This window comes from Pseudomonas oligotrophica (genome assembly GCF_021726475.1).
GTDB classification, from domain to species: domain Bacteria; phylum Pseudomonadota; class Gammaproteobacteria; order Pseudomonadales; family Pseudomonadaceae; genus Stutzerimonas; species Stutzerimonas oligotrophica.
This window is the reverse complement of the sequence record NZ_JAKJRU010000005.1, coordinates 222930-336408: the sequence shown is the minus strand read 5'-3', so window position 1 is coordinate 336408 and position 113479 is coordinate 222930. Positions and strand designations below refer to the sequence as shown.

At 67.7% G+C, this 113479-nt stretch carries 98 protein-coding genes, 4 tRNA genes and 1 pseudogene (2 of these 103 only partly in view); 45 read left to right on the top strand and 58 right to left on the bottom strand.

The features are described from left to right. Positions 1-2526, top strand: partial view of a nitrate reductase gene (locus L3N39_RS12890; RefSeq protein WP_237257744.1) — the 3' portion only. 174 nt of this gene lie to the left of the window's left edge; the window shows 2526 of its 2700 coding nt (coding positions 175-2700); its start codon lies off the left edge, out of view; its stop codon occupies positions 2524-2526. Positions 2527-2564: 38 nt separating this feature from the next. After that, complete coding sequence (cobA, locus tag L3N39_RS12885) at positions 2565-3314, top strand: uroporphyrinogen-III C-methyltransferase (RefSeq protein WP_237257742.1); 750 nt, start codon at positions 2565-2567, stop codon at positions 3312-3314. A 6-nt stretch (positions 3315-3320) separates the two neighbouring features. Here cobA and L3N39_RS12880 read toward each other — a convergent pair whose 3' ends face one another. Then, a complete protein-coding gene (locus L3N39_RS12880) occupies positions 3321-4247 on the bottom strand; it encodes a 1-phosphofructokinase family hexose kinase (RefSeq protein WP_237257740.1) in 927 nt (308 codons plus the stop codon). A 76-nt stretch (positions 4248-4323) separates the two neighbouring features. Continuing rightward, entirely contained in the window at positions 4324-4632 is a 309-nt protein-coding gene (locus L3N39_RS12875; RefSeq protein ID WP_237257729.1) for a class I SAM-dependent methyltransferase, read from the bottom strand. Positions 4633-5121: 489 nt separating this feature from the next. Here L3N39_RS12875 and L3N39_RS12870 point away from each other — a divergent pair, with 489 nt between their 5' ends. The 13 genes from L3N39_RS12870 to nuoN all read left to right on the top strand — a co-directional run bounded on the left by L3N39_RS12870 (position 5122) and on the right by nuoN (position 20035). Next, positions 5122-5529, top strand: a complete 408-nt coding sequence (locus L3N39_RS12870; RefSeq protein WP_237257728.1) for an NADH-quinone oxidoreductase subunit A — start codon at positions 5122-5124, stop codon at positions 5527-5529. A gap of 10 nt (positions 5530-5539) precedes the next feature. Next, positions 5540-6214 carry a NuoB/complex I 20 kDa subunit family protein gene (locus L3N39_RS12865; RefSeq protein WP_237257726.1) on the top strand — a complete coding sequence of 225 codons (675 nt, stop codon included), beginning with the start codon at positions 5540-5542 and terminating at the stop codon, positions 6212-6214. Between the two features lie 69 nt (positions 6215-6283). Further along, positions 6284-8065: an NADH-quinone oxidoreductase subunit C/D gene (gene nuoC, locus L3N39_RS12860; protein WP_237257724.1), complete on the top strand. Its 1782-nt coding sequence runs from the start codon at positions 6284-6286 to the stop codon at positions 8063-8065. A gap of 1 nt (position 8066) precedes the next feature. Continuing rightward, positions 8067-8561: an NADH-quinone oxidoreductase subunit NuoE gene (nuoE, locus tag L3N39_RS12855; protein ID WP_041104975.1), complete on the top strand. Its 495-nt coding sequence runs from the start codon at positions 8067-8069 to the stop codon at positions 8559-8561. Next, positions 8558-9907 carry an NADH-quinone oxidoreductase subunit NuoF gene (gene nuoF, locus L3N39_RS12850; RefSeq protein ID WP_237257722.1) on the top strand — a complete coding sequence of 450 codons (1350 nt, stop codon included), beginning with the start codon at positions 8558-8560 and terminating at the stop codon, positions 9905-9907. The genes nuoE and nuoF overlap by 4 nt, the downstream gene beginning before the upstream one ends. 123 nt (positions 9908-10030) lie before the next feature. Further along, entirely contained in the window at positions 10031-12760 is a 2730-nt protein-coding gene (gene nuoG, locus L3N39_RS12845) for an NADH-quinone oxidoreductase subunit NuoG (protein WP_237257721.1), read from the top strand. Then, a complete protein-coding gene (nuoH, locus tag L3N39_RS12840; RefSeq protein ID WP_041104971.1) occupies positions 12757-13749 on the top strand; it encodes an NADH-quinone oxidoreductase subunit NuoH in 993 nt (330 codons plus the stop codon). The genes nuoG and nuoH overlap by 4 nt, the downstream gene beginning before the upstream one ends. A 12-nt stretch (positions 13750-13761) precedes the next feature. Further along, positions 13762-14310 (top strand): NADH-quinone oxidoreductase subunit NuoI, encoded by a 549-nt coding sequence (gene nuoI, locus L3N39_RS12835; protein WP_041104969.1) that lies wholly within the window; start codon positions 13762-13764, stop codon positions 14308-14310. Between the two features lie 40 nt (positions 14311-14350). Next, positions 14351-14851: an NADH-quinone oxidoreductase subunit J gene (nuoJ, locus tag L3N39_RS12830; RefSeq protein WP_237144929.1), complete on the top strand. Its 501-nt coding sequence runs from the start codon at positions 14351-14353 to the stop codon at positions 14849-14851. Positions 14852-14854: 3 nt separating this feature from the next. Next, the gene (nuoK, locus tag L3N39_RS12825; protein WP_041104965.1) at positions 14855-15163 is read left to right on the top strand and encodes an NADH-quinone oxidoreductase subunit NuoK; all 309 of its coding nucleotides are present in this window, start codon (positions 14855-14857) and stop codon (positions 15161-15163) included. After that, complete coding sequence (gene nuoL / locus L3N39_RS12820; protein ID WP_237257720.1) at positions 15160-17004, top strand: NADH-quinone oxidoreductase subunit L; 1845 nt, start codon at positions 15160-15162, stop codon at positions 17002-17004. Before nuoK ends, nuoL begins: the two co-directional genes overlap by 4 nt. 21 nt (positions 17005-17025) lie before the next feature. Further along, positions 17026-18558 carry an NADH-quinone oxidoreductase subunit M gene (gene nuoM / locus L3N39_RS12815; RefSeq protein WP_237257719.1) on the top strand — a complete coding sequence of 511 codons (1533 nt, stop codon included), beginning with the start codon at positions 17026-17028 and terminating at the stop codon, positions 18556-18558. A 7-nt stretch (positions 18559-18565) separates the two neighbouring features. After that, positions 18566-20035, top strand: a complete 1470-nt coding sequence (gene nuoN / locus L3N39_RS12810; RefSeq protein WP_237257718.1) for an NADH-quinone oxidoreductase subunit NuoN — start codon at positions 18566-18568, stop codon at positions 20033-20035. 128 nt (positions 20036-20163) lie between these two features. Here the strand turns inward: nuoN and L3N39_RS12805 are convergent, their stop codons facing one another. The 8 genes from L3N39_RS12805 to L3N39_RS12770 all read right to left on the bottom strand — a co-directional run bounded on the left by L3N39_RS12805 (position 20164) and on the right by L3N39_RS12770 (position 30708). Then, entirely contained in the window at positions 20164-22539 is a 2376-nt protein-coding gene (locus L3N39_RS12805) for an efflux RND transporter permease subunit (RefSeq protein WP_237257717.1), read from the bottom strand. Positions 22540-22561: 22 nt separating this feature from the next. Then, positions 22562-23644 carry a WD40/YVTN/BNR-like repeat-containing protein gene (locus L3N39_RS12800; protein WP_237257716.1) on the bottom strand — a complete coding sequence of 361 codons (1083 nt, stop codon included), beginning with the start codon at positions 23642-23644 and terminating at the stop codon, positions 22562-22564. Positions 23645-23852: 208 nt separating this feature from the next. Next, positions 23853-26513 (bottom strand): aminopeptidase N, encoded by a 2661-nt coding sequence (gene pepN / locus L3N39_RS12795; RefSeq protein ID WP_237257715.1) that lies wholly within the window; start codon positions 26511-26513, stop codon positions 23853-23855. A 262-nt stretch (positions 26514-26775) separates the two neighbouring features. After that, entirely contained in the window at positions 26776-27609 is an 834-nt protein-coding gene (locus L3N39_RS12790; RefSeq protein ID WP_237257714.1) for a DUF2797 domain-containing protein, read from the bottom strand. Further along, the gene (locus tag L3N39_RS12785) at positions 27609-27887 is read right to left on the bottom strand and encodes a YeaC family protein (protein WP_237257713.1); all 279 of its coding nucleotides are present in this window, start codon (positions 27885-27887) and stop codon (positions 27609-27611) included. The genes L3N39_RS12790 and L3N39_RS12785 overlap by 1 nt, the downstream gene beginning before the upstream one ends. 93 nt (positions 27888-27980) lie before the next feature. Then, a complete protein-coding gene (locus L3N39_RS12780) occupies positions 27981-28832 on the bottom strand; it encodes a rhomboid family intramembrane serine protease (protein WP_431978025.1) in 852 nt (283 codons plus the stop codon). Positions 28833-28842: 10 nt separating this feature from the next. Further along, positions 28843-29802 (bottom strand): metallophosphoesterase, encoded by a 960-nt coding sequence (locus L3N39_RS12775; protein WP_237257711.1) that lies wholly within the window; start codon positions 29800-29802, stop codon positions 28843-28845. An 18-nt stretch (positions 29803-29820) separates the two neighbouring features. Further along, positions 29821-30708, bottom strand: a complete 888-nt coding sequence (locus L3N39_RS12770; protein WP_237257710.1) for an NAD(+) kinase — start codon at positions 30706-30708, stop codon at positions 29821-29823. Between the two features lie 185 nt (positions 30709-30893). Here L3N39_RS12770 and L3N39_RS12765 point away from each other — a divergent pair, with 185 nt between their 5' ends. Together L3N39_RS12765 and chrA are read left to right on the top strand one after the other, a co-directional pair. Then, positions 30894-31820, top strand: a complete 927-nt coding sequence (locus L3N39_RS12765; protein ID WP_237257709.1) for a DUF1853 family protein — start codon at positions 30894-30896, stop codon at positions 31818-31820. Between the two features lie 74 nt (positions 31821-31894). Next, a complete protein-coding gene (chrA, locus tag L3N39_RS12760) occupies positions 31895-33103 on the top strand; it encodes a chromate efflux transporter (RefSeq protein ID WP_237257708.1) in 1209 nt (402 codons plus the stop codon). Here the strand turns inward: chrA and L3N39_RS12755 are convergent, their stop codons facing one another. From L3N39_RS12755 to L3N39_RS12745, 3 genes are all read right to left on the bottom strand, one after another. Next, entirely contained in the window at positions 33104-34042 is a 939-nt protein-coding gene (locus L3N39_RS12755) for a 1-aminocyclopropane-1-carboxylate deaminase/D-cysteine desulfhydrase (RefSeq protein ID WP_237257707.1), read from the bottom strand. It abuts the gene before it with no gap. After that, the gene (locus L3N39_RS12750; protein ID WP_237257706.1) at positions 34042-35394 is read right to left on the bottom strand and encodes a coiled-coil domain-containing protein; all 1353 of its coding nucleotides are present in this window, start codon (positions 35392-35394) and stop codon (positions 34042-34044) included. The genes L3N39_RS12755 and L3N39_RS12750 overlap by 1 nt, the downstream gene beginning before the upstream one ends. A gap of 237 nt (positions 35395-35631) precedes the next feature. Then, positions 35632-37662 carry an NADPH-dependent 2,4-dienoyl-CoA reductase gene (locus L3N39_RS12745; RefSeq protein ID WP_237257705.1) on the bottom strand — a complete coding sequence of 677 codons (2031 nt, stop codon included), beginning with the start codon at positions 37660-37662 and terminating at the stop codon, positions 35632-35634. A 183-nt stretch (positions 37663-37845) separates the two neighbouring features. Between L3N39_RS12745 and L3N39_RS12740 the strand changes: the two genes are divergently transcribed. Both L3N39_RS12740 and L3N39_RS12735 read left to right on the top strand, forming a co-directional pair. Next, positions 37846-38853 carry a carbon-nitrogen hydrolase family protein gene (locus L3N39_RS12740; protein WP_237257704.1) on the top strand — a complete coding sequence of 336 codons (1008 nt, stop codon included), beginning with the start codon at positions 37846-37848 and terminating at the stop codon, positions 38851-38853. Next, positions 38850-39887: an AraC family transcriptional regulator gene (locus tag L3N39_RS12735; RefSeq protein ID WP_237257703.1), complete on the top strand. Its 1038-nt coding sequence runs from the start codon at positions 38850-38852 to the stop codon at positions 39885-39887. The genes L3N39_RS12740 and L3N39_RS12735 overlap by 4 nt, the downstream gene beginning before the upstream one ends. 245 nt (positions 39888-40132) lie before the next feature. On the opposite strand, the gene L3N39_RS12730 is transcribed toward L3N39_RS12735, so the two are convergent. The 6 genes and pseudogenes from L3N39_RS12730 to L3N39_RS19025 all read right to left on the bottom strand — a co-directional run. After that, entirely contained in the window at positions 40133-40279 is a 147-nt protein-coding gene (locus L3N39_RS12730; RefSeq protein WP_237257702.1) for a DUF2474 domain-containing protein, read from the bottom strand. A gap of 12 nt (positions 40280-40291) precedes the next feature. Next, complete coding sequence (cydB, locus tag L3N39_RS12725; RefSeq protein ID WP_237257701.1) at positions 40292-41299, bottom strand: cytochrome d ubiquinol oxidase subunit II; 1008 nt, start codon at positions 41297-41299, stop codon at positions 40292-40294. A 2-nt stretch (positions 41300-41301) separates the two neighbouring features. After that, positions 41302-42741, bottom strand: a complete 1440-nt coding sequence (locus L3N39_RS12720) for a cytochrome ubiquinol oxidase subunit I (protein ID WP_237257700.1) — start codon at positions 42739-42741, stop codon at positions 41302-41304. A 127-nt stretch (positions 42742-42868) separates the two neighbouring features. Then, positions 42869-43513, bottom strand: a complete 645-nt coding sequence (locus tag L3N39_RS12715; protein ID WP_237257699.1) for a hypothetical protein — start codon at positions 43511-43513, stop codon at positions 42869-42871. Positions 43514-43615: 102 nt separating this feature from the next. Continuing rightward, the gene (locus L3N39_RS19030) at positions 43616-44482 is read right to left on the bottom strand and encodes a methyl-accepting chemotaxis protein (RefSeq protein ID WP_431978027.1); all 867 of its coding nucleotides are present in this window, start codon (positions 44480-44482) and stop codon (positions 43616-43618) included. Then, a pseudogene (locus tag L3N39_RS19025) lies at positions 44477-45460 on the bottom strand (nitrate- and nitrite sensing domain-containing protein); the annotation flags it as partial. The pseudogene L3N39_RS19025 and the gene L3N39_RS19030, both read right to left, overlap by 6 nt. Positions 45461-46143: 683 nt before the next feature. On the opposite strand from L3N39_RS19025, the gene L3N39_RS12705 reads away from it, so the two are divergent. Next, positions 46144-47403 carry an OprD family porin gene (locus tag L3N39_RS12705; RefSeq protein ID WP_237257698.1) on the top strand — a complete coding sequence of 420 codons (1260 nt, stop codon included), beginning with the start codon at positions 46144-46146 and terminating at the stop codon, positions 47401-47403. A 140-nt stretch (positions 47404-47543) separates the two neighbouring features. Here L3N39_RS12705 and L3N39_RS12700 read toward each other — a convergent pair whose 3' ends face one another. The 7 genes from L3N39_RS12700 to kdgD all read right to left on the bottom strand — a co-directional run bounded on the left by L3N39_RS12700 (position 47544) and on the right by kdgD (position 57032). Then, positions 47544-48428, bottom strand: a complete 885-nt coding sequence (locus tag L3N39_RS12700; RefSeq protein WP_237257697.1) for an aldose 1-epimerase — start codon at positions 48426-48428, stop codon at positions 47544-47546. 665 nt (positions 48429-49093) lie between these two features. Then, a complete protein-coding gene (locus L3N39_RS12695) occupies positions 49094-50023 on the bottom strand; it encodes a 2-hydroxyacid dehydrogenase (protein ID WP_237257696.1) in 930 nt (309 codons plus the stop codon). Positions 50024-50046: 23 nt separating this feature from the next. Next, entirely contained in the window at positions 50047-51456 is a 1410-nt protein-coding gene (locus tag L3N39_RS12690; RefSeq protein ID WP_237257695.1) for an FAD-binding oxidoreductase, read from the bottom strand. A gap of 11 nt (positions 51457-51467) precedes the next feature. Beyond that, entirely contained in the window at positions 51468-53021 is a 1554-nt protein-coding gene (gene garD / locus L3N39_RS12685) for a galactarate dehydratase (RefSeq protein WP_237257835.1), read from the bottom strand. Between the two features lie 134 nt (positions 53022-53155). After that, positions 53156-54496 carry a glucarate dehydratase gene (gene gudD / locus L3N39_RS12680; protein ID WP_053527167.1) on the bottom strand — a complete coding sequence of 447 codons (1341 nt, stop codon included), beginning with the start codon at positions 54494-54496 and terminating at the stop codon, positions 53156-53158. A gap of 93 nt (positions 54497-54589) precedes the next feature. Next, positions 54590-56026, bottom strand: a complete 1437-nt coding sequence (locus tag L3N39_RS12675; RefSeq protein WP_237257694.1) for an aldehyde dehydrogenase family protein — start codon at positions 56024-56026, stop codon at positions 54590-54592. A 94-nt stretch (positions 56027-56120) separates the two neighbouring features. Further along, the gene (kdgD, locus tag L3N39_RS12670) at positions 56121-57032 is read right to left on the bottom strand and encodes a 5-dehydro-4-deoxyglucarate dehydratase (RefSeq protein ID WP_237257693.1); all 912 of its coding nucleotides are present in this window, start codon (positions 57030-57032) and stop codon (positions 56121-56123) included. A 438-nt stretch (positions 57033-57470) separates the two neighbouring features. Between kdgD and L3N39_RS12665 the strand changes: the two genes are divergently transcribed. The 4 genes from L3N39_RS12665 (at position 57471) to L3N39_RS12650 (ending at position 61956) form a co-directional block, all read left to right on the top strand. Further along, on the top strand, positions 57471-58862 hold the full coding sequence (locus L3N39_RS12665) for an enolase C-terminal domain-like protein (protein WP_237257692.1): 1392 nt from the start codon (positions 57471-57473) through the stop codon (positions 58860-58862). Between the two features lie 29 nt (positions 58863-58891). After that, the gene (locus L3N39_RS12660; RefSeq protein ID WP_237257691.1) at positions 58892-59872 is read left to right on the top strand and encodes a tripartite tricarboxylate transporter substrate binding protein; all 981 of its coding nucleotides are present in this window, start codon (positions 58892-58894) and stop codon (positions 59870-59872) included. A gap of 67 nt (positions 59873-59939) precedes the next feature. Then, entirely contained in the window at positions 59940-60425 is a 486-nt protein-coding gene (locus tag L3N39_RS12655) for a tripartite tricarboxylate transporter TctB family protein (RefSeq protein ID WP_237257690.1), read from the top strand. A gap of 10 nt (positions 60426-60435) precedes the next feature. After that, positions 60436-61956 (top strand): tripartite tricarboxylate transporter permease, encoded by a 1521-nt coding sequence (locus tag L3N39_RS12650; protein ID WP_237257689.1) that lies wholly within the window; start codon positions 60436-60438, stop codon positions 61954-61956. Positions 61957-61992: 36 nt separating this feature from the next. Here the strand turns inward: L3N39_RS12650 and L3N39_RS12645 are convergent, their stop codons facing one another. After that, a complete protein-coding gene (locus L3N39_RS12645; protein WP_237257688.1) occupies positions 61993-63135 on the bottom strand; it encodes an L-talarate/galactarate dehydratase in 1143 nt (380 codons plus the stop codon). A 103-nt stretch (positions 63136-63238) separates the two neighbouring features. Here L3N39_RS12645 and L3N39_RS12640 point away from each other — a divergent pair, with 103 nt between their 5' ends. Then, positions 63239-64261, top strand: a complete 1023-nt coding sequence (locus L3N39_RS12640) for a LysR family transcriptional regulator (RefSeq protein WP_237257687.1) — start codon at positions 63239-63241, stop codon at positions 64259-64261. On the opposite strand, the gene L3N39_RS12635 is transcribed toward L3N39_RS12640, so the two are convergent. Then, entirely contained in the window at positions 64203-65360 is a 1158-nt protein-coding gene (locus L3N39_RS12635) for an L-talarate/galactarate dehydratase (protein WP_237257686.1), read from the bottom strand. The two genes, L3N39_RS12640 and L3N39_RS12635, sit on opposite strands and share 59 nt — an antisense overlap. 14 nt (positions 65361-65374) lie before the next feature. Here L3N39_RS12635 and L3N39_RS12630 point away from each other — a divergent pair, with 14 nt between their 5' ends. Then, entirely contained in the window at positions 65375-65647 is a 273-nt protein-coding gene (locus L3N39_RS12630; RefSeq protein ID WP_237257685.1) for a hypothetical protein, read from the top strand. A 320-nt stretch (positions 65648-65967) separates the two neighbouring features. On the opposite strand, the gene L3N39_RS12625 is transcribed toward L3N39_RS12630, so the two are convergent. Beyond that, the gene (locus tag L3N39_RS12625) at positions 65968-66999 is read right to left on the bottom strand and encodes an HNH endonuclease (RefSeq protein WP_237257684.1); all 1032 of its coding nucleotides are present in this window, start codon (positions 66997-66999) and stop codon (positions 65968-65970) included. 507 nt (positions 67000-67506) lie between these two features. Between L3N39_RS12625 and L3N39_RS12620 the strand changes: the two genes are divergently transcribed. Both L3N39_RS12620 and L3N39_RS12615 read left to right on the top strand, forming a co-directional pair. Next, entirely contained in the window at positions 67507-68223 is a 717-nt protein-coding gene (locus tag L3N39_RS12620) for an AzlC family ABC transporter permease (RefSeq protein WP_237257683.1), read from the top strand. Next, positions 68213-68521: an AzlD family protein gene (locus L3N39_RS12615; protein WP_237257682.1), complete on the top strand. Its 309-nt coding sequence runs from the start codon at positions 68213-68215 to the stop codon at positions 68519-68521. Before L3N39_RS12620 ends, L3N39_RS12615 begins: the two co-directional genes overlap by 11 nt. An 8-nt stretch (positions 68522-68529) precedes the next feature. Here the strand turns inward: L3N39_RS12615 and L3N39_RS12610 are convergent, their stop codons facing one another. Next, positions 68530-69555, bottom strand: a complete 1026-nt coding sequence (locus L3N39_RS12610) for a LacI family DNA-binding transcriptional regulator (protein ID WP_237257681.1) — start codon at positions 69553-69555, stop codon at positions 68530-68532. 308 nt (positions 69556-69863) lie between these two features. Here L3N39_RS12610 and L3N39_RS12605 point away from each other — a divergent pair, with 308 nt between their 5' ends. The 6 genes from L3N39_RS12605 to L3N39_RS12580 all read left to right on the top strand — a co-directional run bounded on the left by L3N39_RS12605 (position 69864) and on the right by L3N39_RS12580 (position 75510). Continuing rightward, positions 69864-70688 carry an NAD-dependent epimerase/dehydratase family protein gene (locus L3N39_RS12605; protein ID WP_237257680.1) on the top strand — a complete coding sequence of 275 codons (825 nt, stop codon included), beginning with the start codon at positions 69864-69866 and terminating at the stop codon, positions 70686-70688. Positions 70689-70724: 36 nt separating this feature from the next. Then, the gene (locus tag L3N39_RS12600) at positions 70725-71615 is read left to right on the top strand and encodes an SMP-30/gluconolactonase/LRE family protein (RefSeq protein WP_237257679.1); all 891 of its coding nucleotides are present in this window, start codon (positions 70725-70727) and stop codon (positions 71613-71615) included. A 65-nt stretch (positions 71616-71680) separates the two neighbouring features. Then, entirely contained in the window at positions 71681-72655 is a 975-nt protein-coding gene (locus tag L3N39_RS12595; protein WP_237257678.1) for a TRAP transporter substrate-binding protein, read from the top strand. Positions 72656-72716: 61 nt separating this feature from the next. Next, positions 72717-73244 carry a TRAP transporter small permease gene (locus L3N39_RS12590; protein ID WP_237257677.1) on the top strand — a complete coding sequence of 176 codons (528 nt, stop codon included), beginning with the start codon at positions 72717-72719 and terminating at the stop codon, positions 73242-73244. Then, complete coding sequence (locus L3N39_RS12585) at positions 73244-74524, top strand: TRAP transporter large permease (protein WP_237257676.1); 1281 nt, start codon at positions 73244-73246, stop codon at positions 74522-74524. The genes L3N39_RS12590 and L3N39_RS12585 overlap by 1 nt, the downstream gene beginning before the upstream one ends. A 68-nt stretch (positions 74525-74592) precedes the next feature. Next, positions 74593-75510, top strand: a complete 918-nt coding sequence (locus tag L3N39_RS12580) for an EamA family transporter (RefSeq protein ID WP_237257675.1) — start codon at positions 74593-74595, stop codon at positions 75508-75510. Positions 75511-75516: 6 nt separating this feature from the next. Here L3N39_RS12580 and L3N39_RS12575 read toward each other — a convergent pair whose 3' ends face one another. After that, positions 75517-76257 (bottom strand): FadR/GntR family transcriptional regulator, encoded by a 741-nt coding sequence (locus L3N39_RS12575; protein WP_237257674.1) that lies wholly within the window; start codon positions 76255-76257, stop codon positions 75517-75519. 52 nt (positions 76258-76309) lie between these two features. Here L3N39_RS12575 and L3N39_RS12570 point away from each other — a divergent pair, with 52 nt between their 5' ends. Together L3N39_RS12570 and L3N39_RS12565 are read left to right on the top strand one after the other, a co-directional pair. Further along, complete coding sequence (locus tag L3N39_RS12570; protein WP_237257673.1) at positions 76310-76543, top strand: hypothetical protein; 234 nt, start codon at positions 76310-76312, stop codon at positions 76541-76543. Positions 76544-76864: 321 nt separating this feature from the next. Next, complete coding sequence (locus tag L3N39_RS12565; RefSeq protein ID WP_237257672.1) at positions 76865-77650, top strand: type IV pili methyl-accepting chemotaxis transducer N-terminal domain-containing protein; 786 nt, start codon at positions 76865-76867, stop codon at positions 77648-77650. A gap of 709 nt (positions 77651-78359) precedes the next feature. On the opposite strand, the gene L3N39_RS12555 is transcribed toward L3N39_RS12565, so the two are convergent. Then, positions 78360-78436: transfer RNA gene (locus L3N39_RS12555), tRNA-Asp, on the bottom strand. Between the two features lie 35 nt (positions 78437-78471). Then, positions 78472-78547: transfer RNA gene (locus tag L3N39_RS12550), tRNA-Val, on the bottom strand. A 220-nt stretch (positions 78548-78767) separates the two neighbouring features. On the opposite strand from L3N39_RS12550, the gene L3N39_RS12545 reads away from it, so the two are divergent. Both L3N39_RS12545 and gspD read left to right on the top strand, forming a co-directional pair. Continuing rightward, positions 78768-79385, top strand: coding sequence for a type II secretion system protein N (locus L3N39_RS12545; RefSeq protein ID WP_237257670.1), 618 nt, complete (start codon positions 78768-78770; stop codon positions 79383-79385). 3 nt (positions 79386-79388) lie between these two features. Further along, entirely contained in the window at positions 79389-81638 is a 2250-nt protein-coding gene (gene gspD, locus L3N39_RS12540) for a type II secretion system secretin GspD (protein ID WP_237257669.1), read from the top strand. Positions 81639-81702: 64 nt separating this feature from the next. Here the strand turns inward: gspD and L3N39_RS12535 are convergent, their stop codons facing one another. The 14 genes from L3N39_RS12535 to leuC all read right to left on the bottom strand — a co-directional run bounded on the left by L3N39_RS12535 (position 81703) and on the right by leuC (position 98237). After that, positions 81703-82914, bottom strand: a complete 1212-nt coding sequence (locus L3N39_RS12535) for an O-succinylhomoserine sulfhydrylase (RefSeq protein ID WP_237257668.1) — start codon at positions 82912-82914, stop codon at positions 81703-81705. A 48-nt stretch (positions 82915-82962) separates the two neighbouring features. Continuing rightward, positions 82963-84474: an amidophosphoribosyltransferase gene (gene purF, locus L3N39_RS12530; RefSeq protein ID WP_237257667.1), complete on the bottom strand. Its 1512-nt coding sequence runs from the start codon at positions 84472-84474 to the stop codon at positions 82963-82965. Between the two features lie 67 nt (positions 84475-84541). After that, the gene (locus L3N39_RS12525) at positions 84542-85054 is read right to left on the bottom strand and encodes a CvpA family protein (protein WP_237257834.1); all 513 of its coding nucleotides are present in this window, start codon (positions 85052-85054) and stop codon (positions 84542-84544) included. A gap of 89 nt (positions 85055-85143) precedes the next feature. After that, the gene (locus L3N39_RS12520) at positions 85144-85776 is read right to left on the bottom strand and encodes an SPOR domain-containing protein (protein ID WP_237257666.1); all 633 of its coding nucleotides are present in this window, start codon (positions 85774-85776) and stop codon (positions 85144-85146) included. Positions 85777-85782: 6 nt separating this feature from the next. After that, entirely contained in the window at positions 85783-87054 is a 1272-nt protein-coding gene (gene folC / locus L3N39_RS12515; protein WP_237257665.1) for a bifunctional tetrahydrofolate synthase/dihydrofolate synthase, read from the bottom strand. Continuing rightward, positions 87051-87944: an acetyl-CoA carboxylase, carboxyltransferase subunit beta gene (gene accD / locus L3N39_RS12510; RefSeq protein WP_237257664.1), complete on the bottom strand. Its 894-nt coding sequence runs from the start codon at positions 87942-87944 to the stop codon at positions 87051-87053. The genes folC and accD overlap by 4 nt, the downstream gene beginning before the upstream one ends. Positions 87945-88137: 193 nt before the next feature. Further along, the gene (locus tag L3N39_RS12505; RefSeq protein ID WP_237257663.1) at positions 88138-88755 is read right to left on the bottom strand and encodes a phosphoribosylanthranilate isomerase; all 618 of its coding nucleotides are present in this window, start codon (positions 88753-88755) and stop codon (positions 88138-88140) included. A gap of 116 nt (positions 88756-88871) precedes the next feature. After that, entirely contained in the window at positions 88872-89744 is an 873-nt protein-coding gene (truA, locus tag L3N39_RS12500) for a tRNA pseudouridine(38-40) synthase TruA (RefSeq protein WP_237257662.1), read from the bottom strand. Between the two features lies 1 nt (position 89745). Continuing rightward, the gene (locus L3N39_RS12495; protein WP_237257661.1) at positions 89746-92466 is read right to left on the bottom strand and encodes a FimV/HubP family polar landmark protein; all 2721 of its coding nucleotides are present in this window, start codon (positions 92464-92466) and stop codon (positions 89746-89748) included. 146 nt (positions 92467-92612) lie between these two features. Further along, the gene (locus L3N39_RS12490; RefSeq protein WP_237257660.1) at positions 92613-93611 is read right to left on the bottom strand and encodes an aspartate-semialdehyde dehydrogenase; all 999 of its coding nucleotides are present in this window, start codon (positions 93609-93611) and stop codon (positions 92613-92615) included. A 192-nt stretch (positions 93612-93803) separates the two neighbouring features. Then, a complete protein-coding gene (gene asd / locus L3N39_RS12485) occupies positions 93804-94916 on the bottom strand; it encodes an aspartate-semialdehyde dehydrogenase (RefSeq protein ID WP_237257659.1) in 1113 nt (370 codons plus the stop codon). 53 nt (positions 94917-94969) lie between these two features. After that, positions 94970-96052, bottom strand: a complete 1083-nt coding sequence (gene leuB / locus L3N39_RS12480) for a 3-isopropylmalate dehydrogenase (protein ID WP_237257658.1) — start codon at positions 96050-96052, stop codon at positions 94970-94972. 101 nt (positions 96053-96153) lie between these two features. Next, entirely contained in the window at positions 96154-96801 is a 648-nt protein-coding gene (leuD, locus tag L3N39_RS12475; protein ID WP_237257657.1) for a 3-isopropylmalate dehydratase small subunit, read from the bottom strand. Between the two features lie 11 nt (positions 96802-96812). Beyond that, a complete protein-coding gene (gene leuC / locus L3N39_RS12470; RefSeq protein WP_237257656.1) occupies positions 96813-98237 on the bottom strand; it encodes a 3-isopropylmalate dehydratase large subunit in 1425 nt (474 codons plus the stop codon). A gap of 153 nt (positions 98238-98390) precedes the next feature. Between leuC and L3N39_RS12465 the strand changes: the two genes are divergently transcribed. The 3 genes from L3N39_RS12465 to L3N39_RS12455 all read left to right on the top strand — a co-directional run bounded on the left by L3N39_RS12465 (position 98391) and on the right by L3N39_RS12455 (position 102870). Next, on the top strand, positions 98391-99269 hold the full coding sequence (locus L3N39_RS12465) for a LysR family transcriptional regulator (protein WP_237257655.1): 879 nt from the start codon (positions 98391-98393) through the stop codon (positions 99267-99269). Between the two features lie 51 nt (positions 99270-99320). Continuing rightward, positions 99321-102257 (top strand): sensor domain-containing protein, encoded by a 2937-nt coding sequence (locus L3N39_RS12460; protein WP_237257654.1) that lies wholly within the window; start codon positions 99321-99323, stop codon positions 102255-102257. Between the two features lie 145 nt (positions 102258-102402). Then, positions 102403-102870, top strand: a complete 468-nt coding sequence (locus L3N39_RS12455; RefSeq protein WP_237257653.1) for a group I truncated hemoglobin — start codon at positions 102403-102405, stop codon at positions 102868-102870. Between the two features lie 58 nt (positions 102871-102928). Here L3N39_RS12455 and L3N39_RS12450 read toward each other — a convergent pair whose 3' ends face one another. Next, the gene (locus L3N39_RS12450) at positions 102929-103372 is read right to left on the bottom strand and encodes an Hsp20 family protein (RefSeq protein WP_237257652.1); all 444 of its coding nucleotides are present in this window, start codon (positions 103370-103372) and stop codon (positions 102929-102931) included. 126 nt (positions 103373-103498) lie between these two features. Between L3N39_RS12450 and L3N39_RS12445 the strand changes: the two genes are divergently transcribed. Next, complete coding sequence (locus L3N39_RS12445) at positions 103499-104245, top strand: SDR family oxidoreductase (protein ID WP_237257651.1); 747 nt, start codon at positions 103499-103501, stop codon at positions 104243-104245. Between the two features lie 50 nt (positions 104246-104295). Here L3N39_RS12445 and L3N39_RS12440 read toward each other — a convergent pair whose 3' ends face one another. Beyond that, complete coding sequence (locus L3N39_RS12440) at positions 104296-105276, bottom strand: tRNA dihydrouridine synthase (protein WP_237257650.1); 981 nt, start codon at positions 105274-105276, stop codon at positions 104296-104298. A 78-nt stretch (positions 105277-105354) separates the two neighbouring features. After that, a complete protein-coding gene (locus L3N39_RS12435; protein WP_237257649.1) occupies positions 105355-105672 on the bottom strand; it encodes a hypothetical protein in 318 nt (105 codons plus the stop codon). Positions 105673-105824: 152 nt separating this feature from the next. Between L3N39_RS12435 and L3N39_RS12430 the strand changes: the two genes are divergently transcribed. From L3N39_RS12430 to L3N39_RS12420, 3 genes are all read left to right on the top strand, one after another. Then, positions 105825-106064, top strand: coding sequence for a hypothetical protein (locus L3N39_RS12430; protein ID WP_237257648.1), 240 nt, complete (start codon positions 105825-105827; stop codon positions 106062-106064). Next, positions 106042-106118 (top strand) — tRNA-Met (locus tag L3N39_RS12425). The genes L3N39_RS12430 and L3N39_RS12425 overlap by 23 nt, the downstream gene beginning before the upstream one ends. Positions 106119-106244: 126 nt before the next feature. Next, positions 106245-106321 (top strand) — tRNA-Met (locus tag L3N39_RS12420). 45 nt (positions 106322-106366) lie between these two features. Here the strand turns inward: L3N39_RS12420 and L3N39_RS12415 are convergent. The 8 genes in view from L3N39_RS12415 to L3N39_RS12380 are tightly spaced (at most 14 nt apart) and all read right to left on the bottom strand, a layout consistent with a single transcriptional unit that may run on beyond the window. After that, the gene (locus L3N39_RS12415) at positions 106367-107389 is read right to left on the bottom strand and encodes a tetratricopeptide repeat protein (protein ID WP_237257647.1); all 1023 of its coding nucleotides are present in this window, start codon (positions 107387-107389) and stop codon (positions 106367-106369) included. Between the two features lies 1 nt (position 107390). Further along, positions 107391-108359, bottom strand: coding sequence for a type II secretion system F family protein (locus tag L3N39_RS12410; protein WP_237257646.1), 969 nt, complete (start codon positions 108357-108359; stop codon positions 107391-107393). A gap of 14 nt (positions 108360-108373) precedes the next feature. Further along, positions 108374-109360 (bottom strand): type II secretion system F family protein, encoded by a 987-nt coding sequence (locus L3N39_RS12405; RefSeq protein WP_237257645.1) that lies wholly within the window; start codon positions 109358-109360, stop codon positions 108374-108376. Continuing rightward, the gene (locus L3N39_RS12400; RefSeq protein WP_237257644.1) at positions 109357-110787 is read right to left on the bottom strand and encodes a TadA family conjugal transfer-associated ATPase; all 1431 of its coding nucleotides are present in this window, start codon (positions 110785-110787) and stop codon (positions 109357-109359) included. Before L3N39_RS12400 ends, L3N39_RS12405 begins: the two co-directional genes overlap by 4 nt. 3 nt (positions 110788-110790) lie before the next feature. Continuing rightward, complete coding sequence (locus L3N39_RS12395; RefSeq protein ID WP_237257643.1) at positions 110791-112008, bottom strand: AAA family ATPase; 1218 nt, start codon at positions 112006-112008, stop codon at positions 110791-110793. Further along, positions 112002-112499: a TadE/TadG family type IV pilus assembly protein gene (locus L3N39_RS12390; RefSeq protein ID WP_237257642.1), complete on the bottom strand. Its 498-nt coding sequence runs from the start codon at positions 112497-112499 to the stop codon at positions 112002-112004. Before L3N39_RS12390 ends, L3N39_RS12395 begins: the two co-directional genes overlap by 7 nt. After that, positions 112499-112963 (bottom strand): TadE/TadG family type IV pilus assembly protein, encoded by a 465-nt coding sequence (locus L3N39_RS12385; protein ID WP_237257641.1) that lies wholly within the window; start codon positions 112961-112963, stop codon positions 112499-112501. Before L3N39_RS12385 ends, L3N39_RS12390 begins: the two co-directional genes overlap by 1 nt. Positions 112964-112975: 12 nt before the next feature. Continuing rightward, positions 112976-113479: the 3' end of a TadE/TadG family type IV pilus assembly protein gene (locus L3N39_RS12380; RefSeq protein WP_237257640.1), read on the bottom strand. The gene runs 828 nt beyond the window's last position; 504 of the gene's 1332 nt are visible here — the last part of the coding sequence; its start codon lies off the right edge, out of view; its stop codon occupies positions 112976-112978.

Sequence of the window (113479 nt, the reverse complement as noted above, 5' to 3'; positions counted from 1 at the left end):
GCGCGCTACCCCGAGCTGCGCCTGGGCAAGACCCTGGCGCGCAGCCGCTGCGACTGGGACGCGGTCCTGGAGCATGCCGCCAGCGTGTTCGCCGAGACCATCGCCGAGCACGGCCCGGACAGCGTCGCCTTCTACGTCTCCGGCCAGCTGCTGACCGAGGACTACTACGCCTTCAACAAGCTGGCCCGTGCGCTGGTCGGCACCAACAACATCGACTCCAACTCGCGGCTGTGCATGTCCTCAGCGGTGGTCGGCTACAAACGCAGCCTCGGCGCCGACGCTCCGCCCTGCTCCTACGAGGACCTCGAGCAGGCCGACGTGGTGCTGATCGCCGGCAGCAACATGGCCTATGCCCACCCGGTGCTGTTCCGCCGGTTGGAAGCGGCCAAGGCCGCGCGCCCGGGCATGCAGGTCATCGTCGTCGACCCGCGGCGCACCGACACCGCCGAGCTGGCCGACCTGCACCTGGCGCTGCGCCCCGGCTCGGACGTGGCGCTGTTCCACGGCCTGTTGCACCTGCTGCTGCGCGAAGGCTGGACCGACCGCGCCTTCATCGCCGCGCACACCGAAGGCTTCGCCGCGCTCGAGGCGCTGGTGCGCGACTTCACCCCGGCGCGGGTCGCCGAGCTGTGCGGCATCCGCGTCGAGCAACTGCTCGCCTGCGCCCGAATGATCGGCCTGGCGCCGAGCCTGCTCTCGCTCTGGTGCATGGGCCTGAACCAGTCCACCGCCGGCAGCGCGAAGAACAGCGCGCTGATCAACCTGCACCTGGCCACCGGGCAGATCGGCCGACCCGGCACCGGGCCCTTCTCGCTGACCGGCCAGCCCAACGCCATGGGCGGCCGCGAGACCGGCACCCTGGCCAACCTGCTGCCCGGCCATCGCGATGCGGCCGATCTCGCGCACCGTGCCGAAGTCGCCGCCTACTGGGGCGTCGAGCGGCTGCCGCAGACGCCGGGGCTGACCGCCGTCGAGCTGTTCGAGGCGGTGCGCGACGGGCGCATCAAGGCGCTGTGGATCGCCTGCACCAACCCGGCGCAGTCGCTGCCGGACCAGGCGCGCATCCACGAGGCGCTGGCCGCCTGCCCCTTCGTCGTGGTGCAGGAGGCCTTCGCCACCACCGAGACCTGTCGCCATGCCGACCTGCTGCTGCCGGCCGCCAGCTGGGGCGAGAAGGAAGGCACCGTGACCAACTCCGAGCGGCGCATCAGCCCGGTGCGCGCCGCCATCCCGGCGCCCGGCGAGGCGCGCCCGGACTGGGCCATCGCCTGCGACTTCGCCCGCCGCCTGGAGCGCCGGCTGCGCCCCGGCCAGCCGAGCCTGTTCGCCTTCGAGCGCGCCGAGCAGCTCTACGACGAGTACCGCCCGCTCACCGCCGGGCGCGACCTGGACTACAGCGGCCTGTCGCGCGCCCTGCTCGAGCGCCTCGGCCCGCAGCAGTGGCCATTCCGGCTCGCCAGCGGGCAGGGCACGCCGCGGCTGTACGCCGACGGTCGCTTCCCCACCGAATCGGGTCGCGCCCGCTTCGTCGCCGACGCCTTCCGCCTGCCGGCCGAAGGCCCCGACGCCGACTTCCCGCTGATCCTGAACAGCGGCCGCCTGCGCGACCAGTGGCACGGCATGAGCCGCACCGGCACCGCCGCCCGGCTGTTCGGCCACGTCGAGCAGGCCCTGCTCGGCCTGCACCCGGACGACCTCGCCTGCCAGGGGCTGGCCGACGGTGACCTGGTGCGGGTGCGCAGCCGCCGCGCCAGCCTGGTGTTGCCGGTACAGGCCGATGCCAGCCTGCAGCCGGGCCAGGCGTTCCTGCCGATGCACTGGGGCGATCGTTTTCTCGCGGGCCTGGGCGTCAACGCCTTGAGTTCGCCGGCCTGCGATCCGCTGTCGCGCCAGCCGGAACTCAAGCACGCCGCCGTGGCCGTCGAGCGCATCGACCTGTCGTGGCAGTTCTTCGCCCTGGTCGAAGGCCCGGTGCAGCGCCACCTGGACGCCCTGCGCCCGCTGTTCGACGGCTTCGCCTACGCCAGCTTCGCGCTGGCCGGCCGCGAGCGCGCCGCGCTGGTGATCCGCGCCGCCGCCGCGACCGCACCGCCTGCCGCGCTGCTGGAGGCTATCGACCGCCGGCTCGGCCTGCTGCAGGGCCCGGTGCTGGCCTATGACGACCCACGTCGCGGGGTGGGCAAGCGCGTGCGCCTGCAGGACGGCCGCCTGCTGGCGCTGCGCCTGGCCGGCGAAACCGCCGCGCGCGACTGGCTCAAGGGCGTGTGGGAGCGCGGCAGCGTCGAGGCTGACCTGCGCCGCTGGCTGCTCGCCCCGCTCAGCGCCCCGCCCGGGGCGACCCTGGCCGCCGACCCGACGCTGTGCAACTGCCTGAACGTCGGCCGTGGGGCCGTCTGCGCCGGTATCGCCCGCGGCCTGGACCTGGACGGACTCAAGCGGACCCTGGGCTGCGGCACCAGCTGCGGCTCCTGCGTTCCGGAAATCAAGCGGCTACTGGTCCAGCAGCCACTGGCCGAGAGCGCCTGATCACGATTGGCCCGGTGCTGCCGGGCGGGAGGAAGAGGATGAACGCAAAAGTCTGGCTGGTCGGTGCCGGCCCCGGCGACCCCGAGCTGCTGACGCTCAAGGCGGTGCGCGCATTGGGCGAGGCCCAGGTGGTGCTGATCGACGACCTGGTCAACCCCGAGGTGCTGGTCCACTGTCCGCAGGCGCGGGTGATCGAGGTGGGCAAGCGCGGCGGCTGCCGCTCCACGCCGCAGGCCTTCATCCACCGGCTGATGCTGCGCTACGCGCGCCAGGGCAAGTGCGTGGTGCGCCTGAAAGGTGGCGACCCCTGCATCTTCGGCCGCGGCGGCGAGGAAGCCGAGTGGCTGGCCGCCCACGGCGTCGAGGTGGAGTTGGTCAACGGCATCACCGCCGGGCTCGCCGGGGCCACCCGCTGCGGCATTCCGCTAACCCACCGCGGCGTCGCCCGGGGGGTCACGCTGGTCACCGCGCATACCCAGGATGACAGCGACCCGCACTGGTCGGCGCTGGCGCAGAGCGGCACCACGCTGGTGGTCTACATGGGCGTGACCCGCCTTGAGCAGGTCCGCGCCGGGCTGCTGGCCGGCGGGCTGGCGCCGGAGACGCCGGTGGCGATGATCGAGAACGCCTCGCTGCCGGGCCAGCGCGATTGCCGCTCGACCCTGGCGACGATGCACGAGGATGCCCGTGCCTTCGCGCTGAAGAGCCCGGCCATCCTGGTCATCGGCGAGGTGGCCGGGCAGGCGGCCGCGCTGCAGGCGCTGGAGACTGTCGCCATCGCCGGCTGAGTGGTGTCAAGCGCCGCGAAACAGCCGCTCGACCTCCTCGCGCCGGCACAGTTGGGTACCCGGGCGCATCACCGTCGCCGCGCCGGCGGCCGCGCCGTAGCGCACCGCCTCGCCCAGCTCGCGACCCTCGGCCAGGGCATGCACGATAGCCCCGAGCATGCTGTCGCCAGCGCCCACCGCACTGACCACCGGCACCTGCGGTGACGCCACCCGCTCGAGCCGGTCAGCCGTGGCGAACAGCGCGCCCTCGGCACCCAGCGAGAGGACGATGATCTCGGCAGCACCGACGGCGATCAGCTCGCGCAGCGCCGCAGCCTGATCGGCCTCGCCCGCGGGCATCCGGCCGATCAGCGTGGCCAGTTCGTTCAGGCTCGGCTTGATCAGATAGGCACCGCCGCGCCGCGCCGCGTAGGCCAGCGGTTCTCCGGACAGGTCGACCACCAGCCGCGCACCGACCTGCCCGGCCAGCGCCAGCAACTCCTCGTAGAACTCGGCACCGATACCCGGCGTGAAACTGCCGCTGACCACCAGGTAGCCCGGCGCCGGGTGCAGCCCGCGCAGCGCCGCCAGGCAGCCGAGGCGTTCCTGCTCGGTCAGCCGCGGGCCGGGCAGCACGAAGCGGTACTGCAGGCCGGTCTCGCGCTCGTCGACCGTGAAGCTCTCGCGGGTATCGCCGGCAATCGCCACCGGCAGGTGCGCCAGGCCCAGTCCGTCCAGCGCGCGGCGCAGCATCTCGCCGAAGGGGCCGCCGGCCGGGTAGACCGCCAGCGAATCGCCACCGAGGATCTGCACCACCCGCGCCACGTTGATTCCGCCACCGCCCGGGTCGTGCCGCGGCTCGCTGCAGCGCAGCTTGTGCGTGGCCGCCACGCGCGGCGTGCTGACGGCCAGGTCCATGGCCGGGTTGAGGGTCAGGGTGGCGATACGCGTCATGGCGCGCTCCGTTGGCTGCCGCGATAGCGGCAAGCCTAACAGGCGCGATCGGCCGGCGCCTGCACGGCGCCAGCCTTCAGCGGCGGGTGATCAGCCCCTGGCGAGCGACGCGGGTCAGCTCGCGGACGAACTCCTCCAGCCGCTCGGCCGGCGGCGCCTGGATCACCGCCAGGTCGAAGCTGTCGTCGGCGAAGCGACAGAGCGATTCGTCCGCTGCGGCAAACTGGATCAGCAGTGCGTGCGACTTGCTGTTGCGCCGCGGCCAGCCGTCGAGGTAGCGCAGCAGCGAAGGTTGGTGGGAACCACCGAGAAGAACCTTGGGATTGGAGCGAATGAGCCCGCTGGTGATGGGGGCCAGGCGAAGCTGTGCGTGGGATGCGTTCATGCGTTTGGGAGATTCCGCCTCGCGTGTTCCGCTGGGCAGCGGTGGGAGGCTTCACCGGAACCAGCGCTTTAGCGGTATTTCGGAACCGGTTGGTTCCAGGCGCCCCGCAAGTAGCTGACTAAATCGGCGCATGGGCGAGACTTTAGGCAAGCCGCGCGGGGGCTGTCAATGCTTGGGCCAGGCGTACAGCCCCGGGGGCAGCGCCCCGTTCGTCACTACTACTTTCGGGTCGGCCGGCAGCGACTACGCTGTGCAGGTGCCGGCGGCCGATTCGGCGCCAGGCCCCGCGGCCCGGCCCCAGGCCTCCGCCGAAGGGTCTAGGCCTTATTGCCTAGATCAATGAGCCAAGAAAAATACTTCAATAAGATTCATACAGAAACATGTACTTACTTTTTCGCTGCGCATAGAATGCCCGGCCATCAATAGTTGCGACGCATCGCCGCAGTCGCAAACTGGACATATACAAGCCGTTCCTTTAAGGAGCCCGGCATGCCTGATGTAACCCTGGCCCATCACTGGGGCTTTGCAGTCTTCCTCCTCGGCGTCTTCGGCCTCTGCGCCTTCATGCTCGGCGTATCCAGCCTGCTTGGCAGCAAGGCCTGGGGGCGCAGCAAGAACGAACCCTTCGAATCCGGCATCGTCCCCACGGGCGGTGCGCGACTGCGCCTGTCGGCGAAGTTCTATCTGGTCGCCATGCTCTTCGTCATCTTCGACGTCGAAGCGCTCTACCTGTTTGCCTGGGCTGTCTCGGTGCGCGAAAGCGGCTGGGCGGGCCTCATTGAAGCTACCGTATTCATAGCAATTCTGTTGGCGGGTCTTGTCTACCTGTGGCGGATCGGCGCGCTCGACTGGGCGCCGGCGAGCCGTCGTGCGCGGCAGGCGAAGCTAAAACAATGAGGCTCTTCACATGCAATACAAACTCACCCGGATCGATCCGGATGCGGTCGTCGACCGCTATCCGGTCGGCCAGCAGGAGACGGTTGCCGACCCGCTAGAAGGACAAGTCCATCGCAACATCTACATGGGCAAGCTCGAGGACGTGCTGAGCGATGCGGTCAACTGGGGGCGCAAGAACTCCCTGTGGCCGTACAACTTCGGCCTGTCGTGCTGCTACGTGGAGATGACGACTGCCTTCACCGCGCCCCATGACATCGCCCGCTTCGGCGCCGAGGTGATCCGTGCCTCGCCGCGCCAGGCCGACTTCATGGTCATCGCCGGTACCTGCTTCATCAAGATGGCGCCGATCATCCAGCGCCTCTACGAACAAATGCTCGAGCCCAAGTGGGTCATTTCCATGGGTTCGTGCGCCAACTCCGGTGGTATGTACGACATCTACTCGGTCGTTCAGGGGGTCGACAAGTTCCTCCCCGTGGACGTGTACATACCGGGCTGTCCGCCCCGCCCCGAGGCATTCCTGCAAGGCTTGCAGCTGTTGCAGGAATCCATCGGCAAGGAGCGTCGACCGCTGTCCTGGGTCGTCGGCGATCAAGGCATCTACCGTGCCGAGATGCCCTCGCAGAAGGAACAGCGACGCGAACAGCGCATCCAGGTTACCAACCTGCGCAGCCCCGACGACGTGTGAGCCCTGCCCCGCCTTCCCTCCGGGGAAGGTCCGCTCGCACCCCGACGTTGACCCATAGCGACCGAGACCATGACTGCAGACCGTGCTCTGTACATCCCGCCCTACAAGGCTGACGACCAGGATATCGTCGTCGAACTGAACGCGCGCTTCGGCGCCGAGACCTTCACCCTGCAGCCGTCGCTGACCGGCATGCCGGTGCTCTGGGTGCCGCGCGAGCGCCTGCTCGACGTGCTCGGTTTCCTGCGCCAGGTGGCCAAGCCCTATGTGATGCTCTACGACCTGCATGGCGTCGATGAGCGCCTGCGCACGCACCGCCAGGGCCTGCCCGATGCCGACTTCAGCGTGTTCTACCACCTGATGTCGCTGGAACGTAACAGCGACGTGATGATCAAGGTGGCACTGCAGGAAAGCGACCTCAGCCTGCCCACTGCCACGTCCATCTGGCCCAACGCCAACTGGTACGAGCGCGAAGTCTGGGACATGTACGGCATCGACTTCCGCGGCCATCCGCACCTGGCGCGCATGCTGATGCCGCCGACCTGGGAAGGCCACCCGCTGCGCAAGGACTACCCGGCGCGCGCCACCGAGTTCGACCCCTACGCGCTGAACGCCGCCAAGCAGGACCTGGAGCAGGAAGCCCTGCGCTTCAAGCCCGAGGACTGGGGCATGAAGCGCGGCAGCGAGCATGAGGACTACATGTTCCTCAACCTCGGCCCGAACCATCCCTCGGCACACGGGGCCTTCCGCATCATCCTGCAGCTCGACGGCGAGGAAATCGTCGATTGCGTGCCGGAGATCGGCTACCACCACCGCGGCGCCGAGAAGATGGCCGAGCGGCAGAGCTGGCACAGCTTCATCCCCTATACCGACCGCATCGACTACCTCGGCGGGGTGATGAACAACCTGCCCTACGTGCTCGCGGTGGAAAAGCTCGCCGGTATCAAGGTGCCGGCGCGCGTCGATTTCATCCGCGTGATGATGGCCGAGTTCTTCCGCATCCAGAACCACCTGCTGTACCTGGGCACCTACATCCAGGACGTCGGCGCCATGACGCCGGTGTTCTTCACCTTTACCGACCGCCAGCGCGCCTACAAGGTGATCGAGGCGATCACCGGCTTTCGCATGCACCCGGCCTGGTATCGCATCGGCGGCGTCGCCCACGACCTGCCGCGTGGCTGGGACCGCCTGGTGCGCGAGTTCCTCGACTGGATGCCAAAGCGCCTGGCCGAGTACGAAAAGGCGGCGCTGAAGAACAGCATCCTGCGCGGGCGCACCATCGGCGTGGCCGCCTACAACACCAGGGAAGCGCTGGAATGGGGCGTCACCGGCGCCGGCCTGCGCGCCACCGGGCTGGATTTCGACCTGCGCAAGGCGCGGCCGTATTCGGGCTACGAGCACTTCGAGTTCGAGGTACCGCTGGCCGCCAATGGCGATGCCTACGACCGCTGCATGGTGAAGATGGGCGAGATGCGCGAAAGCCTCAGGATCATCGAGCAGTGCCTCAAGCACATGCCCGAGGGGCCGTACAAGGCGGACCATCCGCTGACCACGCCGCCGCCGAAGGAGCGCACGCTGCAGCACATCGAGACCATGATCACCCACTTCCTGCAGGTCTCCTGGGGCCCGGTAATGCCGGCCAACGAAAGCCTGCAGATGATCGAAGCGACCAAGGGCATCAACAGCTACTACCTGACCAGCGACGGCAGCACCATGAGCTACCGCACGCGCATCCGCACGCCCAGTTTCCCGCACCTGCAACAGATTCCCTCGGTGATCCGCGGCAGCATGGTCGCGGATCTGATCGCCTACCTGGGCAGCATCGATTTCGTCATGGCCGACGTGGACCGCTGATATGAGCACGCTTATCAAGACCGACCGTTTCGTTCTCAGCGACGCCGAGCGCACGGCCATCGAGCACGAGATGCACCACTACGAAGACCCGCGCGCGGCCAGCATCGAGGCGCTGAAGATCGTGCAGAAGCAGCGCGGCTGGGTGCCCGATGGCGCCGCCGATGCCATCGGCGAGCTGCTCGGCATTCCGGCGAGCGACGTCGAGGGCGTGGCCACCTTCTATAGCCAGATCTTCCGCGTGCCGGTCGGGCGCCACATCATCCGCGTCTGCGACAGCATGACCTGCTACATCGGCGGCCACGAATCGATCCTCGGCGCCATCGAGCAGCAGCTCGGCATCGCGCCGGGCCAGACCACCGCCGACAACCGCTTCACCCTCATCCCGGTGTGCTGCCTGGGCAACTGCGACAAGGCCCCGGCGCTGATGATCGACGACGACACCTACGGCGACGTCAGCGCCGCCGGCGTCGCCGCCCTGCTGGAGGCCTACCCATGACCCGAGCGCTCGCCTCCCTCGGCCCGGCCAACCGCGCCGCCCGCCACGAGGAAACCCATCCGCTGACTTGGCGCCTGCGCGACGACGGCCAGCCGGTCTGGCTCGAGGAATACCAGCAGAAGAACGGCTACGCCGCCGCACGCAAGGCGCTGGCCGAGATGGCCCAGGCCGACATCGTCCAGCAGGTCAAGGAATCCGGCCTCAAGGGTCGCGGCGGCGCGGGTTTCCCCACCGGCGTGAAGTGGGGCCTGATGCCCGCCGACGAATCGCTGAACATCCGCTACCTCTTGTGCAATGCCGACGAGATGGAGCCCAACACCTGGAAGGACCGGTTGCTCATGGAGCAGCTGCCGCACCTCCTGGTCGAGGGCATGCTGATCAGCGCCCGCGCGCTGAAGGCCTACCGCGGCTACATCTTCCTGCGTGGCGAGTACGTCGACGCGGCGCGCAACCTCAACCGCGCCATCGAGGAAGCCAAGGCCGCCGGCCTGCTCGGCAGGAACATCCTCGGCAGCGGCTTCGATTTCGAGCTGTTCGTGCACACCGGCGCCGGGCGCTACATCTGCGGCGAAGAAACCGCACTGATCAATTCGCTCGAAGGCCGCCGCGCCAACCCGCGCGCCAAGCCGCCCTTCCCCGCCGCCGTCGGCGTCTGGGGCAAGCCGACCTGCGTGAACAACGTCGAGACGCTGTGCAACGTGCCGGCGATCATCGGCAACGGCGTGGACTGGTACAAGACCCTCGCCCGCCCCGGCAGCGACGACATGGGCACCAAGCTGATGGGCTTCTCCGGCAAGGTGAAGACCCCCGGCATCTGGGAAGTACCGTTCGGTATCAGCGCCCGCGAGCTGTTCGAAGACTACGCCGGCGGCATGCGCGACGGCTATACGCTCAAGTGCTGGCAACCCGGCGGCGCCGGTACCGGCTTCCTCCTGCCCGAGCATCTCGAGGCGCAGATGTACGCCGGCGGCATCGGCAAGGTCGGCACACGCATGGGCACGGGCCTGGCGCTGGCGGTCGACCAGACCGTGAACATGGTGTCGCTGCTGCGCAACATGGAGGAGTTCTTTGCCCGCGAGTCCTGCGGCTGGTGCACCCCGTGCCGCGACGGCCTGCCCTGGAGCGTGAAGATCCTGCGTGCGCTCGAGCGCGGCCAGGGCAGCGAGCAGGACATCGCCACGCTGCTGCAGCTGGTCGACTTCCTCGGCCCGGGGCGCACCTTCTGCGCCCACGCACCGGGTGCCGTCGAGCCGCTGGGCAGCGCGGTGAAGTATTTCCGGGACGAGTTCGAGGCCGGCGTCGCCCGACAGGCGAACGCCCGCCCCGAGCCGGCCCTCGGTAGCTGAGATCGATCCGGTGAGCGCACGCGTCGGCGAGAAGTTGGCCCAGGCCATTGCCTCGCCTGCCGGCGCCACCGGCCAAGCCTTTCCCATTAGCCTGGCCCGCCTTGCGGGCAAGAAGAAGATCCAATGGCCACCATCCACGTAGACGGCAAAGCCTACGAGGTCGACGGGGCGGACAACCTGCTGCAGGCCTGTCTGTCGCTCGGTCTCGACATTCCCTATTTCTGCTGGCATCCGGCGCTCGGCAGCGTCGGCGCCTGCCGGCAGTGCGCGGTCAAGCAGTACCAGGACGAGAACGACACCCGCGGTCGCCTCGTCATGTCCTGCATGACCCCCGCGACCGACAAAACCTGGATCAGCATCGACGACGAGGAAGCCAAGGCGTTTCGCGCCAGCGTCGTCGAGTGGCTGATGATCAACCACCCGCACGACTGCCCGGTGTGCGAGGAAGGCGGCCACTGTCACCTGCAGGACATGACGGTGATGACCGGCCACAACAAGCGCCGCTACCGCTTCACCAAACGCACCCATCAGAACCAGGAGCTCGGCCCGTTCATCGCCCACGAGATGAACCGCTGCATCGCCTGCTACCGCTGCGTGCGCTACTACAAGGATTACGCCGGGGGCACCGATCTGGGCGTATTCGGCGCGCATGACAACGTCTATTTCGGCCGCGTCGAGGACGGCGTGCTGGAGAGCGAATTCGCCGGCAACCTCACCGAGGTCTGCCCGACCGGCGTGTTTACCGACAAGACCCACTCCGAGCGCTACACCCGCAAGTGGGACATGCAGTTCGCGCCGAGCATCTGCCAGCAGTGCGCGGCCGGCTGCAACATCAGCCCCGGCGAGCGTTACGGCGAGATCCGCCGCATCGAGAACCGCTTCAACGGCGAGGTCAACCACTACTTCCTTTGCGACCGCGGCCGCTTCGGCTATGGCTACGTCAACCGCAAGGACCGTCCGCGCCAGCCGCTGCTGGTCAAGGAGAACCAGGTGCTGGGCGTAGACGCCGCCCTGGACAAGGCCGCCAACCTGCTGGCCCGCCATCGCCTGATCGGCATCGGCTCGCCACGCGCCAGCCTGGAGAGCAACCATGCCCTGCGCGAGCTGGTTGGCGCCGAGCACTTCTATTCCGGTATCGCCGCCGCCGAGCTGGAGAACCTGCTGCTGGTCCGCGACATCCTGCGCGACGGCCCGCTGCCGACGCCGTCGATGCGCGAGGTCGAGGAACACGATGCGGTGTTCGTCCTCGGCGAAGACCTGACCCAGACCGCCGCGCGCCTGGCGCTGGCCCTGCGCCAGTCCGTCAAGGGCAAGGCCACCGAGATCGCCGCCCAGGCGAAGATCCCCGAGTGGCACCAGGCGGCGGTACAGAACGTCGCCCAGCACGCGCTGAGCCCGCTGTTCATCGCCAGCGTCAGCGAAACGCGGCTGGACGATGTGGCCTGCGAAACGGTCCAGGCCGCACCCGACGACCTGGCCCGTCTGGGCTTCGCCGTTGCCCATGCCATCGACCCCAGCGCCCCGGCCGTCGAAGGGCTCGACGAGGAGGCGCGGCAACTGGCCGGGCGCATCGCCGAGGCCCTGCTCGCGGCCAAGCGCCCGCTGGTGGTCTCCGGCGCTTCGCTCGGCTCGCGCGCATTGATCGAAGCCGCGGCGAACATCGCCCAGGCCCTGGCCAACCGCGCGAAGGCCGGCTCGCTCAGCCTGGTAGTGCCCGAGGCCAACAGCCTGGGCCTGGCGCTGATGCTCGAAGGCGACAGCGCCGACCGCTCGCTCGACGCCGCGCTGCGCGCGCTGGTCGATGGCCGTGCCAGCGCCGTCCTGGTGCTGGAGAACGACCTCTACCGCCGCGCGGATCGCGCTGCCGTCGATGCCGCGCTGGATGCGGCCCAGGTAGTCATCGTCGCCGACCACCAGCAGACCGAGACCGCCGCGCGCGCCGACCTGCTGCTGCCGGTGGCCAGCTTCGCCGAGGGCGACGGCACCCTGGTCAGCCAGGAGGGTCGCGCGCAGCGCTTCTTCCAGGTCTATGAGCCGAGCTACTACAACGCCGACATCCGCGTGCGCGAAGGCTGGCGCTGGCTGCATGCGCTGCACTCGACGCGCCAGCACCGCCCGGTGGACTGGACGCAGCTCGACCAGGTCACCGAGGCCTGCGCCGCCGCCCATCCGCAGCTGGCCGGCATCCGCAACGCCGCGCCAAAGGCGGACTTCCGCATCAAGGGCCTGAAGCTCGCCCGCGAGCCGCATCGCTACAGCGGCCGCACGGCGATGCGGGCCAACATCAGCGTGCACGAGCCGCGCCAGCCGCAAGACCCGGATTCGGCCTTCGCCTTTTCCATGGAAGGCTACGCCGGCAGCGCCGAGGACCGGCAGCAGATTCCCTTCGCCTGGTCCCCGGGCTGGAATTCGCCACAGGCCTGGAACAAGTTCCAGGACGAGGTCGGCGGCCACCTGCGCGCCGGTGATCCCGGCGTGCGCCTGATTCCCGCCGGCAGCGGCCGCCTGGGCTGGTTCGCGGTCAACGCGCCCTTCGCCCCGGCTCGCGGCCAATGGCAGGCGGTCGCCCTCCATCACCTGTTCGGCAGCGACGAAACCTCGGCCCTGGCCGCGCCGATCCAGGCGCGCATGCCCAAGCCCTATGTGGCCCTGAACGGCGCCGAGGCCGCACGCCTGGGCGTGAACGAGGGCGCGCTGCTCAGCTTCGAGTTGCGCGGCCAGCGCCTGCGTCTGCCGCTGCGCGTCCTCGACGACCTGCCGCTCGGGCTGGTCGGCCTGCCCGTCGGCCTGCCGGGCGTCCCCGCGGCCTTCGCCGGCGCGACCGTCACCGCACTCGAGGAGGCTGCCCAATGAGCTGGCTCACGCCCGAACTCATCGCCGTGATCGTCCAGGTGCTCAAGGCCATCGTCATCCTCCTGGTGGTGGTGGTCGCCGGCGCACTGCTCAGCTTCGTCGAACGCCGCCTGCTGGGCCTCTGGCAGGACCGCTACGGCCCGAACCGGGTCGGCCCGTTCGGCCTGTTCCAGCTCGCCGCGGACATGCTGAAGATGTTCTTCAAGGAAGACTGGACGCCGCCCTTCGTCGACAAGCCGATCTTCACCCTGGCGCCGGTGGTGGCGATGAGTTCGCTGCTGATCGCCTTCGCCGTGGTGCCGGTGACCCCGACCTGGGGCGTGGCGGACCTGAACATCGGCCTGCTGTTCTTCTTCGCCATGGCCGGGTTGACGGTGTATGCGGTGCTCTTCGCCGGCTGGTCGAGCAACAACAAGTTCGCCCTGCTCGGCAGCCTGCGCGCCTCGGCGCAGACGGTGTCCTACGAGGTGTTCCTCGGCCTGTCGCTGATGGGCATCGTCGCCCAGGTCGGCTCGTTCAACATGCGCGACATCGTCGAGTACCAGCAGCAGCACCTGTGGTTCATCATCCCGCAGTTCCTCGGCTTCGCGACCTTCTTCATCGCTGGCGTCGCGGTGACCCACCGCCACCCGTTCGACCAGCCCGAGGCCGAGCAGGAGCTCGCCGACGGCTATCACATCGAGTACGCGGGCATGAAGTGGGGCATGTTCTTCGTCGGCGAGTACATCGGCATCGTGCTGGTTTCTGCGCTGTTGACCACGCTGTTCTTCGGCGGCTGGCACGGCCCGTTCCTTGAGACGCTGCCCTGGCTGTCGTTCTTCTGGTTCGCGCTCAAGACCGGCTTCTTCATCATGGTCTTCATCCTCTTGCGCGCCTCGATCCCGCGGCCGCGCTACGACCAGGTGATGGCCTTCAGCTGGAAGTTCTGCCTGCCGCTGACCCTGATCAACCTGCTGGTGACCGGCGCGCTCGTGCTGGCCGCGCAGTAAGGAGAGGACGCAATGTTCAAGTACATCGGCGAGGTGCTGCACGGCACCTACACCCAGTTGCGCAGCCTGGTGATGGTCTTCGGCCATGCCTTCCGCAAGCGCGACACCCTGCAATACCCCGAAGAACCGGTCTACCTGCCGCCACGCTACCGCGGTCGCATCGTGCTGACCCGCGACCCCGACGGCGAGGAGCGCTGCGTGGCCTGCAACCTCTGCGCGGTGGCCTGCCCGGTCGGCTGTATCTCGCTGCAGAAGGCCGAGACCGAGGACGGCCGCTGGTACCCGGAGTTCTTCCGCATCAACTTCTCGCGCTGCATCTTCTGCGGCCTGTGCGAGGAGGCCTGCCCGACCACCGCGATCCAGCTGACGCCGGACTTCGAGATGGGCGAGTACAAGCGCCAGGACCTGGTCTACGAAAAGGAAGACCTGCTGATCTCCGGCCCCGGCAAGAACCCGGACTACAACTTCTACCGCGTCGCCGGCATGGCCATCGCCGGCAAGCCCAAGGGCGCGGCCCAGGCCGAGGCCGAGCCGATCAACGTCAAGGGGCTGCTGCCATGACGCCTTTCGATCCAGCCTTCCAGCGCGCCAGGAGTCTCTGATGGAATTCGCCTTCTACTTCGCCTCCGGCGCGGCGGTGGTGGCCACCCTGCGGGTGATCAGCGCCAGCAACCCGGTGCATGCCCTGCTCTACCTGGTCATCTCGCTGCTGGCGGTGGCCATGTGCTTCTTCTCCCTCGGCGCCCCCTTTGCCGGCGCGCTGGAGATCATCGTCTACGCCGGCGCCATCATGGTGCTGTTCGTCTTCGTCGTGATGATGCTCAACCTCGGCCCGGCGGTAGCGCAGCAGGAACGCGCCTGGCTCAGGCCCGGCGTGTGGGTCGGCCCGTCGCTGCTCGCTGCGGCGCTGCTCGCCCAGTTGCTCTACGTGCTGTTCGGCGAGCCGAGCAACGCCACGCTGGCCGCAACCAGCGTCGGCCCCAAGGAGGTCGGCATCGCCCTGTTCGGCCCCTACCTGCTGGCCGTCGAGCTGGCCTCGCTGCTGCTGCTCGGCGCGCTGGTCGCCGCCTATCACCTGGGCCGTCACGAGGCGAAGGAGTAAGCCATGCAAGCCATACCGCTCGAACACGGCTTGGCCGTCGCCGCCGTGCTGTTCTGCCTGGGCCTGGTGGGCCTGATGGTGCGCCGCAACATCCTGTTCATGCTGATGAGCCTGGAAATCATGATGAACGCCGCGGGCCTGGCCTTCGTGGTGGCCGGTAGCCGCTGGGGCCAGCCGGACGGGCAGATCATGTTCATCCTGGTGATCACCCTGGCCGCGGCCGAGGCGGCCATCGGCCTGGCGATCCTGCTGCAGCTGTACCGCCGCTTCAACACCCTCGACGTCGACGCCGCAAGCGAGATGCACGGATGAACCTACTACCCCTGACCTTCGCGTTCCCGCTGCTGGGCTACTTCCTGCTCGCCTTCTCGCGTGGGCGGCTGTCGGAAAACCTCGCGGCGATCATCGGTGTCGGCTCGGTGGGCCTCTCGGCCCTGACCAGCGCCTGGATCATCTGGCAGTTCAATGTCGCGCCGCCCGCCGCTGGCGCGCATACCCAGCTGCTCTGGCAATGGCTCGATGTCGCGGGCTTTCGCGCCGACATCGGTCTGCACCTGGACGGCCTGTCGCTGACCATGCTCGGCGTGGTCACCGGCGTGGGCTTCCTGATCCACCTGTTCGCCAGCTGGTACATGCGCGGCGAGGAAGGCTACTCGCGCTTCTTCGCCTACACCAACCTGTTCATCTTCAGCATGTTGCTGCTGGTACTCGGCGACAACCTGCTGCTGCTGTACTTCGGCTGGGAAGGCGTGGGCCTGTGCTCGTACCTGCTGATCGGCTTCTACTTCAAGGAGCGCAAGAACGGCAATGCGGCGATGAAGGCCTTTGTCGTCACCCGCGTGGGTGACGTGTTCATGGCCTTCGGCCTGTTCATCCTCTTCGTCCAGCTCGGCACGCTGAACATCCAGGAACTGCTGGCACTGGCGCCGCAGCGCTTCGCCGAAGGCGACCTGTGGATCACCCTGGCGACCCTCGCGCTGCTCGGCGGCGCGGTGGGCAAGTCCGCCCAGCTGCCGCTGCAGACCTGGCTGGCCGACGCCATGGCCGGCCCGACTCCGGTGTCGGCACTGATCCACGCGGCGACCATGGTGACCGCCGGCGTGTACCTGATCGCCCGCACCCACGGCCTATTCCTGCTGGCGCCCGAAGTGCTCGAGCTGGTCGGCCTGGTCGGCGCGGTGACCCTGGTGCTGGCCGGCTTCGCTGCGCTGGTGCAGACCGACATCAAGCGCATCCTCGCCTACTCGACCATGAGCCAGCTGGGCTACATGTTCCTCGCCCTCGGCGTGCAGGCCTGGGACGCGGCGATCTTCCACCTGATGACCCACGCCTTCTTCAAGGCGCTGCTGTTCCTCGCCTCCGGTGCGGTCATTCACGCCTGCCACCACGAGCAGAACATCTTCAACATGGGCGGGCTGTGGAAGAAGCTGCCGCTGGCCTATGCCAGCTTCGTCGTCGGCGGCTGCGCGCTGGCCGCGCTGCCACTGGTCACCGCCGGCTTCTACTCGAAGGACGAGATCCTCTGGGAAGCCTTCGCCAGCGGCCACCAGGGCCTGCTATATGCGGGCCTGGCCGGCGCCTTCCTGACCTCGCTGTATACCTTCCGGCTGATCTTCACCGCCTTCCACGGCGAGGCGAAGACCCAGGCGCATGCCGGCCACGGCCTGGCCCACAACCTGCCGCTGGCCGTGCTGATCGTGCTGTCGACCTTCATCGGAGCCTGGATCGTGCCGCCTTTGGCCGGCGTGCTGCCCGAGAGCATCGGCCATGCCGGTGGCGAGGCCAAGCACAGCCTGGAGATCGCCTCCGGCGCCATCGCCCTGGCCGGCATCGTCCTTGCGGCGCTGCTGTTTCTCGGCCGCCGCAGGCTGGTCAATGCCGTCGCGCAGAGTGCCCCTGGCCGTCTGCTGGGTGCCTGGTGGTATGCCGCCTGGGGCTTCGACTGGCTCTACGACAAGCTCTTCGTGCAGCCCTACCTGCTGCTCTGCCGGCTGCTGGCGCGCGACCCGATCGACGCCACCATCGGCCTGGTTCCACGCACCGCGCAGGGCAGCCACACGCTGCTTAGCCGCAGCGAAAACGGCCGGCTGCGCTGGTATGCGGCGTCCCTCGTCGGCGGAGCAGTGCTACTGCTCGGCATCGTTCTGCTCTGACTTGCCTAAGGACCATCAATCGTGATTCTGCCCTGGCTAATCCTGATTCCCTTCATCGGTGGCCTGCTCTGCTGGCTGGTCGAGCGCTTCGACCAGACCCTGCCGCGCTGGATCGCCCTGTTCACCATGGCCCTGCTGTTCGGCCTCGGCCTCTGGCTGTGGGGCTCGGGTGACTACAGCTTCGCCCCGCGCCCGGACGCCGCCGCCAGCTGGCCGCTGGAATTCAAGCACGCCTGGATCGAGCGCTTCGGCATCAACCTGCACCTGGCGCTGGACGGCCTGTCGTTGCTGATGGTGCTGCTCACCGGCGTGCTCGGCGTGCTCTCGGTGCTCTGCTCGTGGAAGGAGATCCAGCGCCACGTCGGCTTCTTCCACCTCAACCTGATGTGGATCCTCGGCGGCGTGGTCGGCGTGTTCCTCGCGCTCGACCTGTTCCTGTTCTTCTTCTTCTGGGAAATGATGCTGGTGCCGATGTACTTCCTCATCGCGCTCTGGGGTCACAGCTCCAACGAGAACAAGCGTTCGCGGATCAACGCGGCGACCAAGTTCTTCATCTATACCCAGGCCAGCGGCCTGATCATGCTGGTCGCCATCCTCGGCCTGGTGCTGGTCAACTACAGCAACACCGGGGTACTGACCTTCGACTACGCCCTGCTGCTCAAGGCCCAGCTCGACCCGGCGATCGAGTACCTGCTGATGCTCGGCTTCTTCATCGCCTTTGCGGTGAAGTTTCCCATCGTCCCGCTGCACGCCTGGCTGCCCGACGCCCACGCCCAGGCGCCGACCGCAGGCTCCGTCGACCTGGCCGGCATCCTGCTCAAGACCGCCGCCTACGGCATGATCCGCTTCGCCCTGCCGCTGTTCCCCAATGCCTCGGTGGAGTTCGCCCCGATCGCCATGGCGCTGGGCCTGATCGGCATCTTCTACGGCGCCCTGCTGTCGTTCGCGCAGAGCGACATCAAGCGCCTGGTGGCCTACTCGAGCATCTCGCACATGGGCTTCGTGCTGATCGGCATCTACTCGGGCAGCGAGCTGGCGCTGCAAGGCGCGGTGGTGCTGATGATCGCCCACGGCCTGTCGGCTGCCGCGCTGTTCATCCTCTGCGGCCAGCTCTACGAGCGCCTGCATACGCGAGACCTGCGCGAGATGGGCGGCCTCTGGTCGCGGCTGCCGTGGCTGCCGGCGCTGAGCCTGTTCTTCGCCGCCGCCTCGCTCGGCCTGCCGGGCACCGGCAACTTCGTCGGCGAGTTCGTCGTGCTGTTCGGTGCCTTCGCCCAGGCGCCCTGGGTGGTGGTAATGGCGACGTTCGGCGTGGTGCTGGCCTCGATCTATTCGCTGGCGATGGTTCATCGCGCACATTTCGGCCCGGCCCGTAGCGACGCCGCACTGGCCGGCATGGACGCCCGCGAGGTCGGCATGATCCTGCTGCTCGCCGCACTGCTGGTGCTGCTCGGCGTCTATCCGCAGCCGGTCTTCGACACCTCGCTGGCGACCATGAACGGTGTGCAGCAGTGGATCGGATCCGCCCTCTCCCCTCTCGTTTCGGCCCGGTAGTCGCGCTATGGAATTCACTGCACAACACTTCATCGCCCTGCTGCCGTTGCTGATCGTCAGCGCCACCCTGGTGGTGGTGATGCTGGCCATCGCCTGGCGGCGCAACCATGGCCTGAGCTTCGTGCTCAGCGCCGCGGGCCTGGTACTCGCGCTGCTCTCGATCCCGGTCGCCCACCAGCCGCTGGCGCTGCAGGTCACCACGCTGCTGCAGCTCGACAGCTTTGCCTACTTCTACATGGCGCTGATCCTGCTGGCGACGCTTGCCTGCGTGACCCTGGCGCATGCCTACCTGGGTGAGAAGCCCGGCGCCGAGGGCTTCCCCGGCAACCGCGAGGAGCTCTACCTGCTGATGCTGCTGTCGGCGGCCGGCGGCCTGGTGCTGGTCTGCGCACGGCACCTGGCCGGCCTGTTCATCGGCCTGGAACTGCTTTCGGTGCCGGTCTACGGGCTGGTGGCCTACGCCTTCTTCAACCGCCGCTCGCTGGAGGCCGGCATCAAGTACATGGTGCTGTCGGCCGCCGGCAGTGCCTTCCTGCTGTTCGGCATGGCGCTGATGTATGCCGAGTCCGGCAGCCTGGTGTTCGTCGAGATCGGCACCAGCCTCGCCGCCCAGGGCGCCTCGCCGCTGGTGCAGGCCGGCATCGGCCTGATGCTGATCGGCCTTGGCTTCAAGCTCTCGCTGGTACCCTTCCACCTGTGGACGCCGGACGTCTACGAGGGCGCGCCGGCGCCGGTCTCGGCATTCCTCGCCACGGCCAGCAAGGTCGCGGTGTTCGCCGTGCTGCTGCGCCTCTACCAGCTCTCGCCGGCCACCAGCGGCGGCTGGCTGAACGATGCCCTGGGCCTGATCGCCATTGCCTCGATCCTCGGCGGTAACCTGCTGGCGCTGAACCAGAGCAACCTCAAGCGCCTGCTCGGCTACTCCTCCATCGCCCACTTCGGTTACCTGCTGGTGGCACTGATCGCCAGCGACGGCCTGGCGGTGGAGGCCATCGGCGTCTACCTGGCCACCTACGTGCTCACCAGCCTCGGTGCGTTCGGCGTGATCACCCTGATGTCCAGCCCCTTCCAGGGCCGCGATGCCGATGCGCTGTACGAATACCGCGGGCTGTTCTGGCGCAGGCCGTACCTGACCGCGGTGCTCACGGTGATGATGCTGTCCTTGGCCGGCATTCCGCTGACGGCTGGCTTCATCGGCAAGTTCTACGTGGTGGCCACCGGTGTCGAGTCGCGCCAGTGGTGGCTGATCGGTGCGCTCATCGCCGGCAGCGCCATCGGCCTGTATTACTACCTGCGGGTGATGGTCACGCTGTTTCTCGTCGAGCCGGGGCTGCGCCGTCACGATGCGCCGTTCGACTGGGGCCAGCGTGCCGGTGGCGTGATGCTGCTGGCGATCGCACTGCTGGCGTTCTTCCTTGGCGTCTACCCGCAGCCGCTGCTGGAACTGGTGCAGCAGGCCGGCCTCGCGGCGCTCTGAGCGCGAGGCCTGCAGGCAAAACGCCCCGACTGCTCGGGGCGTTTTGCCTTATGCCTTGAGTGACCCTGCTGGAAAGCAAAGAGGCCCGCATCCTTCGATGCGGGCCTCCGGTCCTGCGCGACCTGCCGTCAGTTCACCAGCGCCGGACCGCCCACCTTGCCGGCCAGCTTCTCCGGCTTGATCAGGAAGCGCGCCAGTGCCGGCAGCAGCCAGATCGCGCCGACCATGTTCCAGAGGAACATGAAGGTCAGCATCAGGCCCATGTCGGCCTGGAACTTGATCGCCGAGAACACCCAGGTCACCACGCCGATGGCCAGGCAGATTCCGGTGAACACCACCGCCTTGCCGGTCGACTTCAGCGTCTGGTAGTAGGCTTCCTGCAGGGTCATGCCCTGGCGCAGGTAGCTCTCCAGGCGGCTGTAGATGTAGATGCCGTAGTCCACGCCGATGCCCACGCCCAGGGCGATCACCGGCAGGGTGGCCACCTTCACGCCAATGCCCATGAAGGCCATCAGCGCATTACCGAGGATCGAGGTCAGCACCAGCGGCAGGATCACGCAGAGGGTCGCCGCGACGGAGCGGAAGGTCAGCAGGCACATGAAGCTCACCGCCGCGTAGACCGCGATCAGCATGGTGATCTCGGATTCGGCGATCACCTCGTTGGTCGCCGCCTCGATACCGGCATTGCCGGCGGCAAGCACGAACTCCAGCCCCTCGCGGTTGTTCTCCTCGGCGAACTCGCGGGCCGTGGCGACCACGTGGTCCAGCGTCTCGGCCTTGTGGTCATTGAGGAACACCAGCACCGGTGCCAGCGAGCAGTCGCTGTTGTACATGCCTTCGGCGCGGGCGATGGAGTTGTTCAGCACGTGCGGGTTGCGCGACAGCGTCTCCCACTTGAGGCTGCCCTCGTTCATGCCCTTGATGCCCTGGCGCGCCACCGTGACCATCGACACCGCCGACTGCACGCCCGCGGTGTTCTCCATGCGCCACATCAGCTCGTCCATGGCCGACAGCGTGTCGTAGTGCGAGCAGCCTTCCGGCGCGGTCTTGACCATGATCACCAGCACGTCGGAGCTGGTGGAGTAGTTGCTGATGACGAAGTCGTTGTCCAGGTTGTAGCGCGAATCCGGGTGCAGCTCCGGCGCGCCCTGGTCGAGGTCGCCGATCTTCAGGTTCTGCCCGTACCAGAGGCCGCCCGCCAGCGCCAGCACGGCGATGCAGATGGAGATCGGCGCCACCGTCGGGCTGGCGAAGTTCGACAGCGCGCGCCAGAACGGATGGTCCTTGGCGGCTTCCTCGCGGCTCTGCTTGATCGCCTTCTGGCTGATGCCCAGGTAGGAGATGGTCACCGGCAGCAGGATCAGGTTGGTCAGGATGATCACCGCGACGCCCAGCGAGGCGCCAATGGCCAGCTCGCGGATCACGCCGATGTCGATCAGCAGCAGGGTGACGAAGCCCACCGCATCGGACAGCAGCGCGACCATGCCTGGGACGAACAGCTGGCGGAAGGCCATGCGCGCCGCGGCCAGCGGGTCGGTGGTCTGCCCCGAGGCGATGGCGATGCCGTTGATCTTCTGCACGCCGTGGGAAATGCCGATGGCGAATACCAGGAACGGCACCAGCATCGAGTAGGGATCGAGCCCGAAGCCCAGGGTGTGTAGCAGGCCGAGCTGCCAGACCACGGCGATCAGCGTGGTGACCAGCACCGCGACCGTGCTCTTCACGCAGCGGGTGAACCACAGCAGCAGCAGGAAGGTGACGCCGATCGCGACGATGAAGAACAGCGCCACGCCCACCAGCCCGTCGATCAGGTCGCCGACCTTCTTGGCGAAGCCGATGATGTGCACCTCGACGTTCGGGTTCTGCGCCTGGTACTTCTCGCGGATCTTGTTCTCCAGCTCATGGGAGAACTGCTGGTAGTCCAGCTTGATCTGCCGGCTGGGGTCTTCCGGGTCCGGGTAGGACTCCATCAGCGGCACGTCGACGATGCTCGACTTGAAGTTGTTGGCCACCAGGCGGCCGATCTGCCCGGAGCGCAGCACGTTGTCGCGCAGGTCCTCGAGGCTCTGTTCCGAGCCGTCATAGGTCTGCGGAATCACCTCACCGCCGGCGAAGCCTTCCTCGGTGACCGCCGTCCAGCGCACGCTCGGGCTCCACAGCGACTTGAGGTTCGAACGGTCGACCCCGGGGATGTAGAACACCTCGTCGTGGATCTGCCGCAGCGTCTCCATGTACTCCTTGGTGAAGATGTCGCCCTCGGTCGCCTCGACTGAGATGCGCACCGTGTTGCCCAGGTTGGCCAGGTCGTTGCGATGCTCGAGCATCTTCTGGATGTAGGGATGCCCCAGCGGGATCATCTTCTCGAAGCTGGTTTCCGGGCGCACCTGGGCGGCCTGGTAGAACAGCACGATGCTGATCAGCAGGCAGATGAAGATCACCGCCGGGCGATTGTTGAATACCAGGCGCTCGAGGAGCGACGCCGGTCGTTGCTGATGTTGGCTCATGCGTGGAGAACTCCCGGCTTGCTTATTGTTGTTGCGCCAGTTCCGCGCCGGTCGGCGTGGCGAGGCGTACGCCACCCTGGCCGACGAGGACGAGGTTGCCCTGCTTGTCTGCGATGACACCGGCCAGGGACAGTCGATCCGGCCGGCTGTGATAGGTGAAGGTACGGCCCTGGTCGGCGCTGGTCAGCACGCTGCCGCCGTGCCCGACGATCACCACCCGGCCGTCGGCCAGGCGGTTGCCGTCGGCCAGGCCGGCCTCCAGCGGATTGCCGCCGCCGTTCTGCAAGCGGATCTGCTGCCAGCTGTCGCCGAAGTCGGTGGAGCGGAACAGGTGGCCGCGCAGGCCGTAGGCGAGCACCACCTCGGGGTCGTTGCCGCCGAGCACGCCGAAGAAGGAGCCGTCGTAGGGCGATTCGAGCGCTTCCCAGCTCTGCCCGCGATCACGCGAGCGGTAGATGCCGCCCATCTCGCCGACGATGAACAGGCCGTTCTCGCCGACCTGGGCGATGGCGTTGAGGTGGAAGCCATCCTCGTTGTCGAGGCGGTCGCTGACGTCTTCCCAGTTCTGCCCGCCGTCGGTGGTCTCGAGCAGCGCCCCGTAGGCGCCGACCGCCAGGCCGTGCCGCGTGTCGCCGAACCAGACGTCGAGCAGCGGCGCCTCGCGCTCGCGCTCCTCGTACTGCACCGTCCAGCTCTGGCCGCCATCGCGGGTGGCGAGGATCAGCGCATCGTGGCCCACGGCCCAGCCATGGCTGGCGTCGATGAAGTAGATGGCGGTGAGCATCTGCCGGGTCGGCACCTTGGCCTGCGTCCAGTTGCGCCCTTCGTCGTCGGAATACAGCACGTGCCCGCGATCGCCGACCGCCACCAGCCGGTCGCCGGCCCTGGCCACGTCGAGCAGCAGGCTGGAGGATGCCTTGCGTGATTCGATGGAATAGCGGATCTGCGGATCGGCCACCGCCTGGGCCTGGGCGGGAGCGGCGCCCAGCAACGCAAGCGAGATCGTCGCGCAGAGCGAAAGTGCGCCGACGAGGCCGAAGGCCCCCTGGCGGGCGCTGGCCGGAACGTGGCCGAACGGTGTGCGCCGCGAAACGGGCTCACGCATACATACCCCCTTTATTCTTATTTAGGTAAGTCCCGGTTTTTACCAGGCAGGGCCATCTAGCCAGCTTTCCCCAAGCCGTACAATTGGCGCGACGTTATGTTTTGTTAACGCTCCAGCCCATGGCTGGCGGGGCCCCGGCACCGATCTGCAGATGCAAAAAAGGCCGACCGCGGGACGCGATCGGCCTTCTGCGCCGGTTCCCTGGCCGTCAGGCAAGGCTCTTGCTGACCACCTCGTAGACGTCGCTGGACAGTTCGCCCGAGGCAAGGATGCGTTCCAGCTCGTGCTTCATCAGCGCCTGGCGCGCAGCATCGTACTTGCGCCAGCGAGTCAGCGGCGCGAGCAGGCGCGAGGCGATCTGCGGGTTCATCGCGTTGAGCGTGATGACCTGGTCGGCCAGGAAACGATAGCCCGAGCCATCGGCGCGGTGGAAGTTCACCAGGTTCTGGTTGGCGAAGGCGCCGATCAGCGCGCGCACCTTGTTCGGGTTCTTCAGGGTGAACGCCGGGTGGTTCATCAGGTGCCGCACACGCTCCAGGCCACCGGGCAGCGGGCTGCCGGCCTGCACGCTGAACCACTGGTCCATGACCAGCGGATTGTCCTTGAAGTGCTCGGCGAAGGCCGCCAGGGCCTGGTCGCGCTCGGCGGCGAACGGCGAATTGACCAGCACGGCCAGCGCGGTCAGGCGTTCGGTCATGTTGTCGGCCTGGTCGAACTGCTCGAGGCAGGCTTCGAGCACCTCGGCCTTCTCGCTGAGCATCAGGTACGACAGCGCGATGTTCTGCAGCGCGCGGCGGGCGAAGTGCTCGGCCGTGGCAACGTAGGGCGTGGCACGCGACACCGCGCGGTTGGCCTGGTAGCGCTGCCAGAGCGGCTCGAACAGCGCCTCGGCGATGCGCCGGCGGGCGAACTCGCGGGCCGCGTGGATGGCATCGACGTCGGCTACCTCGGCGAGTTCGGTGAGATAGGCCTCGCTCGGCAGCGAGAGCATCTCGGCGACCATCGCCGCATCCAGGCTCTCGTTACCCAGTAGCGTGCGCAGTGCAGCGAGCAGGCGCTCGTCCATCGCCAAGGCTTCGCCGCGCTGGTGCTGGCCGACCAGTTCGCCGAGCACCTGCACCGACAGCTGCTGCCCGGCTTCCCAGCGGTTGAAGCCATCGGAATCGTGCTGCATGAGGAACATCAGCTGGTCGCGGTCGTAGGCGAACTCCAGCTTCACCGGCGCGGAAAAGCCGCGCAGCAGGGACGGCAACGGGCGCTCGGCGACATCGACGAAGGTGAAGCTCTGCTCGGCCTCGGTCACCGCCAGCACCCGGCTGCGGCCCTGCGCGGCGGCCTCGCCTTCCAGGCGCAGCGGCAGGTCGCTGCCGTCGGCGGCCAGCAGGCCCAGCTCGACGGGAATCACGAAGGGCTGCTTGCTCGGCTGGCCCGGAGTCGGCGGGCAGCTCTGGCGGAAGGTCAGGCGGTAGGTCTGCGCCGCCGCGTCGTATTCCTCGCTGACCGCCAGGCGCGGTGTGCCGGCCTGGCTGTACCAGCGCTTGAACTGGCTGAGGTCGGCGCCATTGGCATCCTCCATCGCCTTGACGAAGTCATCGACGGTCACCGCCTGGCCGTCGTGGCGCTCGAAGTACAGGTCGCTGCCCTTGCGGAAGCCGTCCTTGCCGAGCAGCGTCTGGATCATGCGCACCACTTCGGCACCCTTTTCGTAGACGGTCAGGGTGTAGAAGTTGGAGATCTCGATGAACGACTCCGGGCGCACCGAATGCGCCATGGGGCCGGCGTCCTCGGCGAACTGGTAGGTGCGCAGGTAGGCGACGTCCTCGATGCGCTTGACCGTCGGCGAGTTCATATCGGCGGAGAAGCCGGCGTCGCGGAAGACCGTGAAGCCTTCCTTGAGCGAGAGCTGGAACCAGTCGCGGCAGGTCACCCGGTTGCCCGACCAGTTGTGGAAGTACTCGTGGGCGACGATCGCCTCGACCCGCTGGTGCGCGGCATCGGTGGCGGTTTCGGCGCGCGCCAGCACGGCGCTGGAGTTGAAGATGTTGAGGCCCTTGTTCTCCATGGCGCCCATGTTGAAGTCGTTGACCGCGACGATCATGAAGATGTCCAGGTCGTACTCGCGGCCGTAGACCTCCTCGTCCCACTTCATCGAGCGCTTCAGGCTGTCCATGGCGTGCTGGCACTTGTCGATGTTTTCCGGCTCGACGTAGATGCGCAGCGCCACCTCGCGACCGCTCAGGGTGGTGAAGCTGTCTTCCACGCACCAGAGGTCACCCGCCACCAGGGCGAACAGGTAGGCCGGCTTGCGGAACGGATCTTCCCAGGTCGCCCAATGCCGGCCGTCGTCTTCCTCGCCACTGGCGAGGGGGTTGCCGTTGGACAGCAGGATCGGATAGCGCTGCTTGTCGGCGCTGACCGTGGTGGTGAAGGTGCTCATCACGTCCGGGCGGTCGAGGTAGTAGGTAATCTTGCGAAAGCCCTCGGCCTCGCACTGGGTGCAGAACATCTTGCCGGACTTGTACAGCCCCTCCAGCGCGGTGTTGCGCTCGGGGTGGATCACCACGCTGCTGTCGATGACGAAGCGCTCGGCGGTCGGCTGCAGGGTCAGGGTATCGGCGCTGACCTGGTAGTCGCCCAGGCCCAGCTCGCGGTCGTCCAGCGCCAGCGAGATCAGCTCCAGTTCCTGGCCATGCAGCTCCAGCGGCGGCAGCTTGCCGGCTGGCTGTTGCGGGTTGCGCCGCATCACCAGCTGCGCGTGCACCAGGGTGCGGTCCTCATGCAGTTCGAAGGTCAGGTGGGTCTCGTCGATCAGGTATTCGGGCGCCTGGTAGTCCTTGAGATGAATGACTTTCGGTTGTTCGGTGCGCATGGGAACCTCGTCGGCTGAGCTTCAAGCGGCAAGCTTCAAGCGGGAAAGTGGCGATGGCACCAGCCCTCGGGCCGGGCCGCAATGCCTCGAGCTTAACGTCTGTCGCGGGCGACTTGTAGGGTGGGAAACGGCGAAGCCTTTTCCACGCGGCTGCTCCACCCCGCTCACCCTCGAGCCTGGCTTGGGCCCGGCGCTGGCAGCGGCCTGGGCCTGGCAGCCGGCGTCAGGCCGTGGTGGAAAAGCGCTTCGCGCGTTTTCCACCCTACGCCACGCTGCTGGCGGCCACCTGGTAGGCGGTGAACTTGCGGATGTTGATCACGCCGGTGTCGAGGATCAGGTATTGACCCTTGATGCCTCTGAGCGTGCCCTCCACCACCGGCGTCTTGTCCAGATCCAGGCTGACCACCTTGGTCGGATAGGCCTCGACCGGGTAGCGAATCTCCACCACCTCGGCATCCGGCAGCGGCTGGATCGCCTGCAGGCCGAAGCGCTGCTGCAGGTAGTCCAGGCCCTCGGCGCAGGCCTCGAAGATGCGCTCGCGCATGCCGGGCAGGTCCAGCGGCTCGGCGTCGCCCTTGAGCAGCGCGCGCCAGTTGGTGCGATCGGCGACCTGGCTGCGCAGCAGATCCTCGACCAGCCCGGACTGCTGCCGCGTGGCGACCCGCAGGATCGGCAGCGCCTGGCTGGCGCCCTGGTCGAGCCAGCGGGTCGGCAGCTGGGTCGCGCGGGTGATGCCGACCTTGATGCCCGACGAGTTGGCCAGGTAGACCACGTGGTCGGTCATGCAGAACTGCGTGCCCCAGTCAGGATCGCGGCAGGTGCCCAGTTCGTGGTGGCACTTTTCCGGGCTGACGATGCAGGTGTCGCACTGCGGCAGCTTCTTGAAGCAGGGGTAGCAGTAGCCCTGGCTGAAGCTCTTGTTGGTCTTGCGTCCGCAGTGCGTGCAGTGGATCGCACCGAGGTACTCGAGCCGCACCGGCTTGCCGATCAACGGATTGACCGGCACCCGGCTGTCGCCCAGGCGAAAGTGGTACTGGGCCGTGGCGCCCAGTTCGACGGCCATCTTGTCGAGGGCGCCGCGTCCGAGTTCCTGCATCAGTGGCGCGTCCCCGAGGCGGGGGCAAACAGGCTGGTGTCGACCGGGGCCTCGGCCTTCTTGCTCTTGGAGCCGCATTCCTGGCCACCCATGAAGCCGGTGCGCTCTTCTTCGGGCAGGTTCTTCAGCTCCCAGGCGATCATCGCCGCCAGGCAGGTTTCCTTCTGCTCCTGGGTGAGCTTGCGCCCGTCGCCCCATTTGCCGAGTTCGACGGCCAGCTTGAGGTTCTCGTAGATTTCAGGGGTGATGTTTTCGATGGCTTCGATAAAGGACGACATGGCCGACTCCCGGGGAAACGAGCGGCCATTCTAGCGGAATAAGCCGCCGCGGGCCTCAAGCCTTCGGCGGCGGGCAAGGCACCCGGCCGGCGGCTATCTCCTGCGTGCCAGCCACCCGCCGAGAATGCCGCTTATGCAGCCGGCGACCAGCCCGCCGACGTGGGCCGCGTTGGCGATCGCCAGGGCGCCGAAGCTGAGCACCTCGACCAGCCCGCTCAGGCAGACCAGCAGCCACACCAGCATCAGCACCACCACGCCGGGCGGCAGGCGGTAGGCCGGGGTCGGCGCCAGCTTGTGGAACAGCCAGCAATGGCCGAGCAGCCCGTAGAGCACGCCGGACAGCCCGCCGAAGATCCCCGGCCCGCCGAACAGGTACTGGGCGAAGTTGGAGACCAGGCCGAACAGCAGGGTCAGCCCCAGCAGCATCATGGCGCCCTGGCGCGACTCGATGCGCCGCCCCAGCTCCCAGTACCACATGCCGTTCATCGCCAGGTGGAGGATGCCGAAGTGCACCAGCATGGGCGTCAGCAGGCGCCACCACTGGCCGGCGTCGAGCGTCTGCCCGAGCGTGGCGAAGTAGGCGTAGTCGCCCTCGATGCGGAAGTCGACGAAGTTCAGCCAGCGGATGATGGCGAAGTTCCCGCCCAGCTGGGTCAGCGCCGCGACGACCAGCGTCAGCAGCAGCACCGCGCTGGTCAGCGGGCTGGCCCGCAGCGCGCGAAGGAATCCGCCGCGCGCCGCGGGCCGCTCGGGCACCGGCGCCGTCTCGCCCTGCGGCTGGCGGGCGTAGAGTTCGCGCACCTGCTCGGCCAGTTCGGCCGGCACCCGCAGCACCTGCTGGTCGCCCTCCTCGGAGACGCGGCAGGGCACGCCGAGGCGACGCAACAGGGCGAGGAATCCGCTGAGGTCCTGCGACAACGGCAGGCGCAAGGCTTCGACTGGCAAACGGCTTCTCCTAGCGTTCCACATCCACCCAGGCGAATTTCGCCGGGTCGAGCCGCTCCTCGCGGTCCAGCCGGTAGGCCACCAGCTTGCCGTTCTTCACCGCGCTGTAGTCCAGGCAGGCCAGGTTGTGGCGAAGCGCGCCGGGCCGGCCGCGCATCCAGTAATGGCCGATGAACAGCAGCGGTTCGTCCGGGCCGTAGAGAAACAGGCGGCTCTTCTGCTGCTCGCTGAGCAGCCGGCGCGAGGCCTCGGCGGGCAGCGGGTCGGGCTGGAACACCACGTCGGCGTAGGTGCGCGGGTTCTCTTCCCAGAACTTGGTGCGGAAGAAGCTGCGCACGAAGCCTTCCTCGCTGGTCAGCGTCAGGCCGTCGGGCAACGGCATGCTGGTGCCGCGCAGCAGGCGGTCGATGGCCTTGCCGACGAAGCCGTTCTCCAGCCCCGCCTCGCGCAGCAGCTCGGGGTCGATGCGCCCCTGCGTCAGCCGCGGGCGCAGCTGGTCGATGACCTCGCCGTCCCAGCAGGCATGTACCACCCGGCAACGCTCGTTCTCGAGGAACAGCGGCAGCTGGTAGAACCATTCGCGGAAATCGCGCCATTCTTCCTGGCGGTGCTCGAACTGGCGGAACGTCTCGCCCAGCAGCATGGCGTAGCGCGGCGAATGCTCGCGCACGAACTGCCGGCCGCTGCCCGGCGGCGCGGGCATGTACCAGCCCAGCGCGCTGAACTCGTGGTTGCCCATGATGCACAGCGCCTGCCCCTGCTCGACCATCTCGCGCACCAGGTGCAGCGCCTCGCGGATGTGCGGGCCGCGGTCGATGATGTCGCCAAGGAAGATCGCCTGCCGCCGGCGATGCCGCCAGACACCGCCCTGGCGCTGGTAGCCGAGCCCTTCGAGCAGGCGCGCCAAGGCATGGGCGCAGCCATGCACGTCGCCGATCAGGTCGTAACTTCGCTCGGGGTCAATGCGCATGATGGCGGCCCATGGCGATCAATCCCCGCTGCCGAGGCGACTGCCCCAGCCGAGCTTGGTGCGGCAGACCTCGTAGTAGTTGTGATCCAGCGGGTGGATCAGGTGCAGCTTGTGCGGCTTCTTGCGCACCGTGACGATGTCGCCCGGCGCACAGGTGAAGTGGTTCTGCCCGTCGCAGGAGACCTGCGGGTAGATCTGCATGTTCGGCGACACCACGATCTTCAGCTCGCTGTTGCCGTCGACCACGATCGGCCGGCTCGACAGCGTGTGCGGGTACATCGGCACGATGACGATGGCGTCCAGGCGCGGATGCATGATCGGGCCGCCGGCCGACAGCGCATAGGCAGTCGAGCCGGTCGGGGTGGCGACGATCAGGCCGTCGGCCTTCTGCGAACAGACGAACTGGCCGTCGATGTACAGCTCGAACTCGATCATCCGCGTCGACTTGCCCGGGTGCAGCACCACGTCGTTCAGCGCGTCGCCGGCGCCGATCGGCTCCTCGTTGCGCCGCGCGTGGGCCTCGAGCAGGAAGCGGTTCTCCAGCGTGTACTGGCCGTTGAGCACTTCGCTGACCTTCTCTTCCAGCTCGTCCGGGCGGATGTCGGTGAGAAAGCCCAGGCTGCCGCGGTTGATCCCCAGCACCGGCACCCGGTGCTTGGCCATGGCGCGGGCCGCGCCGAGCAGGCTGCCATCGCCGCCGACCACGATGACCAGGTCGCAGGCCTCGCCCAGGCGCTGGCGCGAGGACGTCTGCATGCCGTGGCCGGGCAGCACTTCGGCGATGTTTTCCTCGAGGATGACGTGCAGGTGGCGCTCGACCAGGAACCGCTTCAGCCGGCGGATGGTGTCCAGGACCTGGGAGCTGCCCAGGCGGCCGATGATGCCGATGTTGCGGAATTGCTCCATTGCGGTTCCCTGTATGCGTGGCGGTGGGCCAGGGCCTTGTCGATGCGCAGATCGCCGGGCCGGGCGATGCTCGCTGGTAGCTGCGAAGTTAGACGCGCCAGGCGCGGCAGATTTCCGCAAGGTTCCCGGGATTATGGGGAAACGCCGGAGCGGCAGCAAACACCCGGGGCAGCTATGCTGCTGGCATGACGTCCCTCTGCCTCGACGAAATCCATGCCGAGCTGACCCACCCACAGGTTCGCGATCTGGCCTGGGCCCTGCTATCCCAGCCGCTGCTGGGCGAGGCTTTGGCGCAGCGTCATCCGCTGACGGCCAGTTGCTGGATGGCGACGCCGGCCTTGCTGGCCGACTGGCTGCGCCAGCTCGACGCCCAGCCGGCCGCGCTCGAGGACTGGCTCGCGCGGCACAGCATTCGCCGCCTGGGCCTCTACTACGAGCGGCTCTGGCAGTTCGCCCTGCACCATGCGCCGGACGTCGAGCTGCTGGCGGCCAACCTGCCGGTGCGTCGCGCCGGGCACACCCTGGGCGAGCTCGACCTGCTGCTGCGCGATGCCGAGGGTGTCTTTCACCTGGAACTGGCGGTGAAGTTCTATCTCGGCCTGGCGGGCGACAGCCGCGCCCACCAGCGCTGGCTCGGCCCCGACAGCCGCGACCGCCTGGATCTCAAGCTCGAGCATCTGCATGCGCACCAGTTACCGCTGGGCGGCGCGGCGGATGCGCGCGAGCTGCTGGCGGAAATCACCGCCGAACCGGTGCAGAGCCGCTACTGGCTCGGTGGCTACCTGTTCCACCCGTGGCCGGCGGGCTGCAGCGGCCCGGCCGGGGCCAACCCGGCGCATCCAACCGGCCGCTGGCTGCCGCGGCAGGCCTGGGCGGCGCTGCAGGCCAGCGCACCGGATGCCCTCTGGCAACCGCTGCCGCGGGCCAGCTGGCTCGCCTCGGCACGACTGGCCGGCGACCAGCTGTGGAGAGCGCAACGCCTCGACGCCTGGCTGGCCGAGCGCGAGCATGACAGCCCGGCGCAGCTGATGGTGCGGCTGGCCCCGGCGGCCGGCGACGCCTGGGTCGAGCAGGAGCGGCTGTTTCTCGTCGCCGATGGCTGGCCCGGCTGAAGGGCAGCGTCTTTATCCTGTCATCGACACGGACTAACCTGCCCCGTCCTTTTCCCATCCCGAGGTGCAGCGAAATGTCGACGCGGCTCGCGCCAGCAGCCACTCCTTGGGCAGTCTTCCTGATCTTCCTGCGCCTGGGCCTGACCTCGTTCGGCGGACCGATCGCCCACCTCGGCTTCTTCCGCCAGGAGTTCGTCGAGCGCCGGGGCTGGCTCGACGAGCGCGCCTACGCCGATCTCGTCGCGTTGTGCCAGTTCCTTCCCGGCCCGGCCAGCAGCCAGGTCGGCCTGGCCATCGGCCTGTTGCGCGGTGGCTATCGCGGCTCGCTGGCCGCCTGGCTGGGCTTCACCCTGCCCTCGGCTTTGCTGCTGGCGCTGCTGGCGATCGGTCTCGCCGCCTGGCCTGGCGCCCTGCCCCAAGGCCTGGTGCACGGCATGAAGGTGATCGCCCTCGCGGTGGTTGCCCAGGCCGTCTGGGGCATGGGCCGCAGCCTGTGCACCAGCCTGCCGAGGCTCGCCATCGCCCTGGCCAGCGCCGCGCTGATCCTGCTACTGCCCGGTGTCTGGAATCAGGTGCTGGTGATCGCCGCCGGCGCCGTGCTCGGCTTGCTGCTGTTTCGCCCGGGCAGCGTCACCGCGCCGGCACCGCTGCCAGGCCATATCGGCACGGGCACCGCGCTCGCCTGCCTGGCCCTGTTCGCCGGCCTGCTGATCGTCCTGCCATTGCTGGCCGCGGGTTCCGAGACAGACGTGCTGCGCGTGGTCGACGGTTTCTACCGGGCCGGCGCGCTGGTGTTCGGCGGCGGCCACGTGGTGCTGCCGCTGCTCGAGGCCGAGGTGGTGGGCAGCGGCTGGCTCGATGCCGACCGCTTCCTGGCCGGCTACGGCGCCGCCCAGGCGGTGCCCGGCCCGCTGTTCACCTTCGCCGCGTTCCTTGGCGCCTCGCTGGATATCGAACCCAGCGGCTGGCGCGGCGCCGCCGTCGCCCTGGTCGCGATCTTCCTGCCGTCGTTCCTGCTGGTCTACGCGGCACTGCCGTTCTGGGCCCGGCTGCGCAGCAATCGTTCGGCGAGCGGCGCCCTGGCCGGGGTCAACTGCAGCGTGGTCGGCCTGCTGCTGGCCGCGCTCTACGACCCGGTATTCAAGAGCGCCGTCGGTGGCCCGCTGGACCTGCTCGCCGCGGGCGTCGCGCTGCTGGCGCTGATGCGCTGGCGACTGCCGCCGTGGCTGGTGGTCCTGGCCGGGGCCGGCTTCGGCGCGCTGCTGGTACCCCTCGGCAGCTAGCTAGAACGCCGCGAGTGCGCCGGCGGCGGCACGCAGCCCCTGCAGGCCGCCGGTATGCAGGAACACCAGCCGGCTGCCCGCGGCGAAGCGCCCGGCGGCGATCCATTCACGCAGCGCCAGCAGCGCCTTGGCCGTGTAGACCGGCTCGAGGGGCACGCCGCCCTGCCGTTCTGCCTCGCGCATGAAGCCGGCCAGCTGCGCGTCGAAGCGCCCGAAGCCCTGGCGACACGCCTCGACCAGCCGGTAACCGGCATCCGCCTGCCCGGCCTCCTCCAGCAGTCGTGCGACCTCGCATGCCACGCCGTGCTCGCCGGGGCCGGCCAGCGCACCGTAGACCGGGTGTCGACCCGCCTCGCCGATCACCAGCCCGGCCAGGGTCGTGCCGCTGCCGACGGCCAGCCAGCAACCGTGGTAGTCGTCCCAGCCCAGCTCGCCGACGCGCGCGCCAAGCGTGCGCGCCAGCATCGCGCAGCCGAGCGCGCCGGGCAGTCCGCCGCCGCCCTCGGGAATGCACAGGTGATCCGGATAGCGTGCCTGCCAGGGCGCCCAGAAGCCGGCTTGATGGCGGGCGCGATAGCCGCCGTAGCCCAGCCAGTGCAGGGTCATGCCCTGCTCGAGCAAGTCGCGCACGGTCGGGGTGTCCTGCGGCTCGCCGCGCAGCAGGCCGACCGTGCGCAGGCCGAACCGGCGCCCGGCGGCGGCCAGCGCATGCAGGTGGTTGGAATGTGGGCCGCCCAGGCTGAGCAGGCCGAGCGCCCCGGCGCTGCGCGCGGTTTCGAGATGGTGGACCAGCTTGAACCACTTGTTGCCGGACAGCTGCGGGTCGATCAGGTCCAGGCGCCACGCGGCAAGCTCGACGCCAGTGCCGGCCAGCCAGTCGAACGAGAGCGGCTGCAGCGGCGCGGCCGCCGCGAGCTGACGGAGCAGGGAGTCGGGCATCAGCTACCGGTGCGTTGCTCGGCCACCTTGTGACGCGCGCAGCAGTTGGAGACGCCGATGACGAATCGGCTCGGCGAGTCGATCTTGTCCAGCGGGATGGCGCAGCGCTCGCCACTGGACAGGGCCGCCACGCAAGCGGGCTGCTGGTAGTGCTGCAGCCATTGGCGGTACTGCTCTTCCGGCACGTTGCAGCGCGCCGCGACGAAGGCCGTCGGGTTCTCGTGATAGCGCTGGATGTCTTGCAGCGACAGGGTCAGGTGGCCGATGCCGGGGTGGTAGGCGGTAAAGGCAACGCCCTGCTGGGCCAGCTTCTCGACCAGCAGCATGCCCTCGGCCTGCGCGGCCAGCTCGTCGCGCTCGCGGGTCAGGCGGGCGATCTCCTCCTCCAGCTGGGCATCGAGTTCGTTGCGATAGGCCAGCTCCACGTCGCGGATGGCGACCTGCTCCTTGAGTTCGGCCACCGCGGCAGCGACGCGTGACTCGGTCTCGCGCTCGGAATGCTCGCGCAGGGCGCTGGCCTCCTGCTGCCCGTTCAGCTCCAGCGCCCGCAGCTGGGCGCCCATCTCGTCGCGGGCCTTCTGGAAGTGCTCGACCTCGGCGGCCAGTTGCGCATGCAGGCTGGCGTTCAGCGCTTGCTGCTCCTGCAGCTTGCGCTGCAGTTCCCTGAGCTGCTCGTGGAGCTGTTCCTGCTGTGCGCTGGCCGCTTCGCGCAGGCGGGCGCCCTCCTCCTCGCGCTGGCGCTCCAGGTTGGCGATGCGCTGGCGCTGCTGCTTGATCAGCAGCGCGGCCTTCTGCCGCTGCTCCTGGTCGGCCAGCGTGGCTTCGGCCGGGCGCGCCTGGCGCCCGGCGTACCAGGCGTCCTCGGCGACCATCTGCAGGCGCTCGGTGGCCACCGGCGGCACCACTTCCTCTTCGATCAGCAGGCCCAGCTGGTTGCGCGCGATGCGGTCACGCAGCTGGGTGAGTTCGTTGTCGGCATCCTTTAGGCGCGGGTCCCACAGGTGCATCTGCTGCCAGGACACCGGGCACTGGCTGCGGCAGGCCAGGCGGATCGGCCCGGCGCCCAGGTCCGGGCCGCGACCGGTACGATCGGCCAGCTGGCGCAGCGGGATGTTCCAGCCCCGGTCGGCCGCGCCGTCCTCGTGGAAATCGATGCAGAAGAACACCGCGGCACGGATCAGCAGGCGCGGGGTGATCAGCAGGAAGACGGCGCGCATCTGCCGGTCGGCGAACTCCTGCAGGTTCACCACCCCGTCGAGCACGGCCTCGAACTCGGGGAACAGCATCTCCTTGCAGATGCCGCGGTCGTTGAAGAACACCACTGCTTCGACCATCTGCGGTTTGTTCTGCATGCTCGGCATCCTCGTCCGCCCGACGGAGCGGCATTCTCGTTGACGGCGCGCCGGAAGACCGGCGGCTGCGGTTGGAAGCGCCAAGTTTAGGAGAAAAGCCGAAGCGGGCAATGTGATTCGGTTGGCAGCGCCCCGGCTCGCGCCAACGCGCGCGGCCGAACGGTCTCGGGAAATGCGATGGGCTTGGCTAAAGCGGCGCGCAGCGGGAAAACGCCCCGCCGCAGCGGGGCTGGCGGATCACAACTGGGCGGCCAGGCGGCAGCCCTGGTCGATCGCGCGCTTGGCATCGAGTTCGGCGGCGACATCGGCGCCGCCGATCAGGTGCACCCGGGCGCCGCCTTCGAGCAGGGCCGCCTGCAGCTCGCGCAGCGACTCCTGGCCGGCACAGAGGATCACCGTGTCGACCGGCAGCAGCTGCGGCTCGCCATCGGCGATGCGGATGTGCAGCCCGTCGTCGTCGACCTTCAGGTACTCGACCGCGCTGATCATCTGCACCTGCTTGTTCTTCAGCCCGGTGCGATGGATCCAGCCGGTGGTCTTGCCCAGGCCACTGCCCACCTTGGAGCGCTTGCGCTGCAACAGGTAGACCTGCCGCGTGGCGGCATGCGGTGCAGGCTGGATGCCGGCGATGCCGCCGCGCGCCTCGAGGCCCAGGTCAATGCCCCACTCCTTCCAGAACGCCTCGCGGTCGAGGCTGGTGGAGTGGCCGTCGTAGGTGATGAATTCCGAGACGTCGAAGCCGATCCCACCGGCACCGATCACCGCCACCCGCGGGCCGACCGGCTTGCGCTCGAGCAGCGCGTCCAGGTAGCCGATCACCTTCGGGTGCGCGATCCCGGGGATCTCCGGCACCCGCGGCACGATGCCGGTGGCTAGGATGATCTCGTCGAAACCCTCGGCAAGCAGCTCGCCGGCAGCGACCCGCGTGTTCAGCCGCAGCTTCACGCCGGTCTCCTCGATGCGCTTGCGGAAGTAGCGCAGCGTCTCGTGGAACTCTTCCTTGCCGGGGATGCGCTTGGCCACGTTGAACTGCCCGCCGACCTCGCCGGCGGCGTCGAACAGCGTAACCTCGTGGCCGCGCTCGGCCGCCACGGTCGCTGCCGCGAGGCCCGCCGGCCCGGCGCCGACCACCGCGATGCGCTTGACCTGGGTGGTCGGGATGTAGTTCAGCTCGGTCTCGTGGCAGGCGCGCGGGTTGACCAGGCAGCTGGTGAGCTTGCCGCTGAAGGTGTGGTCCAGGCAGGCCTGGTTGCAGGCGATGCAGGTGTTGATCGTGTCGCTGCGATCGGCCGCGGCCTTGTTGACGAACTCCGGGTCGGCGAGGAAGGGCCGGGCCATCGACACCATGTCCGCATCGCCCTCGGCGAGCACCTGCTCGGCCACCTCCGGGGTGTTGATGCGGTTGGTGGTGATCAGCGGGATGCCCACCGCGCCGCGCAGCTTGGCGGTGACCTTGGTGAAGGCCGCGCGCGGCACCTTGGTGGCGATGGTCGGGATGCGTGCCTCGTGCCAGCCGATGCCGGTGTTGATCAGCGTCGCCCCGGCCTGCTCGATGGCCTGTGCGAGGGCCACCACCTCGTCCCAGGTGCTGCCGCCCTCGATCAGGTCGAGCATCGACAGGCGATAGATGATGATGAACTGCGCGCCCACTGCCTCGCGCACGCGGCGCACGATCTCCACCGGCAGGCGCATGCGGTTCTCGTAGCTGCCGCCCCAGCGGTCGTCGCGGTGGTTGGTGTGGGCGACCAGGAACTGGTTGATGAAGTAGCCCTCCGAACCCATGATCTCGACGCCGTCATAGCCGGCGCGCTGGGCCAGCGAGGCGCAGTTGACGAAGTCGTCGATCTGCTTCTGGATGCCCGCCTCGTCCAGCTCGCGCGGGGTGAACGGGTTGATCGGCGCCTGGATCGCACTCGGCGCGACCAGCTTCGGGCTGTAGGCATAGCGCCCGGCATGCAGGATCTGCAGGCAGATCTTGCCGCCCGCCTCGTGCACCGCCTGGGTGACCACCTTGTGCTCCTCGGCTTCCTCGGGCGTCGACAGCTTGGCCGCGCCGGCGCGCACCGAGCCCTCCTCGTTCGGCCCGACGCCGCCGGTGACGATCAGCCCCACGCCGCCGCGTGCGCGCTCGGCGAAGAACGCCGCCATGCGCTCGAAACCGTTGGGCATCTCCTCCAGCCCGGTGTGCATGGAGCCCATCAGGGTGCGGTTGCGCAGCGTGGTGAAGCCCAGATCGAGCGGGGCCAGCAGGTTCGGGAAGGCGGTCATGGTCAGTCCTCATGGCTAGGCGCGCCTCGTGGGACGCGATCGGTATGGCCGGACGATAACCACGCAGGCCGGCCCGCTCAATGATCGAAACTGACAACTTTATGACCCTGACGCGCAAAGCGCTTGGCATCGTCCGAGGCTTTGCCTAGGCTTGCCTCTCGCTCCGACCTCATTGCAACGCCGATGCTTGCCCGACTGAAGTTCCTCCTGCTGGTGCCGGTGGCCATCGCGGCCCTGGTGATCTACCTCGACTGGTCCGGCGACCGCCGCAGCGGCCCGCTGCTGTCCGACCTGCGCACCCTGCCGATCGAAAGCCGCGGCACACCTGCCGGCGCGGGCAACCTGATCGGCATCGAGACCCGCCTGCAACCGGCCGACTACCAGAGCCGCCAGCGCCTGAAGCTGAAGTTCGCCACCTACCTCGAGCAGGCGCGCGAGGCCGGCCTGCTGACGGCCAGCACCGTGGTCGTGCTGCCCGAGCACGTCGGTACCGGGCTGTTCGCGCTCGGCGAGAAGCCCGAGGTGCAGCAAGCGCGCACCCTGCGCGATGCCATGCAGTGGATGGCCCTGAGCAATCCATGGGACTACCTGCGCGCGCTGCTCGACGGCCACCGGCGCGACGACCGGCGCACCGAGGCGGTGCTGCTGCTCAAGGCCGAGCGCATGGCGGCGGACTACCAGGCGATCTTCGGCGAACTGGCCCGCGAATTCAGCGTGACCCTGGTGGCCGGCTCCATCGTCCTGCCCGAGCCGCGCCTGGACGACGGCCGGCTACGCAGCGGCGACGGCCCGCTGCGCCAGGTCAGCCTGACCTTCGACCCGCAGGGCCGGCCGCTCGGCGCATTGCAGTACAAGCACGCCCTGGGCCGCTACGAGAAACGCTACAGCGCGGCACCGGACGAACCCCGTACGAGCCTGCTCGACACCGCCGCCGGGCCGCTCGCCGTGCAGCTGGGCTGCGACGCCTACCGCCAGGCGCCACCGGCCGGCGCGGCGCTGCTGGCGATCCCCGGCGCGCCGGAGGATGCGCTGGCCAGCTGCGGCGTGGCGCCCGAGCCGGCGCTGCCGCACGTCGCGGTGCGCACCCTGGGCATGCCCTGGAACCTGCTCGGCTCGCCGCGCCGGGCGGCCAGCCAGTCGCACAGCCAACCGGTACGGATCAGCAACCTGTGGCTGCCGGCGCCGCAATGAAGCGCCGTCCGGTGCGCCTGGGCGACCTGTCGGTGGGCTTCGTGCACAGCCTGGCGGACGCGCTGGGCGAACGGGCGATCGACCCGCAGCCGCTGCTCGACGCCTACGGACTGGATGCCGAACGCCTCGCCGAGCCGCTCGGCCGGCTGTCGATCCCGCGCTACATGCGCCTGGGCCATGCCGCGATGCAGCTGGCCGGCGATCCGGCCCTCGGGCTGGACATGGCGCGCCTGCGCAAGCCGGCGCAACTGGGGCTGGCCGGCATCACCGCGATGCAGGCGCCCAACGTGCGCGAGGCGGCCCGCGCGCTGATCCGCTTCGAGCCGCTGTATGCCGCCAACTACCGCGGCAGCTCGAGCTTCGCGGAAGACGCCGGGGGCGCCTGGCTGCGCTTCTATTCGATCAGCCCGTACAACGCCTACAACCGCTTCGTGGTCGACACCGTGCTGGCCGGCTGGCTGGTCGTGCTGCGCCGCCTCGCGGGCCAGGCGCTGGTGCCGACGACGGTGTGCATCGAGTTCGACGATCCCGGCTATGCCGCGCGCTACGAGGCGCTGCTGGGCCGCGCGGTCAGCTTCACCGCCACGGGCAATGCGCTGCACCTGGACCGCGCGACGCTGGCGCTGCGCAACCCGGAACATTGCCCCGGCACCTGGCGGCACCTGGTGCAGCTGTGCGAAGCGGAACTCGAACGCCTGACCCGCACCCGCAGCGTCCGGGAACGGGTGACCCGGTTGCTCGGCCCGCTGCTCAAGGGCCAGGAGCCGACGCTGGCGCAGATCGCCGCGCGCCTGCAGATGCCGGGCTGGACGCTGCGGCGCAAGCTGGAGGAAGAAGGCACCAGCTACCGCGCGATCCTCAACGAGACGCGCCGCGACCTGGCGATGGCGTATATCCGCGATACCGATTCGGCCTTCGGCGAGATCGCCTGGCTGCTCGGCTTTTCCTCGGCCGAAGCCTTCCAGCGGGCCTTTCGCCGCTGGAGCGGGCAGACGCCGGGTGACTACCGCCGCGCGCAGCGGCGCGCGGGCTAGTCAGAGCTCGACGGCATCCTCGGCCGAATCGGGGTCATCCTGCTCGGCCGCGCGCCATTCGAGTAGTTCGTCCTGGTAATCGTCCATCGTCTTGTCCTCGTTCTTGTCGGGTGCCGCACCGGGGCTGGCAGTCTTGTCTCCAAGGTTCGTGCCAGCTTATTCGGGCCGTCTTACCGACAAATGACGAGGATCATGCCGCCCATCGGTGCAGCGCGCGGCCGCCGCGCCTGCGCCTGGTGCAGCAGTCAGGCGGTCAGCCCGGCGGCGGTCATGGCCTGGCGCAGCAGCCAGGCAACGACCGCCAGCGCCAGCACGCTGGCCGACCAGATCAGCACCAGCCAGGCCATGCGCTGCCAGAGCGGGCGCTGCGGTTCGGGGTCGCGATCGAACATGGCTCCTCCTGCTCAGTGATAGCCGTCCTCGGCGCTGACCTTGCCGCGGAATACCCAGTAGCTCCAGGCCGAGTACATCAGGATCATCGGCAGGATCAGCAGCGCGCCGACCAGCGCGAAGCCCTGGCTCTGCGGCGGCGCGGCGGCCTCCCAGATGTCCACCTGGTGCGGGATGATGTTCGGCCACAGGCTGATACCCAGGCCGCTGTAGCCGAGGAAGATCAGTGCCAGGGTCAGCAGGAACGGCTGGTAGTTGGCGTAGCGCTTGATCGCCCGCAGCAGGCCGAGGGTGCAGAGCACCACCAGGATCGGCACCGGCATGAACCAGAACAGGTTCGGCAGGCTGAACCAGCGCTCGGCGATGTCCGGGTGCGCCAGCGGCGTCCACAGGCTGACGATGGCGATCATCAGCAGGGTCGCCCAGACCAGCGGCACGCCCAGGTCGTGCATGCGCTTCTGCAGGTCGCCGCCGGTGCGCATCATCAGCCAGGTGCTGCCCAGCAGCGCGTAGCCCACCACCAGCGCCAGGCCGCAGAACAGCGAGAACGGCGTCAGCCAGTCCATGGCGCCGCCGGCGTAGGCACGGCCCTCGACCGGCAGGCCGTTGATGAAGGCGCCGAGCACCACGCCCTGGAAGAAGGTCGCCGCCAGCGAGCCGCCGATAAAGGCCTTGTCCCAGATATGCTGGCGGCGCTTGCTGGCCTTGAAGCGGAACTCGAAGGCGACGCCGCGGAAGATCAGCCCCATGAGCATGAAGATGATCGGCAGGTAGAGCGCCGACAGCACCACCGAGTAGGCCAGCGGAAAGGCGGCGAACAGCCCCGCCCCGCCGAGCACCAGCCAGGTCTCGTTGCCGTCCCAGACCGGCGCCACGGTGTTCATCATCACGTCGCGGTCGGCGCTGTCGCCAACGAACGGATAGAGGATGCCGATGCCCAGGTCGAAGCCGTCCATGACCACGTACATCATGATCCCGAAGATGATGATGACGGCCCAGATCAGTGAAAGATCGATGCCCATGCTCAGTTCCTCTCGCCCAGATGGTCGCCGTGCTCGTGTTCGAGGTTCTCGTCGGCCGCCGAGATCGGCCGCAGCGGCGTGCGCGGCTGGCCGTAGCCGCCGGCGCCGGTCTGCCGTCCCTCGAAGGGCACCGGCCCCTTGGCCACCAGGCGCAGCACATAGAGCATGCCGACGCCGAACACCGCGAAGTACACCAGCACGAACATCGCCAGGGTCAGGCCGAGTTGCCCCGCGCCATGATCGGAGACGGCATCGGCGGTGCGCATCACGCCATACACCACCCAGGGCTGGCGGCCGACCTCGGTGGTGAACCAGCCGGCGAGGATCGCCAGCAGCCCGGACGGCCCCATCAGCAGGGCCAGGCGCAGGAACGGTCGCGACTGATAGAGCCGGTCGCCGCGGCGCAGCAGCAGGCTCCAGAGGCCGGTGGCGATCATCAGCAGGCCGAGCCCGACCATGAGACGGAACGACCAGAACACGATGGTCGAATTGGGCCGGTCTTCGGGCGGGAAGTCCTTCAGCGCCGGGATCGGCTCACTCAGGCTGTGCTTGAGGATCAGGCTGCCCAGGTAGGGAATCTCGAGCTTGTAGCGGGTCTGCTCGGCTTCCATGTCCGGCCAGCCGAACAGCAGCAGCGGCGTCGGCTCGCCCGACGAGTTGTCCCAGTGCCCCTCGATGGCGGCGATCTTCGCCGGCTGGTGCTCCAGCGTGTTCAGCCCGTGGAAGTCGCCGATCACCGCCTGCACCGGCGCCACCAGCAGGGCCATCCACATCGCCATCGAGAGCATCTTGCGGATGCCCGGGTGGTCGTTGCCGCGCAGCAGGTGCCAGGCCGCCGAGGCGCCGACGAAGAAGGCCGTGGCGAGGAACGCGGCAACCGCCATGTGCGCCAGGCGATAGGGGAACGAGGGGTTGAAGATGATCGCCAGCCAGTCCACCGGCACCACCACGCCATCGATGATCTCGTGGCCCTGGGGCGTATGCATCCAGCTGTTGGAGGCGAGGATCCAGAACGTCGAGATCAGCGTGCCCAGCGCCACCATCAGCGTGGCGAAGAAGTGCAGCCCCGGCCCCACGCGGTTCCAGCCGAACAGCATGACGCCGAGGAAGCCCGCCTCGAGGAAGAACGCGGTGAGCACCTCGTAGGTCAGCAGCGGCCCGGTGACGCTGCCGGCGAACTCCGAGTAGGCGCTCCAGTTGGTGCCGAACTGGTAGGCCATGACGATGCCCGAGACCACGCCCATGCCGAAGTTGACCGCGAAGATCTTCAGCCAGAAGTGGTACAGGTCGCGGTAGACCTCGCGTCGGGTCTTCAGCCAGAGCCCTTCGAGCACCGCCAGGTAGCTGGCCAGCCCGATGGTGATCGCCGGAAAGATGATGTGAAACGAAATCGTGAAGGCGAACTGGATTCGCGCAAGCTCCAGAGCTTCCAAACCGAACATGAAAACGACTCCTCGTCAGCGGCTCGCACCCTGCGGTCGATGTGCATTCCACGACAAGTGACAGCGCGCAGCCGCGAGGGTGCAGTGCCGGGCCGCCAATCGCCGCGCGGCATGACGGCGCGGCCGGCTACTCGATCGACTTCGACAGCCAGCGGCGCACCTGGCGGCGTTCGCGACGCGAGCTCAGCTGGCGGGTGTAGGGGCTTTCGGGCAGCAGCCGGCACTCGGGGCTGGCCAGGTCGAGCAGGCGGAAGCGGCGCACCACGCCCAGCGGGTGCCGCTCCGGGCCGTAGAAGGCCACGGCACGCACCTCCAGACCGTGGAAAAGGATGTCGCCGAGCGGCCGGTCGCCGTCCAGCTCGATGCCATGTCGCTCGGCCACCCGCCGCAGCATGCCGCGGAAGGTGCCGACATGGATGCAGTCGCCACTGCGCAGCGGCCCCTGGTGCGTGGTCATGTGCACCGCCAGCTCGGGCGTCGCATCGTCGCCGACGCTCTGGCGGATATCGGTGACATCCACCTCCAGCGGCCCCTCGGAACTCTCGACGCAGACCACCAGCTGGTTGATGAACATCGGCTCGGCGCTCATGTTCGACACCAGGCAGAGCGCACCCAGGCCCTGCCCCGCGCCGCGGTTGATGATCAGGCTCGGCTTGCGCTGGCGCTGGAAGTTGCGCAGCAGCAACTGCGCGTAGAACACCCACACCAGCAGCGTGCTGGCGGAAATGACCAGGGTGATCAGTGGCTGGTTCTGGATGACCCACTCGATCATGCGGACCTCGACGGACGACCTGTCGCTGTGACAGCGCCCGTCCGGGGTCGTGCCCAACGGCCGGCGGCCGGCGACCCGGCGCCGGCGCCAGGCGATCAGGCGTCAGGCGACGCGGAAGCGACCGACCAGCTGCTGCTGTTGCTCGGCCAGGCGCGCCAGCTCCAGGCTGGTCATCGCCGTCTGCTCGGCACCGGCGCTGACCTGGATCGCCACGTCGCTGATCTCCAGCACGTTGCGGTTGATGTCCTCGGCGACCAGGCTCTGCTCCTCGGTGGCCGAGGCGATCTGCATGTTGCGGTCGCTGATGCCGGCCACCCCGTCGGCGATCTGCGCCAGCAACTCGCCGGCACGCCCGACGTTCTCGGCGCCGGCCTGCACCGTGCCGAGGGTTTCCTGCATGGAGCGCGCGGCCCGCTCGGAGCCGGCCTGCAGCTTGGCGATCATCTGCTGGATATCGCCGGTGGACTCCTGGGTCTTCTGCGCCAGCACCCGCACCTCGGACGCCACCACGGCGAAACCGCGCCCGTGGTCGCCGGCCCGCGCCGCCTCGATGGCCGCGTTCAGCGCCAGGAGGTTGGTCTGCTCGGCGATGTCGCGGATCACGTCGAGCACGCGGGAGATCGAATCGGTCTCGCCCTTGAGGTCGCCGATGATGCCGGCGGTCTGCTCGGCCTGGCCGGACAGCTGGCGGATCAGCGCGATGGTGCGCTCGATTTCGTCCTTGCCCTGCACGGTGCTGAGGTTGACCTGCTGCGACAGCTCGGCGGCGTCGCTGGTGCTGCGCGCGACCTCGCGCACCGTGGCGCTCATCTGGCTGATCGCGGTCACCACCTGCTCGGTGCCTTCGCGCTGGCGTTCCACGCTCTGGCTGGTCTGGGTGGTCACCGCCGAGCATTCCTCGGCGGCAGTGGCCAGCTGCCCGGTGGCGCTGCCGATCTCCTGCACGATCTGCGTCAGCTCGCCGGCCATAGCGTTGAGGTTGCCGGAGATCAGGCCGAACTCGTCCTGGCCCTGGTAGCTGGCGCGGGCGGTGAGGTTGCGCCCGGCCAGCGCCAGCAGCGTGTGGTTCACCTCCTCCACCGCCTGGTTGATGTTGCGAATGATCAGGTACGACAGCAGCGAGGCCACGGCGAGGGCCGCCAGCACCAGCACGATCGCGGTCCAAAGCGCGGCCCGTGCCCGCTCGTAGGCGGCAACCGCCAGCTCGCCGACGCTCTGCCCCAGGCCCTCCTCGACCTGGCTGAGCAGGTCGATGCGCTGGGTCGCCAGCTCGAACCAGGCGTCCGGCTTGACGCCCAGCGGCTCGCCGAGCGCGACCTCTAACGCCTTGCGCTGCAGGCGCGCGACCTCCTGCGAGCCGGGCTGCTGCAACGCCGCATCCAGCTCGCGGACGAAGGCCTCGTCAGCGAGCCGGCGGAAGGTGTCCTGGTAGGCGGAGAACTCGCCGAGGTTGCGGGTGAAATTCGACAGCAGCGCGGCATCGAGGCGGTCCTGGTTGAAGGCCACGCCGAGCAGCGCCCGCTCGCGGCCGGCCCGCTCCTTCATCTCGATGAACTGGTTCAGCGCGCCGAGCACCTCGGACAGCTCGACGTCGACCACGCCCAGCTCCAGCTCGTAGGTGAAGCCGATCAGCGCCTGGATGACCTCGGTGAAGCGCGCCCCGGACTCGCGGCCGTCGATCGCCAGCCCGTCGACCTGGCCACGGAGCGCCTGCAAGCCGTCCGCAGCCACCAGCGCCTTGCCCACCTGGCCATTGCCCTGCCCGGCCAACTGGCGCAACACAGCGAAGGCCTCGTCGGTATCGCGGCGCAGCAGCGGCAGGCGGTTCTTCATCACGCTGCCGGCACTGCCCAGGAACAGGCCGCTGGCACCGCGTTCGCGCTGCAGGCGGGTGATCAGCTGGCTGACCTTGTGCGCCGTCTCGCTGGCCACCACGGTGCCCTGCATGGCGCGCAGGGTCTGGTAGTGGTCGCTGACGAACAGCCCGGCCAGCCAGAGAAAGCCAACCAGCGGCGGCAGGAGGATCAGCGCCAGCTTGAAGCGCAGGGGAATGTTTCTGAGCAGCACGTTGCACACCTCGTTCCAACGACCCCGGGCACCAAGCAGGACCGGGGACACATCGTGATCGGTAGTCGGCGGATCACACCGCCGGCACGGGGCATTCGCCTGCCCAGTTGTCTGGGCATATCGACAGCGGCGCGCGTTTTTTGAAGGGCAAATGCGCCACTGCGACAGAAAGTAGCAGCCGAGATCAGACAACCGTCCCAGCATTGCCCAGCACCCGCCGCCGTAGCGCTGTCGCCAGCGGTACGCCACGGTGAGAAGCGGCTGAGAAAATACCGAGTGGCCTGCGGGCTTAACCCCTGCATGGCCGAAATGCTCGAGGTCATCCTACGACAACACATCGCAAGAGCCGCTCTTGCATCGAAAATTAATATCTTGCATGCCCAATCCACGGGCACTTCAGGCATAACAGCTTGAAAGACGAGATTGACAAGCCTGGCTTGCTCGGCATAATTCGCCATGTCGTATGACAACTGAAGACCTCCACATACGACCGCGGGCTTGCCCGCATCGCTGCCGCCACCCGTGCGTTGGCGGCCACAACACCTCCAGGGAGAACAACAACAATGATCCCACGCAACGCCCTTGCCACGGCCGTGATGGCCGCCAGCGCCGCGCTCGCCCTCGGCCTGCCGGCAGCCAGCCAGGCCGCCGAAGGTTTCATCGACGGCGCCTCCGCCTCGCTGAACCTGCGCAACTTCTACATCAACCGCAATTTCGTCGACAGCGACTACCCGCAGGGCAAGGCCGAGGAATGGACCCAGAGCTTCATCCTCAACCTGCAGTCCGGCTACACGCCGGGGCCGATCGGTTTCGGCGTCGATGCCCTGGGCCTGCTCGCAGTCAAGCTCGACGGCGGCGGCGGCACCTACGGCACCAACCTGCTGCCGGTGCACGACGCAGCCGGTGACCGGCATCCGGCGGACGACTTCGGCCGCCTGGCCGTCGCCGCCAAGATGAAGGTCTCGGCCACCGAGCTGAAGGTCGGCGAGATGATGCCGGTACTGCCCATCCTGCGCGCGGACGACGGCCGCTCCCTGCCGCAGACCTTCCAGGGCGGCATGCTCACCTCCAAGGAGATCGACAAGCTGACCCTGCTCGGCGGCCAGTTCCGCCAGAACAGCACGCGCGACGACGCCAGCATGGAAGACATGTTCTATGGCGGCGCCGGCTCCGACCGCTTCAACTTCGTCGGTGGCGAATACGAGCTCGGCGCCAAGACCAAGGTCGGCGCCTGGCACGCACGGCTGGAGGACATCTACCAGCAGAACTACTTCCAGCTGCTGCATACCCAGCCGCTGGGCGAAGGCCTGGCACTGACCGCCAACCTCGGCTACTTCACCGGCAAGGAAGAAGGCAGCGCGCTGGCCGGCGACCTGGACAACAAGACCTACTCCGGCCTGTTCGGCCTGCAGGTCGGCGGCAACACCTTCTACGTCGGCCTGCAGAAGGTCAGCGGCGACAGCGGCTGGATGCGCGTCAACGGCACCAGCGGCGGCACCCTGGCCAACGACTCCTTCAACTCGGCCTACGACAACCGCAACGAACGTTCCTGGCAGCTGCGCCACGACTACAACTTCGTCGCGGTCGGCATCCCCGGCCTGACCCTGATGAACCGCTACATCAGCGGCGACAACATCGAGGTCGGCGCGCGCGACGACGGCAAGGAATGGGGCCGCGAGAGCGAGCTGGCCTACACCGTGCAGAGCGGCCCGCTGAAGAGCCTCAACATCAAGTGGCGCAACTCCAGCATCCGCCGCGACTACAGCAGCACCGAGTTCGACGAGAACCGCCTGATCATCAACTACCCGCTGTCCATCCTGTAAGCGCGCGCACCGTTCCTCGTTCGGTTGCAGTCTCGCGCCTTGGCCCGTCCCCGGACGGGCCTTTTTGCGGGTGTCGTTCGCAGCACCCCGTGCCATGCAGCAGCCATCTGCGCCGAACCCACGGTCTTGCGTCGGTGCAATCAGGCGCGCCGCACACGCAGCCGGCATTCGCGGATCATCACCTGCCCCGGCGCGAGGATCTCCAGCCCTTCACCACCCCGGTTGAGCGCGCCATTGGCGTGCGACACCGGCTCCACGGCGATGAGGCCCTGGGCCACCGGCGGGGTGTAGACGACCAGATACTGCAGCCCGGGGCCCGCCTCGATCGCCAGGCTCAGCCGCTGTGCCGGCCAGCGGAGCCGGGCCTGGCCATTCCAGCCGGCGAAATTGTTGTCCAGCCCCGGCTCGTCCACGGCGCGCAACTGGCTGAAATCCCAGCCAGCCGGAATCGCCGCCTGGCGCAGCGGCAGCTGCTGCTCGTCGGCCAGCCAGACCGCCTCGGCGGCGAACTGCAGCTCGACACCGGCATGCCGCGCAAAGTACGGGTGCCAGCCGAGCCCCGCCGGCATCGGCCGGCTGTCGCGGTTGTGCAGCTTGAGTTCCAGCGCCAGGCCATCGTCCAGCAGCTGCAGCCGCTGGCTGAGGTGGAAGGCGAACGGCCAGTCCGCGGCGTTCTCGCCCTGGCTCGGCTCGTGCGCCAGGCTCAGCAGAAGGTGATCGGCACCCTGCTCGTCCAGCTGCCAGGCCCGCTTCCAGGCCACACCATGGATCGGCAAGGCGTGATCGGCCGAGTTGCGCCGCAGCCGATGCGAGGTGCCGTCGAAGTCGAAGCGACCCGCGGCGACCCGGTTGGAATAAGGCGCCAGCACGAAGCAGCCCGTGCGCCGCACCTGCTCGCCGCCATCCCAGGGCCGCAGCAGATCGAAGCCCTCGAAGGCGAAACGGGTGATCGCCCCGCCCAGCGCCGGGCACACCGCGAGCTGGAAACCGTTACGGGCAAGGTAGAGCTCGTCGAACGCAAGCATGTCGTCTCCTCGTCGATGGCGAGTCCGCACACCTTTTCGTGGGAGCGGTCTCGACCGCGAATGGGGCCGCGCAGGGTTTCGCGGTCAAGACCGCCCACCAGGTCTGGCGTCAGCCGTAGGGTGGAAAACGCGCACAGCGGTTTTCCACCGCGCAGCGCCGCCGGTGGATGGCTTCGGCCATCCACCCTACAGCTCTCCTCCAGCGCACCGGGCGCGTGGGATCGGTCTCGACCGCGAATGGGGTCGCGCCGGGTTTCGCGGTCAAGACCGCTGCCACAGGTCTGGCGTCAGCCGTAGGGTGGAAAACGCGCGCAGTGCTTTTCCACCGCGCAGCGCCTGCGGTGGATGGCTTCGGCCATCCACCCTACAGCTCCCCTCCAGTGCACCGCGGGCGCGTGGGAGCGGTCTCGACCGGGAATCGGTCGCGCAGGGTTTCGCGGTCAAGACCGCTCCCACAGGTCTGGCGTCAGCCGTAGGGTGGAAAACGCGCACAGCGCTTTTCCACCGCGCAGTGCCTGCGGTGGATGGCTTCGGCCATCCACCCTACAGCTCCCCTCCAGCGCACCGCAGGCGCGTGGGAGCGGTCTCGACCGCGAATCGCTCGCGCAGGCGTTCACGGTCAAGTCCGCTCCACAAGGGGCCGGCGCCAAGACGGGCCCCGGCAATCAGACCGGCGTCACCAGCTGCCCCTCGGCGAGCCAGCGCTGCAGATTGGCCAGCACCAGGTCCTCCATTGCACCGCGGGTTTCCCGGGTGGCACTGCCGATGTGCGGCAGCAGGACCACGTTGTCCATGCCCAGCAGCGCCTCGGGTACCTTGGGTTCCTGGGCGAACACGTCCAGCGCCGCGCCGCCGAGGCGGCCGGCCTGCAGCGCCTCGACCAGCGCCGGCTCGTCCACCACGGAACCACGCGCGACATTCACCAGCAGCCCTTCCGGACCAAGCGCGTCGAGCACGTCGCGGTCCACCAGGCCGCGGGTCTGAGGACCGCCAACACAGGTCAGCAGCAGCACGTCGGCCCAGCGCGCCAGCTCCACCAGGCTGCCGGCATATTCGTAGGGGCAGTCGGTGAGCGGCCGACGGTTGTGGTAACGCACCGGCATGGCGAAGCCCTCGGCGCGGCGGGCCACCGCCAGGCCGATGCGGCCGAGCCCGAGAATGCCGAGACGGCTGCCGGTGACCCGGCGCGCCAGCGGCAGGTTGCCGTTCAGCCAGCCGCCGGCACGGACGAAGCGATCGGCGCGGCTCAGCTGCCGGCGGCCGTCGATGATCAGCCCCATGGCGAGGTCGGCGACACAGTCGTTGAGCACCTCCGGCGTGTTGCTGATGGCGATGCCACGGGCCTGCGCCGCCGGCACGTCGATGGGGTCGTAGCCGACGCCGAAGCTGACGATGGACTTGAGCGCCGGCAGCCGTGCCATCAGCTCGGCCGAGCAGCCGAAGCGCGAACCGGTGACCACCACTTCGATCGCTTCGGCCACCTCATCCAGGCGCGCGGCGGCTTCGGCCTGCCACAGCGGCAGGATGTCGTAGCGGCTGGCCAGTTCATGATCGAGCCGCGCCGACAGCGGCGCGACCTGCAGCAGATAAGCCATGGTGTTCTCCTCGCTGAGCCGGTTCACAGCACCTTGCCCGGGTTCATCAGCCCCTTGGGGTCCAAGGTGTCTTTGAGTGCGCGCATCAGCGTCTGTTCGAGCGGGTTCTTGTAGTGCCGGGCGGCTTCGCGCTTGGCCTGGCCGAGGCCGTGCTCGGCGCTGATGCTGCCGTTCAGCGCCAGCGTGGCGTCGAACACCTGCCCGGTCAGCTGCGGCGCCTGCGCCAGGAAAGCGGCATCCTTCATGCCCGGCGGCTTGCTCAGGTTGTAGTGCAGGTTGCCGTCGCCGACATGCCCGTAGCAGACGATCCGCACGCCGGGCAGCGCCTCCTGCAACCGGGCGCCGGTGCCGGCGATGAACGCCGGGATGCTGCTGATGGGCACGCTGATATCGTGCTTGAGGCTCGGCCCCTCATGGTTCTGCGCCTCGGATATGCCCTCGCGCAGCCGCCAGAGCGCGGCGGCCTGGGCCTGGCTGGAAGCGATCACCGCGTCCTGCAGCAGCCCCAGTTCGACGCCCTCGCCCAGCGCGACCTGCAATGTCTCGTCGAGGGCGGCAGCGGCGGCCGGGTCGCTCAGCTCGACCAGCAGGTACCACGGATAGGCCGTATCGAACGGATCGACGCTGCCGGGTTGATGACGCAGCACGAAGTCGAGGCTCTGCCGCGACATCAGCTCGAAGCCACTCAGGCGCTCACCGCAGTACCCGCGCAGGGTGCCGAGCAGCGCCACCGCCGACTCGGCATCGGCCAGCGCCGCCCAGGCGGTGGCCCGCCTGCGGATCGCCGGATAGAGCTTGAGCACCGCCGCGGTGATGATGCCCAGCGTGCCCTCCGCACCGATGAACAGCTGCTTGAGGTCGTAGCCGGTGTTGTCCTTGCGCAGCCCGCGCAGGCCGTTCCAGATCTGCCCGTCCGGCAGCACCACCTCGAGGCCAAGGGTCAGCTCGCGCATGTTGCCGTAGCGCAGCACGGCGGTGCCGCCGGCATTGGTCGCCAGGTTGCCGCCGACCGTGCAGCTGCCTTCGGCGCCCAGCGACAGCGGGAACAGCCGGCCGGCCTCGGCGGCGGCTTGCTGCAGCCGGGCGAGAATCACCCCGGCCTCGACGGTGACGGTGTCGTTGTGCACGTCCAGCTCGCGGATGCGCTGCATGCGCGTCAGCGACAGCACCAGCTGCTCGCCCGAGGCATCGGGGATCGAGCCACCGCACAGGCCGGTATTGCCGCCCTGCGGCACCAGCGCCACGCCGGCCTGCTGGCACAGGCGCACCGCCGCGGCGACCTCGTCGGTACTGGCCGGGCGCAGTACCGCCGCGGCCTTGCCGCGGTAGGCGTTGCGCCAGTCGCTGAGATAGGGCGCCATGCGCTGCGGGTCGCGCAGCAGGCCGGCATCACCGAGCACGGCGTGCAGGCGCTGGAGCAGTGCGTCGTCCACGGCCGTCTCCTTCAGGTGATGGGCGCCGGGTTGAACAGCACCAGGTCATTGTGCAGGCGGTGCCGTTCGGCCCAGGTCTTGCGGCGGCCGCTGGCGACGTCCAGGTAGTAGTGGAACAGTTCCCAGCCGAGTTCCTCGATGCTCGCGCGGCCGGTGGCGATGCGCCCGGCGTCGATATCGATCAGGTCAGGCCAGCGCTCGGCCAGTTCGGTGCGCGTCGCCACCTTGACCACTGGCGCCATGGCCAGGCCGTAGGGCGTACCGCGGCCGGTGGTGAACACGTGCAGGTTCATCCCGGCCGCCAGCTGCAGCGTGCCGCAGACGAAGTCGGACGCCGGGGTGGCGCAGAAGATCAGGCCCTTTCGCTCGACCCGCTCGCCCGGCCCGAGCACGCCGTTGATGGCGCCGCTGCCGGATTTGACGATGGAACCCAGGGACTTCTCGACGATGTTCGACAACCCGCCCTTCTTGTTGCCCGGCGTGGTGTTGGCGCTGCGATCGGCGGCGCCGCGCTCCAGGTAGCGGTCGTACCAGTCCATCTCGGCGATCAGCGCATCGGCGACCTCCGGCGTTTCAGCGCGGGCAGTCAACATGTACACCGCATCGCGCACCTCGGTGTTCTCCGAGAACATCACCGTGGCCCCGGCACGCACCAGCAGGTCGGCCGCATAGCCCAGCGCCGGGTTGGCGGTAATGCCGGAGAAGGCGTCGCTGCCGCCGCACTGCATGCCGAGGATCAGCTCGCTGGCCGGCACCGTTTCGCGGCGGCGCTGGTCGAGCTTCTTCAGCCGCGTTTCGGCCAGCGCCATGATCTGCTCGATCATCTCGCCGAAGCCGCTGTTCGACTCCTGCAGGCGGTACAGCCAGGGGTCGCGCAGGTCCACCGAGGGATCGCCCTCGTGCATCACCTGCTCGGCCTGCAGTTTCTCGCAGCCGAGACTGATGACCAGCGCTTCGCCGCCGAGGTTCGGGTTGCGCGCCAGGTTGCGCACGGTGCGGATGGGGATGTAGGCGTCGCGGGCGTTGATCGCCACGCCGCAGCCGTAGCTGTGGGTCAGGGCGACCACGTCGTCGACGTTCGGGTATCTGGGCAGCAGCTCGTCGCGGATGCGCTTGACTGCATGCTCCAACACGCCGGTGACGCACTGCACCGTGGTGCTGATGCCGAGGATGTTGCGCGTGCCAACGGTGCCGTCGGCGTTGCGGTACCCGTCGAAGGTGTAGCCCTCGAGCGGGTCGAGCCCGGCCGGCACGGCGGTGGCGCGCGGCAGGCTGTCCAGCGGCGGTGCGCTGGGCATCCGCAACTGGGTTTCCTTGACCCAGCTGCCACGGCGCAGGGGTTCGAGGGCATAACCGATGATCTGTCCGTAGCGGCGCACCGGCTCGCCTTCACCGATGTCCACCAGCGCGACCTTGTGGCTCTGCGGAACGGCCTCGACCGTGACCAGCCCGCCCTCGAACTGCGCACCGACCGGCACGCCGCCGTCATTGACCACCACGGCGACGTTGTCCGCCTCGTTCAGGCGGATGCAGCGCGGGGAATTCTGGTGGGGAATCAGTTGCACGGTTTCGCTCATGTCTGCTCCGGTTGGGGTCCGGTTATTGTTCTGTTCGGCGATCGCCGAGGATGCCATGCATGGCCGACCTCGGACGGCGGACGGCCGAAGCCGTCCACCGGAGCCCGCCTGGCGAGCGCGCCTCAGCGCACCATGCACGGCTTCTTGTTGTTGAAGGTCCAGTTGGGGATCAGGTACTGCATGGCGATGGCGTCATCGCGGGCACCCAGCCCTTTCTCCTGGTAGTGGGCATGCGCCTGCTCCAGGGCATCCCAGTCCAGCTCGACGCCCAGCCCCGGCTTCTGCGGCACCGCGACCTTGCCGCCGACGATCTTCAGCGGCTCACGGGTCAGGTGCTGGCCGTCCTGCCAGATCCAGTGGGTGTCGATGGCGGTGACGCGACCCGGCGCGGCGGCCGCCACGTGGGTGAACATCGCCAGGGAGATGTCGAAGTGGTTGTTCGAGTGCGAGCCCCAGGTCAGGCCGAAGTCGGCGCACATCTGCGCCACGCGCACCGAGCCGGCCATGGTCCAGAAGTGCGGGTCGGCCAGCGGGATATCCACCGAGTGCAGGCACACCGCGTGACTCATCTGTCGCCAGTCGGTGGCGATCATGTTGGTCGCGGTGGGCAGGCCGGTGGCGCGGCGGAACTCGGCCATCACTTCACGACCGGAATAGCCGTTCTCGGCACCGCAGGGGTCTTCGGCATAGGCCAGCACGCCATGCAGGTCGCGACACAGGCCGATGGCTTCGTCCAACGACCAGGCGCCGTTGGGGTCCAGGGTCACGCGGGCGTCGGGGAAGCGCTGGGCCAGGGCGCGGATCGCCTCGACTTCCTCTTCGCCGCGCAGCACGCCGCCCTTGAGCTTGAAGTCCTTGAAGCCGTAGCGCTCGTAGGCCGCCTCGGCCTGGCGGACGATGCGCTCCGGTGTCATGGCCTCCTCGTTGCGCACGCGAAACCAGGCGTCGTCGGAGTTGGATTCGTCGCGGTAGCCGAGGTCGGTCCTGTTGCGATCGCCGACGAAGAACAAGTAGCCAAGCATTTCCACTTCGTCACGCTGCTGGCCTTCGCCGAGCAGGGCGGCGACCGGCACCTCGAGGTGCTGGCCGAGCAGGTCGAGCAGCGCCGACTCCAGCGCGGTGACGGCGTGAATGGCGATGCGCAGGTCGAAGGTCTGCAGGCCGCGGCCGCCGGCGTCACGGTCGGCGAAGGCGCGGCGCACCTTGCCGAGCAGCGCGTTGTACTGGCCGATCGGTTCGCCGACCAGCAGGGCGCGGGCATCGTCGAGGGTCTGGCGGATGGCTTCGCCGCCCGGCACTTCGCCGACGCCGACGTGGCCGGCGCTGTCCTTGAGGATGAGGATGTTGCGGGTGAACCAGGGCCCATGGGCGCCGCTGAGGTTCATCAGCATGCTGTCCTGCCCGGCGACGGGCACGACGGTGAGTTCGGTGATGCGGGGCGTGCCCGACATGGCGGTGGTCATGGGTGTCCCTCTGTTGTTCTTGTGGGGATGCGACGCCCACCGGGGGCGCCGTGACGCAGTCTTGCTGCCGGACCTTTCGGCCGGCTTTCAACATCAGCCGATGTAGGTGGTCTTCACCGTGGTGTAGAACTCCTGGGCGTAGCGACCCTGTTCGCGCGGGCCATAGGACGAGCCTTTGCGACCGCCGAACGGCACGTGGTAATCCACCCCGGCGGTGGGCAGGTTGATCATCACCATGCCGGCCTGGGCGTGGCGCTTGAAGTGGTTGGCGTATTTCAGCGAGGTGGTGCAGATACCGGCGGACAGGCCGAACTCGGTGTCGTTGGCCATGGCCAGCGCCTCGTCGTAATCCTTGACCTTCACCACGTTGGCCACCGGGCCGAAGATTTCCTCGCGGCTGATGCGCATGCTCGGGTTGCTGTCGACGAACAGCGTCGGCGCCAGGAAGTAGCCCTCGGTGCCACATTTGACCCGCTCGCCGCCGCAGGCCAGGCGCGCGCCCTCCTGCTTGCCGATCTCGATGTAGCGCAGGTCCTGCTCCAGCTGCGCCTCGGACACCACGGGGCCGACGTCGACGCCCTGCTCCAGCGCCGGGCCGACCTTGATCTTCTTGATACGCTCGACCATCGCCTCGACGAAGCGGTCGTAGATGCCTTCGGTGACGATGATGCGGCTCGACGCCGTACAGCGCTGGCCGGTCGAATAAAACGCGCTCTGGGTGCACAGCTCGACGGCAACGTTGAGGTCGGCATCGTCCAGCACGATCTGCGGGTTCTTGCCGCCCATTTCCAGCTGCACCTTGGCGCCTCGCGCCACGCAGGCCTGGGCGATACCGCGACCGACACCAACCGAACCGGTGAAGCTCACGGCGTCGACATCCTTGGCATTGACGATGGCCTCACCGACTTCACGACCGCGGCCCATCACCAGATTGAACACGCCGGCCGGGAAGCCCGCCCGGGAGATGATCTCGGCGATGGCCCAGGCGCAGCCCGGTACCAGATCGGCCGGTTTGATCACCACGCAGTTGCCGAAGGCCAGCGCCGGAGCGATCTTCCAGGCGGGGATGGCGATGGGGAAGTTCCAGGGGGTGATCAGGCCGATCACGCCCAGCGGTTCGCGGGTGACCTCGACGCCGACTCCGGGGCGCACCGACTGCAGCGTCTCGCCAGCCTGGCGCAGGCACTCGCCGGCGAAGAACTTGAAGATATTGCCGGCACGGGCGACTTCGCCGATGGCTTCCGGCAGGGTCTTGCCCTCCTCGCGGGCCAGCAGCGTGCCGAGCTCTTCGCGGCGGGCGAGGATTTCCAGGCCGACCTTTTCCAGCGCATCGGCGCGCGCCTGGATGCCGAAGCTGGCCCAGGCCGGGAAGGCGCGGCGGGCGGCGGCGATGGCCTGCTCGACCTGGGCGGCATCGGCCTGGGCGTATTCGCCGATCAAGTCCGACAGGTCGGAGGGGTTGACGTTGGCCTGGTAGCGATCCGAGGCGACCCACTGGCCGTCGATGTAGTTGTCGTAGCGCTTGCTCATGGTCTCTCCTGTCACGGGTCGTAGGGTGCGCCATGCGCACCGATGACGGCGAATGGCGGGCGCCGCGGTATGGACGGCCGCGGCCCCCATGCGCTTACTGCGCGCCCTGGGCCTCGATCAGCACCGCCAGGCGCTCGTACTCGTCGGGCTTGAGCTCGGTCAGCGGCGCGCGCACCGGGCCGGCGTCGTGACCGGCGATGCGGGCGCCGGCCTTGACGATGCTGACCGCATAGCCCTTGCAGCGGTTGCGGATGTCCAGGTACGGCAGGAAGAAGTCATCGATCAGCTTGCCGACGGTCTCATGATCGTCACGGGCGATGGCCTTGTAGAAATCCATGGCGGTCTTCGGAATGAAGTTGAACACCGCCGAGGAATACACCGGCACGCCCAGTGCCTTGTAGGCCGCGGCATAGACTTCCGCGGTCGGCAGGCCGCCGAGGTAGCTGAAACGGTCGCCGAGGCGGCGACGGATCGACACCATCAGCTCGAGGTCGCCCAGGCCGTCCTTGTAGCCGATCAGGTTCGGGCAGCGCTCGGCGAGCCGTTCGAGCAGCGGCGCGGTCAGGCGGCAGACGTTGCGGTTGTAGACCACCACGCCGATGTTCACCGACTTGCAGACCTCCTCGACGTGCCGGGCAACGCCCTCCTGGCTGGCTTCGGTGAGGTAGTGCGGCAGCAGCAGCAGGCCCTTGGCCCCCAGGCGCTCGGCCTCCTGGGCCATCTGGATGGCCAGGCGGGTCGGCCCGCCGACGCCGGCGAGGATCGGCACCGTGCCATCGCAGGTATCGACGGCGGTCTTGATGATCTCGCTGTACTCGCGCGGCTCCAGCGAGAAGAACTCGCCAGTGCCACCGGCGGCGAACAGCGCCGAGGCGCCGTACGGCCCGAGCCACTCCAGGCGCTTGACGTAGCCGGCGCGGTCGAAATCACCCTGCGCGTTGAAATCGGTGACCGGGAACGACAGCAGGCCGGAGGAAAGGATGGCCTTCAATTCTTGTGGATTCATTATTCGACATCCTGGGTAGGTGTTGAGGAGGATCGCGGGCATCAGCCTTGAGATACGTTATCGTACAACTACGAATAGTCCAACCGTTTTTTCGCTGCGATTTTTCCGCGTCCTGAAAGCTGAATGAAAGCTTGCTCCGCTCCACTCGACCGGTTGCGCGCATTAACTGTGTGCGCCCGCCGGATCGGCTCGGCAGGCGGCCGCCTGCGGTCCTGAATGACGATGACGATTTCGTTTGACAGCTGCCGAGTCGGGCTGTAAAAAATCGCCAATGTCGTACGACGACCTATAACCACAACAACAAAGCGAGGCCCCGGACATGTTCCGCTACCGCCCGACCCCTGCGCAGCCGCCGGCTGCCGATGATGCCCACGGCTGCCGCGCAGCCCGGCCCTTCGACGCGCCGAACCTGGCTGCCGGCAACGGAGGCCAGGCGCGATGAGCCAGCAACCCGCTGCAACGCCCCGCGTCCAGAGCATGCAGGTCATCCCGGTGGCCGGCCACGACAGCATGTTGCTCAACCTATGCGGTGCCCACGCTCCCTACTTCACCCGCAACCTGGTACTGCTCACCGACGATGCCGGCAACACCGGCATCGGCGAAGTACCCGGTGGCGAAGGCATCCGCCAGGCACTGGAGCGCTGCCGGCCGCTGGTCATCGACCAGCCGATCGGCCTCTACAACCGCACACTCAACCGTCTGCGGAATGCCATTGCCGGCAATGCCGCCGGCACCCCGCCGGCGACCCGCCACGAGGTGACCTCCGAAGCCGAGGCCGCCGTGCTGCGCCAGCCGCACGAGATCAACCTGCGCCTGGACAACGTGATCACCGCGGTCGAGGCCGCGCTGCTCGATCTGCTCGGCCAGCACCTGCAGGTGCCGGTGGCCGAGCTGCTGGGCAGCGGTCAGCAACGTGACGCGGTGCCGATGCTGGCCTACCTCTTCTATATAGGCGATCGCCAGCGCACCGACCTGCCCTATCTGGCCAGCACCGGTGAGGATTGGTACCACCTGCGCCATCAGCAGGCGCTGACCCCTGATGCGATCGCCCGTCTGGCCGAGGCCGCCCATGCGCGCTACGGCTTCGCCGACTTCAAGCTCAAGGGCGGCGTGATGCGCGGCGCGGAGGAGATGCAGGCGATCGCCGCGATCAAGGCGCGCTTCCCCGATGCCCGCGTCACCCTCGACCCCAACGGCGCCTGGTCGCTGGACGAAGCCATCGCCCTGTGCAAGGGCCAGGGCCACCTGCTGGCCTACGCCGAGGACCCCTGCGGCCCGGAAAACGGCTATTCCGGCCGCGAGATCATGGCCGAGTTCAAGCGCGCCACCGGCATTCCCACCGCCACCAACATGGTCGCCACCGACTGGCGGCAGATGGGCCACTCGCTGCGCCTGGAATCGGTGGACATCCCGCTGGCCGACCCGCACTTCTGGACCATGCAGGGCTCGGTGCGCCTGGCACAGATGTGCGAGCAGTTCGGCCTGACCTGGGGCTCGCACTCGAACAACCACTTCGATGTCTCGCTGGCCATGTTCACCCACGCCGCAGCTGCCGCACCGGGGCGCATCACCGCCATCGACACCCACTGGATCTGGCAGGAGGGCCAGGAGCGCCTGACCCGCGAGCCACTGCAGATCGTCGGCGGCCAGGTCCGCGTGCCCGAGCGCCCGGGCCTGGGCATCGAGCCGGACATGGACCGGATCATGGCCGCCCACGAGTTGTACAAGCAGGTCGCCAGCGGCGCCCGCGACGACGCCATGGCGATGCGCTACCTGGTGCCTGGCTGGACCTACGACCCGAAGAAACCCAGCCTCGGCCGCAATACCTGAACCCGCAAGCCCCAAACCGGAGAACTCCAATGAAAACAATATTCCGCGCCTCCCTCCTTTCCGCCCTCGTCGGCATCGCCGGTCTCGCCGCTGCAACCACCACGATGGCCGCCGAGGTGAAATGGCCGACCCGCCCCGTGCAGGTGGTGGTGATCGCCAACCCTGGTGGCGACACCGACTTCAATGCCCGCACCATGGCCAAGTACTTCAACCAGATCACCGGCAAGAGCATGGTGGTGACCAACATCGCCGGCGGCGGCGGCACCCTTGCAGCCGAGCAGGTCAAGGGCGCGGCGGCCGATGGCAACACCATCCTCTTCACCCACCCGGGCCAGCTGATCGTCAACGAGGTTGCCGGCCTCACCGAGGACAGCTACGAGACCTTCGACGTGTCCTGCATCGCCGGCGTCGACAAGAGCACGGTGTTCGTCGCCTCCAAGCAGTCCGGCGTGACCAGCATGCAGGACCTGATCGACAAGTCGAAGGCCAAGCCGGGCAGCATCACCTATGGCACCGAGATGGGTAGCTTCTCGCACATCCAGGGCCTGATGCTGGAGAAGCTCACCGGCGCCAAGCTGAAGATGGTCGACGGCGGCACCGTCTCCGACCGCGTGGTGGGCATGCTCGGCGGTCGCCTGGACCTGGGCGCGATCACCTACGGCTCGGTGCAGGACTACGTCAGCGGCGGGCAGATGGTCGCCCTCGGCCAGCCCAACACCGAGCGCAACGCCATGCTCGGTGACGTGCCGACGCTCAAGGAGCAGGGCCTGGACATCACCATGGACAAGCCCTACGTCGTGGCCTTCCCGAAGGGCACCGACCCGGCCATCGTGAAGAAGATGGCCGACGTGATGAAGCAGATCACCGAAATCCCCGAGTACGCCGAGGACCTGAAGAAGTTCAAGCAGCCGGTGGCCTACTACGGCACCGACGAGGCCAAGCAGATCCTGGCCAAGACCCGCGAAGACTTCATGCAGTTCAGAGACGAGCTGCGTCAGGCCAAGAAATAAACCCGACGCAACGCCAGCCGGCCGCACGAGCCGGCTGGCCGCTTCTCTTCGCGTACGGAGGTTTGCCATGACCACTGCGAACAAGAAAGAACTGACCATCGGCGTGGCCATGCTCGGCGCCGGTATCGCCTACCTGGCGCTGGCCTACCGCCTGCCCGGCCATGAGGGCATCGACGCCGCCACCCTGCCCTTCCTGCTGGCCGCCCTGCTCTGCCTGTTCGGCGTCCTGCAACTGGCCAGCGCCTTCGGTGGCGCCGCGCCGCCGCCGGCCACCGAGGCGGACGACGCCAAGGCCAGCGTGATCGAGCCCGCCACGGTGCTCAAGACCCTCGGCCTGATCCTGCTCTACGTGGTGCTGCTGGGACCGGTGGGCTTTCCCATCATGACCACGCTCTACCTGTACCTGCAGTTCATCGTGCTGACGCCGGTGGATCGCAAGATCCGCCACCTGCCCTATGCGGGCATCGCGCTGGTCACGTCCATCGTCATCTATCTGCTGTTCCGCGAGGCCTTCGATCTGTTGCTGCCCGCCGGCCTGCTGAATTTCCTCTGAGGAATCGACCATGCTCGAATTACTGCAGCAAGGCTTCGGTGCCGTCTTCTCGCTCAACATCCTGATCCTGATGTTCCTCGGCGTCGCCGTCGGCATCGTGTTCGGCGCCGTGCCCGGCCTGTCCGCGACCATGGCGGTCGCCCTGTGCCTGCCGCTGACCTTCACCATGGGTCCGCAGGCCGGCCTGTCGCTGCTGGTCGCCCTGTTCATCGGCGCCACATCCGGCGGCCTGATCTCGGCGATCCTGCTGAAGATTCCCGGCACACCATCGTCCATCGCCACGGTGTTCGACGGCGGCCCGCTGATGGAGCAGGGCCTGGGCGTGAAGGCGCTCGGCGTTGGCATCGTGTTCTCCTTTCTCGGCACCATCTTCAGCATCATCGCGCTGATGTTCATCGCCCCGCAGCTGGCCAAGGTGGCGCTGAGCTTCGGCCCGCACGAATACTTCGCCATCGCGGTGTTCTCCCTGACGCTGATCGCCACCCTGTCGGCCGGCTCGATGGTCAAGGGGCTGTTCGCCGGCACCCTCGGCATCGCCGTGTCCACCGTCGGCATCGCGCCGGTGGAGGCGGTGCGCCGCTTCACCTTCGGCCTCAGCGAACTGAACGGCGGCTTCTCCATGCTCACGGTGATGATCGGCATGTTCGCCGTCGCCGAGGTCATCAAGCTCGCCGAAACCGGGCGGCACGCCGCGCGCAGCAAGGCCGGCTCGGTGAGCATGAAGCACATCAAGGGCTTCGGCTTCTCGCTCAGGGAGTTCCGCCAGGAACTGCCCAACGCCAGCCGCTCGGGCCTGATCGGCCTGGCGGTGGGCATCCTGCCGGGCATCGGCGCCGGCACCTCCAACCTGCTCTCCTACATCGTCGCGAAGAAGCGCGCCAAGCAGCCGGAAACCTACGGCAAGGGCAACATCGGCGGCGTGGTCGCCAGCGAGACGGCGAACAACGCCGGCATCGGCGGCGCCATGATGCCGCTGATGACTCTGGGCATTCCCGGCGACACCACCACCGCGATCCTGCTCGGCGGCTTCCTGATCCACGGCATCCAGCCCGGCCCGCTGCTGTTCGTCAGCCAGGGCCCGCTGGTCTACACCATCTTCGCCGCGCTGCTGGTGGCCTCGGTGATGATGCTGTTCATGGAGTTCTACGGCCTGCGCCTGTTCATCAAGCTGCTCGACGTGCCCAAGCACATCCTCCTGCCGATCATCCTGGTGCTCTGCGTGGTCGGCGCGTTCGGCCTCTCCAGCCGGCTGTTCGACGTCTGGTCGATCCTGCTGTTCGGGCTGCTCGGCTACGGTTTCGTCAAGGCGGGCATGCCGGTCGCGCCCTTCATCATCGGCTTCATCCTCGGGCCGATGGCCGAAACCAACCTGCGCCGCGGCCTGATGCTGTCCGATGGCAACTTCGCCGCCTTCGTCAGCAACCCCATCGCGGCGACCTTCCTCGGCCTGGCCCTGGCCTTCGTGCTCTGGCAGCTGTACAGCGCCGTGCGGCCACGCAGCGGTGCCATCGCCCAGGCCCTGCGTACCTGAACCGACGCCCCTCTTCCGGCCGGAGGAGGGCTTGGCTCAGCCGCGCCGACCGAACGCATCGCTTGCCAGCGTCCAGCCCGCCACCCGCTCGCTGAGGCTCAGCCCCAGTCCGAGCCGGGTCGGCACCTGGATGCAGCCCCCACTGATCTCGAGCCGCTCCTCGAACAGCGGCTCCAGCCATTCGAAGTGTTCGACCCAGGCCACGTGTTCGTAGGCGGCCGCGAGGTGGATATGCAACTCCATGACGAAATGCGGCGCCAGCACCAGCCCGCGTCGCCGCGCCGCCTCGGCCACCTGCAGGAACGGGGTGATGCCGCCGATACGCGGGGCGTCGTGCATGATCACATCCACCGCGCCGCGCTCGACGAAGGCACAGGCGTCGGCCGCACTGGCGAGCATCTCGCCGCTACCGACCGGGGTGACCAGCTGCGCGGCCAGGGCGGCATGGCCGTCCAGATCGTGGGCATCCAGTGGCTCCTCGATCCACGCCAGCTCCAGCTCCTCCAGCGCGCGCCCCATGCGCAGTGCGGTGGTGCGGTCCCATTGCTGGTTGACGTCGACCATCAGCGCCACATCCGCCCCCAGCGCCTCGCGCAGCGCCCGCACGCGGCGCAGGTCCTCGCGCCGGTTCGGCTGGCCGACCTTGAGCTTGATGCCACCGATGCCGCGCGCCAGCGAAGCCTCGGCGCGCTCAATGACCTCCTCGATGGGCGCCTGCAGATAGCCACCGGAGGTGTTGTAGCAGGGCACCGCATCGCGCTGGGCGCCGAGCAGCTTGGCCAGCGGCAACCCGGCGCGGCGCGCCTTGAGGTCCCACAGTGCGGTGTCGAAGGCGGCGATGCTCTGCAGCGCCAGGCCGCAGCGGCCGATCGAGGCGCTGGCCCAGCCCAGCCGGCCGCACAAACGGGCGATGTCGTTGGGGTCTTCGCCGAGCAGCAGCGGCGCCAGCTCGCGGGCATGAATGTATTGCGCCGGTCCGCCGGTACGCAGGCTGTAGCTGAAGCCCAGCCCCTTATGGCCCTGTTGCGTCTGCAGCTCGACGATGAGCAGGCTGACCGCATCCAATGGCTGCTGGCGACCGGTGGCAACCTTGGCATCGCTGACCGCCCGGGCCAGCGGCAGCTCTACCGCGCGCAGGCCGATCCAGCTGATGCGGTCCGCTTCATAGAAGTCGCTCATTCGTGCCGCCGTTTCGCCAATCTGGGGATGCGCTAGATAATCCCTCTGCGGATTGATACGGTCCAATTCATTATCGCACTCGATTGATACCAGGAACGGATCAATGTTCGAACTCGCCCAGCTGCGCTGCTTCACCACCCTGGCCAGCGAATTGAATTTCCGCCGTGCCGCCGAGCGCCTGAACATGACGCAGCCGCCGCTGAGCCGGCAGATCCAGTTGCTGGAGCATCAGCTCGGCGTGGCGCTGTTCACCCGCAGCACGCGCTCGGTGGCGCTCACCGCCGCCGGTCGCGCCTTCTTCGTCGAGGCACAGGCGTTGCTCGACCAGGCCCACCGCGCGGCGCAAGGCGCGCGGCTGGCTGCACTGGGCGAGAGCGGCTCGCTGACCATCAGCTTCGTGGCCAGCGCGGTTTACGACTTCCTGCCGCGCGCGATCACACAGATACGTCGGGAACGGCCGGGCGTGGCCATCAACCTGCTGGAAACCACCACCTTCGAACAGCTGCAGGCTCTGCGCGGGCGCCGGGTCGACCTGGCGGTGGTGCGCGAGCCGTTGCAGCAGCCGGGGCTGGTCAGCGAATGCCTGCTGCGCGAGCCCTTCGTGCTGGCCGCGCCGGTCGGGCACCCGCTGGCGCAGCATCCGGCGCCGACCCTGGAAATGCTCCACGGCGAGCCGTTCATCCTCTATGCCCACGGCGCCTGGCAGCCGTTCAACGAGCTGCACACCGGGCTGTTCCGCGCCAGCGGCATCCAGCCCGACTACGTGCAGTCGCTGGGCTCGACGCTGACCATCCTCTCGCTGGTGAACGCTGGCCTCGGCCTGGCGCTGGTGCCGCGCGGGGCCAGCGCGATCCGCTTCCAGCAGGTGTGCTTTCGTGAACTGCCGCTGCCGCCGGGCATCTGCGCCGAACTGCACCTGGCCTGGCGCGATGACAACGACAACCCGGCGCTGGAGGCCGCGCGCGATGCCGTGCGCCAGGCGGCCGGCGACATTGTCGAAGGCCCGCCGCCGATCCAGCGCCAGGACCTGCCATCGGCGTCACCGCAGGACGGATCGGCAGCCATGCCTAAGCGCGCTGGCCGATCTCGGCCTGCTGCACCGTCCAGCCCGCGACCCGCTCGCTGAGGGTAAGACCCAACCCCGGCCGGTTCGGCACCAGCATGCGCCCGTCGCGGATCTCCAGGCGCTCCTCGAAGAGCGGCTCGAGCCACTCGAAATGCTCGACCCAGGGTTCGCGGCTGTGGGTCGCGGCGAGGTGCACATGCAACTCCATGGCGAAGTGCGGCGCCAGGGTCATGCCGGCCTGCTCGGCGAGGGTTTGCACGCGCAGGTACGGCGTGATGCCGCCGACCCTTGGCGCATCGGGCATGAGGAAATCGGCGGCGCGCTGGCGGATGAACTCCCAATGCTCGGCCGGGCTGGTGAGCATCTCGCCGGTGGCGATCGGCGTATCGAACTGGCGCACCAGCTCGGCATGCCCCTCGGCGTCGTAGCAGTCCAGCGGCTCCTCGATCCAGACCAGGTCGAAGGGCTCCAGGCGCCGGCACATGCGCCGCGCCATCGGCCGGTCCCACTGCTGGTTGGCATCGACCATCAGCGGGAAGGCCTCGCCCAGGTGCTGGCGCACCGTGCCGACGCGGTGCAGGTCCAGCGTCCAGTCGGGCTGGCCGACCTTGAGTTTGATGCCGCCGATGCCCTTGTCCCGGGAAATCTCGGTGTTCCTCAGCAGCTGCTCGAGCGGCGTATGCAGGAAGCCGCCGGAGGTGTTGTAGCAGCGCACCGAGTCGCGATGGGCACCGAGCAGACGCGCCAGCGACAGCCCGGCCCGGCGCGCCTTGAGATCCCACAACGCCACGTCGAAGGCACCGATAGCCTGGGTCGCCAGCCCGCTGCGCCCCACCGATGCGCCGGCCCAGCACAGCTTGTCCCATAGCCGGGCGATGTCGCTGGGGTTCTCGCCGAGCAGGTTCGGCGCCACCTCCAGCGCGTGGGCGAACTGGCCGGGGCCACCGGCGCGCTTGGTATAGCTGAACCCCAGGCCGCGATGGCCCTCGCGGGTCTCGATCTCGGCGATCAGGATGGCGATCTCGGTCATCGACTTCTGCCGCCCGGTGAGCACCTTGGCGTCGCTGATCGGGTTGGCCAGCGGCAAGGCCACCGAGCGCAGGCACAGCCAGGCGATGCGGTCGTCGTCGGCAGTGGTAATGACGGGTTGGTCGGTCATGGAGCCTCCTCGGTATGAAGAAACCGACGGCCCGCAGGGCCGCCGGAAATGGACAGCCCGAGTCAGGCTACGATGATTGCGCAATCATTCAAGGGTGGGTGGGATACCGATTGGGAGCGGCTGCTGACGGTCAAAAGCGGACTGTTCCGCAAATGACCAAGCCTTCAGCAGTGAGCTTCGCGAAGCTCTACGTTTTTACGGACTATTCAATGTTACTGAGCAGTTTTGTCCATGGCAGCGGCTGCCAATATGCCGAGAGCATCTTCTTTGAAGCCCCGATCAGGTAGGCCTTCACAGCTTTGGTCGACATAAACTCCTGCATGGCTTTTGCGACCTCTGGCTCTGGACGCGCAATCAAGAGTTTCGTCTGGACGAACAGCCCCCACGCATAGGCTCAATCCGGGGTTAGTGCCAGCTTACAGAGATGCTCCTGAAGGCTTTCGAGCGCAGCTTGCTTTGGGCCGAACTCTGACTGATCCCGAGGGCCAACGGTGAAATTTCGAAAGCTCGGTATTGAGGTTTGAAGGCCTCTTCAATGCCAGATACGATTCACACACGGTTTGTTCATGCTCCTCGTGCATGCGCTAGACGAGGCTGACGTTGAGCTTCAATAATACTTAGGCTGACTGAAGAATGCATTACTGCTTGTGGTTAGTGTTGCTCCCTTCGTACGATTGCAGCGCCAGCATAGAGCTTGCAAGTTACCCTCTATTGTAGTGCCGCCCTTGGAGACTGGAATAACATGATCAATTTCAATTAACAGGTTCTTTTCATTGAGCGAAGAGGCCCCGCATATTTGACAAGTGTAATTGTCTCTTTGCTTAATTTTTTCTCGAAGCTGCGGGGTCATCAATGCTCTTTGACCTTTGATGCTATTTCTAAATCGAACAATGTCACCAAGATACTTGATGAATCTCTCTAGATTTTCCATGTCTAATACTATTGTTACCTCATAAGAACTATTGCCGCCAGAGGAAACGTACTGAAATTTGTAGGCTTGGAAATTTATATCGACTAGGCTGACAGGCTCAAAGCCGAGTTCCTTAGCTAAACGCTGTTTATTCAGAATGTAGAACATTGATGGTATCGGGCCTGTCAGGCTCAGCATGAGTCGGTTGCGTTCCTGCTCCAGCAGGGCCTTTCCTTGATACGCTGCAAGGTAGTTGTTCAGCGCTGTCTCAAGGTGTGAGAGCGTATTTTCGTTGGCGCTAATGTCAAAGTATTTGCAAAGATATTTGAACGGCTGGTCATTGGCAGCTTTGCACACGCTGGCGGAGCAATGATGTACTTTGGCATCTTTTGTAGATTTGGCCCACTCCAATCGCTTGAATAGGTATCTGCTTGTATCGTGAAGACTGCCGTGGCCGTAGTCGTATGAATTAATGTCAAGCTGCGTGCTCTTCAAATTTTCAATGTGGTGATTGAGATCATTGCAGTCTTCCGCGTGCTTCTTTATGCCATTCTTTAACTTCAGAAATTTCTCGTTGTGGAAATACCAAAAAGCATAAGCCTCATAACCAATGATAATTACTAACACCGAATAGAGTGCGACCTTGATCTCGGCAGATAGAAATGAGACTGTTGCGATCATGTCGCTAATGATAAGAAAAACAGTAAAAGCAAGTGTAAGCCTTAACATCAATATCTTCCTTAATCTTATCCTGTTAAGGGTTCAAGGGGCGGGGGTTTAGTGCTATTTGGCTGGCTCGCATTAACGATGTGTATTAAGTTGTGCGGGAGCAGCCCCTTAGTGTGGCTCGTTGAAGTATCGCGTAGAGCCTGAGTCAATGCTTCCGGGGCTAGCTTAGCGGCTAACGCGTCCCTTCGGGAGATGCTTGATCAAGTGGCTTTGAATCGCCCCCGGCTTGCCTAGTACATGGGGAGTGTCTCCTTCTGGCCGTCAGCAGCCCATCGCAACTGCAGAATCAGAAGCGCCCAACGACACCCCAAAGCACTGGCGATGCCAGCGCGGTCGATAGACGGCATCGCCACGGGTTGACTGCATCGTCGATGGCCGCCGGATGAATCTGTACCGCCCGATCAGACGCCAACTGCGCTGTTCCGTCGCAGCAACACCCCCTAATCTGGCTGGCCGGACATTGAATGGGCGTCGTCGATCCGACGCTGCCACCTGGAGGACTCGGGCATGACCGACGCAGCAACCGATCTGCATCATTTCGACCGACACATGGTCTGGGCCGGTTTTCGCCAGCTGGCGCCGATCTCCATCTTCGTCACCCTGTTCGGTGCCGCCTTCGGCCTCGCCGCGGTGCAGACCGGGCTGGATGATTCGGTGATCCTGGCGATGAGTGCGCTGGTGTTCGCCGGCGCCTCGCAGTTCGCCGCGCTGGAGCTGTGGGGCACGCAGGTGCCGCTGTTCACCCTGATGGTCACGGTGTTCGCCATCAATGCGCGCCACCTGCTGATGGGCGCGACGCTCTACCCCTGGTTGCGCCAGCTGCCGCCGGGGCGGCGCTACGGGGTGATGCTGATCGCCTCGGACGCCAACTGGGCGATGGCCATGCAGGCCTTCAACCGCGGCAGCCCCGGCTTCGGCCTGCTGCTCGGCGGTGGCCTGGCGCTCTGGTCGTTCTGGGTGGTTGGCAGCTGGCTGGGCATCCACTTCGGCAGTGCGGTCAGCGATCCCAAGCGCCTGGGCCTGGACATGGTGATGGGCTGCTTCCTGCTGGCGATGGTGGTCGGCGGCGAGAAGAACCTGCGCATGCTGGTGATCTGGAGCGTCGCCGCCAGCGCCTCGCTGCTCGCCTTCCTTTACCTGCCGGAGAACAGCCACGTGGTGGTAGGTGCCCTCGCCGGTGGCCTGGCCGGGCTGCTGTGGACGGAGAAGAAGCGTGAATCTTGATGCGACAGGCTACGGTGCTCTGGTCCTGGTGCTGGTCATGGCCGCCGTGACCCTGGCGACGCGCTGGGGCGGCGTGATGGTCATGGCCTTCGTGCCCATCGGCGACCGCGTCCGGCAGTTCATCACCGCCATGTCCGGCTCGGTGCTGGTGGCGATCCTCGCGCCGATGGCATGGCAGGGCGACGCCGGCGCCCGGCTGGCGCTCTTGGCCACGGCAGTGACCATGCTGGTGCTGAAGAAGCCGTTGCCGGCGATTGCCGCGGGCATCCTCACCGCGGCGCTGGTCAGGCAGCTCTGAGCGACGGCTCAGGCACTGCCGCGCTCGATCAACTCGAAGCCCACGTCCAGGCGCAACGGCGTGCGCGCCAGCGCCGGCTCGGCGATGCGCGCCAGCAGCGCCTCGGCGATCGCGTTGCCGATGCGCGGACCGTCGATGCGCACCGTGGACAGCGGCGGATGGCAATGCGCAGCGCAGGACAGGTCGCCAAAGCCCATCACCGCGAGGTCGTCCGGCACGCGCACGCCGCGGCTGGCGGCTTCGGCCAGCACACCCTGGGCCAGGGTGTCGGAGCTGCACACCACCACCTCGCCGGCCGCGCCCGCATCGAGCAGGCGGGCAAGCCCCTCACGACCGACGGCGAGGGTCGCCGGTGCCGGCAGGAGCGCCGTGGCCAGCGGCGCCACGCCGTGCCCTGCCAGTGTCGCGATCAAGCTGTTGCAGCGGCGCAGGCCACGGGGATCGTCAAGGCTGACCAGCGATATGCGCCGGTAACCCTTGCCCAGCAGATACTGCGCGACCGCCTGGCCAACCGCCTCATGGGAAAAGCCCACAAGCATGTCCAGCGGCTTGGCGCAGAGGTCCCAGGCTTCCACCAGCGGAATGCCGACCCGCGCCAGGCGTTCACGGCTGGCCTGGCTGTGCTCGGTGCCGGTGAGCACGATGCCGTCCGGCCGGCGTCCGAGCACGGCCTCGAGCAGGCCCTCCTCCTGCTCGAGGCTGTAGCCGGTCAGCCCGAGCAGGGTCTGGTAGCCGGCGGCGGCCAGCCGCTCGGTCAATGCCTGCACGGTATCGGCGAAGATGGAATTGGCGATGGTCGGCAGGAAGATCGCCACCAGTCGGCTGCGGCTGGACGCCAGCGAACCGGCTGCCAGATTGGGCACGTAAGCGGTGGCGCGCACCGCCTCCAGCACCCGCCGGCGCGTGGCCGGCGCCACCGCCTCGGGCCGGCCGAGGGTGCGCGACACGGTGATCGGCGAAACGCCGGCCACCCTGGCCACATCGATCAGCGTCGGGCTGGTGCCCGGGCGGGAACTGCCGCGGGTTTTGCTCATCAATGCTTACCTCCAGCAGGATGCGGTCGCTCGCCGATACAGGGATATGTTTCGCTTGTCATCATACAACCAAACAAGTCTCACGCAGCCTGTGCGGATCGCCACTGGACGCTGCCGCCCATCGCCGGCTGGGTCACGCCGCCCGCGCACAGCCTGCACTTCACGTGCAAGTGACGCTTGCCGCCGGCAAGACGCCAGGCAAAATACGACTTTCAGGCTGTTGACATATGCGGTAGCAGATGCTGTTATTTACTCCATGTCATCCGACAACCGATGACAACAAAACAATAAACGACAGGCACGCCCCGATGACAAGCACGACCACCCCCATTCCCACGCTCGGCCGCCTGCTGCTCACCGGCGCGGCAGGCGGCCTCGGCCAGGTCCTACGCGAGACGCTGCGCCCCTATGCGCGGATCATCCGCCTCTCCGACATCGCCCCCATGGCGCCTGCCGCCGGGCCGCACGAAGAAGTGCAGCCCTGCGACCTCGGCGACAAGGCTGGCGTGCAGGCCCTGTGCGACGGCGTCGACGCCATCGTGCATTTCGGCGGCGTCTCCGTCGAACGACCCTTCGAGGAAATCCTCGAGGCCAACATCCGCGGCACCTTCCATATCTACGAAGCGGCGCGCCGCCACGGCCTCCGCCGCATCGTCTTCGCCAGTTCCAACCACGTGGTCGGCTTCTACCGGCAGAGCGAAACCATCGACGCCCACGCCCCGCGCCGCCCGGACAGCTACTACGGCCTGTCGAAATCCTACGGCGAGGATCTGGCGAGCTTCTATCACGATCGCTACGGCATCGAGACCGTCAGCATCCGCATCGGCTCGTCGTTTCCCGAGCCGCAGAACCGCCGGATGCTCTCGACCTACCTGAGCTACCGCGACCTCACCGAGCTGATCGGCCGCGCGCTGTTCACCCCGCAGGTCGGCCACACGGTGGTCTACGGTGTGTCGGCCAACCGCGACGTCTGGTGGGACAACCATCTCGCCGCGCACCTGGGCTTCCAGCCGCAGGACAGCTCCGAGCCCTTTCGCGCCAAGGTCGAGGCGCAGCCGCCCTACGCCGAGGACGACCCGGCCGGGCTCTACCACGGCGGCGCCTTCGTCCAGGCCGGCCCCTTCGGCGACTGACCGAACATCCGATCCGCACCGACCAGGGAGACGCCCGTGGCCAGCCAAGCAGAACTGATCGCCGACGTACGCTGCGCCACCGGCGAAAGCCCCGTGTGGCACCCCGTCGAACAGGCGCTGTACTGGGTCGACATCCCCAACCGCACGCTGCTGCGCTGGCAGGCTGCGAGTGGCGAAATCCGCCGCTGGACCGGCGAGGAGATGCTCGCCTGCATCGCCCGCGGCAGTGACGGCCGCTGGCTGGCGGGAATGCAGAGCGGGCTGTTCGAGCTCGAGCCGCAAGACGATGGCCACCTGGCAGCGACGCCGCGGGCCAGGGTCGAGCATGCCCATCCGGCGATGCGCTTCAACGACGGCCGCTGCGACCGCCAGGGTCGCTTCTGGGCCGGCAGCATGCTGCTGGAGATGGCCGCCGGCGTGCCCGCCGGCGCGCTCTATCGCTACGACGGCGCGGCCGGCACGCTCGTCCCGCGGCTGGACGGCTTCATCGTCCCCAACGGCCTGGGCTTCAGCCCGGATGGCCGCACGATGTACCTGTCCGACTCGCACCCGAGCGTGCAGGCGATCTGGGCGTTCGACTACGACAGCGACAGCGGCACGCCGCACAACCGCCGCCTGTTCGTCGACATGAAGGCCCATCCCGGCCGCCCCGACGGCGCCGCGGTGGATGCCGAGGGCTGCTACTGGATCTGCGGCAACGATGCCGGCCTGGTCCACCGCTTCACCCCGGACGGCCGCCTGGATCGCTCGCTCGCCGTGCCGGTGAAGAAACCGGCCATGTGCGCCTTCGGCGGCTCGCGCCTGGACACCCTGTTCGTCACCTCGATCCGCCCGGCCGGCGACCTCGCCGATCAACCGTTGGCCGGCGGCCTGTTCGCCCTCGATGCCGGCGTGCGCGGCCTGGAGGAACCCGCGTTCGCTGCCTGAATTCCAGCCGGGCCCGGCCCGGCGTTCGCTGCACCCCGACAACAACAACAAACGGAGAGTCACCAATGAACTTCAAACGCACCCTGCTCGCCGCCGCCCTGCCCGTGGCGCTGTCCTTCACCGGCCTGGCCCAGGCGGCGATGACGCTGAAGATCGCCGAGATCCACCCGGCCGGCTACCCGACCGTGGTCGCGCAGGAAAACATGGGCAAGAAGATCGAGGAGGCCACCGGCGGCGAACTCAAGTTCCGCATGTTCGCCGGCGGCGTGCTGGGCTCGGAAAAGGAAGTCGTCGAGCAGGTGCAGATCGGCGCCGTGCAGATGACCCGCGTCAGCCTCGGCACGCTCGGCCCGGTGGTGCCGGACGTCAACGTGTTCAACATGCCCTTCGTGTTCCGCGACCACGCGCACATGCGCAAGGTCATCGATGGCGAGATCGGCCAGGAGATCCTCGACAAGATCACCCACTCCGAATTCAACATGGTCGGCCTGGCCTGGATGGACGGCGGCGTGCGCAACCTCTACACCAAGAAGCCGGTGCGCAGCCTGGATGACCTCAAGGGCATGAAGATCCGCGTGATGGGCAACCCGCTGTTCATCGACACCTTCAACGCACTGGGCGCCAACGGCATCGCCATGGACACCGGCGAGATCTTCAGCGCACTGCAGACCGGCGTGATCGACGGCGCCGAGAACAACCCGCCGACCATGCTCGAGCACAACCACTACCGCAACGCCAAGCACTACTCGCTGACCGGCCACCTGATCCTTCCCGAGCCGATCGTGATTTCCAAGAGCACCTGGAACAAGCTCACCCCCGAGCAGCAGGCGGCGGTGAAGAAGTACGCCAAGGAAGCGCAGTTCGAGGAGCGCAAGCTGTGGGACGAGAAGTCCGCGGCCAGCGAAGCCAAGCTCAAGGAGGCCGGGGTCGAGTTCATCGAGGTCGACAAGAAGCCCTTCTTCGACGCCACCGCGCCGATCCGCGAGAAGTACGGCGCGCCCTACGCCGAGCTGATCAAGCGCATCGAAGCCGTCCAGTAACGCGACTTGAAAGCCCGCGGCGCTCGGCTCCGGCCGGTCGCCACGGGCGTGGTGAGCCTTCATGAAGAACACGATTCTGCGCATCAACGACCTGATCTACATGGCCTGCATCTGGGTGGCCGGGCTGTCGGTCGCGGTCATGTCCCTGATCATTCCCTGGGGCATCTTCGCGCGCTACGTCCTGGGCACCGGTGCCGGCTGGCCGGAACCGGTGGCCATCCTGCTGATGGTGCTGTTCACCTTCATCGGCGCCGCGGCCAGCTACCGCGCCTGCGCACACATGGCGGTGACCATGTGCACCGACCGCCTGCCGGCCTCGATGCAGGGCGGCGTGACGGTGCTGGTGCAGGTGCTGATGGCGATCATCTGCCTGTTCATGACCATCTGGGGCACCAGCCTGTGCATGGCGACCTGGAACCAGTACGTGAGCACACTGCCGACGCTGCGGGTCGGCATCACCTATGCACCCATCCCGGTCGGCGGCCTGCTGACCCTGATCTTCATCCTCGAACGACTTTTCCTCGGAGACCAGAGCCGCCGCCGCGCGGTCGACTTCGAGCGGGTCGACGACAGCGCGGAGGCCGTCTGATGGACGCCCTGATCCTGCTCGGCAGCTTCGCCCTGCTGATTGCCGTACGCATGCCGGTGGCCTACGCCCTCGGCCTTTCCGCCCTGATCGGCGCCTGGTGGATCGAGATCCCCTTCGACGCGGTGATGATCCAGATCGCCGGCGGCATCAACAAATTCTCCCTGCTGGCCATCCCCTTCTTCGTGCTGGCCGGGGCGATCATGGCCGAAGGCGGCATGTCGCGTAGGCTGGTGGCCTTCGCCGGGGTGCTGGTGGGCTTCGTGCGCGGCGGGCTTTCGCTGGTCAACATCATGGCCTCGACCTTCTTCGGCGCCATCTCCGGCTCGTCGCTGGCCGACACCGCCTCGGTGGGCTCGGTGCTGATCCCGGAGATGGAGAAGAAGGGCTACCCGCGCGAGTTCTCCACCGCGGTCACGGTCAGCGGCTCGGTGCAGGCCCTGCTGACGCCGCCCAGCCATAACTCGGTGCTCTATTCGCTGGCGGCCGGCGGCACGGTGTCCATCGCTTCGCTGTTCGTCGCCGGCATCGGCCCGGGCCTGCTGCTCAGCGCAGTGATGATGGGCATGTGCCTGTTCTTCGCCAAGAAGCGCAACTACCCCAAGGGCGAGGTGATCCCGCTGCGCCAGGCGCTGAAGATCTGCGTCGAGGCGATGTGGGGCCTGATGACCATGGTCATCATCCTCGGCGGCATCCTCTCGGGCGTCTTCACCGCCACCGAATCGGCGGCCATCGCCGTGCTCTGGGCCTTCTTCGTCACCATGTTCGTCTACCGCGACTACAAGTGGCGCGAGCTGCCCAAGCTGATGCACCGCACGGTGCGCACGCTGTCGATCGTGATGATCCTGATCGCCTTCGCCGCGAGCTTCGGCTACATCATGACGCTGATGCAGATCCCCGCGAAGATCACTACGGCCTTCCTGACCCTGTCGGACAACCGCTACGTGATCCTCATGTGCATCAACCTGATGCTGCTGATGCTCGGCACGCTGATGGACATGGCGCCGCTGATCCTGATCCTCACGCCGATCCTGATGCCGGTGGTGACCGGTATCGGCGTCGACCCGGTGCACTTCGGCATGATCATGCTGGTGAACCTCGGGATCGGCCTGATCACCCCGCCGGTGGGCGCGGTGCTGTTCGTCGGCGCGGCGATCGGCAAGGTCAGCATCGAGGCCACCGTGCGCACGCTGCTGCCGTTCTATGCCGCGCTGTTCATGGTGCTGATGGCGGTGACCTACATCCCGATGATCTCGCTCTGGCTGCCCAGCGCCGTGCTGTAAGCTGGCGCCCGGCCCTCCCGACGCCAGCCCTCGCGGCTGGCGTCTCCACTCCTGCCGCTGACCGACGCATGACCCAGCCTGTCGCTTCGCCTGCCCCACTGCCCCGCCACCTGGCCGTCCTGACGCTGCTTTGCCTGGGCTGCGCCTTCGCCGGCAACCACGTCGCCGCCCGCGTCGCCTTCGATGACGGCGCCGGCGTGCTGCTGGCGATCCTGATGCGCTCGGGCGGCACCCTGCTGGCGCTGGCCGCGGTGGTCGCCTGGCAGCGCCAGGGCGTGCGCCTGCCCGCCGGCAGCGGCCGCTGGCAATTGCTGCTGGGCCTGCTGATCGCCGTGCAGAGCCTGTGCCTGTACTCGGCGGTGGCGCGGATCCCGGTGGCGCTGGCGCTGCTGGTGGCCAATGTGTTTCCCATCCTGCTGGCACTGCTGACCTGGGCGCTGGGCGGCAGCCGGCCCAGCGCACGCACGGCGGGGCTGATGGGGCTGATCCTCGTCGGCCTGCTGTTCGTGCTCGACGTGCCGGCGCGCCTGCGCGGCGCCGAGGCCGGCCCGCAATGGCTGCTTGGCGTGGCGCTGGCCTTCGCCGGCGCCTGCGCCTTCGCCTGCGCGCTGTGGATCACCGACCACCGGCTCTCGCAGCTGCGCGGCTCGCTGCGCAGCCTGCTGACCATGGCCATCGTCTTTGGCAGCGCCTCGCTCGCCGGCGCCAGCGACCTGCTGCCGGGCGGGCTGGACACGCCGGCCAGCCACACCGGCTGGCTCGCCCTCGGCGTACTGGTGCTGCTCTACGGAACGGGCTTCATCACGCTGTTCATGTCGGTGCCGCGCCTGGACATGCCGCGCAACGCCCCGGTGATGAACATCGAACCGCTGGCCACGCTGGTGATGGGCTGGCTGGTGCTGGGGCAGATGCTCGCCCCCGGGCAGATCCTCGGGGGCTTCATCGTGGTGACGGGTATCGTGCTGCTGACCTACCGCCGCGACTGATCCGGCTCAGCTGGTCGTCTCGGCCTGCTCGTGGGCCTGGCGCAGCCTTTCGCGGCTGTTGGTCAGGTGCAGGCGCATGGCGGCGCGGGCGGATTCGGCATCCTGCCGGGCGATGGCTTCGTAGATCTGCTCGTGCTCGCGGCCCAGCCGCGCCTGGTAATGCTCCTGGTCGTCGTGCGCCAGGCGCGCCGAATTGACGCGGCTGCGCGGAATCAGCGCGGTGCCCAGGTGATTCATGATGTCGGTGAAATAGCGGTTGCCGGTCGCCTCGGCGATCTGCAGGTGGAACTGGAAATCCGACGCGGCGGCATCGCTCGAACGTGCCGTCGCCTCGCGCAGCTTGTCGAGAAACCCCCGCATGCCGGCCAACTGCTCCGGGCTGCGCCGCTGCGCGGCAAGGCCGGCGGCCTCCACCTCCAGGCTGATGCGCAACTCGAGGATCGACAGCAGGTCACGCAGCGTGCCGACCGTCGCCGGATCGATGCGCAGCCCCGTGGCGTTCGGCGTGTCGAGCACGAAGGTGCCGATGCCGTGGCGCGTCTCCACCAGTCCGGAGGCCTGCAGCCGCGAGATCGCCTCGCGCACGACCGTGCGGCTGACGCCCTGGGCCTGCATGATGGCCGACTCGGTGGGCAGCTTGTCGCCACGCTTGAGCACGCCGTCGCGAATCTGCTGCGACAGCTCGCTGACCAGTTCCTGCGCGAGGCTGCGCCGGCGAATGCGCGGTTGAGCGCTCTGTGGGTCCATATCCCCGTCCTGTAAGCGAAGTCAGGCCTCATCATAGCCCAGCGGTTGTACGATGACCAATGCGACACATGGTCTGCCTGCTGCGCACGGCGCCCCGCGTGAAAACGGGCCGGGCGACCCGATATTCGGGGCTTCAGCCACCCCGCGAATTCAGCGATGGCCAGCTACCCGAGCGTTTCAGCCCCTGCTCAGTCTTGGCGTGATCGGCGCCGTCCTGGACTATCGCGCCGCCGAGCGGGATCGCACCGCCCGCAGCGTCGACTACAACAACCCGGCCACGCTCTGACCCTGCGCCAGGGCAAGCGCCAGGACAAACCGCAGGACCCGACCAAACAGGGCTGAGACCCGCCGCAACGCCCGCCAGCACGGTGAGACCCAGCCCACAGAATCGAAGATCGACCGCCCGGTCACGCCGCGCCCGGTCAAGCCAGCACCGGCGCGGGCTGGCGTCCGCCGAAGGTCCACGGAGCGGGCCTAGGCATACCTCTTTCGGCTCGATGCCACTTGATTCGCATCATTTCCCATACGCTCCAGCCTCCTATCGTCTGCCGCGTTTTTCGCGCCGTCCCGCCTGGGTTGCGCGCCGACTACCACGCCAGGAGGCCACATGATCCGTTCCCCGTTGCTCGCGTCGCTCACGCTTTGCCTGACGCTGGGCGCCCTGCCCTGCCAAGCCGCCCTCGACGATGCCGAAGCCATCAACCGCGCCGGGCAGCAGCGCATGCTCAGCCAACGCGTCGCCAAGAGCTACCTGATGATCGGCACCGAAACCCGAGCCGAGCTGGCGATGACCCAGCTCGACAGCAGCGTCGCCAGCGTCGAGGAAAACAGCGCCCTGCTCGGTGACTATGCGCCGAACGCCGCCATCCGCGGCGCGGTGGACGAAGCCTCCGGCACCTGGCTGAAATTCCGCGAACGCGCCCTCGGCAAGCCGGACAAGGAAAGCTCGCTCGAGGTGCTGCGCCTGGCCGAGCGCTTCCTGGCCCAGAGCGAGAGCCTGGTGCAGCGGATCGAACAGCACAACGGCACCCCGGCGGGGCACCTGGTCAACCGCAGCGGCCGGCTGCGCATGCTCAGCCAGCGCATCGCCATGCTCTACCTGGCGCTGAGCTGGAACCTTCCCGAGCCCGGCCTGGAGCGCGAATTCGTCACCGCGGTGGAAGAGTTCGACCAGGGCCTGGCCGAGCTGCGCGGCGCCAAGCAGAATTCCGCGACCATCAACCAGCGCCTCGAGCAGATCGGCAATCAATGGCGCTTCGCCCGCGCCGGCTTCCAGCTGGCCGAACAGTCGCGCTACGTGCCGACCGTGATCGTCACCACCAGTGACTCCCTGCTGCAGAAACTCGAAGCGCTGACCGCCGACTACGCGACCCTCGCCCAGGCCAAGCGCTGAGGCGGGGCTCGCCGCTTGCGCGCACTGTGATCCTGCCCGGTCGCATCCGCGGCAGGTAGCTGTGGCGGCCCGAATCAGCCGCCATCCGCCTCGGTTGTCATCCCGATGCGGGCGTGTAGAATCCGCGCCCCCGAAAACGAAGGAGACAACACGTTGGTACTTCATTACGCCGTGTCGCCCGAGGGCATTGCCTGCGGCCGCACCGGATCCAACCTCAGCCACACACCCTCGGTCGGCCAGGTTTCCTGCAAGCTCTGCCTGCGCTCGGTTGAAAAGGCCGCCCCAGAGCCGGTACGCAGGACGCCGAGTCTTGCCGAGCTACGCGCCGCGGCGAAGGCGGAAAAGGCCGCTGCAGCCACCCGCGAAACGACCAGCCCCGCGCCCGCCGCGACTGTCCGCGACCAGTGGTGCCAGCACCTGCACGGCCTGCCTGGACGCAATCGCCTGCCGCGTGGCGGTGCCAGGCAGGTATTCGTCTGCCGCTGAGCCGGCCGATAATGCGGCCCACCTTGCACGTTGCCTGATCCACAACGGATCTCCGCGGGCCTGGCCATTCGATCGGCAGGCTCGTGGATGGCGCGAGCCGAGGACAACCCTCGGCACCGAGGGATGTTCCGCCAATATTCCGGAGATTTTTCTGCAGGCACAAAAAAAGCTGCCCTTGGCAGCTTCTCTTGTTCCATCCTTTTGTCACCAAGGAGGAGATATATGGCGCAGCGGACGGGACTCGAACCCGCGACCCCCGGCGTGACAGGCCGGTATTCTAACCGACTGAACTACCGCTGCGCGTCGGCCGGACTTTCGTCCGTATTTCGCAAAGGTGGTGGCTGATGACGGGATCGAACCGCCGACCCCCTGCGTGTGATGCAGGTGCTCTCCCAGCTGAGCTAATCAGCCGTTCGCCTTGCGAGGCGCGCAATTTACTGGCGCCTCGCTGGTAAGTCAACACTGGCGTTGAATTTTTTTATTGTGATAAGGGTCCACTGCCAACGGCATCTTTGTTGTCATCTTTATCGGGCACTCTTGGCTCATGCTGCTGTCCCTGCACAGATGGGGGCCGAAACCCGCGCATCGAGACTGGACGGAGATCAGAACCATAAAGGCCAAGGAGTAACGCTTGTCTTTGCCTGATGTCTTGCGCAGGTACCGACAATACCTACCGATACTGCTCAGCATCGCCCTGCTTGGCCTGTTCGCCCTCTACCTGGGTGGCCGGATCAGTGAATGGCTGGTGCTGACGCGCGCCCCTGCCGACGGCGCCGACGCCCAGCAGGCCACGCCGCTGGCCAGCCCGGACGTGGAGCACCTGCAACGCGTGTTCGGCACGCCGATACTCGCCACGCAGGCAGCGGGCCCGAGCGTCGCGAGCAACCTGACGCTGCACGGCAGCTTCGTCAGCGCCGATCCGGCACGCTCCAGCGCCATCCTCCAGCTCGACGGCCAACCGCCGCGCCTGCTGTTCACCGGCGAGGCGCTCGAGCAAGGCGTTACCTTGCACAAGGTGAGCGCCGATGGCGTGCAGATCATGCGCAACGGACGGATCGAGCAACTGGCATTCCCCAAGAGCCGCTCGCCCGCCTACGTGCCGGAGATGCCCGCGCCCGCCGCCGACGTTCCGAACGCCGAGACCGAGCAAATGCAGCAGCAGATGGAAGCGCTGCGCCAGCAGCTCGAACAGGCGATCGACCAGCCGCAGGGCACGCCACCCAACGACCAGCCTATGGAAGAAGACTGAACGATGTCGCCGCTTCTCACTCGCCCGCTTATTGCGCTGGCCACCGCCGGCATGCTCGCCGGCATGTCACTGCCGGCCCATTCGGCAGAACCGGGCATCGAGCCCAGCCAGAGCCAGACCGATGGCTGGACGATCAACCTCAAGGATGCCGACATCCGCGCCTACATCGACCAGATGAGCCAGCTCACCGGCCAGACCTTCATCGTCGATCCGCGGGTGAAGGGCCAGGTCACGGTCGTCTCCAACGCCACGCTGAGCACCGAGGATGTCTACCAGTTGTTCCTCTCGGTGATGGCCACCCATGGTTTCAGCGTGCTGTCGCAGGGCGATGTGGTGCGCATCGTGCCGAATGCCGAGGCGAAGACCGAAGCCGGCGGCGGACCGAGCGGTGGCGACCAGCTCGAGACGCAGGTCATCCAGGTCCAGCATACCTCGGCCACCGAGCTGATCCCGCTGATCCGCCCGCTGATCCCGCAGTACGGCCACCTGGCCGCGGTCGGCTCGGCCAACGCACTGATCATCAGCGATCGCAGCGCCAACATCGCCCGCGTCCGGGATCTGGTACGCCAGCTCGACCGCACCGAGAGCGACGACTACACGGTGCTGAACCTGCGTCACGGCTGGGCGGTGGACATCGCCGAGGTATTGCGCAACTCCCTGCTGCGCGGCGAGGCGAAGACCACCGCCGGCCTGCAGATCATCGCCGACTCGCGCACCAACCGGCTGATCTTCATCGGCCCGGCACAAGCACGCGGCAAGATGGCCGCACTGGCGCAGTCGCTCGACTCCCCTGCCACCCGCTCGGCCAATACCCGGGTGATCCGCCTGCGCCACAACGACGCCAAGTCGCTGGCCGAGACGCTCGGCGACATCTCCGAGGGCCTGGCCGCACCGGCCGAAGGCGAGAGCGCCGCCACGACCTCCAGCCGCAACCAGCAGATCCTCATCCGCGCCGACGAGAGCCTCAATGCGCTGGTGCTGCTCGCCGATCCGGAGCTGGTGGGAATGCTCGAGAGCATCGTCCGCCAGTTGGACGTGCCACGGGCGCAGGTGATGGTCGAGGCGGCCATCGTCGAGGTCTCCGGCGACATCGCCGATGCGCTGGGCGTGCAGTGGGCGGTGGATGCCCGCGGCAGCACCGGCGGTGCCGGCGGCGTGAACTTCGGCAACACCGGCATCAGCATCGGCAGCGTGCTCAACGCGATCAACGAGAACGAGATCCCCAGCAACCTGCCCGACGGCGCGATCATCGGCGTGGGAACCCGCAGCTTCGGTGCGCTGATCACCGCGCTGTCGTCCAACAGCAACAGCAACCTGCTGTCGACGCCGAGCCTGCTGACGCTGGACAACCAGGAAGCGGAGATCCTCGTCGGCCAGAACGTCCCCTTCCAGACCGGCAGCTACACGACCGATTCGGCCGGCGCCAACAACCCCTTCACGACCATCGAGCGCCAGGACATCGGCGTGACCCTGAAGGTGACCCCGCACATCAACGAGGGCGCGACCCTGCGCCTGCAGATCGAGCAGGAGATTTCCTCGATCGCGCCGAGCGCCACCCTGGCCGCCCAGGCCGTGGACCTGGTGACCAACAAGCGCTCGATCAAGAGCACCATCCTCGCCGAGGACGGCCAGGTGATCGTGCTCGGCGGGCTGATCCAGGACGACGTCACCCGCACCGCTTCCAAGGTGCCGCTGCTCGGCGATATCCCGTTGCTGGGCGGGCTGTTCCGCTCCACCGAGGAAACCCGGGTCAAGCGCAACCTGATGGTGTTCCTGCGCCCGACCGTGGTGCGCGACCGCGCCGGCCTCGCGGCGCTGTCAGGCAAGAAGTACAGCGACATCCGGATCATCGAGTCGGACTCGGGGGTTCCGAGCATCCTGCCGGCCGATCCGACTCGGCTGTTCGACGGCCAGGGCACGCCGGCTCCGGCAATCGACCTGCGCGCCGCGCCGGCAGCCGCGAACGGCGCCGGCGCCAGCCCCACTCCCGGCGCAACGCAGCCGGCGACAAGCGCCTTGCAGGCGCAAGGCTGGGCGATTCAGGTGGCCAGGGTGAGCAACCGCAACACCGGCCAGGCCATGCAGGAGCGACTGCGTTCGGAGGGCTACCCGGTGTTCCTGCGCGATGCCAACGCGATGACCCAGGTCTATGTCGGCCCGGTCGCCGATCGCGCGGAGGCAAACCGGCTGCGCCAGCGGCTTTCCGACGAACAGCGCCTGGACGGCATCGTCCTGCGGATCGGCGAGCAGTAGCACGGCGACCGGCGGGCCGCCGCAGCGGGAACCGCGAGCCGGCAGGGCTCGCGGTCAGGCCCTCTTAAAGGGCCGCCAGGCCACGGGCGAGATCGGCCTTGAGGTCGTCGAGCTCTTCCAGGCCGACGGCGATCCGCACGAGGCTGTCGCTGATGCCGGCCCTGGCCCGGTCTTCCGGGCTCAGGCGGCCATGGGTGGTGGTGGCCGGATGGGTGATGGTGCTCTTGCTGTCGCCGAGGTTGGCGGTGATCGAGATCAGCCGCGTCGCGTCGATGAAACGCCACGCGCCTTCCTTGCCGCCGGCCACCTCGAAGCTCAGCACCGCGCCAAAGGCCTTCTGCTGGCGCCTGGCCAGGTCGTGCTGCGGATGGCTCGGCAGCCCCGCATAGAACACCTTCTGCACGCCCGGCTGCTGCTCCAGCCATTCGGCCAGCGCCTGGGCACTGGCGCAATGGGCCTGCATGCGCAGGCGCAGGGTTTCCAGGCCCTTGAGGAACACCCAGGCGTTGAACGGGCTCAGGGTCGGGCCGGCGGTGCGCAGGAAACCGACCACTTCCTTCATGTGCTCGCTGCGCCCGGCGACGACGCCGCCCAGGCAGCGACCCTGGCCGTCGATGTACTTGGTGGCCGAATGGATGACCAGGTCCGCGCCCAGCGCCAGCGGTTGCTGGAGGACCGGCGTGCAGAAGCAGTTGTCTACCGCCAGCAGCGCGCCCTTGGCATGGCACAGTTCGGCCAGCCGCGCGATATCCACCAGTTCGGCCAGCGGGTTGGACGGCGACTCGACGAAGACCAGCCGGGTATTGGCCTTGAAGGCCGCGCGCCAGGCCTCGTAGTCAGTCAGCGGCACATAGTCGACTTCCACGCCGAAGCGCTTGAAGTACTTGTCGAACAGCGAAACGGTCGCGCCGAACACGCTGCGCGAGACCAGGATATGGTCCCCGGCCGAGCACAGGCTCATCACCATGGCCAGGATGGCCGCCATGCCCGAAGCAGTGGCGACCGCCTGCTCGGCGCCTTCCAGCGCCGCGATGCGCTCCTCGAAGGTACGCACCGTGGGATTGGTGTAGCGCGAATAGACATTGCCGGGCACCTCGCCGGCGAAGCATGCCGCCGCATCGGCGGCGCTGCGAAAGACGTAGCTGGAGGTGAAAAACAGCGGCTCGCCGTGCTCGGCCTCGGGGGTGCGCCGCTGGCCGGCGCGTACCGCCAGCGTATCCAGCCCGACGCCGTCAAGGTCACTGTTCAGGCGCCCGGCGTCCCATTCGTTGGTCATGCTCGATCCCTCACTTCGCCTGCCGTCACCGCGGCAGGTCACCTGGGTTCAGTTGGTGTTGTACAGGTCGATGATGGCACTCACCGCATTGGCCTTGACCTTGGTCGCGTCGTTGCGCGCCTGCTCGATCTTGTTCAGGTAGGCCTCGTCGATGTCGCCGGTGACGTACTTGCCGTCGAATACCGCGCAGTCGAAATTGTCGATCTTGATCTTCTTGCTACCGCTGACCGCCTCGATCAGGTCCGGCAGGTCCTGGTAGACCAGCCAGTCGGCACCGATCAGCTCGCAGACTTCCTCGGTGCTGCGGCCGTGGGCGATCAGCTCGTGGGCGCTGGGCATATCGATGCCGTAGACGTTCGGGTAACGCACTGCCGGTGCGGCCGAGCAGAAGTAGACATTCTTCGCCCCGGCCTCGCGCGCCATCTGGATGATCTGCTTGCAGGTGGTGCCGCGCACGATGGAATCGTCCACCAGCATCACGTTCTTGCCACGGAACTCCAGCTCGATGGCGTTGAGCTTCTGCCGCACGGATTTCTTGCGCGCTGCCTGGCCGGGCATGATGAAGGTACGGCCGATGTAGCGGTTCTTGACGAAGCCTTCGCGGAACTTCACACCCAGGCGGTTGGCCAGCTCCAGTGCCGCGGTACGGCTGGTATCGGGAATCGGGATGACCACGTCGATGTCGTGGTCCGGGCGCTCGCGCAGGATCTTGTCGGCGAGTTTCTCGCCCATGCGCAGGCGCGCCTTGTACACCGAGATACCGTCCATGATCGAGTCCGGACGCGCCAGGTAGACGTGTTCGAAGATGCAGGGTGCATAGGTGGGGTTCTGCGCACACTGGCGGGTGAACAGCTTGCCCTCTTCGGTGATGTACACCGCCTCGCCGGGCGCCAGGTCGCGAATCAGGGTGAAGCCCAGTACGTCCAGCGACACGCTCTCGGAGGCGATCATGTACTCTACGCCCTCGTCGGTGTGACGCTGGCCAAAGACGATCGGGCGGATGGCGTTCGGGTCGCGGAAGCCGACAATTCCGTAGCCGGTGACCATCGCGACGACGGCGTAGCCACCGCGGCAGCGCTCGTGCACCTTGCTTACGGCGGCGAAGACGTCTTCCTCGGTCGGCTGCAGCTTGCCGCGCACGGCCAGCTCGTGGGCGAACACGTTGAGCAGGACCTCGGAGTCGGAATTGGTGTTCACATGGCGTAGGTCCGACTCGTAGATTTCCTTGGTCAACTGGTCGACGTTGGTCAGGTTGCCGTTGTGCGCCAGGGTGATGCCGTACGGCGAGTTGACGTAGAACGGCTGCGCCTCGGCGGAACTCGAGCTGCCGGCTGTGGGATAGCGGATGTGGCCGATGCCCATGTTGCCGACCAGGCGCTGCATGTGGCGCTGCTGGAAGACGTCGCGCACCAGGCCGTTGTCCTTGCGCAGGAACAGGCGGCCGTCATGGCTGGTCACGATGCCCGCCGCATCCTGGCCACGGTGTTGCAGCACGGTAAGCGCGTCATAGAGCGCCTGATTGACGTTCGACTTACCGACGATGCCGACGATGCCACACATGCAAGGAACCTCTCAGTTTCTACAGGAGCCGGAAACGCGGCAGATCGCGCCTCCGTGATAATAGGACTCAACCGGCTTCGTTGAGCGATCCGGCCAGCCACTGGCTGCTGATACCGAGTATCAGATTCTTCGACCAGTCGGCGACCATCAGAAAATGCGGCAGCAGCACCGATTCCTGCCACCAGCGGTCCTCGTGAACCGGGGCCAGGCTGACCAGCCCGGCGAGCACGACCACCAGCAGACCGCCCCGGGCCGCGCCGAACACCATGCCCAGAAAGCGATCGGTGCCGGAAAGACCGGTCACCCGGATCAGCTCGCCGATGAGGAAGTTGACCAGCGCGCCGACCAGCAGCGTTGCCACGAAGAGAATCGCGCACGCGGCGATCACTCGAGCCGATGGGGTGGCGATGAATTCTTCCAGATGGTGCGACAAGGCCCCGCCGAACATCCAGGCGACTACACCGGCGACGATCCAGGTCAAAAGCGACAACGCTTCCTTGACGAAGCCCCGTTTCAGACTAATCAGGCTGGAGACCGCGATGACCGCGATGATGCCCCAGTCAACCCAGGTAAAGGCCACGAAATCTTCAAGCAAGAGAGGGAAAGGCCGCGGAGTTTACCAGACAGCCCCGGCACGGCGTAAGCGCCCCTCCCTGCATCGCCATCGCCTCAGCGCGATTCGGGCGTGAAGCGCACGACGAAGCCATCGAGCTTCTGCTGGCGGTGCAGTTGATCGCGCAGCTTGCCGGCCTCGGCGCGCTCGATCAACGGCCCGACGAACACCCGGTTCATGCCGTCGACGGTACGCACATAGGCGTTGTAACCCTGGGCCCGCAGCTTGGCCTGCAGGGCTTCGGCGCTCTGGCGATTGGAGAGACTGGCCAGCTGTACCGACCAGCTAACCGGCAGGTTGGCCGCGTCCAGACGCTGCTCGGCTCCGGATGCGGGATCAGGTACCGGCGCAGGGGCCGTCGGCGAGGCGGTTACCGGCGGCGGGCTGTCCGGCACCGCAGGCTCGGCCGGTTGCGCCGGTGCGGCGTCGGCCGGCATGGCTTCTGCCTGCGCCTGGCCAGGCTCGTCCTCGATGATTTCGAAGCCTTCCGGTACCGAGCCCGGGCGAAGCTCCTGGGGCGAGGTTTCGGCGGTGGCCGCGGGCGAAGCGGGCATGGGCGGCGCATCCACCTCGACGGGGCGCTGCTCGTTCTTGCCGCTGAGCAGCATCGGCACGAAGATCACCGCCAGCGCCATCAATACCAGCGCCCCCACCATGCGTTGCTTGAGACCCCTGTCCAGCATGGGCATGCCACCTCAGCGTCGATTGAGCCAGTCCAGCGCTTCGGACACGCAGTAGAAGGATCCGAACAGCAGGATTTCATCGCCCTGCCCGGCCTGGGCGCACTGGGCTTCCAGGGCGGCAGCGATGCTGGCATGTTCGCTCACCGAGGCGCCCCGCTCAAGCAGGGCCTGGCGCAGCTGTGCCGCACTGCGTGAGCGACTGGTCGGCAGCGTCGCCACCGCCCAGTGGGCGATCGCCGGCAACAGCGGCTCGATCACGCCATCCAGATCCTTGTCCGCCAGCAGCCCGAACACCGCCAGGCGACGCCCCGACAGCGGCCGCTCGGCCAGTTGCGCCGCCAGATACCCTGCGGCGTGGGGATTGTGCCCCACGTCGAGCATCAGCGGCACCTCGCGCCCGTTCCAGCACACCAGGCGCCGGTCGAGCCTGCCGAGCAGCCGCGTCACGCCGATCGCCTGGCGCACACGGTCGGCGCTCCAGGCGATGCCAGTCATGATGAACGCCTGCAGGGCCAGCGCGGCATTCTCCATCGGCAGCGTGCACAGCGGCAGGTCATGCAGTTCGATCAGCGCGCCGTCGGCCCCGACACCGCGCCAGCTCCAGGCCTCGCCACCGATGGCCAGGTCATAGTCGCGACCACGCAGCAGCAATGGCGCCGACAGCTCGGCCGCGCGCTCGAGCAGCGGCTGGGGTGGCTGCAGGTCGCCGCATACCGCGGGCTTGCCGGTGCGCAGGATGCCGGCCTTCTCGAAGGCCACGCTTTCGCGGGTATCGCCAAGCCAGTCAGCATGATCCAGCCCCACGTTGGTGATGACCGCGACGTCGGCATCGAGCAGGTTGACCGCATCCAGCCGGCCGCCAAGCCCGACTTCCAGTACAACGGCATCGAGCCCGGCGCGCTGGAACAGCCAGAACGCGGCAAGCGTGCCCATCTCGAAGTAGGTCAGGGACACCTCGCCCCGCGCCCGCTCGACAGTCTCGAACGCCTCGCAGAGTTCGGCATCGCTGGCCTGCTGGTCGCCGATACGCACCCGTTCGTTGTAGCGCAGCAGGTGCGGAGAGCTGTAGACGCCGACCTTCAAGCCCTGCGCGGCGATGAGCTCGGCAAGGAAGGCACAGGTCGAACCCTTGCCGTTGGTCCCGGTCACCGTCACGACCTTGGCCGCGGGACGCTCGAGCCCCAGGCGATCGGCGACCACCCGGATGCGATCGAGGCCCATGTCGATCGCGCTCGGGTGCAACTGCTCCAGGTAGCTCAGCCAGTCGGCAAGGCTGCGACTCATGCGCTGGCGGCGACCTGGGTCGGCTCGACAGGGCTGGGCAGGCGTTGCATCTGCGCCAGCAGACGCGCCAGGCGCGAGCGCAGCTCGGCACGCGGGATGATCAGGTCGATGGCACCGTGATCAAGGAGGAACTCGCTGCGCTGGAAGCCTTCGGGCAGCTTCTCGCGCACGGTCTGCTCGATCACGCGCGGGCCGGCGAAGCCGATCAACGCCTTGGGCTCGGCGACGATCACATCGCCGAGCATCGCCAGGCTGGCCGAGACGCCGCCGTAGACCGGGTCGGTGAGCACGGAGATGAACGGCAGCCCCTCTTCACGCATGCGTGCCAGCACGGCGGAGGTCTTGGCCATCTGCATCAGCGAGATCAGTGCTTCCTGCATCCGCGCGCCGCCGGAGGCCGAGAAGCAGACCAGCGGGCAGCGCTGTTCCAGGGCGACGTTGGCCGCCTGGACGAAACGCTCGCCGACGATGGCGCCCATGGAGCCGCCCATGAAGGAGAATTCGAAGGCACAGGCCACGACCGGGGCCTTGAACAGGGTGCCGCGCAACGCGATCAGGGCATCCTTTTCGCCGGTCTGCTTCTGCGCGGCGACCAGGCGGTCCTTGTACTTCTTCGAGTCGCGGAACTTGAGGCGATCCACCGGCTCGAGCTCGGCGCCGATCTCCTCGCGCCCTTCGGCATCGAGGAAGATGTCCAGACGGGCACGGGCACCGATACGCATGTGGTGCTGGCACTTGGGGCAGACATCGAGGGTCTTTTCCAGCTCGGGGCGATACAGCACGGCCTCGCAGGAGGGGCATTTGTGCCAGAGGCCTTCCGGGACCGAGCTTTTGCGGGTCTCGGAGCGCATGATAGAGGGGATCAGCTTGTCTACCAGCCAGTTGCTCATGCTTGTTGTTCTCCAAAACTTGATATCGGCATGCTCACATGCCCAGGCAGATTCTTTTCGAAGCAGGACGAGCGTTCGATCCTCTTCGCCGATGCGGCACCATGCGTCTGGCGCCGTCGAGGGCCTTTCAACCCGATGAAAAACAGTACCGAAAGCGGCGACTCGTTACTGGACGGTCGCCGCCGTGTCAGCGTCACATGCCACGCACCCGGGCGACGAACTCCTGAACCCGGCGCGGATCCTTGATGCCCTTCTCCAGCTCGACGCCACCGCTGACATCGACCGCATAGGGGCGGGTCTGCTCGATGGCCTGGCCGACGTTGTCCACCGTCAGTCCGCCGGCCAGGATCAACGGCAGCGGCAGGTCGGCGGGAATGCTGCTCCAGTCGAATCGCTCCCCCGTACCGCCCGGGATTCCAGGCACGTAGCTGTCCAGCAGGATGGCGCAGCCATTGCGATAGCGCTGGATCCGCTCGGCCAGCCCCTCACTCTCGCCGACGCGCAGCGCCTTGAACCAGGGGCGGCCATGGCCCTCGCACTGCTCGGGCGTTTCATCGCCGTGAAATTGCAGGACGTCGAGAGAGACCGCGTCGAGCACCTCGCCGATCTCGCAGCGGCTCGCATTGACGAACAGCCCCACCTTGGTCACGAACGGAGGCAGTGCCGCGACGATACGCCTGGCCTGGGCGATGTTTACCGCGCGCGGGCTGGCCGCGTAGAAGACCAGGCCGATCGCATCGGCGCCGGCCGCGGCCGCGGCCAGCGCGTCCTCGACCCGCGTGATGCCACAAATCTTGCTGCGTACGTTCAAGCGCGCCACCTCAAATGATCGGCGATGGTAACAAATGCGGCCTCGCCTGCAAGCACGGGGCGGCACCTGCCACGCCAGTCGTGACGCGAGGCGGCGCCAGCGTGCCCTCGCCTAAGCTAGGCGCGGATGGCCATGCAGTCCGGCAGGCCGGAAAGGAAATGCGGCCCCAGGTAGCGCTCCGGCAGCAGGAACTCCGTGGGGTACTCGACGTGAACCAGATAGAGCCCGTAGGGATGCGCCGTCACGCCGCCCAGTTCCCGGCGGCGTGACTCGAGCACCTGGCGCGCCCAGTCGACCGGCCGCTCGCCGGCGCCGATGGTCATCAGCACCCCGGCGACGTTGCGAACCATGTGATGCAGGAAGGCATTGGCACGAATGTCGATGACGATCAGCCGGCCGGACTCGAGCAGCTCGAGATGATGAACCGTCTTGACCGGTGACTTGGCCTGGCACTGCCTGGCGCGGAAGGCGCTGAAATCGTGCGTGCCCACCAGGCATTTCGCTGCCTCGCGCATCCGCGCCAGATCCAGCGGGCGATGGTTCCAGGTCACTTCCTCGGCGAGGTGTGCCGGGCGGATCAGGTCGTTGTAGATCACGTAGCGGTAGCGGCGCGACATCGCACTGAATCGTGCATCGAAATGCGCCGGCATCTCGCGCGCCCAGGTGACGCTGATATCCGCGGGCAGGTTCGCGTTCGCCCCCATCACCCAGGCATGCGGCGTACGCTCCACGTCGGTATCGAAATGCACGACCTGGCCGCTCGCATGCACCAGCGCATCGGTTCGGCCGGCACAGCTCAGGCTGACCTGGTGGCCGCCCGCCACCCGCGTCAGCGCCTCTTCCAGGGCCTGCTGCACGGAGGGCACGCCATCGACCTGCCGCTGATAGCCGCGATACCTGGCGCCCTTGTATTCGACTCCCAGGGCGATCCTGGAAACGGCAACGGCAGCCGAGTCGGCTGCCGTCTGTTCAGTTACCCGTGCTTCCATTTCAGGCCAGCTTGGCGAGCATTTCACGTGCTTCCTGCTGCTGGGCGCTATTGCCCTCGGCGAGCACCTCGTCGAGGATGTCGCGAGCGCCCTCGGCGTCCCCCATGTCGATATAGGCGCGGGCGAGATCCAGCTTGGTGGTCGCCTCGTCGGTATCGGCAAAGAAGTCGAAATCCTCTTCCTGCGTCACCGCTGCGCCCTGCCCCGGCTCATCCGGTCGAACCTCCGACTGTACCGGTGGCTGCTCTGCGGGCGGCTCATGGGAAGCGGCAACATCCAGCTCCGGCGAGGACGAAGCGGTAGGCTCGTCCATGTCCAGCGAGAGGTCGTCGAGGGACAGATCGAACTCGTCGGACAATGCACCGGCCTCCTTCGGCTCGTCGACCAGGCCGAAATCGAAACCCTCGCCGATGGAAGCGTCGGCCTGCGCAGCCGGCTGTTCCTGGCCCACCGGCGAGCTGGCCGAGTCCGAATCGCTGGCGAAGTCGAAGGAAAGGTCATCCAGCTCATCGGTGGCGACCGGCCGGGAAGCAGGCTCGGCCGGCAGATCGAACGAGAAGTCGTCGAGCTCCGATGCAGCCGGCGTCGGCTGCTCGGCAGTGAAATCGCTCGCCTCGGGCTCGGCGAAAGCGCCATGCCCGCCGTCGAGGTCGGCATTGCCGCCGCCCTGCGCTTCGAGCTCGGCATCCAGGTCATCAAGGCTGAGGTCGAAGGCGTCATCCAGATCCTGACCTGGGGCGGCCGGCAGATCATCGAGCTGAAGGTCGTCGAGGTCGAGACTGTCCAGCTCGCTCTGGGATGCCGCCGCGCCGGCAGCCACCGCGCCGAGCGCCATGGCCGGGTACTTGAATTTCAGTTGTTCGATCTGGGCGTGGCTGCCGACGGCATCGATATCGCGCAGCTCGGTCTCCTGGCGGGCGAAGCCTTCGCGATCGCCAAGCTCGGCGTAGACCTCCATCAGCTTCAGGCGCAGATCGGTACGCTGCGGCTCGTCATTGAGCGCGGCCTGCAGCAGCTCTGCCGCCTGGTTGAAGCGCCCATAGGCGATATAGATGTCGGCTTCGGCCAGGGGGTCGGCAGTCGCCGGAGCCAGCGGCTCGGCAACCGACTGCGCGACCTCGCTCACAGCGACCGGCTGGCCGAGATCCACTGGCTCGGCCGGATAGCTGCTGGCAGGCAGCCCAAGGTCGTCTTCGCGTTCGGCCAGCAGGCTTTCCTGGAGTTCGGCCTCCTTCATGGCGTTTCGCCGCGACAAGGCCATTAGCCCAACCAGCAACAGCAGCAACGCACTGCCACCCAGCACGCCTAGCAGCAGCGGGTTGTCAGTGTATTGGTCGAAAAAACCGCGCTCCACCGGAGCGGGAGCGGGCTTCGGGACAGGCTTGGCCGCCGGCTTGGCTGGGGCTTCCGGCGCGCGCGGCGCCTCGCTGGCAGCGGGCTTGGCCGGTGCTACAGCAGGCTCCGGCTGGCTTGGGTTCTGGTCTGCCGGAGCCTCAGCAGAGCCAGCCGTTGCAGGCTCGGCCTCGCGGGCCGGCTCGACCGCGGCCGGCGACGCTTCCCCCGGCTGCCCGGCTGCGCCGGCCTGCCCTTCGCCGCCCAGCTGCGCCTGCAGCTTGGCGAGCTGGTCGTCCTTGAGCTGCATGAGCTTCTGCAGCTTGTCCAACTGGCCCTGCAGATCGCTGAGACGATCGTTGAGCTCGGCGTTCTCGCGCTTGCTGGAGTCGAGGTTCTCCTGGGTCACGGCCAGCTTGTCCCGCAACGCGGCGACCTCGTTGCCGGCACCGGTATCGGAGCCTGCGATCGACTTGCCTGCATCGGCGGCTACCAGGCGGAGATTGTCGCGGTTCTCGCTGCGCGCCGGCGCATCGCCGGCCGTGGTGCGGCGGGTGGCATCCATCTGGCGTGCCGCGGCAACGCTACTGCGCCCCTGGCGCCAGGCGGTATTCTGCCGGCCCACCTCGGCGATGGCCTCGGCCTGGCTGCGCGCCCTCACCTGCTCGTCGGTCGGCAGCCGCAGCACCTGGCCGCTCTTCATTCGGTTGATGTTGCCGTCGATAAAGGCACCCGGATTGAGATCCTGGATGGCCAGCATCGTCTGGTGCACGGATCCGCCGCGACGGGCCTGCTCGGCGACCTGCCACAGCGTGTCGTCGGTAGTGGTCCGGTATTCGTTGCCCGCCTGGGCCGTGGCGGGCGCGGCTGCCGCCGGAGTCGGGCGCACCGCTGTGGGATTTGTGCTGGCGCGTGGAGCGGTGGCAGGCGCCGGCTGCGGTGCGGCAATCGGCAGTTGCGGGGCCACGGCCGCCACGGTCTCGGGCGAATAGAGCGGCGGATCGAGCAGCAGCGTGTACTCGCGCAGCAGGCGCCCGCTCGGCCAGACGACCTCGACCAGGAAATTGAGGTACGGCTCGCGCACCGGCTTGCTGGAGGAAACCTGGATCACGCTCTTGCCATCGGGCCGCACGACCGGGGTGAACTTGAGATCGGTCAGGAAGTACTGGCGATCGATACCGGCACGATTGAAATCTTCGACCGAAGCCAGCGCGGGAATGACTTCACCGGGGCCAAGGTTCTTGGCATCGAGCAGTTCGATCTCCGCAACCAGCGGTTGATTCAGCGATGACTTCAGCGCTACCTCGCCAAGCCCCAGGGCGTAGGCCATTTCGGTGGTCAGCGCCGTAGCCGCTGCGATTGCCAGCACCAGATTTCGAACCCGAACCATTATCTACTTCCCTTGTTTATCCTTTTCTCGAACTTCGAGAAGGGTCTCAAAGCCACTGCCCGCGCCGCATTGGCGCCCCCAACAGTGATAAGCCTTTCCAGCGCCAACAGCTAGAATAGTTCTTCGAATTTCCGGGCAAGTATCTTTTACGGATAGTGTTTTATCAACAACTCGCCCGACAGCACGGCATTGAGTGCCGCGCCTTTTCGCACGTTATCAGACACAATCCACAAATTGACTTCGCACGGATCGGCGACGCCGGAACGCAGCCTGCCGACGCAAATCACATCCTGCCCCAACGCGTCACCGACGGCGGTGGGATAGTCCCCGGCCTCGCTCAACTCGACATCCTGCGTGGCTTCCAGCGCCTCGTGCAGCAACGCCAGCTCGACCGGATGCTCGAACTGCAGCGATACGCTCAGGCTCTCGCCGAAGAATACCGGCGCCTGGACGAAGGTCGCCGAGACCGACAAGCGGGGCAGCTCGAGCAACTCCGCCAGCTCGCCAGACAGCCGGCGCTCGGCCGGAGCATGCCCCTGCTCGTCCGGAGTTTCTGCCTGGGCGAGCAGATTGAACGCCACCTGGCGATCGAACAGACGAGGCTCGAGCGGCCGGGCATTGAGCAGCTCGGCGGTCTGCCGAGCCAGCTCCTTGACGCCTCCACGTCCGCGCACCGAAACCGGCAGGCAGGCCGTCACCACCACCCGGCGCAGGGTTGCCCGCCTTGTCAGCGGCGCCAGCGCGGTGGCCAGCGCGACCGCAACGGTGCCCGGGCAGCGCACGCGCCGCGGCACTGGCATCTGCGCAACGCTGCCCTCGCGCACGCCGGGCAGGACACAGACCGAAGCGCCAGGCTCGAGCGCACCGGCCAGGTCGATCACGTCGCAGGCCAGCCGATTCAGCGTCTCGCGCACGGCGGCATCGGCAACCGTCGCCGCGACGAAGACCAGCTGGACGCCTGAGAAATCGAACGCGGCCGCATCCCGGATGCGCAGGTTGCGCTGACCGAATGCCAGCGACTGCCCCAGCGCATCGCCGCTGTCGAGCAGGTGCAGCGCGCCAACCGGAAAGTCCCGCTCCTGCAGCAATTCCACCAGCGCTTCCGCCTCCAGGCTGGCAGCCCCCACGATTGCGATATCGACCACGCACAACTCTCCTTCGAACTGGTGCGGCACTGTACCCGAATGCCCGCCGACTGTGATCGATCGGCTTGCCGAAGCGACGAAGCGCCGAGGGCGGCCGGACCCGGAAAATGAAAAGGCCTGGGTCCGGCAACCGGACCCAGGCCTTTCCTGCTGCTGGCGGAGCGCACCGAGGGTGCGCCTCCGCCGCCGGAATCAGCGCTCGAGCAGAATCCGCAGCATGCGACGCAGCGGCTCGGCAGCGCCCCACAACAGCTGGTCGCCGACGGTGAAGGCGCCCAGGTAGTGCGACCCCATGTTCAGCTTGCGCAGGCGCCCTACCGGAACGGTCAGCGTACCGGTCACGGCGGCCGGGCTGAGCTCGCGCATGCTGTCTTCGCGATGGTTGGGCACCAGCTTCACCCAGGGGTTGTGCTGGCTGATCAGGCCCTCGATGTCCGAAATCGGCACATCCTTGTTGAGCTTGATGGTCAGCGCCTGGCTGTGGCAGCGCATAGCGCCTACCCGCACGCAGATGCCGTCGACCGGAATCGGGCTCTTGAAGCGACCGAGGATCTTGTTGGTCTCGGCCTGGGCCTTCCATTCCTCGCGACTCTGCCCGTTGGGCAGCTCCTTGTCGATGTAGGGAATCAGGCTGCCGGCCAGCGGCACGCCGAAGTTGTCCACCGGGAAGGCCTCGCCACGCTGGGTCTCGGCGACCTTGCGGTCGATATCCAGGATCGCGCTCGCCGGGTTGGCCAGCTCGTCGGATACCGCGGCGTTGATCACGCCCATCTGGCGGATCAGTTCGCGCATGTTCTGCGCGCCGGCGCCGGAAGCGGCCTGGTAGGTCATGGCGCTCATCCACTCGACCAGCCCGGCCTCGAACAGGCCACCAAGGCCCATGAGCATCAGGCTGACGGTGCAGTTGCCGCCGATGTAGTTCTTGGTTCCCGCATCGAGCTGCTGGTCGATCACCCGGCGGTTGACCGGATCGAGCACGATCACCGCGTCGTCCTGCATGCGCAGCGCCGAGGCCGCATCGATCCAGTAGCCCTGCCAGCCGGCTTCGCGCAGCTTGGGGAAGACTTCGCTGGTGTAGTCGCCACCCTGGCAGGTCAGGATCACGTCGAGCGCTTTCAGCTCGTCGATGCTGTAGGCGTCCTTCAGAGGGGCGGTTTCCTTGCCGATGGCAGGGCCCTGGCCGCCGACGTTGGAGGTGGTGAAGAACACCGGCTCGATCAGGTCGAAGTCACGCTCTTCCAGCATTCGCTGCATGAGCACGGAACCGACCATGCCGCGCCAACCGATCAGACCTACACGTTTCATCACTGACTACACCTATAAATAAAGTGGCCCGCCGCCAAGACGGGCCAGAAAGATTACAACTTCGCGAGCGCCGCGACTACCGCATCACCCATGCCCTGGGTACCGACCTTGGTACAGCCGGCGGACCAGATGTCGCCGGTGCGCAGGCCCTGGTCGAGCACATCGCTGACGGCACGCTCGATGGCGTCGGCAGCCGCCGTCTCGCCAAAGCTGTAGCGCAGCATCATGGAGACCGAGAGGATGGTCGCCAGCGGGTTGGCGATGCCCTGACCTGCGATGTCCGGCGCCGAGCCGTGGCACGGCTCGTACATGCCCTTGTTGTTGGCATCCAGCGAGGCGGACGGCAGCATGCCGATGGAACCGGTGAGCATGGAAGCCTCGTCCGACAGGATGTCGCCGAACATGTTGTCGGTGACCATCACGTCGAACTGCTTGGGCGCGCGCACCAGCTGCATGGCGGCGTTGTCCACGTACATGTGCGACAGCTCGACCTCGGGGTAGTCCTTGGCCACTTCCTCGACCACGGCGCGCCATAGCTGGCTGGACGCCAGCACGTTGGCCTTGTCCACCGAGCAGAGCTTCTTGTTGCGCACCATGGCCATGTCGAAACCGACCTTGGCGATGCGGCGGATCTCGCTCTCGCTGTACGGCAGCGTGTCATAGGCCATGCGCTCGCCGTTCTCTAGCACTTTGCTTTCGCGCGGCTTGCCAAAGTAGATGCCGCCGGTCAGCTCGCGCACGATCAGGATGTCCAGACCGGCGACGATTTCCGGCTTGAGCGAGGAGGCCTCGGCCAGTTGCGGATAGAGCAGCGCCGGGCGCAGGTTGCCGAACAGCCCCAGTTCGGAGCGGATCTTCAGCAGGCCGCGCTCGGGGCGGATGGCCGGATCGATCTTGTCCCACTTCGGGCCGCCCACGGCACCGAGCAGGATGGCGTCGACGCCGCGGGCCCGCTCGAGGGTCTCATCGGCCAGCGGCACGCCGTACTTGTCCACTGCCGCGCCGCCCAGCTCGTCGTAGCTCAGCTCGAAGCCGAGACCGAACTTGTCGTTGGCCAGCTGCAGGACCTTGATCGCCTCGGCCATGATTTCCGGACCGATGCCGTCGCCCGGGAGAACCAGAATCTGCTTGCTCATTGCGTTCCTCTATTTTTTGTAGGGTGGATGACGCTTTTTTCATCCACCGAAAACCCTGCAAGGTGGATGGATGAAGCGTCATCCACCCTACCCTCACCGCGTTACTTGATCGCGCCGAACAGCCAGGGGCTGCGCGCCTTGTGCTGCTGCTCGAACGCGCGGATCGCCTCGGCGTTCTGCAGCGTCAGGCCGATGTCGTCCAGGCCGTTGAGCAGGCAGTGCTTGCGGAAGGCATCGATCTCGAAGCGGTACTGCACGCCGTCGGGACGGGTCACGGTCTGCGCCGCGAGGTCGACCGTCAGCCGGTAGCCCTCGGTGGCCTCGGCCTGTGCGAACAGGGCGTCAACTTCCTCTTCCTTCAGCACGATCGGCAGCAGGCCGTTCTTGAAGCTGTTGTTGAAGAAGATGTCGGCGAAGCTCGGCGCGATGATCGCGCGGAAGCCGTACTCGTCCAGTGCCCAGGGCGCGTGCTCGCGGGACGAGCCGCAGCCGAAGTTCTCGCGCGCCAGCAGCACGCTGGCACCCTGGTAGCGTGGCTGGTTGAGCACGAAGTCCTTGTTCAGCGGGCGCTGCGAGCAGTCCTGGCCGGGCATGCCCTCGTCCAGGTAGCGCCACTCGTCGAACAGGTTCGGGCCGAAGCCGGTGCGCTTGATCGACTTGAGAAACTGCTTGGGAATGATCTGGTCGGTATCGACGTTGGCGCGATCGAGCGGGCAGACCAGGCCGGTGTGTTGGGTAAAGGCTTTCATGTCTCGTCTCCTCAGGCCTGGATCAGCTCGCGTACATCGATGAAGTGACCGGTCACCGCGGCAGCCGCGGCCATCGCCGGGCTGACTAGGTGGGTCCGCCCGCCGGCGCCCTGGCGCCCCTCGAAGTTGCGGTTGGAGGTGGACGCGCAGTGCTCGCCGCTGCCCAGCTTGTCCGGGTTCATCGCCAGGCACATGGAGCAACCCGGCTCGCGCCATTCGAAGCCGGCCTCGATGAAGATGCGGTCCAGCCCTTCCTGCTCGGCCTGCTGCTTGACCAGGCCCGAGCCCGGCACCACCAGCGCCTGCTTGACGTTGGCCGCGACCTTGCGGCCCTTGGCGACCTCGGCGGCGGCACGCAGGTCCTCGATGCGCGAGTTGGTGCAGGAGCCGATGAACACACGGTCCAGCTTGATCTCGGTGATTGGCTGGTTGGCGGCCAGGCCCATGTACTTGAGCGCGCGCTCGATCGAGCCGCGCTTGACCGGGTCGGCCTCGGCGGCCGGGTCCGGCACGCGCTCGTCGACGGCCAGGACCATCTCCGGCGAGGTGCCCCAGGACACCTGCGGCTTGATCTCCTCGGCCTTCAACTCGACCACCGCGTCGAACTGCGCATCGGCATCGGACACCAGGTCGCGCCATTGCGCCACGGCCTGCTCCCACTGCTCGCCCTTCGGCGCGTAGGGGCGCCCCTCGACGTAGGCGATGGTCTTCTCGTCGACCGCCACCATGCCGACGCGGGCGCCGGCCTCGATGGACATGTTGCAGATGGTCATGCGGCCTTCCATGGACAGCTCGCGGATGGCACTGCCGGCGAACTCCATGGCGTAGCCGGTGCCGCCGGCGGTGCCGATCTTGCCGATCACCGCCAGCACGATGTCCTTGGCGGTCACGCCGAACGGCAGCTGGCCTTCGACGCGCACCTGCATGTTCTTCATCTTCTTGGCGATCAGGCACTGGGTGGCCAGCACATGCTCGACCTCGGAGGTGCCGATGCCGTGGGCCAGCGCGCCGAAGGCGCCGTGGGTCGAGGTGTGCGAGTCGCCGCAGACCACGGTCATGCCCGGCAGGGTCGCACCCTGCTCCGGGCCGATGACATGCACGATGCCCTGGCGGATGTCGTTCATCTTGAATTCGAGGATGCCGAAGTCATCGCAGTTCTCGTCCAGCGTCTGCACCTGGATGCGCGAGGTTTCATCGGCGATGGCATCGACACCGGCCTTGCGGTCGGGGGTGGTCGGCACGTTGTGGTCGACGGTGGCGATGTTGGCATCGATGCGCCAGGGCTTGCGATTGGCCAGGCGCAGGCCTTCGAAGGCTTGCGGCGAGGTCACCTCGTGGAGGATGTGGCGGTCGATGTAGATCAGCGACGAACCATCGTCGCGGCGCTTGACCTCGTGCATTTCCCAGAGCTTGTCATACAGCGTCTTGCCGGCCATCGGACTTTCCTCATCTAGGTTCTATGCCGGGCGAATAGCCCTTGCGCTTTATGGGCGATCCTAGGGACTTGCAGGGAATTACTCAAATTCATATTTTTCATCCACTCGATTCCACAAAGGAATCCAAACGCTCGCCCCGCCAGGAGGAAATCCGTGGACCTCGCCAACCTCAACGCCTTCATCGCCGTCGCCGAAACCGGCGGCTTCTCGCTGGCGGCCGAGCGCCTGCACCTCACCCAGCCGGCGGTCAGCAAGCGCATCGCGGCGCTGGAGCAGCAGCTCGATGTGCGGCTGTTCGACCGCCTCGGCCGCGAGACCGGCCTGACCGAGGCCGGCCGCGCCCTGCTGCCGCGCGCCTACCAGATCCTCAACGTGCTGGATGACACCCGCCGCGCACTGACCAACCTCAACGGCGAGATCGCCGGCCGGCTGAGCCTGGCGACCAGCCACCACATCGGCCTGCACCGCTTGCCGCCCCTGCTGCGCGCCTTCACCCGGCGTCATCCGGGGGTCAACCTGGACATCCGCTTCCTCGACTCCGAGGTGGCCTATGAAGAAGTGCTGCATGGCCGCGCAGAGCTGGCGGTGATCACCCTGGCGCCCCATACCAGCGCGCCGGTGCGCGCGATGCCGGTCTGGGACGACCCGCTGGAGTTCGTCGTCGCGCCGGAGCATCCGCTGGCGAGCAAGGCGGATGTCAGCCTGGCGGACGTGGCCGGCTACCCTGCAGTGTTCCCTGGCGGCAATACCTTCACCCACCACATCGCCCAACGCCTGTTCGAGCGCGAAGGGCTGACGCCGAACATCGCCATGAGCACCAACTACATGGAGACGATCAAGATGATGGTCTCGATCGGCATCGCCTGGAGCGTACTGCCGCGCACCATGCTCGATGCCCAGGTGGTGAGCCTGCCGTTGCCGGGCGTGCAGCTGGCACGCCAGCTGGGCTACATCCGGCACGACGAGCGGACGCTGTCCAACGCCGCGCGCGCCTTCATGGCGCTGCTGGACGCCGAGCGGCGGCTTGCATGAGCCGGCGGGCAGGCGATAACGTCGGCGGCATAACAAGAACAGACGTACCCTATGACCGACGATCCCCGCGTCCCGCCCCCTGGCACCGACGAACCCCGTCCGCCGCGCCCACGCATCCAGGCCTACATCCCCGCTCCCCACGAACAGCCCTGGCAGGACAGCGAATCCTTGCTCGCGGTGCTCGGCCAGGCACGCTTCGGCGTCTGGTCCTGGGAGCTGCACAGCGGCCGGGTGATCTGGTCGCGCCAGGCGCAGGCGCTGTTCGGCCTCGATGACCAGGCGCTGGGCTCGCAGGGCCTGGACTACCTGCAACTGGTTCCCGAGGCCGATCGTCCGGTCGTGGCCGCGACCTTCGAATCCGCGGTGCGCAACGCCCTCGAGCACCTGCGCCTGGAGCACCGGGTGCGCTGGCCGGACGGCTCGCTGCGCTGGCTGGAGATCACCGGCCAGCGCCACCAGACCGCCCAGGGCCCGGTGTATGTCGGCGTGGCGCACGACTGCACCGAGCAGCATCGGCAGGCCGAGGCGCTGCGCGACAGCCAGGAGCGCCTGCAGCTGGCCCTGGAATCGGTCCGCCTGGGCACCTGGGATTGGGACATTCCGAACAACACCCTCTACGCCTCGGCGCGCGCCTCGGATCTGCAGGGCGTGACGAGCGGGCCGTACCACGGACCGTTCCGGGATTTCTTCGCCTGCGTGGCCGACGAGGACCGGCGGCGGATGCGCCAGGTCTACCAGGAACTGCTCGCCGGGCAGCGCCAGGAATACCAGGTCACCTACCGCGCCACCGGACCGAACGGCCAGACCCGCCACCTGGAAAGTACGGCCAAGCTCTACCGCGACGCCGCCGGCCGGCCGCAGCGCATGGCCGGCATCATCATGGACATCAGCGAGCGGGTGCAGCGCGAACAGCGCCTGAGCGCCTCGGAGGAGAAGTTCGCCACCCTGTTCCAGGCCAGCCCCGACCCCATCTGCCTGACCCGCATCGGCGACGGCCGCTTCCTGGAGGTCAACCCCAGCTTCTGCGAGACCTTCGGCTGGGCGCCACAGGAGATCGTCGGCCGCAGCGCGCCGGAGATCGGCTTCTGGCTGGACGAGCGGCGCCGCGCCGAACTCTATGCCCAGCTGCGCGACCAGCACGGCCTGGACAACGCCGAGGTGCAGTTCCGCACGCGCGACGGGCGCATCCTCACCTGCGTGGTGTCGTCGCGCTTCATCCGCATCGAGCGGCGGCTGAGCATCATCACCACCTTCCGCGACATCACCACGCGCCAGCAGGCCGAGGCGGCGCTGCGCGCCAGCGAGGCACGCTTCGCCACCGCCTTTCGCGCCAGCCCCGACGCCATCACCATCACCGAGCGCAACAGCGGGCGCTTCCTCGAGGTCAACGACGGCTTCCACCGGCTCACCGGCTATCGCCCGGAGGAAACCATCGGCCGCACCGCCGCCGAGCTCGCGCTGTGGCAGGGCGGGCAACGCGAGCTGCTGATGCAGCGGCTACGCCGGGACGGCCGGGTCAGGAACATGGAAATGCTCGCCCTGGACCGCAGCGGGCAGAGCCGCCACATCGAGGTTTCGGCCGAGCCCATCGAACTCAACGGCCAGCAGTGCCTGCTGCTGACCGCACGCGACATCAGCCAGCTCAAGGCCGCCCAGGCGCAGGTGCTGCACATGGCCTACCACGACCCGCTGACCAACCTGCCCAACCGCACGCTGCTGATGGACCGTCTCAGCCAGCAGAGCGCGCTGCTCAAGCGCCACGACATGCGCGGCGCCCTGCTCTTCCTCGATCTCGACCATTTCAAGCACATCAACGACTCGCTCGGCCACCCGGTCGGCGATGCGGTGCTCAAGCTGATCACCGCCCGCCTGGAGGCCAGCGTGCGCCAGGAAGACACCGTCGCGCGCCTGGGTGGCGACGAGTTCGTGGTGCTGCTCACCGGCCTGGAAGGCCGGCGCGCGGAAGTCATCCTGCATGTCCGCTCGGTCGCCGAGAAACTGCGCCAGCTGCTCGCCGAGCCGATGCTGTTCGACGGCCAGCAACTGCGCGTCACGCCGAGCATCGGCATCGCCCTGATTCCCGACCACGGCGACTCGCCGGCCGACCTGCTCAAGCGCGCCGACATCGCCCTCTATCGCGCCAAGGATGCCGGGCGCAACGCCATCCAGATCTTCCACTCCAGCATGCAGGACGCCGCCAGCACCCGCCTGCGGCTCGAGCAGGACCTGCGCCAGGCACTGGCGCGCGACGAGTTCGAGCTGCACCTGCAACCACAGGTGGATGCCCGTGACGGCCGCATCATCGGCGCCGAGGCGCTGCTGCGCTGGCGCCACCCAGAGCAGGGCATGCAGTCGCCGGCCTCGTTCATCGCCGTGCTGGAGGAAAGCGGCTTGATCATCGAGGTCGGCGACTGGGTGATCGAGCAGGCCTGCCGGATCGCCGCATGCCTGCACGCCGAGGGCCTGGTGGACCCCGCCGCGTTCAGCCTCAGCGTCAACATCAGCCCGCGGCAGTTCCGCCAGCAGGACTTCGTCGAGCGGGTCGCCAGGGCGCTGGGGCGCAGCGAGCTGCCGCAGCAGGCCATCACGCTGGAGATCACCGAGGGCATCGTCATCCAGAACCTGGACGACACCATCGCCAAGATGCGCCGGTTGCGCCAGCTGGGCGTCCGCTTCGCCATGGACGACTTCGGCACCGGCTATTCGTCGCTCACCTACCTCAAGCGCCTGCCGGTGGACGAGCTGAAGATCGACCAGTCGTTCGTGCGCGATGCGCTGGTCGACGGCAACGATGCGCAGATCATCCGCGCCATCGTCAGCATGGCCGACGGCCTCAACCTGTCGGTGGTCGCCGAGGGCGTCGAGCAGCCCGCGCAGCTCAAGATGCTCCAGCGACAGGGTTGCCACCGCTACCAGGGCTACCTGTTCAGCAAGCCCTTGCCCTTCGAACTCTTCCGCGCCCTGCTGGCCGGCGCCGCGGACTGCTGAAACCGCCGGCGCGCCCGGGGGGCAACTATAGTGAAACGAGACGGTTCGCGATTGTCCGGGCGCAGGCCCGGATGCTGATCGGCGTCGCGGTCAGAAAGCCGTCTGCGTGGCGTGGCGGCGCACGCGCTGCAGCCTGGAGGTGAACATGCTCCATGCAATCGCAAGGTCGAGCGGCGTCGCGCTGGTCGCCCTGCTGCTCGGTGCCCCGACCGCCTGGGCCGAGGACGCTGCCGCACAGCCGACGCTCTACGAGCGCCTCGGCGGCCTGGCACCGATCACCGTGGTGGTCAGTGACTTCATCGACGTGCTCGTGCCGGATCCACAGCTCAACGCCAACCCGGCGATCGACGAAGCACGCAAACGGGTCCCGGCGCCGTACCTGAAGTACCGGGTCAGTTCCATGGTCTGCGCCGCCACCGGCGGCCCCTGCATCTACCAGGGACGCGGCATGAAGGAAACCCACGCCGCGCTGAACATCAGCCCGAGCGAGTGGGAGCGCATGGTCGAGCTGTTCAAGGAGGTGCTGGCCAAGCACCAGGTGCCGGCGGCCGAACAGCAGGAGCTGCTGGCGATCGTCGACTCGACCCGGGGGGACATCGTCACCAGCCGCTGAGCCCGGACTGGCTAACAGGAAGGGCGCCCGCAGGCGCCCTTCTTCTTGCTCGTGTCGCTCAGCCCTGCAGTGCCGGGCGCTCGCCGTTGATCGGGATGCGCTTGGGCTTGGCCTCCTCCGGCACGATGCGCTCGAGGTCGATATTGAGCAGGCCGTTGGCCAGGGCGGCGTTGCGTACCTCGATATGGTCGGCCAGGCGGAACGACAGCTTGAAGCCGCGCTGGGCGATGCCCTGGTGCAGGTAGGTCACCTGGTCGGCGTCCTTGTCGCGCTTGCCGCCGGAGATGGTCAGCACGCCGCGCTCGACCTGCAGTTCGAGATCCGCCTCGGTGAAGCCGGCGGCAGCGACTACGATGCGATAGTGATCATCGCCGCGCTTCTCGACGTTGTAGGGCGGGTAGGAACTGCCGGTCTCGTTGCGCAGCGCCGACTCGAACAGGTCGTTGAAGCGGTCGAAGCCGACGGACTGGCGGAACAGCGGAGCCATGGAAAACGTGGTCATGCTCGTATCTCCTGAATTTCAGCGAGTGATTGGCGGGACCCGACTTCGGCATCCCACGGTCATCTAGATAGGCACCGCTCGGCGGATTTCAAGAGCACGCCGAAGCACCGTTCATCGGGAGCAACCATGGAAAAAGTCATGCTCATCACCGGCGCCAGCCGCGGCATCGGCGCCGCCACCGCGCGCCTGGCCGCGCGCCAGGGCTACGCGCTGTGCCTGAACTACCACCAGCGCGCCGACGCCGCCGAGCGGCTGGTCGAGGAGCTCCGCCAGGCCGGCGGCCGCGCCATCGCCGTCGCCGCGGATGTCGCCGACGAGCAGCAGGTGCTGGCGCTGTTCGCCGCGCTGGACCGCGAGTACGGGCGCCTCGACGTGCTGGTCAACAACGCCGGCATGCTGGAGCGGCAGATGCGCCTGGAGCAGATGGACGCCGCGCGGCTGCAGCGGGTCTTCGCCACCAACGTGGTGGGCAGCTTCCTCTGCGCGCGCGAAGCGGTACGACGCATGGCCACCTCGCACGGCGGCCGCGGTGGCGCCATCGTCAACCTGTCATCGGTGGCCGCCCGGCTGGGCGCGCCGAACGAGTACATCGACTACGCCGCCGCGAAGGCCGCGATCGACACCCTGACCATCGGCCTGGCCAAGGAAGTGGCCGCCGAAGGCATCCGGGTCAACGCCGTGCGTCCCGGCGTGGTGCATACCGAGATCCATGCCAGCGGCGGCGAGCCGGACCGTGTCCGCCGCGTCAGCGCCAGCGTGCCGATGGGCCGCGGCGGCCAACCCGAGGAGATCGCCGAAGCCGTGCTCTGGCTGGCCGGCGACCAGGCCAGCTATGCCAGCGGCGCGCTGCTCGATATCAGCGGCGGGCGCTAGTTGGCGCCCCGCCTGGCCTGTTCAACGGGCCGCTTGCGACGAGCCTGGGCCTAGCCACACCGATCGGCCGCCGGCTCGGGCGAGACACTCTCGACGCCGAGCAACCGGTCGATGCGCAGGCAGTCATTCTCTCGGCGGATCACGGCGAACAGCTCCACCGCCTGCGGATAGCTGCGCGTGAGCATCGCCAGCCACTGCTTGAGCCGGCCGGGCGCGTAGCGCGGCGCCAGCTTGCGCCGCGCCTGTCGCCAGAAGTCGCTGATCAGCGGCAGCAGTTCCTGCCAGCTCATCTCCTGCACCGGCAGACCGGCGCGTACGGCGGCGATCTGCCGGGCCAGGTCCGGTCGCGACACCAGCCCGCGGCCGAGCATCACGTCATCGACCCCGCTGACCGCCCGGCAACGGTGCCAGTCGTCCAGCGTCCAGACTTCGCCGTTGGCCAGCACCGGCACCGCGACCACGTCCTTGACCTGCGCCACCCATTCCCAGTGCGCCGGCGGCTTGTAGCCGTCGAGCTTGGTGCGCGCATGCACGACCAGCTGTCCGGCACCGCCCTCGGCCAGCGCGCGGGCGCAATCCAGCGCGCCGTCCGGGCTGTCGTAGCCCAGGCGCATCTTGGCCGTCACCGGGATCGGGGCCGGTACCGCGCGGCGCACCTCGCGGACGATGGCGTGCAGCAGCTCGGGCTCCTTGAGCAGCACGGCGCCACCGCGCGACTTGTTCACCGTCTTGGCCGGGCAACCGAAGTTGAGGTCGATCGCCGGTGCGCCGAGGCTGCAGGCAAGCACCGCATTGTCGGCCAGGCAGGCCGGATCGGAGCCGAGCAACTGCACGCGCATCGGCGTGCCGGCACGGGTCAGCGAACCGACGGCGAGCTCGGGGGCCAGCTTGTGGAAGCTGCTCTCGGGCAGGAGTCGATCACAGACCCGGATGAACTCGGTCACGCACCAGTCCAGCCCGCCGACACGGGTCAGCACGTCGCGCATGATGTCGTCGACCAGGCCTTCCATCGGCGCCAGGGCGATCTGCATGAAGGATGGCCACCATCGAAAAGGGGCCGGCATTGTAAGGATTCGCCGCCCTTTTGCGCAGCCATCGATCGGCCGTCGTCAGCGCTCGCGGTCATCGCCCAGCCGCGGCCGGCGGCGATGCTCCATGTCGGTCTCGTTGCCGCCATGGCCAGGCTCCTCGATGCTCGGCGTCGAGCGCCGCGGCCGGTTCTCGCGCCGGGCGGCGTCATGCGCCTCGTCCGGCTGCGGTTCCAGCCGGCGGATGCCCTCGCCGGTCCCCATCGACCCGTTACCGGCCGCACGATCGACCGGCGCACCGTCGCTGCTCTGCGCCAGCAGGTCGCCGCCCAGCGCCGGCTGGACGGCCGTGGCGAGCAGCAGGCAAAGCCCGGCAATCAGACATCGTGGCGCTCGCATGGCTGCGTCCTCCCTCTTGCCCATTCAAGTTTGGCAGCGCGCCTCGGCCAAAGTGCGCGGGCACGCCGCTCGCCGGACCGATGGCAATCTGAACCCTCCCGGCGCCGCGGGGTCCATTTTCCACGGACGAGACAACTCACGGAGACGAGAAGATGGCACCTGCGCTGATGATCGTGGCAATGCTGCTGGGCTGGCTGTCGGCCGCCATGGCGATGCTCTGGGGCATGCTGCGCATCGCCCGCCGGCGCCAGCCTCGGCCGGACCAGGCGCACCGTGAAACCGGGCCTGCCCTGCCCGCTGCACCGACCGGTCGTCACACGCGCTTCATATTCTGCGTGACATCCCGGCTGAGGTCTGTAGAATGCACGCCGCGGGATGGAGCAGTCTGGTAGCTCGTCGGGCTCATAACCCGAAGGTCGTTGGTTCAAATCCAGCTCCCGCAACCAATTACGAAAGGCCACTCGATCGAGTGGCCTTTTTCGTTTCCGGCCTAAGTACCTGAGCCGGAATGACTTTTCTCGGCGCGACGGGTTGACAGGTAGCCTTCAGGCTGTAGAATGCCGCCCCACAGACGCGGGATGGAGCAGTCTGGTAGCTCGTCGGGCTCATAACCCGAAGGTCGTTGGTTCAAATCCAGCTCCCGCAACCAAATACGAAAGGCCACTCGATCGAGTGGCCTTTTTCGTTTCTGTTCTCAGTAGCTCGCCCCGTCCACCGCGACGCGTGCGGCGAGCTCGTCGGCCGGCGCCTGCAGGTGGCGCAACCGGCGTAGCTGGCCGACCCGCTCCAGATTTCCCGCCGCAACCGCGTAGTGCCCCGGCGACAGCTCCAGCGCGCTGCGGAAGAACTGCTCGGCCTCGTCGAGCCGGCCCTCGACCAGACAGATATAGCCCACCTCGTTGCTGGCCTCGGCGCGATTGCTGCTGCGCTCGAAGGTGGCGATGGCTTCCTCGTAGCGGCCAGCACGCGCCAGCAGCAGGCCGAAGTTGCGCAGCAGCGGCGAGTAGCCTGGCGACTGGTCGATGGCGCGCCGGTACAGGCGCTCGGCGGCGTCCCAGCGCCCGGCCAGGTAGTAGGAATAGGCCTGGCTGTTCTGCACCAGCGGCGAGCGCGGGTCGATCTGCAGGGCCAGGCGGTAGTAGCCCTCGGCCTCGGCGAAGGCCGAGCCGAGGTCGGCGAGCACGCCGAGGGCGTTGTACAGGCGCACTGGCGAGGCCTTGTCTACCGACAGTCCCGCCGGCGACAGCGCAGCCTCCGGTGCCGGCGCGCCCAGCCGCTGCTGGTCCAACCGCACCGCCCGCTCGAGCAGGCTGCGCGCTGCCCCGCTGTCGCGCTGCGCCAGGCGCAACAGGCCCAGCTCGGCCAGCGCTTCGATGTCGTCCGGCGCCTTCTGCAGCACCTCGTTCAGCGCCATCTCCGCCAGCTGGCTGTTGCCGCGCTCGCGGTGGATGCGCCCGACCGCCACCAGCGCCGCATGCCGCTTGGGTTCCAGTTCCAGCGTGCGCAGATAGAGGTAAAGCGCCTGGTCGAGATCACCGCCACGGTAGGCCATGTCGGCCAGCTGCATCGCCTGGTCGGCGCTGCCGGCCTGCTTGCGCACCTGGTAGAGCACCGAGTTGTCGCCCGAGTACACCGAGCGCATGCCCTGGGGCGCGTCGAAGCTCTGGCAGCCGACGAGCGCGCCGCTCACTGCCAGCAATAGTGCGAGCCTTTTCATGTCACAGCCTCCCGAATGCCTTGAGTACACCGATGATGGCCGGACCGATGGCCACCAGGAAAAAGCTCGGCCACAGGCAGAAGATCAGCGGGAAGACCAGCTTGGTGCCAATCTTCGCCGCCTGCTCCTCGGCCGCCTGGGTGCGCCGGTCGCGAAACTCCTCGGCGTAGATGCGCAGCGTGTCGGCCACGCTGCTGCCGAAGCGGATGCTCTGTGCCAGCAGGCTGATCAGCCCGCCGATGTCTTCCAGCCCGGTGCGCTCGGCGAGGTTGCGCAGCGCATCGGCACTGGAGATGCCGGCGCGGATCTCGGCGTTGACCAGCGCCAGCTCCTCGGCCAGTTCGCCGTGGCTGACCGCCAGTTCCTCGGCGACGCGCTCGATGGCCTGGGGCAGCGCCAGGCCGGACTCGACGCACACCACCATCAGATCCAGCGCATCGGGGAAGGCCTGGCGCAGCCGGTTGATCCGCGCCGCCCGGCGCTTGTCCACCACCATCGCCGGCAGCAGCCAGCCGGCGCCGGCCAGCACCGCCGCGAGCAGGATCACCTGCAGCAGCGACAGCCCGCTGAGCAGCGGCAGCGCCATGATCGCGGCGCCGAACAGGCACAGCGGCAGCAGCAGACGCCAGGCCCAGTACAGCTGTGGCGCGGAGAGCGAGCGATAACCGGCCTGGATCAGGCGCAGGCGCGTGGCGCTGGGCGCGGCCTCGTCACTGGCGACGAAACGCTGGCCCAGCTGGGCAACCAGCAGCTGCAGGCCGCCGGAGGCCTGGGTCGGCATCGCCGCACCACCCTGGCTGCGACGGATCGCCAGCAGGCGCCGGCGCACCGGATCCTGCAGGCCGGCCGCCACCAGCCCGAGCGCGGCGAACACCAGCACCGCGCTGGCACCGATGGCCAGGCTGAAGATCAGCCGCACCATCGCCTCGTCCTGCACCGATGCACTGATCAGGCTCAGCAGGTAGTCCATGGCGCTCCCCTCCCCTAGACCTGGATGCGCACGATGCGGCGGATCCAGAAGATGCCCAGCAGCATGGCGACGAAGGCGGCCAGCGCCAGCTTGCGCCCCAGCGGCTCGTTGACCAGCATCGGCAGGTAGCCGGGCGTGGTCAGCATGATCCCGGCGGCCAGCACGAAGGGCACCGAGATCAGCACCCAGGCCGACATGCGCCCCTCGGCCGACAGCGTGCGCACCTTGCGCTGGAAGCGGAACCGGCTGCGCACCAGGCGGCTCAGGCGCTCGAGCACCTCGGTGAGGTTGCCGCCGGTGTCGCGGTGGATGAGGATCGAGGTCACCAGCAGCATCACCGTCATGCTCGGCATGCGCTCGAGCAGCCCGAGCATCGCCCGGCGCACGTCGTTGCCGTAGGCGATGTCGGCGAAGGCCAGGCCGAATTCCTCGGCCACCGGGCCCTTCTGCTCGTCGGCCACCAGGCGCAGGGTCTCGTTGAACGGGTGGCCGGCACGCAGCGCGCGGCACATGGCGTCCAGCGCATCGGGCAGGCCTTCCTCGAAGCGGGCGAAGCGCTGGGCACGCGCACGGCCGATGTGCAGCACCGGCACCCAGAACAGCGCCAGCGCAACGGCCGCCGCGGCCCACCAGAGCTGGGTCAGCAGCCAGATGCCGGCGGCCGCGGCCAGCGCCAGCAGCAGGCCGAGCGCGACCACCCGGTAGGCCAGGTGATGCAGCCCGGCCTGCTCGATCATCCGCCCCAGCCGTTCCATGCCCGGCAGCTGTTCCAGCCGGGCCTCCAGCGGCGACAGGCGCTTGAGGTACTTCTGCCGCAGCAGCGACTGCAGGCTCTCGCCGGAGCCGCCGTGCTCGAGGATGCGCAGGCGCTCGCGGATGCGCTTGCGCACCTTGCCGGCTTCGCCGAACACCGGGATCGTCACCCCCTGGCTGAGCAGGAACACCGCCAGGAAGACCATGCCGAGGAAGATCAGCAGGAACTCGCCGGACAACCCGTTCATGGCTGCATGGCCTCCATCCAGTCAGGGCGGAACAACGTCAGCGGCAGGTCGATGCCGCGCTTGGCCAGGCTCTCGCGGAACGCCGGTACCATGCCGGTGGGGCGATACTCGCCGAGCACCTCGCCGCCCTCGCCGATGCCGCGCCGCTCGAAGGTGAAGATCTCGGTCATGGTGATGATGTCGCCCTCCATGCCGTTGATCTCCTGCACGCTGACCAACCGCCGCCGGCCGTCCTCCTGGCGCTCGAGCTGGATGACCACGTCGATCGCCGAGGCGATCTGCTGGCGCAGCGCCTTCATCGGAAAGGTCGCGCCGGTCATCGAGACCATGTTCTCGATCCGCCCCAGGGCATCGCGCGGGGTGTTGGCGTGAATGGTGGTCAGCGAGCCGTCGTGGCCGGTGTTCATCGCCGCCAGCATGTCCAGCGCCTCGCCGCCGCGCACCTCGCCGATGACGATGCGGTCCGGGCGCATGCGCAGAGCGTTGCGCACCAGCTCGCGCTGGTTGATCTCGCCGCGCCCCTCGATGTTCGCCGGCCGCGTCTCCAGGCGCACCACATGCGGCTGCTGCAGCTGCAGCTCGGCGGAGTCCTCGATGGTGACGATGCGCTCGTTGTGCCCGATGAAGCTCGACAGCACGTTGAGCATGGTGGTCTTGCCGGTGCCGGTGCCGCCGGAGACCAGCACGTTGAGCCGGCCACGGACGATGGCCTTGAGCACCAGGGCGATGGCCGGGGTCAGGGTGCCCATCTGCACCAGCGCGTCGGCGTTGAGCAGGTCGACGGCGAAACGGCGGATCGACAGGCTCGGCCCATCGATGGCCAGCGGCGGGATGATCGCGTTGACCCGCGAACCGTCCTTCAGCCGCGCGTCCACCAGCGGCGAGGATTCGTCGATGCGCCGGCCGAGGGACGAGACGATGCGGTCGATGATGTTGAGCAGGTGGCGGTCGTCGCGAAAGCGCACGTCGGTGCGCTGCAGCTTGCCGTGGCGCTCGACGTACACCGAGGCATGGCCGTTGACCAGGATGTCGGAAATGGTGGTGTCGGCCAGCAGCGGTTCGAGCGGGCCGAGGCCCAGTACCTCGTCGCTGATCTGCGCGATGATCGCCTGGCGCGCGGCCAGGCTCACCGGCGCGGCCTGCTCGTCGAGCAGGCGCTGGCAGATCTCGCGGATCTGCCGGCTCGCCTCGGCCGGCTCCAGCGAGTCGAGCAGCGACAGGTCCATGACCTTGAGCAGCAACTGGTAGATGCGCTCGCGCCAGTCGCTTTCCAGCGGGCTCAGCTGGCTGCGCGTCTGGTATGGCTGCTCGGGCGTCTCGGCCTCCCAGGCCATGCCCTGCACGGCGTCCGGCGCCGGCGCGGTGGTGGCGGCCTCGGCCGCGGGACGGGCAGCGCGCTGCAGACGGCTGCGAAATTCGCTCAACATGGTCTACCCCCTGAACAGTCGGCCGATGGTGCGTTTGAACAGGCTGTCATCCCTGTGCTGCTCGCCAACCAGCTGCTGGCCGAACTGGCGGATGCCGCGGGTGATCGCCGCGCGCGGCGCCTTGAGCTCCAGCGGGATACCGGCGTTCTGGCTCTCGCTGGCGACGGCATAGTCGTTGGGCAACGTCACCACCCGCTCGCAACGCAGCGCCTCGCCGATGTCACGCAGGCTCACCGGAGCAGACTTCTCGTAGCGGTTGACCACCACCTCGATCTGCCCGGCCGGCACGCCGAGGTCGTCACGCAGGATGCGCCACAGGCGCGCCGCGTCCTTCAGGTGCCCGACGCTCTGTTGCAGCACCAGGTACACCCGGTCGGCCTTTTCCAGGGTGACGCCGGTGAGGTGGTCGATGTGCCGCGGCAGGTCGACCACCGTCCAGTCGTAACTGTTGCGCGCCAGGTCCAGCAGCGTCTCGAGCTGTTCCAGCGGCACGTCCTGGCTCAGGCACAGCTCGCCGCTGCGCACGCCGAGCACGTCGAGGGTGCCGCTGAAGTGGCTGCAAAAACCGTGCAGCGCCACGCCGTCGAGGCTGTCGGCGCGCTGCAGCACATCCACCGGGCCGTGGGCGGGGCTCACGTCGAAGGCATGGGCGACGCTGCCGAACTGCAGGTCCAGGTCCAGCAGCAGGCTCTTGCCGCCCTGGATGCTCAGCTGGTGCGCCAGGTTGCAGGCGATCAGCGTGGCACCGGAGCCGCCCTTGGCGTTGATCACCGCGATCAGCCGGCCGCCGTGCTGCGCGCCGCTGCGGGTCTCGGTCACCAGGCGCAGCAGTGCGGCGCGCAGCTCGCCGGGCACCACCGGCTCGGGCAGGAAGTCGCGCGCGCCGGCCTGCATGGCCAGGCGCACCGCCTCGCGGTTCTCCAGCGGGCCGCAGATCAGCAGCGGCGGCCGGCGCCCGCGCTCGCGCTGCAGCAGCGCGCCGAGTTCGTCGCGCCACAGCTGGCTGAGGTGCAGCACCAGCACGTCGGGCAACGGGTCGACGCCATACAGCGGGTCGGTGTGGCCGTTGCTCACCAGCCGGGTGCTGATGCGGTAGCCGGGCAGGCCCTGGGCCATGTCCTTGAAACTGGCGAGCGATTGCGCGTCACGCCCGCTGATCAACAGCTGCAGGGCATGGACGTCGGGCCGTATCGCTGCGTCGCCGTCGACGAGTTTCAGCATGGCGTTATCTCCGGTACTTCATTGGCGTCGGGTTGGCGGCCCAGGCTTTCCCTGGGCAGCGTCGATTCGAAGGCCGGCAGGGTCAGCGCCTGCTGCATGCCGGGGATCAGCAGGTCGAAGACGAAGCCCTCCACGCGCAGGCGCACGTAGCGGATCTGGCCGAAGCCGGTGGCCGTGCCGGGGCTGGCGACCGGGCTGCCGTTGGCGTCCAGGTAGCTCAGGCTCATCTGCGAGCTGTCCAGCCCGCCGATCAGGCTGCTGGTGGTGCTATCGCTGTCGGCTGCGTTGAACATCGCCCGGCGCAGCACGCGCGGATCGCTGATGTCGCACACCGCGGCCAGGCGCGCGCCGCGGCGCACGGTCTCGTTCAGCGCGTTGACCGTGAAGGCCAGGCGGCCGAGTTCCAGCGCGCCGAACAGCACGACGAACAACAGCAGCCCGACGATGGCGAACTCCACCAGGTACACCCCGCGCATCCGCCTCGCATTCATCACAGCGCCCTCATCACGGTGCTGGCCTGCAGGGTCAGCTGCAGCGGGATCGCCTCGCCGACCAGCGCCGGCAGGCCGTTGCCGATGACCGGCTGGTAGGCATAGCGCAGCGTCACCCGCACATGGTTGGCACCGACCGGGGCGATCTCCACGGCCTCGCCGTCGAGCCCTTGCAGGCGCGGCTCGCCGCTGGCCGAGGGGCTGCCGTACACCGCCAGGTTGCGCGTCTGCGCGAGCAACCCGGCGTTCAGGTCGATGCGCCCGAGGGTGCGGTTCCAGGCCTGGGCCGAGAGGTAGCGGCTGGAGTCGCGGCTGGCCTGGACCAGTTCGTTGTACTGGAACAGCAGGCGTCCCAGCTCGCCGAAGGCCAGCAGCAGGAGCAGCAGCAGCGGCACGGTGATGGCGAACTCGACCATCGCCAGGCCGCGCTGGCGACGAACCGCCGGAAGCTTGATCGCTTGCATGCTGGCCTCCCCTCAGGAGTCGTCGCTGGGCGTGCGCGTGTTGTCGATATAGGTCTTGTACAGCTGGATGATCTGCGGGCCGGCGTCTTCCACCGGATTGATGTCCGGCACGTTGTCGCCTTCGCATTCACGGATGAACTGGCCAAATATCTGCGCCTGGTTGCCGGTGCCGGTCGGCAGCGGCTGGACCAGGAAGAAGCAACCGAAGCCCAGTACCGGCACCGAGGTCTGCCCGCCAGAGGCGCCGGTGCAGTTACCGACCACGATCTTCAGTACGCGCCGCTCGAACACGCCGTCGTTGCGACAGCCGCTGGGGCATCCGGCCACGCGCCGCTGCCAGTCGTTGTAGTCCAGCAGCGCCGTGGTAGAAGTGCTCAGGTCGCCATTGCTGGCGCTCACCTCGCGGCCCTCATACTCCGCCTTGCCGGTGCCGTCGTTGTAGGTCATTCGCGGCGAGCTGTAGTCGGTGACCAGATCCGGCGGATAACTGGCGGCACTGCTGGACAGCGAGCCGCT

Excerpts from the sequence above, each read along its gene's own strand:
- L3N39_RS12625 (WP_237257684.1), bottom strand. The coding sequence starts at position 66,999 with ATGTTAAGGCTTACACTTGCTTTTACTGTTTTTCTTATCATTAGCGAC.
- cydB (WP_237257701.1), bottom strand. The coding sequence starts at position 41,299 with ATGGGCATCGATCTTTCACTGATCTGGGCCGTCATCATCATCTTCGGG.
- L3N39_RS12620 (WP_237257683.1), top strand. The coding sequence starts at position 67,507 with ATGACCGACGCAGCAACCGATCTGCATCATTTCGACCGACACATGGTC.
- L3N39_RS12610 (WP_237257681.1), bottom strand. The coding sequence starts at position 69,555 with ATGAGCAAAACCCGCGGCAGTTCCCGCCCGGGCACCAGCCCGACGCTG.
- L3N39_RS12800 (WP_237257716.1), bottom strand. The coding sequence starts at position 23,644 with ATGCGTGAGCCCGTTTCGCGGCGCACACCGTTCGGCCACGTTCCGGCC.
- L3N39_RS12605 (WP_237257680.1), top strand. The coding sequence starts at position 69,864 with ATGACAAGCACGACCACCCCCATTCCCACGCTCGGCCGCCTGCTGCTC.
- folC (WP_237257665.1), bottom strand. The coding sequence starts at position 87,054 with ATGAGTCGCAGCCTTGCCGACTGGCTGAGCTACCTGGAGCAGTTGCAC.
- L3N39_RS12430 (WP_237257648.1), top strand. The coding sequence starts at position 105,825 with ATGGCACCTGCGCTGATGATCGTGGCAATGCTGCTGGGCTGGCTGTCG.
- L3N39_RS12385 (WP_237257641.1), bottom strand. The coding sequence starts at position 112,963 with ATGCAAGCGATCAAGCTTCCGGCGGTTCGTCGCCAGCGCGGCCTGGCG.
- L3N39_RS12750 (WP_237257706.1), bottom strand. The coding sequence starts at position 35,394 with ATGCAGAACAAACCGCAGATGGTCGAAGCAGTGGTGTTCTTCAACGAC.
- L3N39_RS12595 (WP_237257678.1), top strand. The coding sequence starts at position 71,681 with ATGAACTTCAAACGCACCCTGCTCGCCGCCGCCCTGCCCGTGGCGCTG.
- L3N39_RS12765 (WP_237257709.1), top strand. The coding sequence starts at position 30,894 with ATGACGTCCCTCTGCCTCGACGAAATCCATGCCGAGCTGACCCACCCA.
- L3N39_RS12655 (WP_237257690.1), top strand. The coding sequence starts at position 59,940 with ATGACCACTGCGAACAAGAAAGAACTGACCATCGGCGTGGCCATGCTC.
- L3N39_RS12645 (WP_237257688.1), bottom strand. The coding sequence starts at position 63,135 with ATGAGCGACTTCTATGAAGCGGACCGCATCAGCTGGATCGGCCTGCGC.
- L3N39_RS12775 (WP_237257711.1), bottom strand. The coding sequence starts at position 29,802 with ATGCGCATTGACCCCGAGCGAAGTTACGACCTGATCGGCGACGTGCAT.
- L3N39_RS12410 (WP_237257646.1), bottom strand. The coding sequence starts at position 108,359 with ATGGACTACCTGCTGAGCCTGATCAGTGCATCGGTGCAGGACGAGGCG.
- L3N39_RS12695 (WP_237257696.1), bottom strand. The coding sequence starts at position 50,023 with ATGGCTTATCTGCTGCAGGTCGCGCCGCTGTCGGCGCGGCTCGATCAT.
- L3N39_RS12495 (WP_237257661.1), bottom strand. The coding sequence starts at position 92,466 with ATGGTTCGGGTTCGAAATCTGGTGCTGGCAATCGCAGCGGCTACGGCG.
- L3N39_RS12650 (WP_237257689.1), top strand. The coding sequence starts at position 60,436 with ATGCTCGAATTACTGCAGCAAGGCTTCGGTGCCGTCTTCTCGCTCAAC.
- L3N39_RS12700 (WP_237257697.1), bottom strand. The coding sequence starts at position 48,428 with ATGCTTGCGTTCGACGAGCTCTACCTTGCCCGTAACGGTTTCCAGCTC.
- L3N39_RS12400 (WP_237257644.1), bottom strand. The coding sequence starts at position 110,787 with ATGTTGAGCGAATTTCGCAGCCGTCTGCAGCGCGCTGCCCGTCCCGCG.
- asd (WP_237257659.1), bottom strand. The coding sequence starts at position 94,916 with ATGAAACGTGTAGGTCTGATCGGTTGGCGCGGCATGGTCGGTTCCGTG.
- L3N39_RS12755 (WP_237257707.1), bottom strand. The coding sequence starts at position 34,042 with ATGCCCGACTCCCTGCTCCGTCAGCTCGCGGCGGCCGCGCCGCTGCAG.
- L3N39_RS12435 (WP_237257649.1), bottom strand. The coding sequence starts at position 105,672 with ATGCGAGCGCCACGATGTCTGATTGCCGGGCTTTGCCTGCTGCTCGCC.
- L3N39_RS12740 (WP_237257704.1), top strand. The coding sequence starts at position 37,846 with ATGCTTGCCCGACTGAAGTTCCTCCTGCTGGTGCCGGTGGCCATCGCG.
- L3N39_RS12450 (WP_237257652.1), bottom strand. The coding sequence starts at position 103,372 with ATGACCACGTTTTCCATGGCTCCGCTGTTCCGCCAGTCCGTCGGCTTC.
- L3N39_RS12720 (WP_237257700.1), bottom strand. The coding sequence starts at position 42,741 with ATGTTCGGTTTGGAAGCTCTGGAGCTTGCGCGAATCCAGTTCGCCTTC.
- nuoF (WP_237257722.1), top strand. The coding sequence starts at position 8,558 with ATGACCCGAGCGCTCGCCTCCCTCGGCCCGGCCAACCGCGCCGCCCGC.
- L3N39_RS12415 (WP_237257647.1), bottom strand. The coding sequence starts at position 107,389 with ATGAAAAGGCTCGCACTATTGCTGGCAGTGAGCGGCGCGCTCGTCGGC.
- L3N39_RS12395 (WP_237257643.1), bottom strand. The coding sequence starts at position 112,008 with ATGCTGAAACTCGTCGACGGCGACGCAGCGATACGGCCCGACGTCCAT.
- L3N39_RS12535 (WP_237257668.1), bottom strand. The coding sequence starts at position 82,914 with ATGACCAACGAATGGGACGCCGGGCGCCTGAACAGTGACCTTGACGGC.
- L3N39_RS12460 (WP_237257654.1), top strand. The coding sequence starts at position 99,321 with ATGACCGACGATCCCCGCGTCCCGCCCCCTGGCACCGACGAACCCCGT.
- L3N39_RS12730 (WP_237257702.1), bottom strand. The coding sequence starts at position 40,279 with ATGTTCGATCGCGACCCCGAACCGCAGCGCCCGCTCTGGCAGCGCATG.
- nuoI (WP_041104969.1), top strand. The coding sequence starts at position 13,762 with ATGTTCAAGTACATCGGCGAGGTGCTGCACGGCACCTACACCCAGTTG.
- L3N39_RS12390 (WP_237257642.1), bottom strand. The coding sequence starts at position 112,499 with ATGAATGCGAGGCGGATGCGCGGGGTGTACCTGGTGGAGTTCGCCATC.
- accD (WP_237257664.1), bottom strand. The coding sequence starts at position 87,944 with ATGAGCAACTGGCTGGTAGACAAGCTGATCCCCTCTATCATGCGCTCC.
- nuoG (WP_237257721.1), top strand. The coding sequence starts at position 10,031 with ATGGCCACCATCCACGTAGACGGCAAAGCCTACGAGGTCGACGGGGCG.
- leuD (WP_237257657.1), bottom strand. The coding sequence starts at position 96,801 with ATGAAAGCCTTTACCCAACACACCGGCCTGGTCTGCCCGCTCGATCGC.
- nuoN (WP_237257718.1), top strand. The coding sequence starts at position 18,566 with ATGGAATTCACTGCACAACACTTCATCGCCCTGCTGCCGTTGCTGATC.
- L3N39_RS12570 (WP_237257673.1), top strand. The coding sequence starts at position 76,310 with ATGACCAATGCGACACATGGTCTGCCTGCTGCGCACGGCGCCCCGCGT.
- L3N39_RS12440 (WP_237257650.1), bottom strand. The coding sequence starts at position 105,276 with ATGCAGATCGCCCTGGCGCCGATGGAAGGCCTGGTCGACGACATCATG.
- L3N39_RS12585 (WP_237257676.1), top strand. The coding sequence starts at position 73,244 with ATGGACGCCCTGATCCTGCTCGGCAGCTTCGCCCTGCTGATTGCCGTA.
- L3N39_RS12660 (WP_237257691.1), top strand. The coding sequence starts at position 58,892 with ATGAAAACAATATTCCGCGCCTCCCTCCTTTCCGCCCTCGTCGGCATC.
- L3N39_RS19030 (WP_431978027.1), bottom strand. The coding sequence starts at position 44,482 with ATGGCCGGCGAGCTGACGCAGATCGTGCAGGAGATCGGCAGCGCCACC.
- L3N39_RS12575 (WP_237257674.1), bottom strand. The coding sequence starts at position 76,257 with ATGGACCCACAGAGCGCTCAACCGCGCATTCGCCGGCGCAGCCTCGCG.
- L3N39_RS12675 (WP_237257694.1), bottom strand. The coding sequence starts at position 56,026 with ATGAGCAAGCGCTACGACAACTACATCGACGGCCAGTGGGTCGCCTCG.
- L3N39_RS12770 (WP_237257710.1), bottom strand. The coding sequence starts at position 30,708 with ATGGAGCAATTCCGCAACATCGGCATCATCGGCCGCCTGGGCAGCTCC.
- L3N39_RS12715 (WP_237257699.1), bottom strand. The coding sequence starts at position 43,513 with ATGATCGAGTGGGTCATCCAGAACCAGCCACTGATCACCCTGGTCATT.
- L3N39_RS12635 (WP_237257686.1), bottom strand. The coding sequence starts at position 65,360 with ATGACCGACCAACCCGTCATTACCACTGCCGACGACGACCGCATCGCC.
- L3N39_RS12805 (WP_237257717.1), bottom strand. The coding sequence starts at position 22,539 with ATGAGCCAACATCAGCAACGACCGGCGTCGCTCCTCGAGCGCCTGGTA.
- L3N39_RS12870 (WP_237257728.1), top strand. The coding sequence starts at position 5,122 with ATGCCTGATGTAACCCTGGCCCATCACTGGGGCTTTGCAGTCTTCCTC.
- chrA (WP_237257708.1), top strand. The coding sequence starts at position 31,895 with ATGTCGACGCGGCTCGCGCCAGCAGCCACTCCTTGGGCAGTCTTCCTG.
- L3N39_RS12640 (WP_237257687.1), top strand. The coding sequence starts at position 63,239 with ATGTTCGAACTCGCCCAGCTGCGCTGCTTCACCACCCTGGCCAGCGAA.
- nuoK (WP_041104965.1), top strand. The coding sequence starts at position 14,855 with ATGCAAGCCATACCGCTCGAACACGGCTTGGCCGTCGCCGCCGTGCTG.
- L3N39_RS12785 (WP_237257713.1), bottom strand. The coding sequence starts at position 27,887 with ATGTCGTCCTTTATCGAAGCCATCGAAAACATCACCCCTGAAATCTAC.
- L3N39_RS12790 (WP_237257714.1), bottom strand. The coding sequence starts at position 27,609 with ATGCAGGAACTCGGACGCGGCGCCCTCGACAAGATGGCCGTCGAACTG.
- nuoH (WP_041104971.1), top strand. The coding sequence starts at position 12,757 with ATGAGCTGGCTCACGCCCGAACTCATCGCCGTGATCGTCCAGGTGCTC.
- L3N39_RS12580 (WP_237257675.1), top strand. The coding sequence starts at position 74,593 with ATGACCCAGCCTGTCGCTTCGCCTGCCCCACTGCCCCGCCACCTGGCC.
- L3N39_RS12590 (WP_237257677.1), top strand. The coding sequence starts at position 72,717 with ATGAAGAACACGATTCTGCGCATCAACGACCTGATCTACATGGCCTGC.
- nuoC (WP_237257724.1), top strand. The coding sequence starts at position 6,284 with ATGACTGCAGACCGTGCTCTGTACATCCCGCCCTACAAGGCTGACGAC.
- L3N39_RS12520 (WP_237257666.1), bottom strand. The coding sequence starts at position 85,776 with ATGCCCATGCTGGACAGGGGTCTCAAGCAACGCATGGTGGGGGCGCTG.
- L3N39_RS12705 (WP_237257698.1), top strand. The coding sequence starts at position 46,144 with ATGATCCCACGCAACGCCCTTGCCACGGCCGTGATGGCCGCCAGCGCC.
- cobA (WP_237257742.1), top strand. The coding sequence starts at position 2,565 with ATGAACGCAAAAGTCTGGCTGGTCGGTGCCGGCCCCGGCGACCCCGAG.
- L3N39_RS12745 (WP_237257705.1), bottom strand. The coding sequence starts at position 37,662 with ATGACCGCCTTCCCGAACCTGCTGGCCCCGCTCGATCTGGGCTTCACC.
- leuC (WP_237257656.1), bottom strand. The coding sequence starts at position 98,237 with ATGGCCGGCAAGACGCTGTATGACAAGCTCTGGGAAATGCACGAGGTC.
- L3N39_RS12565 (WP_237257672.1), top strand. The coding sequence starts at position 76,865 with ATGATCCGTTCCCCGTTGCTCGCGTCGCTCACGCTTTGCCTGACGCTG.
- L3N39_RS12445 (WP_237257651.1), top strand. The coding sequence starts at position 103,499 with ATGGAAAAAGTCATGCTCATCACCGGCGCCAGCCGCGGCATCGGCGCC.
- gudD (WP_053527167.1), bottom strand. The coding sequence starts at position 54,496 with ATGACCACCGCCATGTCGGGCACGCCCCGCATCACCGAACTCACCGTC.
- kdgD (WP_237257693.1), bottom strand. The coding sequence starts at position 57,032 with ATGAATCCACAAGAATTGAAGGCCATCCTTTCCTCCGGCCTGCTGTCG.
- L3N39_RS12405 (WP_237257645.1), bottom strand. The coding sequence starts at position 109,360 with ATGAACGGGTTGTCCGGCGAGTTCCTGCTGATCTTCCTCGGCATGGTC.
- L3N39_RS12455 (WP_237257653.1), top strand. The coding sequence starts at position 102,403 with ATGCTCCATGCAATCGCAAGGTCGAGCGGCGTCGCGCTGGTCGCCCTG.
- L3N39_RS12735 (WP_237257703.1), top strand. The coding sequence starts at position 38,850 with ATGAAGCGCCGTCCGGTGCGCCTGGGCGACCTGTCGGTGGGCTTCGTG.
- gspD (WP_237257669.1), top strand. The coding sequence starts at position 79,389 with ATGTCGCCGCTTCTCACTCGCCCGCTTATTGCGCTGGCCACCGCCGGC.
- L3N39_RS12865 (WP_237257726.1), top strand. The coding sequence starts at position 5,540 with ATGCAATACAAACTCACCCGGATCGATCCGGATGCGGTCGTCGACCGC.
- nuoJ (WP_237144929.1), top strand. The coding sequence starts at position 14,351 with ATGGAATTCGCCTTCTACTTCGCCTCCGGCGCGGCGGTGGTGGCCACC.
- truA (WP_237257662.1), bottom strand. The coding sequence starts at position 89,744 with ATGGAAGCACGGGTAACTGAACAGACGGCAGCCGACTCGGCTGCCGTT.
- pepN (WP_237257715.1), bottom strand. The coding sequence starts at position 26,513 with ATGCGCACCGAACAACCGAAAGTCATTCATCTCAAGGACTACCAGGCG.
- nuoE (WP_041104975.1), top strand. The coding sequence starts at position 8,067 with ATGAGCACGCTTATCAAGACCGACCGTTTCGTTCTCAGCGACGCCGAG.
- L3N39_RS12875 (WP_237257729.1), bottom strand. The coding sequence starts at position 4,632 with ATGAACGCATCCCACGCACAGCTTCGCCTGGCCCCCATCACCAGCGGG.
- L3N39_RS12880 (WP_237257740.1), bottom strand. The coding sequence starts at position 4,247 with ATGACGCGTATCGCCACCCTGACCCTCAACCCGGCCATGGACCTGGCC.
- L3N39_RS12665 (WP_237257692.1), top strand. The coding sequence starts at position 57,471 with ATGAGCCAGCAACCCGCTGCAACGCCCCGCGTCCAGAGCATGCAGGTC.
- purF (WP_237257667.1), bottom strand. The coding sequence starts at position 84,474 with ATGTGTGGCATCGTCGGCATCGTCGGTAAGTCGAACGTCAATCAGGCG.
- nuoL (WP_237257720.1), top strand. The coding sequence starts at position 15,160 with ATGAACCTACTACCCCTGACCTTCGCGTTCCCGCTGCTGGGCTACTTC.
- leuB (WP_237257658.1), bottom strand. The coding sequence starts at position 96,052 with ATGAGCAAGCAGATTCTGGTTCTCCCGGGCGACGGCATCGGTCCGGAA.
- L3N39_RS12630 (WP_237257685.1), top strand. The coding sequence starts at position 65,375 with ATGAAGAAACCGACGGCCCGCAGGGCCGCCGGAAATGGACAGCCCGAG.